Source organism: Bordetella sp. H567 (assembly GCF_001704295.1).
Lineage (GTDB): Bacteria > Pseudomonadota > Gammaproteobacteria > Burkholderiales > Burkholderiaceae_B > Bordetella_C.
On sequence record NZ_CP012334.1, the window covers coordinates 2,561,178 to 2,674,288 of the forward strand.

Genomic DNA, 113,111 nt, shown 5'->3' on the forward strand with positions numbered 1-113,111 from the left:
CAGCGTGTCCTGGTTGCGGGCGCGCAGGCTGGTGTCGGTAAAGCGCGGATCGGCGTACCAGGCCTCGCGGCCCACCACGGCGCACACGCTCTTCCATAGCGCGTTGTTGCCTGCCGCCATGCCGAAATAGCCGTCGCGGCAGCGGAAGGCCTGGTAGGGCGCATTGCGCGGATGCGCGGACCCCAGCTTCACGGGATCGCGGCCGCTGCCGAAGAACTCCGACGTCTGCAGGGCGGCGATGCCCAGCGTCGCGCCCAGCATCGATACATCGATATGCGAACCGTGGCCGGTGGCCTGCACCTCGCGCAGCGCGCTGACGATGCTGAAGGCCCCATACAGGCCGGCGGAAAAATCCGCCAGGGGGACACCGCACTTGACCGGCGCGCCGCCTTGTTCGCCCGTCACGCTCATGATGCCGCTCATGGCCTGGATGGTCAGATCGAAACCGCCTTCCTGCGCGCGCGGCCCGGATTGGCCGTAGGCCGAGATCGAGCAATACAGCAGGCGGGGATTGCGTTCGCGCAAGGCGGCATAGCCCAGGCCCAGGCGCTCCATGACGCCGGGGCGGTTGTTTTCCAGCAGCACGTCGGCACCCGCGATCAGGTCGCGCGCCAGTTCGACGTCCGCCGGGTCTTTCAGGTTCAGCGTCACCGAACGCTTGTTGCGATTCAGTGAAGCGAAGTTTTCGCTGTAGCCCTGCGAGATCGGCGGCCAGCTGCGCAGCGTATCGCCGCCCTCGGGGTGCTCGATCTTGACGACATCCGCGCCCATATCGGCCAGCAGCATGCCGCAGAAGGGGCCGGCGGCGACGTTGCAGATTTCGACGACCGTGATGCCGGACAAGGGTGCAACCATGGGATCTGGCATATCCATATTTCCTAAAATTTGGGATATAGCTAATGAAATTTGAAACTCCGGGCCAGATTAGCACCGCCTTCGCCGGCGCGTCTACTGGCGCTGTCCCCAGGCACGATCCCGATTTATCATCGTCGGACCACAACACGGAGGAAGGAGAAATCGCCATGTCATTTGCTTCGATGCAATTGCGCCGCGCCGCGACGGCCGCGCTGCTCGTCCTGGCGGCCCTGGGCGGGGCCGCCAGCGCGGCCGAGCCGGTCGCCGACGTCCTGGATGCCGCCAAGGCGCAGCAGCAGCCCATGCTGGATACGCTGCGCGGCCTGGTCGGCTTCGAGTCCGGCAGCCGCGACGTCGAGGGCGTGGAGCAGATCGCCGGCTACGCCGCGGAAAAACTCAAGGCGCTGGGCGGTTCGGTGCAGATCATCAAGCCCACCGACGTCTTCCGCATGGGCGATACGCCGGACGTGATCGGCCCCATGGTGCATGCGGAGTTCAAGGGCAAGGGCAGCAAGAAGATCATGCTGATCGCGCACATGGACACCGTCTATCGCAACGGTATGCTCAAGGACCAGCCTTTCCGCGTGGATGGCGATCGCGCCTACGGCCTGGGCATCGCGGACGACAAGCAGGGCGTGGCGCTGGTGATCCATACCGTCGCCTTGCTGCAGAAGCTGAAGTTCGATGACTACGGCACCTTGACGGTGCTGTTCAACGGCGATGAAGAGATCAGCTCGCCCGGCGCACGCAGCACCATCACGCGGCTGGCTTCGGACCAGGACGCGGTGTTTTCCTTCGAGGGCGGCGGCACCCATGGCGACTTGCGGCTGGCCACCAGCGGCATAGGCGCGGCCTACCTGACGGTGGAGGGGCGGACCTCGCATGCGGGTTCGCGGCCGGAGGGCGGCGTGAACGCCTTGTACGAGTTGTCGCACCAGGTCCTGCAGCTGGACGACCTGTCCAAGCCGGAGGACGGCCTGAAGCTGAACTGGACGGTGGCGCAGGCGGGCACCAATCGCAACGTGATCCCGGGCAACGCGACTGCCCAGGCCGACGCCCGGGCGCTGCGCGTGGCCGACTTCGATGCATTGCAGACCGCCCTGCAGGAACGCATCAAGAACAAGCTGCTGCCCGAATCCAAGGTCAGCGTGAAGTTCGAGGTGCGCCGCCCGCCGCTCGAAGCCACGCCGGCATCGCGGGCGCTGGCCGAGCATGGCAAGGCCATCTACCAGGAATTGGGCATGCCGATGAACGTGGTGGACCGCGCGGCCGGCGGAGGCACCGATGCCGCGTTCGCCGCCCTGAAGGCGCGCGGGCCCGTCATAGAAGGGATGGGCGTGAACGGATTCGGGGCGCATTCCAACGCGGCCGAATACATAGAGATCAAGACCATCGTGCCGCGCATGTACCTGACGTCGCGGATGATCATGGATATCTGCAACGGCAAGGCAGCCGTCCAGTAAGGCCGCGGCGGGGAAGGGACGGGCCAGGGCGATGGTGTAATATTCAGTGTACTAACAACTTTGCGGCCCGTTCGCAGTCCTCACCCCATGGCAGACGCGGATATTCAGACCAAGCCAACGAAAAGGCGGCGCGCCCCGGCGGCGTCCGCCGCGGACGATACCGTGTTCGCGCCCGCCAAGCAGGTGCTGTGGGCCCGCCCGGGGTATCTGGTTCGGCGGCTGAACCAGATCCATTACGCGATGTTCTTCGAGGAATGCCGGACGCAGAACATCACGCCGGTGCAGTATGGCGTGCTGACCGCGCTCTCGCTCAGTCCCTGGATGGACCAGACCGCCATCGGCATGGAGCTGGGGCTGGATCGCACGACCACGGCGGACGTCATCAAGCGCCTGCAGGAACGCGGCCTGGTGCAGCGCCGCGTCAATCCCAACGACAAGCGGTCGCGGCAAGCCGTCATCACGGAAGAGGGACTGCGCATCATGGGCCTGCTGCAGGCCGGCATGGCCCGTGCACAGCAGCGCCTGCTGGAGCCCCTGTCGCCGCGCAACCGCCAGATCTTCATGAAGCTGCTGTCCACGCTGGTGGAAGCCAACAACCAGTACGGCCGCGCGCAACTGCGCGCCTTCTAGCCTTCCCGAGCAGGGCCGCGCCAGGCCGGACCAGGCAGGCGGGACATGCCGCCCGCACCGGGGCGCGGTTCGGCCGCGGCCCTTGTTTTCGCCTGCATCCCCCGTATCCAGGATTTCCCTAATTTGTCAGTACGCTGACTATAAAGTCAGTATACTGAGATCTCGTTCCGGCGGCCCTGGCGCTGGCCGGGACGCCGCGCGGCTTGGCCACGGCTCGCGATGCAGGGGCAAGGCGCGGATTCATACTCAGTATGCTGATAAATATGGTCGGGAGCATCCCGACGCGGCAACAGACCCAAGAGGAGCACAGGTATGGCCAGGGTGCGCAAGATCGCCTTCGAGGAACACTACACAGCGGTGGGCTTCAAGGACTATACGAAGAGCTTCTCCCAGCATATCGACCCGGCGGTCTTCGCCGATCTCGCCGCCAGGCTGGAGGACTTCGACGAGGTACGGTTGCGCGAAATGGACGAGGCGGGCATCGACTACGTCATCCTTTCGCAGACGGGACCCGGCGTGCAGGCCGAACCGGATGCCGCGCTGGCGCTGCAGCGCGCGCGGCAGAACAACGACTTCCTGGCCGAGCAGGTGGCCCGTCATCCGGACCGCTACGGCGGCTTTGCCGTGCTGCCGATGCATGATCCGGCCATCGCCGCGCGCGAGCTGGAGCGCTGCGTGGGGCAATACGGTTTCAAGGGGGCGCTGGTCAACGGCCATACCAACGGGCGCTATTACGACGATGCCGCCTATGACGCCTTCTGGGAATGCATGCAGGCGCTGGACGTGCCCATGTACCTGCATCCGGTCGATCCCTACGTCGTGCCGCATGCCTACCGCGGCCATCCCGAGCTGGTCGGGGCCTCCTGGGGATGGGGCGTGGAGACGGCCTCGCACGCGCTGCGCCTGCTGTTCGGCGGGGTGTTCGATCGCTTCCCCCGGCTCAAGCTGATACTGGGCCATATGGGCGAGGGCCTGCCGTTCCAGCGCTGGCGCTTCGATAGCCGCTTCGCGGTGTACTCGCACGGCATCACGCTGGCGCGTGCGCCGTCGGAGTACATCGGCAGCAATATCGTGATCACCACGTCCGGCGTGTGCTCGCCGCATACCCTGCTGGGGGCCATCGCGGAGATGGGCGAGGACGCCGTCATGTTCTCGGTCGACTATCCCTATGAGTCGACGCGCATCGCCGCGCGCTTCATCGAAGAGACGCCCATGGACGAACGAATCCGCGAAAAAATCTGCCACGGCAACGCCCGCCGCCTGTTCAAGCTCTGACCGCCACCGCGCATCGCAGGAGTCCACCATGCAACGTACTTACCGCATCGGCCAGATCGTGCCGAGCTCCAACACGACGATGGAAACCGAGATCCCGGCCATGCTGCTGGCGCGCCAGCAGATCCGGCCCGAGCGTTTCACCTTCCATTCCAGCCGCATGCGCATGAAGAAGGTCGTGAAGGAAGAGCTGGCGGCGATGGACGCGGAGTCCGACCGCTGTGCCGTGGAACTGAGCGACGCGCGCGTGGACGTGCTGGGCTATGCCTGCCTGGTGGCCATCATGGCGATGGGCCCGGGCTACCATCGCCAGTCGGAAAGCCGCTTGAAGGCGCATACCGCGGCCAACGGCGCGGACGCCCCGGTCATCACCAGCGCGGGCGCGCTGATCGATGCGCTGAAGGTGATCGGCGCGCGCCGCATCGCCGTGGTGGCGCCTTACATGAAGCCGCTGACGCAGCTGGTGATCGACTACATCGCCAATGAAGGCTACGAGGTGGTGGACCACCGCGCGCTGGAAATCCCGGACAACCTGGAAGTGGGGCGGCACGATCCGGCGCGCCTGCCGGCCATCGTCGCCGGCATGGACCTGTCGCGCGCCGACGCGATCGTGCTGTCGGCCTGCGTGCAGATGCCATCGCTGCCGGTGGTCGCACAGGTCGAGGCGATGACGGGCAAGCCGGTGATCACCGCCGCCATCGCGACGACGTACGCGATGCTGAAAGCGCTGGACATGGAGCCCATCGTACCGGGCGCCGGCGCGCTCCTCTCGGGAGCATATGGGTAGGCCCACCCCCGAAGCGCTGCGCGCTTCCCCCTCAAGGGGGCGACGCTGGCGGACCGGCGGAGCCGGATCCGCGGCGTCCCCGATGTGATAGACCAGCTTCATGCGACCAGTGGCGCTTGCGCCTGGAGATCGAGATGGCTACGACCTTATGCTATGGCGCTAACGCGCATGCCAATGGCATCCGGCAGCACTATCTGCGCTATGCGCCCGCGCGGGCGTCCATGCCGGGCGGTGGCGGGCCGGATCCGGTCATCATCGTGCCGGGCATAACCAGCCCGGCCGTTACGTGGGGCTTCGTCGGCGAACGCTTCGGCCAGGTCTTCGATACCTATGTGCTGGACGTGCGCGGCCGCGGCCTGTCGCAGGCGGGACAAGACCTGGACTACAGCCTGGATGCGCAAGCCGAGGACGTGATCGCGCTGGCCCAGGCGCTGGGGCTGGCGCGCTACAGCGTGGTGGGCCATTCGATGGGCGGTCGCATCGCCATCCGCGCGGCCAGCCGCAAGCCGGCCGGCCTGGCACGGGTGGTGGCGGTCGATCCGCCGGTGTCCGGGCCGGGGCGGCGCGCTTACCCATCGCAGCTGCCCTGGTACGTGGATTCCATCGCGCAGGCGCGTCGGGGCATGGACGCCGAGGCGATGCGGCGGTTCTGCCCGACGTGGACCGAAGACCAGCTGCGCCTGCGCGCGGAATGGCTGCACACCTGCGACGAGCGCGCCATCCGCCAGAGCTTCGACGAATTCCATACTCAGGATATCCACGCCAACCTGCCAGCCATGGACGTACCGCTGCTGCTGGTCACGGCCGAGCGCGGCGACGTGGTCAGGGACGAGGATGTGGCGGAGATCCGTGCGCTCAAGCCGGGAACGCTGCATACGCGGGTGCCAGGCGCCGGACACATGATCCCCTGGGACAACGAGCCGGGATTCTACGCCGCCTTCGGGGATTTCCTGGGCGCGCGGCTGCCGGGATAGGAACGGGGTCGGCGGTGGACAACGCAAGGAGCGAACGATGCCAGTAAGCGACTATGAAATGATCCGCGCCTGGAAGCGGGTGCTGACGCTGTCGAAGCTGCAACCGGGGCAGGCGGTGACGATCCTGACCGGCGCGGCCACGCATCCGCAGACGCTGTCCACGGCGCTGATCGCGTGCCAGGACATGGGCGCGATCGTCAATCGCCTGGACCTGCCGCCGGTCAATGGCGAAAAAGCCCTGAGCCGCGATGCGTTGGCCTACCTGGGCACCACGCCCCTGACGGGCAACAAGGCCGCCATGGCCGCGCTGAAGGCCAGCGACCTGGTGCTGGACTTGATGACGCTGCTGTTCTCGCCGGAGCAGCACGAGATCCTGCAAGGCGGTACGAAGATCCTGCTGGCGGTCGAACCGCCGGAAGTGCTGGCCCGGCTGGTGCCTTCCGAGGCCGATCGCACGCGCGTGCAGGCCGCCGCGCGACGGATCGTGTCCGCCAAGGAGATGAAGGTCTCGTCGGCCGCGGGCACGTCGCTGGTATGCCCGCTGGGTGAGTTCCCCGCGATCAGCGAATACGGCTTCGTCGACGAACCGGGCCGCTGGGACCACTGGCCCAGCGGCTTCGTGCTGACCTTCCCGAACGAAGGCGGCGCCACCGGCACCATCGTCATCGACCGCGGCGACATCGTGCTGCCGCAGAAGTCCTATGCCAGCGAGCCTATCGTCCTGACGATCGAGAACGGCTACGCCACTCGCATCGAGGGCGGCGTCGACGCGGAGCTGCTGCGCACCTACATGGAAACCTTCCGGGATCCCGAAGCCTATGCGATCTCGCATATCGGCTGGGGCCTGCAGCCGCGCGCGCACTGGAGCACCCTGGCGATGTACGACCGCGAAGCGACGCTGGGCATGGACGCGCGTGCCTACGAAGGTAATTTCCTGTTCTCGCTCGGGCCGAACAACGAGGCCGGCGGTTCACGTACGACGGCCTGCCATATCGATATACCGCTGCGACGCTGCACGGTCGCCTTGGACGGCACGGAAGTCGTGCGGGATGGAAAGGTGGTCAACGAAGACGCGTAGATAGACCGCGAAGCGAAGGGATGAAGCATGGAAAGCAAAGAGCAAACCTACAAGCGGCAGGGCTTCGGCGCCACGATGGCGCCGCGGCCGCCTTATGGCCTGCTGATCGTCGACCTGGTCAACGGCTTCGCCGATCCCGCCGTGTTCGGCGGCGGCAATATCCCGCAGGCCATCGGCAATACCGTGCCGCTGCTCGATCATGCGCGCCGGCAAGGCTGGCCCATCGCGCACACCCGCATCGTCTTCGCCGACGACGGCGCGGACTCGAACATCTTCAGCATCAAGGTGCCCGGCATGCTGACGCTGAAGGAGCACGATCCGCGCAGCGCCATCGTGCCGGAACTGGCGCCGCGCGCCGGCGAACTGATCGTGCGGAAAACGGTGCCGTCGGCTTTCTTCGGCACGGGACTGTCCTCCTGGCTTGCCCAGCGGGGCGTGCAGACCCTGCTGGTCGCCGGCGCCGTCACCAGCGGCTGCGTGCGCGCCAGCGTGGTGGACGCCATGCAATACGGCTTCCGGCCGCTGGTGGTAGCGGACTGCGTCGGCGACCGCGCGCTGGGACCCCACGAGGCCAATCTGTTCGATATGGCGCAGAAGTACGCCACGGTGATGGCGCGCGACGAGGCGCTGGAAATCATTGCCTCGTCACCTTCCGGCCTTTGACGGCTATCGGTTCCAGGCACAAAAATGACGCGCGTACCCGCATGTACGCGCCATTTGGTAGGTCTGGCCGCTATACCGGATACACCAGGTCATTCGCCAGGATTTCGGTGTCGTAGATCACCTGGCGCTGCTTCAGTTTCAGTGCGCCGTCGACGCGGGTGAAGACGTCGTGGTAGAAGCCCGCCAGGTGCAGCGTGGTGGGGCCTTCCACCAGGGTCTGCATCAGCAGGAAGGACGACTGCGCTTCGATTCCCTGTTCCGATTCTTCCAGCACGCGGGTATTCGTCACCAGGTGCCGCATATAGCGCGGCGCGAACATCTGCGTGCGTGAGATGGCCACGGCGCGGTCGTGCATCATGTCGCGGCCTTCGGCGTAGACCAGGCCGACCAGCATCCCGCGTTCGGCGTTTTCGCGCGCGGTGACCCGGTACAGGCCGTCCTCGATGAAGAAATCCGGCCAGCTTTCGATCTGGTTGGCGTCCAGCACGGCGCAATAGTCGGCGTGAAACTCTTCGATTTCCTGGCGCAGGGCGATGGCGCGCGCCGGGTCGATGCGGCGAGAAACGTACGCAAAATTCGTTTTCATCTCAGTGGTCCATTGCGCTGTGCGCCACGTGCATCGCAAGAAACGGGTATGGCTGGATGGGGGAAGCGCGCAGCGCTTCGGGGATGGGTTTCATCCTACAGCTCCATGACGGCGCGGTAGTAGCTGTACATCGACCGGATCGCCGCTTCCGATATCAAGGTGTTGGACGTACCCAGCTTGTTGGATTCGAGCTTCAGGACATTGACGTCGCTGGTGGAGCGGCGCACGCCTTCCTGCACGAACTTCATCGCCTCGTTGTCCTCCAGGCCCAGGAAACCGGCCGGGCCCATCAGGTTGCCCTGCCGCAGCCGATGGCGGGTCATCTCGGGCGTGTCGTCCTCGTAGCCGAACATTGTCCATTGCATGATCATGCTGTCCGGCCCGTTGGGGATGATGTGGCGCACGCCCAGCGTATTCATCTCGCGCTGCACGATCAGGTTGGGCCAAACGGTCTGCATGGTCACGGACCACGGCGAATCGAATTCCCTGACGTATTCCAGGAAGCGGTCGTCGCGCAGGCGCAGCCCGTCGTGGAAGGACCGCATCTCTTTCTTGTTTTCCTCGCTGACGCTGGCGTACTTGTCCTCGCTTTTGGCCGACGCCATGGTGCCGTGGCGGCCATGCACGCCGTCGACCAGCATGGCCGACTTGTTGCCGGCCACGAGCAGGCCGAAGACCACCAGGAAGGAATGCAGCAGCGTCGCGTGGTAGGGATCCTTCAGGTTCTCGTGATACATCTTCCAGTTGCAGGGCAGTTCGTTGCGGTAGTAGCCCAGTATCTTCAGCGGCTTGCCGGGGAAGACGGTATCGAAGTCGGCCAGGATTTCCGGCGTCAGGTATTCGTCTATGGGCTCCACGTCCGCCAAATACGAGGCGAAGACCACCCCGTGCCGCGTGGTCACGTGCAGCCGCCGCAGCCCGTGCTCGTCGTTGCGGAAGTCCTTGGGCATGCCGCCTTCCTTGTTCACGCCCCGCTTGAACGGGATGCCCTGCAGATTGCCTTTCAGGTCGTAGGACCACTGATGGTAGGGACAGACGAATTCCTTCGTATTGCCCTGCGCGTTGCGGCAGAATTCGGCGCCGCGGTGCGCGCAGCGGTTCTCGAACACATGGATCGACCCGTCGTCGGCGCGCGAAACCACGACGGGCGTCGCCCCCACGTAGGAGCGCTTGTAGTCGCCGGGATGGGGAATCTCCGCTTCCAGGGCCACGTAGTTCCAGGTGCGGCCGCGGAAAATCCGCTCCATTTCCCGTTCATAGATCGCGTTGCTGGTGTAGACCCAATCGGGAATCGCATGCAGGGCGTCCTCGGGCCAGCGGCATTGCGCCAGTTCGGCGTCCTTGTCGGCGCCGGTGCGGCCGATGACAGTCTGGGATTGGTACATGTAGGCTCCTTGCGGTATGCGTGGGCGCCGAGGGTCAAGCCGGCGCGGCGGCCTGCTGGCAGGCCTTGATCCAGGGTTTCAGGGCGGCGCTCGCATCGGCGAACCCCGCGGGGTCGATGCGGGTACCGCGCTCGAACAACACGCGCATCTGGCGCAGGTCCGCCGCCGCGTTCACCGCGACACCATGCACGGGCAGGCCGTCGCGATGGCCCAGCCAGATCAGCCTGGGCGCCTGCGCGCCCGGTTCGGCGTCGCCGCGGCAGGTATAGACGAGGTCGCCGTCCGGCATGCCGAGCATCTGGATATTGCAGCCGAACTGGTCGGTCCAGAACCACGGATAGGGCGGGGCCGGAGGCTCGGCATCCAGCATCGCGGCAGCCGCCACCCGTGCCTGCTCGTTGGCGTTCTGCCACGATTCGAGCCGCGCATGGCGCCCCAGGAAGTCGCGGTGCTGGCTGGCGCAGTCGCCGATCGCCAGGATGTCCGGGTCCGAACTGCGGCAGCAGGCGTCCACCCGTATGCCGCCGTTATGCGGATCGATCTCCAGGCCAGCCGCGCGCGCCAGCGTGACCTCCGGTTGCAGGCCGATCGCCACCACGATGGCGTCCGCGGGCAGGGTTTCCCCACTATCCAGTACCAGCCCGGCGGGTGTGCGTCCGTCGGCCTCGCACGCCACGGAGGCGATGCGGGCGCCCAGGCGCAGGCGGGCGCCCGAGGCCGCCGCGCGCGCCGCCAGCCAGCGCGAAAACGGCGCGGGCAGGGCATTGGGCAGCAGGCGTTGCGCGCTCTCGATGACGGCGACCTCGGCGCCGCTCGCCAGCGCCGTGGAGGCGACCTCCAGGCCGAGGAAGCCGCCGCCCACCACGACAACGCGGGCGCCGGCGCGCAGGCATGCCCGCAATCCACGCGCATCGTCCAGCGTTCGCACATAGTGCACCTTGGGCGTGCCGCGCGGCAGGGCGGGAAGCTCTCGTGCCTGGCCGCCCGTGGCCAATAGGCAGCGGTCGTAGGCCAGCACCGTACCGTCCGCCAGGCGGATCTCGCGCCGCGCGCGATCCAGGGCCAGCGCCTCGATGCCGCGCATCAGCCGTATATCCTGCTCGGCATAGAAGGTATGGGGATGAATGGCCGCGGCGTGTTCGGCGTCCGCGTCGCGCAACACCGCCTTGGACAGCGGGGGGCGTTCGTAGGGCGCGTGCGGTTCGCGGCCGATCAGCGTCAACGGTCCGGTATAGCCCAGCGCGCGCAGGGCATTCGCCGCCATGGCCCCGCCCTGGCCGGCGCCGACGATCACGATGGATGCGGGGGCGGCCATGGGATCACCTGGAAACGTCGGCCAGTATGTCACTGCCTTCGACCTTGACCGGATACACGCGGATGTCGCTGATGGCCGGCGCGCACAGGACCTTGCCCGTGCGGATATCGAAGCGGGCCTGATGCAGGGGGCATTCGATGCAGCCGTCTTCCAGGTAGCCCTCCGACAGCAGCGCATACGCGTGCGTGCACACGTTGTCCGATACGAAGAATTCGCCCGCACTGCGATACAGCGCCAGCTGTTTGCCGCCGGCTTCCACGGCCATGACCTCGTCGTCTTCCAATGCATCGGTCGCGGCGATTCGGGTCCAGTTCATGTCAGTCTCGTCAGTATGCTGAGTAATTGTGGTCAGTGTACTGCGCATAAAAAGACGCGACGTCCTAGGGATTTCCCGGGTTGGCCGCGGCGGCGCATGGAGTGGAGGAATCGCCCGCATCGATGAGCCGGACGATGAAGGGAAAACCCTGTATTTAGCGGCCCAACATGGTGCGCGGATGTGCCGGCAGGGCGCCTGGCCGCGCCATCGTGGCGCATGGTTTTTGGCCGAGGCGCTGTGCCGCCGGATACTCGGGTAATCATCGTTGACACCCCAAAACTCTCTCAGTATGCTGACTAACAAGTCAGTGTACTTACGGTTTTTTTCGTACATTAATCCGTGCTCGCGCCGCACCCCAGAATCTAGGAGCAGAGTTATGCAACGACGCCGTTTCCTTACACAGGCCGCGGGTGCCGCGGGCGCGGGCCTGGCCGCCGTCGCCGCGCCCGCGGTCGCGCAATCGAACCCCTCCGTGCGCTGGCGCATGTCCACCAGCTGGCCCAAGAGCCTGGACACCATCTACGGTTCGGCGGACGAGTTCTGCAAGCGCGTTGGTCAATTGACGGACGGAAAGTTCGAAATACGTGCTTTTCCCGGTGGCGAAATCGTTCCCTCCGCGCAGAACATGGACGCCGTGAGCAACGGCACGGTGGAATGCAACCATGTCCTCAGCACCGCGTATATCGGCAAGAACACCGCCTTGACATTCGACACCGGCCTGTCCTTCGGGCTGAACGCGCGCCAGCACAATGCCTGGATCCACTACGGGGGAGGCATGGAGCAGCTGCGCGCGCTCTACAAGAAGTACAACATCGTGAACCACGTCTGCGGCAACGTGGGCGTGCAGATGGGCGGCTGGTACCGCAAGGAAATCAAGTCGGTGGCGGACTTGAAGGGCCTGAACATGCGCATCGGCGGCATCGGCGGCATGGTGCTGTCCAAGCTCGGCGCGATTCCGCAGCAGATCCCGCCCGGCGATATCTATCCGGCGCTGGAAAAGGGCACGATAGACGCGGCGGAGTGGATAGGCCCGTACGATGACGCCAAGCTGGGCTTCAACAAGGTCGCGCCCTTCTATTATTCGCCGGGGTGGTTCGAGGGCAGCGCGTCGATCACCACCATGGTGCACGACAAGGCGTGGGAAGCACTTCCTGCCGCGTACAAGGCCGCCTACGAATGCGCGGCCGGCGAACAGACGATGCGCATGCTGGCCAACTACGATGCGCGCAATCCGCAGGCGCTGCGCCAGCTGATCGCCGGCGGCGCCAAGGTGCGCTACTTCCCCAAGGAAGTGATGGACGCGGTGTACAAGGCCTCGCAGGAGCTGTGGGACGAGCTGTCGGCCAATAATCCGGATTTCAAGGCGCTTTATCCGGGATGGAAGAAGTTCCAGCAGGATGAGGCCGGCTGGTTCCGGGTCGCGGAAAGCGCCTTGGACAACTATACGTTCGCCGAGGTGACGCGGGCGCAGTCCAAGTAAGCGGGACAGGGGGCAAGGATGACGATGGAACACGGCGGGCCCGCCGGCGCGCGCAAGGCCGAAGGCGTGGGGGCGCGGGTCCCGCGCAAGGAAGACGCGCGCCATCTGCACGGCAAGGGCAATTTCGTCGCCGACATGGCGATGCCGGGATTGTCCGAGGTGGCGTTCCTGCGCAGTCCGCTGGCGCATGCGCGCATCGGCGCGGTGCGCGTGGACGCCAGCGTGGCCGGCTGTGTCGCGCTGCGTGCCGACATGGCCGACTGCAGGGACATCGTCGCCGATTCGACGCTACCCACCTACCAGTCATCGGCCCAGCCGCCGCTGGCGGCCGGCAAGGTGCGCTTCGTCGGGGAGCCGGTGGCCATGGCCTTCGCGCCCACTCGGGCAGAGGCCGAGGACAGTATCGAGCTGCTCGACGTCGACTACGAAGACCTGCCCGTATATGCCGATGTGTTTTCCGCGCAGGCCGCCAGCGCCGATCTCGTGCACGCACAGTGGAAGGACAATGTCTTCGTGACGTTGACGGCCGACAAGGACTTCGACGCCCATGCCGCGCAGGCGGAAGTCGTCGTCAAGCGCAATATGCGGCTGGCGCGCCAGTGCATGGTGCCGATGGAGGGCAAGGCCGTCCTGGCGTACTGGGATCATCAGGCCGACCAGCTGGTGGTGTACAGCGCCACCCAGGTGCCCCACATGATCCGCACCATCCTGGCGGAATGCCTGGGGCTGGACCAGGGGCGCGTGCGGGTGATTTCTCCGGACGTGGGCGGTGCGTTCGGCTACAAGTGCGTGCTGCAGCAGGAAGAGCTGTGCATCGCCTGGCTGGCCAAGACGTACAAGCGCCCCTTCCGCTTCATCGAGGACCGCCGCGAGCACTTGACCGCCGGGGCGAATTCCCGCGAACACCATTACGAAATGACGGCCTACGCCGACCGGCGCGGCAAGCTGCTCGCGCTGGACGCACGCGTGACGGTCGACGGTGGCGCGTATTCGGTCTGGCCTTTCACGATCGGCCTGGAGCCCGGCCAGGCGGTGGGCAACCTGCCAGGGCCCTATGCCTTTCGCGGCTATCGTTGCGTGACCCGCGCGGTGGCCACCAATAAGCCGGGCTTCGTGCCGTATCGCGGCGTGGCGCGTACGGGCGTGTGCTTCGCCATCGAGCTCATGATGGACGCGATCGCCCGCGAAGTGGGCCGCGAACCCTGGGACGTCCGCCTGGAGAACCTGGTCCAGCCGGAGCAGATGCCCTACGTGAACGTGACCAACAAGCACCTGGACAGCGGCGACTATCCGGCCAGCCTGCGCAAGGCGCTGGAGATGATAGACGCCCCGGGCGTGCGCGCGCGCCAGCAACGCGGCGAGACCGATGGACGGCTGATCGGGTTGGGCGTGGCAACCTACACCGAACAGGCGGCACATGGCACGTCCGTCTTCGCCACTTGGGGCACGCCGGTGATCCCCGGCTTCGACCAGGCCACGGCGCGCATCACGCCGGACGGCGGCCTGGAAGTCCGGGTCGGCGTGCATTCGCACGGGCAAGGCATGGAGACGACCTTCGCCCAGATCGCCAACGAGATACTGGGCATCCCCGTGGCGCGCATCAAGGTACTGCACGGCGATACGGGCCAGACGCCGTATTCCACCGGCACCTACGCGTCGCGTTCGCTGGTCATGTCGGGTGGCGCGGTCTCGCAGGCTTGCAAGCGCCTGTTGCCACGCGTGCTGCACATCGCGGCGCATCTGCTGCGCACGCCCGTCGAACAGCTTTCCGTGGGCGACGGCCGCTTCGCCGCGAACACCGCGCAGGACACCCGCTCGGTGTCCATGGGCGAGGTCGCCGATGCCTGGTACCTGCGGCCCCATCTGTTGCCGCCGGATGTCGATCCCCTGGGCCTGGAAGTGACGGTGGGCTATAAGCCCAAGGTCGACACGGGCTGCTTCACTTATGCCAGCCAGGCGGCCACGGTGGCCGTGGATCCGGCCACCGGCGGGGTGGAGATCCTGGACTACGTCGTCGTGGAAGATTGCGGCACGATGATCAATCCCATGGTCGTGGAGGGCCAGACCATCGGCGGCATCGCGCAGGGCATCGGCACGGCGTTCTATGAAGAGACGCCGTACGACGCCAACGGCCAGCCGCTGGCCTCGACGCTGGCCGACTACATGTTGCCCGGCGCCACCGAAGTCCCCCACATGCGTATCCATCATTTCGAGACACCGTCGCCGCATACGGAGTTCGGCGCCAAGGGCATGGGCGAGGGCGGCGCGATCGCGCCGCCGGCGGTGCTGTTCAACGCGGTGAACGATGCGCTGCGCGCGCTCGGCGCGGCCGAACTGGCGCAAACCCCGCTTACCCCTTACCGCGTGCTGCAGGCGATCGCGCAAGGCCGGCGGTGCGAAGAGAGCGGACAGGCCAGGGCGGCGTGAGGCATCCATGAAAGCGGCGAAATTCGACTATATCCGGCCGGAGTCGGTGGAGCAGGCGCTGGGCGCCCTGCGCCAGCATGCCGGCCAGGCCAAGCTGATGGCGGGCGGCCAGTCGCTCGGGCCCATGCTCAACTTGCGGCTGGCCCGGCCGGCGATGGTGATCGATATCTCGGGCCTGCAAGCCTTGCGCGGCGTGACTCGGGACGGCGATACGGTGCGCATCGGCGCGGCCGTGACGCATGCGGAGATCGAGGACGGCGTGCATGCGGCCTTGCGTGATTCCCCCATGCGCGAGGTGGCCGCCGGCATTGCCTACCGCGCGGTGCGCAACCGCGGCACCCTGGGCGGCAGCCTGGCACACGCCGATCCGGCGGCCGACTGGGTGGTGGCGATGGCGGCGCTGGGCGCGCGCATCGAGGTGGCCGGGCCGCAAGGCCTGCGCCACGTCGAGGCGGATGCCTTGATGCAGGGCGCCTACGCCACCGCCATACAGGAAGACGAACTGATACAGGCCGTGCACGTGCCGGCGGGCGGCGCGCGCGCCCGGTGGGGCTACTACAAGTTCTGCCGCAAGACCGGCGAGTTCGCCGAGGCCAGCTGCGCCGCCTGGTTCGACCCGGCCAGCGGGCAGGCGCGCATCGCGCTGGGGGCCCTGGATGGGCCGCCGCGCCTGCTTCCGGGCCTGGCCGCGCGCGTTGCGCGCGACGGTGCGGCGGCATTGGATCCCACGGCGATCGCGCGCGAAGTGGCGGACGCCATGCCGGACAAGGATGAACCCCATCGCCAGCTGCACGCGGCCGCGCTTGCCCGCTGCCTGGCGCGGGCCACGGGCCAAGGACCGCAACCATGACGCAAGTGACGATGGAAGTGAACGGCCGCCGCGTGGCCGAGGACGCGCCGGCCCGCATGCACCTGGGCGATTTCCTGCGCGACCGCCTGCGCCTGACCGGCACGCACCTGGGCTGCGAACACGGGGTCTGCGGGGCCTGCACGGTGCTGCTGGACGGCGCGCCGGTGCGTTCCTGCATCTCGTACGCGGTCGCCTGCGAAGGGCGCCAGGTAACCACGATAGAGGGCTATGACGGCGATCCGGTCATGCGCCGCCTGCGCGAGGCATTCACGCGCCATCACGCCTTGCAGTGCGGCTATTGCACGCCGGGCATGCTGGCGACGGCGCGCGATATCGTCCTGCGCCTGCCGGATGCCGACGAGGCGCGGGTACGCGTGGAGCTCTCCGGCAATCTGTGCCGCTGCACCGGCTATATGGGCATCGTGGCGGCGGTGATGTCGGTGCTTGCCGAGCTGCGCGAGGCTTGCGATGCCCAGGTGGACGGCTTGCGCGCGGCGGCGCGACGCGGCGAAGGCGGCGCGCCCGCGTCGCCAACGCCGGCCGCGTTTGAGGCCTTCACGGCGACGGCATCCGGCGCGGCCGGCGCGCCGGTGGCATCGGCGGCCTCGACCGGGCAGGGCGCGGACGCCGTGTCGATGCCGGCGGGCGTCGCAAGCGGCACGCCGGCGGCAGCCGGCGCCGGCAAGACCAGCCAGATCGACGGCATGTTCGACGTGCCGTTTCCCGCGGATCGCGTGTGGGCCTTCATGGCCGATCTGCCGGCCGTGGCCGCGTGCCTGCCGGGCGCCTCCATCCAGGAACAGCAGGGCGATCGCGTCAAGGGCACGATATCGGTCAAATTCGGCCCGATGCGCGCGGCCTTCAATGGGGCCGCGCGGCTGGACCGGGACGACGCGGCGATGCGCGCGGTCTTCCGCGGGGCGGGGCAGGATACGCTCAGCCGCTCACGGGCCAATGGCGACATCGTCTATCGCGTCGAGGACGCCGGGGCCGGGGCGGCGCGTGTTCATGTCGAAATGGCCTACTCGCTACAGGGCCCGCTGGCGCAGTTCTCGCGTTCCGGACTGGTGCAGGATTTCGTGCGGCGCATGATCGCGGACTTCGGCCGCAACGTCGCCGCGCGCATGTCCGGCACGGCGGCCGTGCAGCCGGCGCAGGCTTCGTTCAATGCATCGGGCATGTTCTTCCAGGTGCTCTGGACGCGCATCAAGCGCTGGCTGGGACGCGGCGGCTGAGGCCGCCGCCGTATCCGCCGATCGACAACCATCCCGGCCCGCGCGCCGTCCAGGTCGCGCGGGCCATCCAAGCAAGGGGAACCTCATGCGGACGAGCAAGGCATATGGATGGCGCCGGTGGCTGGCCGGCGCGGCCACCCTGGCCATGTGGGCCGCGGCCGCCGTCGCCGCGGCGCAGCCCGCGACGCCACTGAAGGTGCGCCTGGACTGGACGCCGTGGGGCGTGCAGGCGCCTTTCCATCTGGCGCAGCAGAAGGGCTGGTACAAGCAGGCCGGCCTGGACGTGACGCTGGAGGACGGCAACGGGTCGGTGACGACGGTGCAGATCGTCGGTTCGAGCGACGCCTTCGACGTGGGGCACGCGGCGCTTGCGTCCATGATGATCGCCCGCGACAAGGGCCTGCCGGTCAAGGCGGTGGCCGTATTCGCGCGGCAAAGCGATATCGGCCTGCTGGTGCCGGCCGACTCGGGCATCACGGGGCCGAGCGGGCTGAAGGGACGCAAGGTCGCGTATACGGCCGGTTCGCTGGAAGCGCCGTTCATCGACGCTTTCCTGGCGGCGGGCAAGCTCAAGCGCGGGGACGTCGAGCTCGTCAATGTCGACGCCGCGAGCAAGGCGTCCACCTACGCCGTCGGCCGGGCCGACGCGGCGTTTTCGACCATCCCGTTCTTCCTGCCCGTGGTGTCCCAGAAGCGTCCGTCCACCGCCGTGCGCTTCGCGGACTTCGGCCTGAACATGCCCAGCTTCGGCCTGTTCGCCAGCGAGGCCAAGCTGAAGACCCGCGGCGACGCGATCGCGCGTTTCGCCAGCGTGACGGCACGGGCATGGGAATACATCCATGCCGGGCACGAGGACGAGGCCGTCGCTGCCATCCTGGCGCAGCGTCCGCAGGCGCGCCTGGATCCCAAGGTGCTGCGCGGCCAGATCGATGCCCTGAAGGCCTATTTCGGTACGCCGCCGTCGGGCGGCCGCCTGGGCGTGCCGGTGCCGGACGATTGGGTGCAGGCGGTGAAGACGCTGTCCTCGGTGGGACTGATCGGCGCGGAGGCGGATCCGGCCGGCTTCTATGCCACCGGGATGGTGCATCCCGAACGCTACGACGCCATGGTGGGACGATGAGCAATTGGGCCGTGTCGGCGCGCGATGTCAGCAAGCAGTATCCCGGCGAGCGGGGCGTGCGGGCGCTGGATTCGATATCGGTGGACCTGCCGCCCGGCCGCTTCGTCAGCATCCTGGGGCCCAGCGGCTGCGGGAAAAGCACCTTTCTGCGCTGTGTCGCGGGGCTGGAAACCATCAGCGCGGGCGAGCTGCGCGTCGAAGGCTGGCCCGTGAAGGGCCCGCCGGACGGCATCGGCATGGTGTTCCAGCGCGACGCCTTGCTGGACTGGCGCAGCATCCGCCGCAATGTGCTGCTTCCGATCGAATTCGCGCACAAGCCGGTGTCCGGCTATGCCGCCAAGGCGCGCGCGCTGCTGGCGCTGACCGGTCTGCAGGATTTCGCCGATTGCTATCCCCATGAGCTTTCGGGCGGCATGCGCCAGCGCGCGGCCATCTGCCGGGCGCTGATAGACGACCCGCGCCTGCTGCTGATGGATGAACCTTTCGGCGCGCTGGACGCCCTGACGCGCGACCAGATGAATGTCGAGCTTCAGCGCATCTGGATGGAAACCCGCAACACGGTGCTGTTCGTGACCCACGGCATCGCCGAGGCCGTGTTCCTCGGCGACACGGTCCTGGTGTTCTCGCCGCGCCCCGGACGCATCGTGGAAACCCTGAGGATCGATCTGCCGCGGCCGCGCCCGCTGGCCGTGCGCGAAACCGCGGAATTCGGCGCCTATGTGCGCCATATCCGCGACCTGTTCCAGGACATGGGCCTGATCGACGAGCGGAGCCACGCATGAAGTCCTCATCCCGCACGCTGCTGCACGGCGCGGCCGGCGCCGCCTCCCTGGTGCTGTTCCTGGCCGTGTGGGAAGCGGCGGCGCGGCTGTTGCACATCAAGCCCATCATGCTGCCGCTGCCCACGCAGATCGGCCAGGAGCTTGCGCATGATGCGGGGTGGTATGCCGGGCAGGCGGCCTATACCTTGATGACCACGCTGGCGGGCTTCGCGCTGTCCGTGCTGGGCGGCGTGGCGGTCGCGGTCATGCTGGTGGGCTCGCGATGGTTCGAAAGCGTGCTGCAGCCCCTGATCGTGGCCTTGAACAGCGTGCCCAAGGTCGCCGTGGCGCCGCTCTTCGTCATCTGGCTGGGCACCGGTGCCGAGCCGAAGATCGCCATTGCCTTCCTGATCGCCGTGTTCGCCGTCATCGTGGATACCGTGCACGGGCTGCGGTCGGTGCCGCGCGACATCCTGGACCTGGGACGCGTGTTGAAGGGGTCGCCGCGCGATTTCTTTTTCAAGGTGCGCCTGCCGTGCGCGCTGCCGTCCATCCTGGCAGGCATGAAGGTCGCCATTTCGCTGGCGCTGGTCGGCGCGATCGTCGGGGAATTCGTCTCCTCGCAAAGCGGCCTGGGCTACGTGATCATGACGGCGCAGGGCACCTTCGATACCGTGCGCGTGTTCGCCGCGCTGTTCGTGCTGGCCTTCATCGGCCTGGCGCTGTTCGGTGCCTTGGCATGGGTGGAACGCAAGGCGACGCCATGGCGGCGCCATGGCGAAGCGAACTGACCGCGGCGGATGAACGCGGCAAAAAGTGGATGGCACAAGGGGAAAGCAATGCAGGGATGGATGGCCTTGTCGCGTCTGATCGACGCGATCAACCTGCGCGTGGGCCGCGCCGTGACATGGGTGACCTTGCTGGTGGTGCTGGTCAGCGCCGGCAACGCGTTGGTGCGCAAGGTCTTGCACACCAGCTCGAATGCGTGGCTGGAATTGCAGTGGTATATGTTCGGGGCCATGTTCCTGCTGGCCTCGGGCTATACGCTGCTGAAGAACGAGCACGTGCGGGTGGATATCCTGTCCTCGCGCCTGTCGCGGCGCAAGCAGATCTGGATCGAGGTCTTCGGCGTGCTGTTCTTCCTGCTGCCGGCCTGCATGCTGATCCTGGCGCTGTCCTGGCCGGTCTTCACGGAGTCGTGGCTGACCCACGAGCAGTCGTCGAATTCGGGCGGGCTGGTGCGCTGGCCGGTGAAGCTGCTGATCCCGGCGGGCTTCGCGCTGCTGGTGCTAGCGGGCGTCTCGCACCTGATCAAATGCGTGGGCTTTCTGCTGGGCCGCGGCCCAGATCCGCTGCGGCGCGAGGGCGTGCGCTCGGCCGAGGAAGAACTGGCCGCGGAAATCGCCCGCGAAGCCCAGGCCCGCGAAGCGGCCGCGCTGGCCGCGGCGGCGGCGCCGCGCGACGGGGGGCGTTGAGATGGACTTCTTCATCGCCAACCTGGCGCCCATCATGTTCGCCACCCTGGTGGTGTTCCTGCTGCTGGGTTTTCCGGTGGCCTTCGCGCTGGCGGCCAACGGCATCCTGTACGGCCTGATCGGCATCGAGCTGGGCCTGCTCACGCCGGCGCTGTTCCAGGCGCTGCCGCAGCGGGTGTTCGGCATCATCTCCAACGACACGCTGCTGGCGGTGCCGTTCTTCACGCTGATGGGACTGGTGCTGGAGCGCTCGGGCATGGCCGAGGACCTGCTGGAGACCATCGGGCAGCTGTTCGGCACGGTCCGGGGCGGCCTGGCCTTCGCGGTGGTGTTCGTCGGCGCCATGCTGGCGGCCACCACCGGCGTGGTCTCGGCCTCGGTGATCTCCATGGGGCTGATCTCGCTGCCCATCATGCTGCGCTACGGCTACGACCGGCGCCTGGCCAGCGGCGTGATCGCCGCCTCCGGCACGCTGTCGCAGATCATCCCGCCCTCGCTGGTACTGATCATCCTGGCCGACCAGCTGGGCCGCTCGATCGGCGACATGTACCGGGCGGCGATGGTGCCGGGCTTCGTGCTGGCCGGGCTGTACATCCTGTACGTGATCATCATGTGCGTGGTCAGGCCCGCCTCGGCGCCAGCCTTGCCCGAGGAGGCGCGGCGGTTTCGCGAGACCAATGGCACGCGCGGGGGCCGCTCGCTGCTGGTGCTGATGGCGATCTCCGTGGCGGTGGCCTGGGCGCTGGGCCGGTGGATGGAGAACGACACCGCGCCGGCCGACGAGCGCATCGTGCTCAGCCTGCTGTTGTGGGGCCTGTCCGCCTTCGTGATCGCCATCGTCAACAAGGGACTGCGCCTGCGGCTGCTGTCGGCGCTGGCCGAGCGGGTGACCTTCGTCATGATCCCGCCGTTGTTCCTGATCTTCCTGGTGCTGGGCACCATCTTCATCGGCGTGGCCACGCCCACCGAGGGCGGGGCGATGGGCGCGGTGGGGGCCATCGCCATGGCGCTGGCGCGCAAGCGGCTGACGCTGGACCTCATGCGCCAGGCGATGGACACCACGACCAAGCTGTCCTGCTTCGTGGTCTTCATCCTGGTGGGTTCCACGGTGTTTGGCCTGACCTTTCGCGGCGTGAACGGCGATCTGTGGGTCGAACACCTGCTGACCGGGCTGCCGGGCGGGCAGTGGGGCTTCCTGATCGTGGTCAGCGTGCTGACCTTCGTGCTGGCCTTCTTCCTGGACTTCTTCGAGCTGGCCTTCATCATCGTGCCGCTGCTCGGGCCGGTGGCCGAAAAGATGGGCATCGACCTGATCTGGTTCGGGGTGATCCTGGCGGTGAACATGCAGACGTCCTTCATGCATCCGCCCTTCGGTTTCGCGCTGTTCTACCTGCGCTCGGTGGCGCCCAAGGATGCCTACCGGGACAAGGTCACGGGGCGGACCATCGCGCCGGTGACCACGGGGCAGATCTATCGCGGATCCATTCCCTTCATCGTCATCCAGCTGCTGATGGTGGCCACGGTGATGCTGGTGCCCGCGATGGTGATGCACTACAAGGGCGACCAGTCCCAGGTCGACCCCGCGTCGGTGAAGATCGACGTGCAGGGCGGCTACGGCGATAGCGTGTACGGCGGCGGGGCGGATGACGGCGGGGCGGTGTTCAAGTAGCGCCATGGCGCGGGAGTACCGCTCGCCGGAGCCCGTTGAATATAACTTTATCGGATTTGCTTATAACTCAAATACGAAATAGCAACTTTTGTCCCGCGGTTCTCCTCCGTATCATCAGTCCCCAAATGGCCGGCGCGGGTGCGCCGGTCCGGCCGTTCGATAAGGAGGCGCGGCATGGAGCACGGGCACCGCACGCAGCGCGAGAATCTCGAAGTCAAGAACACCACCTGTTATATGTGCGCGTGCCGCTGCGGCATCCGCGTCCATTTGCGCGACGGCGAAGTCCGCTATATCGACGGCAATCCTGAACATCCGCTGAATCAGGGTGTCATTTGCGCCAAGGGCTCGTCCGGGATCATGAAGCAGTATTCGCCGGCCCGCCTGACGCAGCCCTTGCGCCGCAAGCCGGGATCCGAGCGGGGCACGGCGGAATTCGAGCCGATTTCCTGGGAAGAGGCCTTGTCCCAGCTGGAGACCCGCCTGGCCCACCTGCGGGCCACGGATCCGCGCCGCTTTGCGCTATTCACCGGCCGCGACCAGATGCAGGCGCTGACCGGCCTGTTCGCCAAGCAGTTCGGCACGCCCAATTACGCCGCGCATGGCGGCTTCTGCTCGGCCAACATGGCGGCCGGGATGATCTACACGATAGGCGGGTCGTTCTGGGAGTTCGGCGGCCCGGACCTGGACCGCGCCCGGCTGTTCCTGATGATAGGCACGGCCGAGGATCATCATTCCAACCCGCTGAAGATCGCGATATCCAAGTTCAAGCGCGCCGGCGGCCGCTTCATCGCCATCAATCCCGTGCGCACCGGCTACGCCGCCGTCGCCGACGAATGGATCCCCATCCGGCCCGGCACCGATGGCGCGCTGTTCATGGCCCTGATCCACGAACTGATCGCCCAGGATGCCTACGACCACGAGTTCGTCTCCCGCTATACCAATGCGGGCGAATTGATCGACCTGCGCGAGGACAGCGAAACGTCCGGCCTGTTCGTCCGGGACGCCGGCAGCCCGGAAATCAATGCCTTGTTCCCGCAGAACCGCATGTGGTGGGACAAGCACAGCAACCGCCCGGTGGTGAATCACGCGGCGGGTGCCGAACCGGCGCTGGACGGACAATACATGCTGGACGACGGCACGCCCGTCACGCCGTCCTTTACCCGCCTGCGCGAACGCGTTGCATCCTGTACCCCGGAATGGGCGGCCGCAATCACCGGCATCCCGGCCGAGACCATCCGGCGCCTGGCCGGCGAGTTGATCCAGGTCTCGCGCGAGCAGAAGATCGAGCTGCCGATCCGCTGGACGGACGCCTGGGGCGTGACCCATGAATCGGTACGCGGCGCACCCATCGCCTTCCACGCCATGCGCGGACTGGCGGCCCATTCCAATGGTTTCCAGAGCATCCGGGCGATGTCCATCCTGATGACGCTGCTGGGCACCATCGATACCCCGGGCGGCTTTCGCCACAAGGCGCCGTATCCGCGCGCCGTGCCGCCGTCGGCCAAGCCGCCCAACAAGGCCAGCGACGTGCAGCCGAATACGCCGCTGCCCAACGGCCCGCTGGGTTGGCCGGCCGCGCCGGAGGACCTGTTCATCGACGAACAGGGCGAGCCGGTGCGCATCGACAAGGCTTTCTCCTGGGAGTACCCGCTGGCCGTGCATGGCCTGATGCACAGCGTCATCACGAATGCCTGGCGCGGCGATCCCTATCCCATCGATACGCTGTTGATTTTCATGGCCAACATGGCGTGGAATTCGTCGATGAACACGGTCGAGACGCGCAGGATGCTGACCGACAAGGGCGAGGATGGGGAATACAAGATCCCCTTCCTGGTCGTGTGCGATGCGTTCCAGTCGGAGATGACGGCGTTCGCGGACCTGATCCTGCCGGATACGACGTACCTGGAACGGCACGATGCCATGTCGATGCTGGATCGTCCCATCTCCGAATTCGACGGTCCCGTGGACGCCGTGCGTATCCCCGTGGTGCCGCCGACAGGCGATTGCCGCCCCTTCCAGGACGTGCTGGTCGAGCTCGCGGGACGCCTGAAGTTTCCCGCCTTCACGCGGCCGGACGGCGAGCGAAAGTTCAGCAGCTACAAGGACTTCGTCATCAACTTCCAGACAGCGCCCGATTCCGGCGTCGGCTTCCTGATCGGCTGGCGCGGCAAGGACGGCGACAAGGCCCTGGTCGGCGAGCCCAATCCCCAGCAGTGGGAGCGGTACGCCGAGAACAACTGCTTCTACCACCATGTCCTGCCCGAGGACATGCAGTACATGCGCAACTGCAACGGCCCCTACCTGAAGTGGTCGGTGGAAACGGGCATGCGCAAGTTCGGCACGCCCATCGTGATGCAGCTGTACTCCGAGGTGATGCAGAAATTCCGCCTGGCCGCGCAGGGCAAGACGCGCGGGCGCCAGCCGCCCGATCACCTGCGCGCGCGCGTCGAACGCTATTTCGATCCCGTACCTTTCTGGTACGAACCCATCGAGAACAGCGTTACCGACATGCAGGCCTTCCCGCTGGCCGCCGTGACGCAGCGTCCCATGGCGATGTACCACTCCTGGGATTCGCAGAATGCCTGGTTGCGGCAGATCCATGGCGAAAACTATCTGATGGTCAATCCCCGGACCGCGGGCGCGCAAGGCATCGAGGACGGCGGCTGGATTTACGTCGAATCGCCGTGGGGCAAGGTGCGCTGCATGGCGCGCTACAGCGAAGCGGTCGAACCGGGCACGGTATGGACCTGGAACGCCATCGGCAAGGCGGCCGGCGCCTGGAACCTGGGCCCGGACGCCAATGAGTCGCGCCGCGGCTTCCTGCTGAACCACCTGATCACCGACGAGCTGCCGGGCGGCACGGACGGCGTGCCGGGCCGCGTTTCCAATTCCGACCCCATCACCGGCCAGGCTGGGTGGTACGACCTGCGCGTGCGCATCTATCCGGCCGAGGCCGATGCGGATTTCACGCTGCCGCAGTTCGCGGCGATGAAGCCGCTGCCCGGCTCGCTGAATGTCTTGACCCGCGTGGTGCAGACGTATTTCGCCGGCAAGGGCGAATTCCTTGCCCGCTTGCGCCGCGCCGCGCCCAACAAGTAAGGAAACGACATGACCCAGATGGCACTGGTGATCGATCTGAACGTCTGCGTGGGTTGCCACGCCTGCGTGACCAGCTGCAAGGAATGGAATACATCGGGCGAGGCGGGCAGCCTGGCCGATGAACGCGCCTACGATGCCGACCCCAGCGGCAACTTCTTCAATCGCGTCCAGACCTACGAGGCCGGCGAATTTCCGCTGACCGACACGATCCATTTCCCCAAGTCCTGCCTGCACTGCGAGGATCCGCCTTGCGTACCGGTCTGCCCGACCGGCGCCAGCTACAAGCGGGAATCGGACGGGCTGGTGCTGGTCGATTACGACAAATGCATAGGTTGCAATTACTGCGCATGGGCCTGTCCCTACGGTGCGCGCGAACTCGATCCGCAGCGCAAGGAAATGACGAAGTGCACCTTGTGCTCGGATCGCATCGACAACCCGGCGCTGCCCGAACGCGACCGCAAGCCGGCCTGCGTGCTGGCCTGTCCGACCTCCGCGCGCCTGTTCGGCGATATCCATGACCCGGATTCGGAAGTGTCGCAAGCCATTCGTGACCGCGGCGGCTATCAGCTGATGCCCGAATGGGACACCAAGCCGGCGAACCATTATCTGCCGCGACGCAAGACCGAAGCGCAGGGATGCGGCTCCTCGTCGTGTTCCTGCGGCTCGGCCGGCGACGGCGCGTCGAAGGGGAATATCGAGGCGCAACTGGAGCGGGGACAACTGGACCTGGCGGCCGTGGCCTCGTCGCATTGATGTCCCGGCCGGGGTAGGGCAAGCAGGCAAGGATCCGCGGGGGTGTGCGGGTTGATCGTGATTAAGCGACGAGGGGCTTGCGCCCCAGACTCGACGTGTTTCAAGAACAAGGAGTTTCCATGCGGCCACCTTTTTCGGTCGTGTTTCTGACCACGCTCTGCGGCGCCGCCCAGGGCCTGTTGATCGCCCTGGTTGCGATGGAGCTTGCCGCTTACGCCGGTGCGCTGTCGATGCCGCCGCAGGCCTTCTTCGTCGCCGGCGCGTGTGTTTCCGTGGTGCTGGGCGCGCTGGGCCTGCTGGCGTCCTTCTTCCACCTGGGACATCCGGAACGCGCCTGGCGCGCTGTCGCCATGTGGCGTACGTCGTGGCTGTCGCGCGAATGCCTGGCCGTGCCGGCCTTCCTGGCGCTGGCCTTCCTGTACGGCCTGGCGCATCTGCTGGCCCTGCCTTATTCCCTGATCGTGGGGATCGTCGCGGTATGCGCGGCGGCAGTGCTGTTCCTGTGCACGGCCATGATCTATGCCTGCCTGCGCTTCCTGCAGGAATGGGCCAGCCCGTTCACGCTGGTCAACTTCGTGCTGCTGGGCTGCGCATCCGGTTTCACGCTGGCCACGCTGATCGCGGCTATCGTCTACCCGCCGCTGGTCCTGGTGCTGGGCCCCTGCGCCTGCATCCTGATCGCGGGGGGCTGCATGTCGCGCATGGCGTCGCTGGCGCGCAATGCGCGCCTGCATCCCAAGTCCACGCTGCAAAGCGCCACCGGTATCCGGTCGGACAAGGTGGTGCAGAAGTCGCAGGGATTCACGTCCAGCTCATTCAATATGCGGGAATTCTTCCACGGCAAGAGTCCCGCCATGCTGGCCACGGTAAAAACGGCGTTCTTGATTGGGGCCTTCGTCGTTCCCTTCATCCTGGTCATGTTCGCCTCGTCCCCGTCCGCCCCCGTGGGGCTGCTGCTTGCCGCCTTCGTCATCCAGTACCTGGGCCTGCTGGCCGAGCGCTGGTTCTTCTTCGCCGAGGCCAGGCACCCGCAGAACCTGTATTACCAGCGCGCGGCATAGGCGGTCTTCCAGCGGCATGGCACTTGCGGCAAGAGCCGCTTTCGCCTTTGCCAGGAGGCCGCCATGAGCCGCATGCAAGCCTATCGTATCCATCGCTTCGGTGGCCCCGAAGTGCTGCAGGAAGAATGGATCGACGTGCCGGAGCCCGCGGCCAGCGAGGGGCTGATACGGGTCATGGCGGCCAGCTTGAACCCCGTCGACTTCAAGACCCGGGAGGGGAAGTACCCCCTGGTGCGCGCCGACCGCCTGCCGTATGTCCTGGGCCGCGATTGCGCGGGGGTACTGGAAGAAACCCGGCAGCGACTGCCGGGCATCGAGGCGGGTGACGCCGTATACGCGTTCGTCGGCCAGGGGCAGGGCGCCTACGCGCAATATGTGGCGGTGCCCCTGGAGGGCATCGCGCGCAAACCGCTATCGCTCGATTTCGTCACCGCGGCGGCGGTGCCCTTGGCCGGCTTGACGGCATGGCAGGGCATTTTCGATCACGGCGGCTTGAAGCCCGGCCAGCGGCTGCTGATCCACGGCGCCGCGGGCGGCGTCGGCCATTTTGCGCTGCAGTTCGCCAAGGCGAAGGGCGCCGAGGTCCTTGCCACGGCATCCGGCGAAAGTGCCGATTTCCTGCGTTCGCTGGGCGCGGATCGGGTCATCGACTACAAGACCCAGGATTTCGAGAAGGAAGCCAGGGATGTCGATGTCGTATTCGACCTGATCGGAGGCGAAACGCAGGAGCGTTCATGGAACGTGCTGAAGGACGGCGGCGCCTTGATCTCGACCTTGAACGAACCGTCCCAGGATCGGGCGAAACAGAAAAACGCCCGCGCCGCCCGCTACACCGCGCGACCCGATGGCCGCCAACTGGCACAGATCGCCGACCTGATCGACCGCGAAAAAGTCCGTGTTCACGTAAGCCGCATCTTCGAATTCGCCCAGATGGAGCGCGCACAGCGCCAACTCCAGGAAGGCCATAACCGGGGCAAGCTCGTGGTGACTTTGTCCGGCCGTGTATAGATCGCGCCGTCCATGAGAAGTGGCATCCAGGCACGAGCTACAGCTGCCTGGGCGCGCGAACTTTGCGGCCGGCAATCCGGAATACACTGCGCGGCATGAGTAAATCCGCCGCCGCTTCCCCGCGTTTCGATCTGGTTGAACTGGCCATCCTGGCGTTGCCGCCTTTGTTCTGGGCGGGCAATTTCGTGGTGGCGCGGGCCGCCAGGGGGGATATTCCGCCGATGGCCTTGTCCTTCGGCAGGTGGGCGATTGCCTTCCTCCTGTTGTTGCCGTTTTCCTGGAAATGGATGTGGCGGGACAAGGCGCGATATTGGCAGCATCGGTGGCTGCTGGTGCGCGTGTCGCTGATCGGGGTGGCCGCCTTCAATACGCTGGTATATCTGGGGCTGCACACGACGACGGCGGCGAATGGGCTGTTGCTGAACTCGGTCATTCCGGTGCTGATCGTGCTGTTCGGCGCGGTGTTCTATCGGCAGCGGTTGCGGCGCTTGCAGGCGTTCGGCCTGGCGGTTTCCTGTGTCGGGGTACTGACCATCATCGTCCACGGGGAATGGGCGCGGCTGGTCGCGCTGGAGTTTTCCGGCGGCGATGTGATTGTCTTCATCGCCATGATGTGCTGGGCGCTGTATACCCTGTGGCTGCGCGCGCTGCCGGCGGACTTGAACCGGATCGGGGTGATGGGCATCCAGATCGTGATCGCGCTGTGCGCCCTGTTTCCGCTGTGTGCGTGGGAAGCCATCGACGGGGCGCGGCCGACCTGGAACATGGCTTCCCTCCTGGCGCTGCTGTACGTCGGGGTCGTGCCTTCGGTATTGGCCTACCTGTTGTACATGCATGGCGTTGCGCGGGCAGGCGCGGCCAGGGCAGGGTTGTTCATACACCTGGTGCCGGTCTACGGCGCGCTGCTGTCGGTGATCTTCCTGGGCGAGTCCCTGCACCTGTATCACGCCGTGGGGATCGCGCTGATCCTGACCGGGCTGGCATGTTCGCGCGAGCGCGCGGCGCCGGCGCGGGCGTCTTCGTGCTCGTCGACGTCTTAATCGAGCTTACCGCTTTACAGTTGGACTTCACGACTTCGTAATCCGGATTTGCGACCCCCCATGAAGCCCGCGCTCTCCCCGGAAACCATGGGCCGCCTGATCGACGCGGCCGGGACCCGGCAATCGCTGGATGTCCTGTTCGCGGCGCTCGCGTCTCTCGTTCCCTTCGAGATGGTCTCCGTGCTGGTGTATCCAGGCCGAGGGCGGCCTGTCGCGCTGTATGATGACTTCAGGGAAGCCGCGTATCGGCAAGGCCTGGACAATTATTTGCGCCATTCCTACGTGCTGAATCCCTGCTACCAGGCTTACCTGGGCGGGCTGCGATCCGGCGTGATACGCATACGTGATCTGGTTTCCGCCGGAGGCGGGCGTTCAGCCGGCCTGGCCGTGGCGGGCGGACGGGCCGGTCCGACGGCGGAGGGGCCGACGACCGTTCCCACGGGGGGTAGTCCAGCGGACGACCTCATGCGCGTGCCGGGCGCTGCTCCCGGCGTGCCGGTAGCGGTATCCGAACAGGAAGAAATCGGCTACGTCACGCTGGGCTGGCCGCCCCACCGCGAAGAAGTGCTGGTGATGGCGCCATTGCCGGACGATGCGGCCGCGGAAATCGGCTTGCTACGTCCGCGCGCCAGCGGCGGCTTCAGCGAGCCGCACATCGACTGCCTGCGGGAGCTTCATCCGGTGATAACCGCCGTGATACGGCGCTATTGGACGGGACTTTCCGGGGCCGCCGCCACGCCACCTGACAGCCGCATCGACGCCGCCTTCGACAATTTCGGCAAGCCGGTATTGAGCGTGCGCGAAGCGGAAATCATCCGGATGGTCCTGCAGGGGCACTCATCGGAGTCCATCGGCCTTCATCTGGGCATTTCGGTTACGACGGTCAAGACGCATCGCAAGAACGCGTATGCCAAGCTGAACATTTCGACCCAGTCGGAGTTGCTGTCCTTGTTCCTGAAGGCCCTGGAACGGGGTTGACCCCACATCCGGATGTAGCCTTTTGAATGAGGCGGCCATTACAATCGGCCACCTGTTTCCCGGTAGCCGGATTCCCGGCGCATCGTATCGAGAGGCCCTGCAAGAGGCAACCCCGGGCAGTTCGGATAGCCGCTTGGGGTGCGGTATGGCGCGATGGCACGGTTGCCCAATCGTATCCTGCTCCCATCCATGGCTCGCTTGCCCGCTACCCCTGATTCCACCGGACCCGGTCCTTCTCAAGCCGCGGAGCGGCCTGGCCTGGCGCTGTCGGCACCCCGCCCGCCCGCGGCCACGAGGTTGTACGGCCTTTCCGTGGCCGCCGCCATGCTCACGCTAGGCGGGCCGCTGGCCTTCGCGGCCCCCGGCGACATCGTGAGCGGTGGCGGACGGGGCGGCAATGGATCGAACAGCATCTTCATGGATCCTGGCGGTGCCGGCGGCATGGGCGGGATCGGCGGCGGTGGGGGCGGTGCAGGTGGAGAAGCCGGCAGCCCTGGTGCCACCACCCCCGGTGGCAATGGCGGCAACGGCGCTTTTCCGGGCGTGGACGCACAGCGCGGCTCGAATAGCGGCACGCTGCCCGGCCTGCCGGGTTTGGCTCCCGTTGGCGATCTTAGCGGTGGCGGTGGCGGCGGTTCCGGCTCCGGCGATATCAGCGGCTTGGGCGGCCAGGGCGGGGATGGACAGGCCGGGACGGTGGATGGCAGTGCCATCATCAACCTGACGGGCGCCATCATGGGCGGTAGCGGTAGCGGCGGCCCGGGTGACGGCCAACTGGGCGGCGTTTCCGCGGGCGGGGGTGGTGGTGGTGGCGGCGGCGCGGCGCTTATCGTCACCAGTCCCAATGCATCCGTGGCCGGCGACGGCAACTTCGTGCAAGGGGGCGGCGGCGGTGATGCCGTGCCTATCTTCCGCTCCGGTGGCGGTGGCGGCGGCGGGGCCGGCATTGTGCTCCTGTCCGGCGGCCTCATCACCCTGAGCAACGCGCAGGTGTTGGGCGGCGATGGCGGCGGTGCCGGCGCGGGCAGCGGTACCAGCGGCGGCCAGGGCGGCGCGGGCATTTTCCTCGTCGATGGCGGCACGCTGCACACGGTGCGTGCTACGCAGGTCTTCGGCGGCACGGGCGGCGGGACGTTGGCGACCGGAGCCGCGGGCGGGGCCGGCGTATTGGCCAACCGCGGCAGCATCGTGAACGAAGGCACGATCCAGGGCGGTTTCGGTGGCGAAGGGGTCAGGGGCGGTATCGGCGGCCCGGGCATCGTCGCCAACGGCACGTCCATCACCAACGCTGCGGGCGCGACGATCAACGGCGGTACAGGCGGTACGGTGGACAATCTCGCGAGCACCGTACCGGGCAATGGCGGCGTCGCGATCCAGTTCATCAATACCGGCGGCACACTGGCCAATGCCGGCACCATCAACGGCGGCGCCGGGGGCGACCAGTTCAACGGCGGTAGCGCGCGGGGCGACGGTTCGATCGCCATTACGACGGAAGGCGGGACGTCGGTGACCAATGTCGGCACGATCGCGGGCGGCACCGGGGCGTCCGGACGCGCCAATGCCATCGAATTCAACGGCGGGGCGAACCGGCTGACGATAACGGCGGGCTCCTCGATCCTGGGCAATGTGTTGAGCCGTAGCGGCACGACCAACGGCGGCGATACGCTGGCGCTGGGCGGCGACACGACCGACGGCACCACTACCTTCGATGTATCGCGGATCGGCGTGCTGGGTGGCTCCGCGCAATACCAGGGTTTCGGGAATTTCCAGAAGACGGGGGCCAGCACGTGGACGCTGACCGGCACGACATCGAACGCCACGCCATGGACGATCCAGGGCGGCGTGCTTTCCATATCGAATGACCAGGCATTGGGTGACGTGGCGGTGCCCGTCACGCTGGACGGCGGCGCGTTGCGGAACACGGTGTCGCTCAGTACCAGCCGTCCCATCGCGGTGGCGGCCGGCGGCGGCGCCTTGGACGTGCAGCAGAACCTGGCTCTGTTCGGCGCCTTGTCCGGAAACGGCGCGCTGAGCAAGACGGGCAGCGGGACGCTGGCGCTCAATGGCGTGAGCACTTATACCGGCACCTTGACCGTGCAGTCCGGCGAACTGGTGGTGGGCGACCTGGGACATGGCGGCGCGGTGCTGCCCGGCGCCGTCACGGTGAACGGCGGCGCCACGCTCAGCGGGGCCGGGACGGTGGGCAATACCGTGGTGGCGGCGGGCGGCATCATCGCGCCCGGGCTTTCCATCGGCACCCTGCATGTGGCCGGCAACCTGACCATGGCCGCAGGCTCCATTTACCAGGTACAAGTCGCGCCCGGCGGTTCGGCGAGCGACCTGATTCAGGTGACCGGCACGGCGACGCTGGGCGGCTCCGTGGTGCATGTGGGACCGGATGGCAACTTCGATCCGTCGCGCGACTACACCATCGTGACGGCGGGGCAGGGCGTGAGCGGCAGCTTCAATTCGGTCTCCAGCAACCTCGCGTTCCTGACGCCGACGCTGGCGTATGGGGCGCATGATGTGACCCTGCGCCTGCGACTGAAGGACGTGCCCGATGACGGGGGCGGCAATGGCGGGAACAGCGGTACGGGAGGTAACGGCGGCAGTGGCGGTGACGGCGGCAGCGGGACGGGGAGCGGTGGCGCGCCGGATGGCGGCAACGCCGGAGGCGGCGGCACGCGTCCCATCCGCTTCGCCGACGCAGCCGTCACCCGCAACCAGCGCGCCGTGGCCAACGCCGTGCAAAGCCTGCCTTCCGGCAATCCGGTCTATCTGAGCGTCCTGAACCTGGCCGAAGGCGCGCCGCCCGCGGCCTTCGATTCGCTGTCCGGCGAAGTCCACCCCAGCACGACATCCGTATTGCAATCGATCGGCGACACGGTCGCCAGCGTGCCGCTGGATCACCTGCGGGCCAATTTGGGAGCGGGCCTGGCGCCCGGCGCGCCGACCGCGCAGCTCGGCCCGTCGGATGCCGCGGCGCTGCCGCGTTCGGCGGCGCGCCCGGTCTGGGCGCAGCTCGTCGGTAATTGGCGCAGTTTCGGCGGCGGCGGCGACGCCGCCAAGGTGAAGGAGTCGGACGGCGGGCTGTTCGTGGGCGGCGATGGAGCGATCGGCGGCGGCTGGCGCCTGGGCGGCGCGCTGGGCTACACGGGCAGCCATCTGCGGCAGGGTGGCGGTGCCACGGCCAATATCGACAGCTACAGCGCGCTGGTCCAGGGCGGCAAGTCCCTGCGGGCCGGCCCGGGCGACGTCCAGCTGATGGCGGGCGCGGCCTATACCTGGCACGACATCGGCACACGGCGCAATGCGCAGGCCGGCAGCCTGAGCCAGTCGCTGGACGCGGATTACCACGCCAGCACGGCGCAGGTGTTCGGCGAGGTAGGCTATCGCGTGCCGGTGGGCGACAAGGTGGCGCTGCAACCCTTCGTGGGCGTGAATTACAGCGACCTGCGCACGCGCGGGTTTTCCGAGTCGGGCGGAACGGCGGCCCTGGACGGCGACAGCCAGCGCAACAAGGTGACGACCACGACCCTGGGCCTGCGGGCCGAAGCGAAGGTGGAATCCGCGGGCAAGCCGGGCCGCGTCTACGCGATGGCCGGCTGGCGCCACGGATTCGGCGACCTGGATCCCGAGACCACGCTGGCCTTCGCCGACAGCACGCCATTCACGGTGGCGGGCGCGCCCATCGCCCGCGATTCCGCGGTGACCAGCGTGGGGATCGATATGCAGGTGTCCCGCTCCGCCACCTTCGGTGTCGCCTATAACGGCCAGTTCGGCGGCGGCAACCGGCAGAACGCCGGCACGGTCAACGTGCGCTGGCAGTTCTAGCGCTTGCCGGCCGTTCGCTTACGCCGGGCGGAACGGTTGGATACGGCTGAAACATCTGTCGGCCGGCTGCTCCGCGTGCGCCTCCTACCCGGGGAGGATGTCGCTGCGAGCCCGTCCGCGACATCATCACGGCTTTCATCCACAACCCTGGGGGAATGCCGTGAAGTACACGCGGATGGCGCTGGAAGCGGAATCGCCGGAGGAGTTCGGCTATGGCCGGATCCGGAACAATTTGTCGGAAAGCTCGATACCCGACCGCAAGCTCGGCGAGCTCGGGCTGGATCTGTCGGACTTGACGTTGTTCTATGGCGAACACCGCGGCGATTCCGCGCTGCGCGCGCAGATCGCGCGGCACAGCGGCAGCGCGAATATCGGGCCGGAAGACGTCCTGGTGTGCGCCGGCGCGGCGGGGGCCTTGTTCATCGCCGCCAGTTCGCTGCTGCAGCCCGCGTCGCATCTGGTCGTGGTGCGGCCCAACTATGCGACGAATATCGAAACCCCGAAGGCGATCGGCTGCGACATCAGCTACGTCGATCTGTCCTTCGAGAACGGCTTCAAGACGGATATCGACGCCATCGAGCGGGCGATGCGGCCGGACACGGCCTATATCAGCGTGACCTGTCCGCACAACCCGACGGGCACCATGATGTCCTGGGACGAGTTGCTGCGCCTGGACGATATCGCGCGCCGGCACGGCTGCCTGGTACTGGTGGACGAAACCTATCGCGACCTGAGCCATGGGGAGCCGTACCCAGCGACGGCCAGTATCAGCGACCGCTTCATTTCGGTGTCTTCGCTATCCAAGGCCTATGGCACGCCGGGCATACGGACCGGCTGGCTGATTACCCGCAACCCGGACCTGTATGCGCTGTTCCTGGCGGCCAAGGAGCAGATCGGCATCTGCGGCTCCGTGCTGGACGAGGCGGTCGGCGCCGCGGTGCTGGCCCAGCGCGACGGCTGGCTCGCGCAGAGCAATCGGCGCAACCTGCGCCATCGCGACATCGTGCGCGACTGGATGGCAAGCGAGCCCTATATGGAATGGGTGGAGCCCGCCGGCGGCGTGGTCTGCTTTCCGCGGTTGAAGGTGGACGCGGCATTCGACCTTGACCGTTTCTACCGCAGCCTGCTGGAGACGCACGGCACCTATGTCGGGCCGGGCCATTGGTTTGAAATGCCGCGTCATTACATGCGCCTCGGCTTCGCCTGGGTTGGCGAGCAGCAACTGCGTGACGGGCTAGCGGCCATTTCCGCGGCCATACGCGAGCAAATGCCGAAGGACGGGGAGTGAACGATGCACGACGATCCGGATCGCGGCCTTTGAGCCGGCAACGGGCCTGGTGGCATTCTGCCCGCCGGCTGCACGACCTGCTGGGCCAGGTGGCCGACGTGGTCCAGTACCGGGTGAGGCAAGGCTAGGTACGGCCGCCCGGGACAACGGTATCATCGTGCTTTTCCGGGCACGGCACGCCAACGACCCGGTCGCTGCACAGGAAGGAGCCACCATGACCGTTCCCCAACCCCAAGCCAGCCGTCGCGGCCACGGTTTCCGGCGCATCGCCGCGGCCAGCCTGCTGGCCCTGGCCCTGGCCGGCGCGCGCGCCGATGCCGCGAACGGCGGCGCCAGCGGCCTGCATGACAATTTCTTTTGGCTGGGCCAGTTCAACAAGGCGTCCATCGTGATGACGGTGGAGCAGGGCATCGTCCCGCGCGATATCGGCCAAAAGACCGCGCGCGCCGTCGCGCAGGTGATCGCCGAAGGCGACAAGCCCGGCGGCAAGCGCCCCGGCGATTACCTGCAGCTGGAGCCCATGATCGTCAAGATCGCCGGCGCGGACGCCACCCGCATGCATTCGGGTCGCAGCCGCCAGGACATCCTGGCCACCACGCGGCGCGTCATGCTGCGCGACCGCCTGCTGGACCTGTACGAGGCGTTGGACCAGGCGCATGCATCGGTGAACGCGCTGGCGGAAAAATACGCCGACGCCATCGTGCCGGCCTATACCAATGGCGTGCAGGCCCAGCCGACCACCTATGGCCACTACCTGCTGGCGTTTTCCAGTGTGCTGGATCGGGATGCGGCTCGCCTGCGCGAAGCCTATGCCCGTGTGAACCTCAGCCCCATGGGGGCCGCCGCGCTGGGCACGTCCAGCTTCCCCATCGACCGCAAGCGTCTGGCCGCACTCCTGGGTTTCGATGGCGTGGTCGACAATTCCTACGATGCCGCGCAGTTCTCGCAGATCGACGTCGGTGCAGAAGCCGCCAGCCTGGCCAGCACCATGGCGCTTAGCGTGGGCGCCTTCGTCCAGGACGTGCATACCCAATATCAACAGGCCAAGCCCTGGCTGATGCTGACCGAGGGCAAACTGACCGGCACCAGCAGCATCATGCCGCAGAAGCGCAATCCCTACGCCCTGAACGACGTGCGGTTGGCGGCCAGCGAGGCCGTGGCCGACGCAATGGCGGCCCTGGTCGTGGCGCATAACGTCGCCCCCGGCATGCCGGACTACAAGCGCGAGCAGGCCCAGGATGCGCTGGATGCCGCCACCGATATGTACCTGAAGCTGGACGATATGCTGGGCGGCCTGGTGCTGAACCGCGAGCGCGCGCTGGCCGAGGTGGACGCGGACTATTCCACCACCACGGAACTGGCCGACGTGCTGCAACGGGACGCCAATGTGCCGTTCCGCATCGGCCATCACTTTGCCTCCGACCTGGTCACCTATGGCCGGCAGAACAACCTGAAGCCTGCGGATATTCCCTATGCGGAGGCGCAGCGCATCTATACGGCCGCCGGCAAGGCCTATGGCATGGACAATGCCAAGCTGCCGCTGGACGAGCCGCGTTTCCGCCAGGTGCTGACGGCGCAGAACATGATTGCCTCCAGCAAGGGGCAGGGCGGCCCCCAGCCCGCCGAAGTGTCGCGCATGCTGGCCGACGCCAAGCAGCGGCTTTCCGCCGATGTCGCCTGGGTGCAAGCGGCCCGCGACCGCCTGATGGCGGCGCAGGACAACCTGGATCGCGCCTTCGACAACGTGGCGAACCCGCCTCCCGCCAAGAAATAAGCAGGCTCCCGCCAGCCGGGCGGATCCCTTTTGCAGCGCCCGGCCAGCCCTTTTATACCGGCCGGGGGGGTCCGTTTACACCGGCCGCGCAGGTCCGCTTACACCGACCGGGCGATGTGGTCGCGCAGCCATTGGTGCGCCGGATCCCGGTGAACGCGCTCATGCCACAGCATCAGCATATCGAAGCCGGGTAGCGCCACCGGCGGTTCGACCACCCGCAGCGCGGGATTGCCGCGCACCAGCCTGGCCGGCACCATCGCCACCAGATCGGTGCTGGCCAGCGCGGACGCCAGAAACAGGAAGTGCGGCACGGATAGCGCGACTCGTCGCGTCATGCCGTGTTCGGCCAGCACCGTGTCGGTCACGCCTTGGAAACCACCGCCGTCCGGCGACACGATGGCGTGTTCCAGCTTGCAGAACTGCGCCAGCGTCGGGCGGCGCTTCAGCCCTGGATGTCCGGCGCGGCCCGCCAGCACGTAGCGCTCGGTGAACAGCAGCTTGCTGCGCAGGCCCGGCGGCGCTTCCTCGGCGATGTGGAAGGCAAGGTCCAGGTCACGCTCCGCCTGGCGGGCCAGCAGCGACGGCGCCATTCCATGCACGGCCAATCGCGTGCCGGGCGCCGCGGCCCGCAGCCCCGGCAGCACCGCCAGGACAATCGTGGATTCCGCGTAGTCCGAGGCCATGACGCGCCAGGTATGGGTGGCCTGGGCCGGGTCGAAAGGACGCGAGGGCGCGACGGCTTGGCCGAGCGCCTCCAGTGCCCGGCGCAGCGGCTCGCGTAGTTCCTCCGCGCGGCGCGTGGGCCGCATGCCACGCGGCCCGGGCAGCAGCAAGGGATCGCCGAAAACGTCCCGCAACCGGGCCAGTTGCACGCTGACGGTGGGTTGCGCCAGGTGCAGGCGTTCGGCCGCCCGGGTCACGTTGTGTTCCGCCAGCAGCGCGTCCAGGGTCACCAGCAGGTTCAAGTCGAGACGCCGCAAGGAATTGTTCATCGCAATACCTGGAATTGTGGGAATTCATTTCCAATATAGCGCACGCCGCTCTATCTTGAGCTCACTTGATGAAGGAGCAGCGTGCCATGAACGTTCTGATTGTGTTTGCCCACCCCGAACCCCGGTCCTTGAATGGATCGCTCAAGGATTTCGCCGTGCAGCGGCTGCGGCGCGCCGGCCACGCCGTCCAGGTATCGGACCTGTACGCCATGAACTGGAAAGCCACCGTGGATGCCGACGACAACCTGGCCACGACGCCGGGCGCGCGCTTCAATCCTTCCATGGACTCCCGCCAGGCCTACGCGAACGGTACGCAGCGCGGGGACATCGCGCGCGAGCAGGAAAAGCTGCGCTGGGCGGATGCCGTCATCCTGCAGTTTCCGCTGTGGTGGTTCTCGATGCCGGCCATCCTTAAAGGCTGGGTCGAGCGCGTGTATGCATACGGTTTCGCCTACGGCGTGGGCGAGCATTCGGACAGCCACTGGGGCGACCGCTACGGCGAAGGCATGCTGGCGGGCAAGCGGGCGATGCTCGTGGTGACGACCGGCGGCTGGGCGTCGCACTACGCGCCGCGCGGCATCAACGGGCCGATCGACGACATCCTGTTCCCGATCCAGCACGGCCTCTTGTACTACCCGGGTTTCGACGTGTTGCCGCCGCACGTGATCTACCGCACCAGCCGCATCGATGAAGCCGCATTCGCACAGGCTTGCGAAGCGCTGGGGCAGCGGCTGGACACGCTATGGACGACCGACCCGATTCCCTTCCGCAAGCAGAACGCGGGCGATTACCTGATTCCGGCGCTGACGCTGCGGCCCGAGCTGGCGCCCGGGCGGTCCGGTTTCGGCATCCATGTGGATCACGACGATGTGGATCACCGGTCGCGATCGCCGCGCGACTCCCAGAACACCACGCGGTGATGCACGCGGCGCATCAGCATCGAGCCGGCCAGGCCGATCACGGCCAGCAGCAGCACCCCCGCGAACATGGTGGCCAGGCTCATGCTGACCGATGCCGATGCGATCAGATAGCCCAGGCCCTCCTGCGCGGACAGGAATTCGCCGACCACCGCGCCGATCAGCGCCATCGCCACGCCTATCTGCAGGCCGGAAAAGATATCGCCGGCCGCCGCGGGCAGCTTCACGTGCAGCAGCAGGTAGGCACGCGTGGCGGAAAAGGCGCGACAGGCGTCCAGCAGCTCGGTGTCCGTGCGCTTGATGCCATTGATGGTATTGACGAACAAGGGAAAGAAGCACACCAGCGCCACCAGCACCACCTTGGACGACATGCCGAAGCCGAACCACACCAGGATGATGGGGCCCAGCGCCACCTTGGGCATGGCCTGTAGACCGATGAGCAGGGGATAGAGGAAGCGTTCGAAGGTGCGCGATTCGGCCAGCAGGGCGCCCAGCAGCACGGCCAGGCCGCAGCCGATGGCGTAGCCGGCCAGGGATTCCGCCAGCGTGGCCCAGATGTGCGGCCACAGGGTGCCGCTGGCGAATCCCTCGTACAGGGCGCCGAATACCGCCCGGGGCGGCGGCAGCAGATAGTCCGGAATGGCGAAGGCGCGGATGGACCAGTGCCATGCCGCGACCAGCACGGCGATGCTGATCAGCGGGTAGAGGACCGAAGTGATGTCTAGGCGTTTCAGCATGGAAAGGATGGCGTCGGCAAGTCAGGCGGCTTGCGCATGGGTGAAATGGCGGCGCAGGTGCTGGCAGGCGGCATTGAAGGCCGCGTCGCCCAGGGTAGCCAGGGTGCGCGGGCGGGGCAGTTCGGGGCGGTAGTCTTCGATGATGCGGCCGGGGCGCGGCGACATCACCACGACGCGATCGGCCAGGAAGACCGCTTCCGGGATGCTGTGCGTGATGAACAGCACCGATTTGCGTTGGGTGCTCCAGATGCGTTGCAACTCAAGCGTCAGCGCCTCGCGCGTCAGCGCGTCCAGGGCCGCGAAGGGTTCGTCCATCAGCAGCAGGTCGGGATCGGGCAGCAGCATGCGGGCGATGCCCACGCGCTGCTGCATGCCGCCGGAAAGCTCGCCGGGATAGTTGCCGGCGAAACCGCCCAGCGACACCAGCTCCAGCAGCGATAGCGCGCGTTCGCGGGCCGGGCCCGCCGGCAGGTTCAGGGTTCGCGCGGGCAGCAGCACGTTGTCCAGCACGGTTTTCCAGGGCAGCAGATTGGGTTTCTGGAAGACCACGCCCGCGCGGCGGCTGGGCCGCGCCACCGTCTCGCCGCCCAGGCGCACGTCGCCTTCGGTCGGGTGCAGCAGGCCGGCCGCCAGCTTCAACAAGGTGGACTTGCCGCAGCCGGAGGGCCCAAGCACGGCCACGAACTCGCCGGGCGCGATGTCCAGTTCGATGCCCGTCAGGGCCTGGATATGGCCCTTGCGTGTGGGATAGGTCAGCCCGACGCCCTTGAAGCTCAGCGCGGCCGTGGACGACGGCCCTCTCATACGGACGCCTCATGCGCCCGGACCGCATCCGCGAGGAAGCGTTGCACGGCATCCCAGGATTGCCGGTTTGCCTGCGCGTTGGCGCGGGGCGTGCCGCCGCCGGTCAGCACGACGCCCGCAACCGGGTGCGGCTTGGCGATCAGGGTGGTCGGTACGTTGGGCAGGCCGATGGCATGGCCGGCGCCCTGGCCGCAGACGTGCTCCACGGGCCATCGGTGGCCGTGCTGCTTCAAGGCTGCGGCGATCTGTTCGCTGAACAGCGTGGACGGCCAGAAGCCGTCGTCCGTGCCCGAGATCAGCATGACGGGGCCGGCGATGTGTTCGACGGCGATGCGCGATGCCGCCACGGACGCGGAATGCCGCAGCGGCGTATGGAACGCAGCGGCCTGCCGCACCGGCTGGCCGTCGGCCCGGGTCTGGTTGAAGGCGGTCCAGTCGGCTTCCGGGTTGTCCTGCCACACGTTGCGCAAGGGCTGGCCCTGCCACGTCCAGGTGGGCGAATCCGGCGCTTCGCCGGGCGCGCCGGCGCGCAGGGTGCCGTGCACCACGGCGCTGGGCACGTAGGCGATGGCGGCGTTCACCAGTGCCGGGAAGCGCGACGCCAGCAGCAGCGTCAATTCGCCGCCGCGCGACTGGCCGGTCACCGCGACGAAGCCGCCCGCCGGGTCCAGGTTGGCGCGGGTCCATCGCAGCGCGCGTTCGAAGTATTCCAGCGGCGTGCGCGAGATATGCGCGGGCAGGCCGGGCGCCTTGAAATAGCCCAGCGCGAAGGCGGTGTAGCCGTGCGCGGCGTAAAGCGCCGCGCGCTGGCGCGGGATGCCGCCGCCGGACCCATTCAGGACGATGATGACCGGACGCGGGCCGGCGGCCGCGGGACGGAACACCGTGCCCACCAGTCCTTCGCTATCGATCTCCTGCCGCGTGACGCCGTCGACGACATAGCGTTGCACCAGCGTGGCGTGGGCACGTGTCCCGGCGTCGGCGCTTTCGGCGTCGATGGCGATGGCCAGCGTATCGACTTCATCGGTGCGCTCGGGCTCCGCGGGCGGCTGCGTGCGCTTCATCGCCCAGACCAGCGCCATGGCGTCGGGGCTGTCCCAATCCCCGGCGCTGGGTGCCTGGTGATCCAGGTCTATCGTGCCGTCGGGGCCCGCGTTAAAGGTGGCCTCGCTCTGCCATATGCTGCCGTCCGGGTGCCGCAATTCGCCGCGCACACGTACCGCGCCGCCGGCGGGAAAGCCGCTTAGGACGATGCGCCGCGCGACGTCGAGCGCGGCATCCGCGGGTTCCACGCGTATCGCCGGGCGTGCCACCGGGTCGTTGTCCTGCGAGGTGCTCATTTGGCCGCCTTTGCCTGCGCGCGTACCGCGTCGGCATCGAAATCGTTGATCTGCTTGATGAACGCGTTGGAGAAAATCTGCTCCACCGGCACATTGGCCGACGGATACTCGCCCGCGTTGGCCATCGCCTGGATGCCGGCCTTGATGGCCTGCAGGTCGTAATAGCCCGGCACGCGCGGCTGGCCCGACGGCGTGTACAGCACGCGCTGCAGGCGGCGGCTCAGCAGCGTGGCCTGGTCCTTCAGCGCCTGCGCTTCGTCACCGGCCGGCTTGGATTGCGGATTGGCGCGCCAGAAGGCCCGCACGCAGTATTCCGGATTCGCCACGCAGGCCACCTGGGCCTTCGTATAGGCGCGCGCGAACCGCACCATCAGGTCGGGATGGTCGCGGAAGGTATCGACGTGGGCGATGAAGCCGTTGCCGGCCGTTTCGGCGAACACGGGCGGGTAGGCGATGCGGCGGATGGGGGTGCCGGACATTTCCAGCATGTCGTTCCAGCTGCTGTTGAAATTCAGGGCCGCGACCTTGCCGGTCTTCAGCGCCTGGAAGCCGGCCGCGAGCGCCCCGACCGCGACATAGTTCACATCCTTGCCCGGCGTCAGACCGGCCGTGCGCAGCGCGGCGCGTCCGCCCGGGATGGTGCCCCAGGTCAGCGCGCCGACGCCGATCTCCTTGCCCTTGAAATCGGCCAGCGTCTTCACCGGCGAATTCGCCAGCACGGCAAACTCCATGGTGTTGCCCGGCACGCCGTTGTAGAAGTAGCGCAGCGGCAGCACGTCCTTGCCGTTGAAGTAGCTGGAGATGACGGGCTCGGAAGTCGGATAGCCGAAGGTCACGCGCTTGTTCGCCACCTGGGGCAGCAGGGCACCCGCGCCCTGGAACACGATGGTCTTGACCGAGAGGTTCTCCTGCTTGAAGTAGCCCAGCTCCTCCGCGGCGGCATAGGGCGCGCCGTCATGCACGGCGGGCGGGATGGCCAGGGCGACGGTGACTTCATCCAGGGCAAAGGCAGGCGCGGCCACCAGCGCGGCCATCAGGCCGCCCAGGGCGCATACAGTGGAAAAACGCATGGGGATCCTTGCAGGTTCAGGTTTGCTTGAGCCGCGCCGCCGCATCGCGCAGCAGCTCGTTGCGGTCGATCTTGTTGGTCGAGGCCAGGGGCAGGTGGTCGACGAACCATACCTGCCGTGGATGCTGGTAGGCCGGTGCGTGGTCCAGCGCATAGCGCTTGATCTCGTCGGCCGTGGCGGAATGGCCGGCCCGCAGGATGATGTAGGCGACGGGCTTCTGGCCCTTGATGTCGTCTTCGACCGGCACCACGACGGCCTGCTGCACGGCGGGGTGGTGCTCCAGCATTTTTTCAACCTCGCCGGGGTAGATGTTTTCACCGCCGCTGACGAACATGTCGTCGCGGCGTCCGACGAAGTAATAGAAGCCCTCGGCATCGCGGCGGAACACATCGCCCGTGGAGTAGTAGCCGTCCGGCGTGAAGGGGTCGGCCAGGTCCGGACGCTGGTGATAGCCCAGCATCAGGCCAGGGCTTTTCATTTCCAGGATGCCCTGGTCCGGGCCGTCGCCTGGCCCGGGCGCCAGCCGCAGCGATACTTCGGGATGCGGATAGCCGACGGAAGCCGTGGGCGTGGGCACGCCGCGCGGATGGGGGCCGAACACGACCGGGCCGCCTTCCGTGGTGCCGAAGGCGTTGATCACCCGCGCATTGGGCAGCATGGCGTGGATCTGCGCCAGCAGGCTGGCGCTGACCGGTGCCGAGCCCATGCGGATCACCTTGACGGAGGACAGGTCCGTGCCGGCCAGCAGATCCCGTTCGCGCAGCATCATGGCGATCATGGGCGGCACGGCGGTCAGCCAGGTGCAGCGATAGCGTTCGATGCAGCGGATATACACCTGCGCATTGAACTGCGGCAGCAGCACCGTGGTCGCATGGCTGCCCACGGACAGGAAGGCCAGCGCCAGGGCGTTCATGTGGTACAGCGGCGCGGCGATCAGGGCGCGCTCGTCGTCCAGCGGCGTGGCCTTGCGGCGCGCCTGCACCGTCCACAGATGGCTGGCGTGCGACAGGCGCACGCCCTTGGGCCGCCCGGTGGAGCCTGAGGTGTACAGCATCAGCCCTACATCTTCGGGCGACGGCCGGTAGGACGCTTGTTTACCGGGGCGCAGGAAGTCGACGAAATCCTGGCCGTCCATCGCGACCGCCTCCAGCCCGGCGGGCAGGCTGGCGCGACGCGGCCCATCGAAGAACAGGAGCTTCGCGCCGCTGTCCTGCAGCACATACGCGATGGTGGAAGCCGGGAACTTGAAGTTCACCGGCACGGCCACCAGCCCCGCCCGCATGATCCCCAGCACCGCGGCGACATAGCGCACCGAGTTCGCCGACAACAGCGCGATGCGTTCGCCGGGAGCATGGCCGCGTTCACGCAGGCCCTGGGCCACACCTTCGGCCAGCGCGTCCAGTTCGCCGTAGGTGCAGGGCGATTCGCGCAGCTCGGCATCCACGCCGATAAGGGCGATCCGCGCCGGGTCGGCCGACGGATCGATCAGGTCGCCCAGGTTGTACGGCATATGCATGTTGGTTTCCATGGCGCTACCACGTCGCCTGATACAGAGACATCCAAATCCGGGACGCCGCGGATCCGGGTTGGCCGGTACGCCGGCATCTACCCTTTTAGGGGGGAACCGCGCAGCGCTTCAGCCCGCCACCTCGTCGCAAGAAACGGGTGTGACCAGAGCCGGGACGCCGCGGATCCGGCTTCGCCGGTCCGCCAGCGTCGCCCCCTTGAGGGGGAAGCGCGCAGCGCTTCGGGGGTGGGCTTTACCCCGCAGCCGGCGTCGAATACACGCCGCGGCCGCTGGCCACCAGCTTGCCGTCCTTGTCGAACACCTGGGCTTCGGCCACCGAAACCTGCGAGCCGAACTTGATGACCTTGCCCTTGGCAGTCAGGTCGCCCGGCATGGCGGCGCGGTGGTAGTCCACGCGCAGGTCGATGGTGGGCACGCCGCGGCCGGTGCTGGACACCAGGGCCCAGTCCGCGGTCAGGTCCACCAGCGCGGCCAGGATGCCGCCGTGCGTGTAGCCTTTGTCGGCGTTCACCACCCATTCCTCGCGCCACTTGGCCTTCAGCTCGATCTCGCCGGTGGCCACCGACAGGACTTCGATGCCCAGCCATTGGTGATAGGGACCGCGCAGCAGGCGCGCCTGGATGTCTTCCTTCGTGGGGAGAGCTTTGTCAGTCATGGGATATTCCGTGTTCAGGGTTCAGGGGTTGACGATGACCTTGCCCAGCACTTCGCGGTCGCGAATCAGGGCCAGGCCCTCGGCGGCTTGTTCCAGCGGCACGGCACGGTCGATCAGCGGATCGACGCTGCCTTCGGCCACCATGTCCAGCAGGGCCTTCAGGTTCTCGTCGTAGAAGCTGTTCGAACCCTTGATGTTCAGTTCGAAGCTCCAGACGTAGCGCAGGTCTTCCTTGGGGTCGTGGCCGGCCGTCGCGCCGCACACCAGCAGCGTGCCCCCGCGCTTCAGGCACTTGAGCGACGGCACCCAGGTGTCGCCGCCGGTGAAGTTGATCACGACATCGACGCCGCCTTCGTAATTGCGGCGCTGGGGCTTGCCGTACTGCCCGATGGCCCACTTGGAGAAATCGGTTTCGCGATAGTTGATCAGGTGGTCAGCACCCAGTTCCTTCAGCGCCTGCAGCTTGGCGTCGCTGCCTGCGCAGGCGATGACTTCGGCTCCCAACTGCTTGGCCAGGATCACGCAGGCCGTGCCCACGCCGCCGCTGGCGCCCAGGATCAGCACCTTGTCGCCCGCCTTGACGGTATTGTGGGTGATCAGCATGCGGTGCGCGGTGCCGTAGGCCACGGGCAGCGCCGCCGCGTCGTCGAAGCTGACCTTGTCGGGCATGGCGATCAGCTGGCCGGCCGATACCAGGCAGTATTCGGCCATGCCGCCATCCAGCATTTCGCCCATCAGGCCCTTGGCCTTGTTCAGGGGGTTGACCAGCACGCGGTCGCCGGGCTTCCAGCCCTCGACGCCTTCGCCGACTTCCGCGATCTCGCCCGCCATGTCCAGGCCGATCACCACGGGCAGCGGCACCTTGATGCCCGGCATGCCCTGTACGGTGAAGACGTCGTGGTAATTGAACGACGAGGCGCGCACGCGGATGACGACGTGACCGGCGGTCACGGCCGGGACCGGCTTGTCGGTGACCACGCGAAGCTGGTCGATGCCGCCGTGCTGATTCAGGACCAGGGCTTTCATGGTTTTGCTCATGGGAGGTTTCCTTTGAAACGTGATGGGGCGATAGCGGATTACTTCATGGACTTCGATTGTTGCCAGGGGCCGGTGACGAACAGGTCGTCCTTCAAGGCGCCCTTGATCACGCCCGTTTCCGTGAAGACCTGGTGTTCGCGCTTGAGCGTGTCGATATCCGCCTGCTCGAACGAGATGCGGTACATGTCGTTCCACAGGCCGGCATAGACCTTGGCGTCGTTCTCGGGCAGGTTGGCGGATTTCTGCAGGATGCCGATGACCTCCGGCTGATGGGTCTGCGCCCACGCCAGGGCGTTGCGCATCGCGACCAGCACGCGCGCGACCACCTCGGGATGGGCCTGAACGTATTCCGCGCGCACGGTTCCGATGCCGATATAGGGTACCGAATTGGTCTTGGTGAGCGCGCGCCATTCATCGGCGAAGCTGCTCAGCTTGGTCACCTTCAGCTCCTTCAGCTGCGCCACGGTAACCGAGCGCAGCGCGGCCGCGTCCACCTGCTTCTGCACCAGGAACTGCGCCAGGCGCGACTCATTGCCGCCCACCAGCGAAAAGTCATTGGGCTTTATGCCGTGGTTGGCCGCCAGGATGGCGCCGGCGATCACCGCCACGGAGCTGCCCGCCGGCGACATGCCGACCTTTTTGCCGCGCAGCTGGTCCAGCGATTTGATGGCGGATCCCTCGGGCACGACGAACTGCACGTCGGCCGGCTGCGTGGCGGCGAAGACCTTCAGCGGCACGCCCTCGGCGGCGCTGCTGAACACGCCTGCCGCCGGCGCGCCGTAGGCCAGGTCGATGGAGTTGGACGCCAGCGCGCGCAGCGGCGCGTTCACGTCGGGAAAGCGGAAGAATTCCACCTCCAGGTTCTGCTGCTTGAGGAAGGGCGTGGCTTCCAGCACGGCACCGAAGCCCAGGCTGACGCCGCTGCTCCAGTAGCCGATGCGCACTTTGTCGGCCGCCTGCGCGCCGGCGGCGCCCGCCATCGCTGCAAAGGCGAGCAGGGCGGCGAAGAGGGGTTTTCTCCATTGCATGGTATGGACTCCGGTCAATGTGGGAGGGTGGGCGGTCGATGGTCGTGTTCGGCGGTTCGGTTCGCGTCCGGTTTGGTCGGCGGTACGCCGGCCAGCGCGCGTGTCAAAGCGGCTTCCAACGGAACAGCCGCCGTTCCAGCGGTTTGAGCAGGCCCCCTTCGAACAGCAGCATCAGCACCACCAGTAATAGCGTCCAGGCGAACACCTGGTCGGTCTGTACCAGGTCGGCCGCCTGGCGCAGGCGATAGCCGATGCCATCGGACGACCCCAGCGTTTCGGCCACCAGCGACACGCGCCAGCCGAAACCGAAGGCCAGGCGCGCGCCGGAAAAGAAGTAGGGCAGGATGGTGGGCAGATAGATTTTCCGCAGGATTTGCGTGCGCGACATGCGGAAGCTGCGTGCCAGGTCCACGTGCAGCTTGTCGACGTTCTGCGAACCTTGCCACACATTGGTCAGGATCAGCGGCATCGCGGTCATGAACACCACGAAAATGGTCGTGGCATTGGAAATACCGAACCAGATGATGGCGAACACCGCCCAGATGGCGGACGACACGGTGTTCATCACGGCCAGCAGCGGATCGAAGAACGTCGCCAGCACGCGGCTGGAGCCCAGCGCCAGTCCCAGCGGCGTGCCCACCACCGTGGCCAGCGCGAAGCCGATCAGGATGCGCGTCAAGGTGGTCAGCACATCATGCGTGAAACTGCTGGATCGCGCCAGGTTGACCAGCGCCTGGATCACTTTTTCCGGCCCGGGCAGCACGAAGGCGGGCACGTGCGAGGCCGCCAGGGCCCACAGCACCACGAAGACGATGGTCAACGCCGCGCGCTGCACGAACAGCCATCCCAGGGCCCGCCAGGCTTTGCTCATTGATGTTCTCTCCTGTCGCTGCACGACATCCTCCCCGTGGGAGGGAGCGCGCCCCTCGGGCGGCCGCGCGGGCGCGCTCATTCGTGCACCTTCATGCGCAGCTGGCGCGTCTGTTCCGCGACGTCGCGGTCGGTGGGCGTGCGCGGCCGGGGCAGGGAGACCGTATCGATCTCGCGGATGCGGCCGGGACGCGGCGCCATCAGGACGATGCGGTCGGCCAGGACCACCGCCTCTTCGACATCGTGCGTCACGAACAGGATCGTCATGTTCTTCATCGCCTGGATGCGCAGCACTTCCTCGTGCATCTGCGTGCGCGTCTGCGGATCCAGCTTGGAGAAGGGTTCGTCCATCAGCAGCACGTCGGGTTCGATCACCAGGCTGCGGGCCAGGGCGACGCGGCTGCGCATGCCGCCGGACAATTGGTGCGGCCAGGAATCGCCGAAGCCGGACAAGCCGACCATATCCAGTACGGCATCGGCGCGGCGGTGCCGTTCGGCCCTGGATACGTTGCGCGTTTCCAGGCCGAAGGCCACGTTGTCGCGCACGCTGCGCCAGGGGAGCAGGCGGTCTTCCTGGAAGAGGTAGGCCATATGGCGCCACTGGTCGTAGGTGGCCAGCGGCTGGCCCGCCAGGAAGATATCGCCGCCGTCGTGCGGCTCCAGGCCCGCGATGATGTTCAGCAGGGTGCTCTTGCCGCAGCCGGATGGGCCGAGCAGCGCAACGATTTCACCGCCGCCGACGGTGAAGGAAATATCGCGCAGCGCTTCCAGCGTGCCGAAGCGCTTGGACACATGGCGTACATCGAGGGCGTCGGGGCGCGCCGCCGAAGCGGCCGGGATGGCGGCGGGCGCCGTGGCGGCGGAGGGCTTGGTCATGGCGGCGCCGGCGCCGGACTGCACAGGGGCGCGATTCATCGTCCGCTCCCGTTCAGCGCGCGGGGCACCGGAATGGCCGCGCCCGTCTGCGCCAGGCTGGCGTAGAGTTTTTCCAGCGTCATCACCTGGAAGGTTTCGATATGGCGACGCGCGATGACTTCGGCGCGCTTGCCGTCGCCCTCGGCAAGCGCCTCTATCATGGCGTTGTGGTCATGCTTGATTTCGGGTTTGGTCCGCTGCACGCCGAAGCCCAGCGCCACCAGGCGGGACATCTCGTCCATCAACTGGCTGAGCAGGCGGTATAGCCGCTCATTGCCGCAGGCAGCGGCGATGGCCAGGTGGAAAGCCTTGTTGGCGTCCATGAACACATCGATCTGGTCGCTCAGTTGCAGCACGGGATGCGCGATGCGGCAGGCCGCTTCCAGGCGGCGCAGCAGATCGATGTCCACGCGGCCGGCGGCCAGGCGGGCCGCCAGCGGTTCCACCTGCACCCGCAGCGTGAAGACTTCCTCCACATCGCGCAGGGTGATCGGTGCGATCTGGTAGCCCTTGCGGGGCTTGGAGCGGACCAGCCCTTCATGGGCCAGGCGCACCAGGGCGATGCGGCAACTGGTCTTGCGGATGCCGTACGCAGACATCAGTTCCGGCTCGGTCACGAAGGCGCCGGGGGCCAGGCGGCAGGACAGCACGTCGCGCCGGATCCGCCCGTACGCGTCCTCGCCCGAGCTCACGGTGGGGCTGGCGGCGGCGGGGCGCGTGGTCTGGACGGGTGCTTCGAGCATGGTGGCGGGGCCTGATTGGTCCTGTGAGCTGCTTACAGCGCCGATGAAATACGTCTACAACGGCACCATTCTATGGATGACCAGGCCTTACGCTAACTAAGAAATTACCCTAAGCATATTCCCAGAACTTTGGTTTGGGCTATTTGGATATCCCCTATAGGCATAAGGGGATAACCCTTTACGGTACCGTCGTCAGGATGGGCGCGCCCTGGTTCTTCAGCAGCAGCACCAGGAACCGGGCCGGCTCGGTGGCGCTGGCGTTGTGCCCGATGGTGTGGAGATCGTCGGGTCCTTCGTAGAAGGTCTGGCCCGCGGTCAACGTGACTGGCTTGCCGCCTTGCACCCCCATCACGATCGAACCCTCCAGTACATAGATAAAGCCGTGCGCATCGTGGCGGTGTACCGGGTCTGCCGCCCCGGGCGGGTACTCGACCTGGATCAGCAGCGCTTCCTTGCCGGGATAGTCGGGAAGCGGCTTGGTCATCAGCTCGGTCACTTTCGCCAATGGCGGGGGGTGTCCGGCATCGGCGGCGGCCGCTTGCGCGGGGGGGTGCGCGCCGGTATGGCCGGCAGCCGCGGCTTGCTGCGCCGCGGCGATATTTACCCCGCCCGCGGCAAGAAGCAGCAGGGCGGCGAGCGTTCTGGAAACGATCATGGAAGACTCCTCGATTTACGGATTACAAAGGACGGTCGGTGCCCGCGCTCAGGCGCGCGCCACGGTACGGTCCAGCCAATCCTGGAAGCACGTCGAACCCTGGCGCGCGTCATCGTCCGCCACCAGCGATCGGTCATTCAGCACGGAGCCGAAGTAGCGCGCATGGACATCGGCGATCACCTGATGCGTGGTGTCCTTGCGCGCGGCCAGGTACATGCGTACGAGTTCGTCCAGGGGTACGCGATCCGGGCCGCCGACCTCCACCATGCCGTTCACCGGCGGACGCACCGCCAGATCGGCCACCGCCGCGGACGTATCGTCCGATGCGATGGGCTGCAGCAGGGCGGGGGAAACGCGCACCGTATTGCCGTCGACGCTGGATTTCATGATGGCGTCGATGAACTCGAAGAATTGCGTCGAACGCAGGATGGTGTAGGGGATGCCGGAGGACGCAATCAGCTTTTCCTGGGCGAGCTTGGCGCGCATATAGCCGCTTTCCGGCAGGCGCTCCGCGCCGACCACCGACAGGGCGACGTGATGCCGGACGCCGGCGGCGCTTTCCGCTGCGGCGATATTCCGGCCGGCGATTTCGAAAAATTCCAGTACCGCCTTGTCCTCGAACGAAGGCGAGTTGGCCACGTCGACGACAACCTCGGCTCCCTTGAGCGCGTCGGCCAGGCCCTCTCCGGTAATGATGTTGACGCCCGAGCTTAACGAGGCCGCGACCACGTCATGGCCGGCGCCGCGCAGGCGCCGCACCACATTCGATCCGATAAGGCCGCTGGCCCCGATAACGACGATTTTCATGGTTTCTTCTCTCCGTTCAGTGTCTCGGCCTTCGGTAGGACGACCGGTGCATCAACTATGCGCGGCGGCGCTGTGGAATACTTTGCCGAAACCTTGGATTTCCCTTGGATTTGGCTTGAGCGGTCGTGGTGCGCCACGCGGACGCCGTGCGCGGGCGGCGGTTGAGGGATACGGAATGCCATTAGTGTTCGGGGATTGCGCGCTGGACATCGATCGCCGGGAGCTTTCCCGGGCGTCCCAGCTGGTGTCGATCACGCCCCAGGTCTTCGACTTGCTGGTCTACCTGACGGAAAACCGCGAGCGCGTCGTCACGCGCGACGACCTGCTGGACGGGGTCTGGGGCGGTCGCATCGTGTCCGAATCGACGCTGGCCAGCCACATCAACGCGCTGCGCAAGGCGGTCGGCGACAACGGCCAGCTGCAACGCGTGATCCGCACCGTGCCCCGCAAGGGATTCCGCTTCGTCGCGGATATCAGGAAAGTCGAGCTGGCTGGCGGCAGCGATCCGGCGGGCGGCGATGCCCTCGTGCAAAACGTGGGCGCCACGGTCGCGGCTGCCGGTCCGGCGCTCCCGGCGACGGCGCTCACGCCACCGCCCGTTGCCCCGACGGCCACGCAGCCGGCGGCCCTGCCGCTGCCGAACCGGCCGTCCATCGCCGTGCTGCCCTTCGTCAACCTGAGCGGCCAACCGGACCAGGACTACCTGGCCGACGGCGTGGTGGAGGACATCATCGCCGCCTTGTCGCGGCATCGATGGCTGTTCGTCATTTCGCGGAATTCCAGCTTCACCTACCGCGCGCAGGCCGTGGACGTGAAGCAGGTCGGCCGGGAACTGGGCGTGCGCTACGTGCTGGAAGGCAGCTTCCGCCGCTCGGGAAACCGCGTGCGGATCACGGGCCAACTGGTGGACGCGGCCACCTGCGCCCATCATTGGGCGGGCCGGTTCGAAGGCGTACTTGACGACATCTTCGCCCTCTACGACCAGATCACCGAAAGCGTGGTGGGCGCACTGGCGCCGCAGCTTGAACAGGTGGAGATCGAGCGCGCGACGCACAAGCCCACCGAGAGCCTGGATGCCTACGACTATTACCTGCGAGGCATGGCGCAACTGCACCGCGGCTCGCGGGACAGCGTCGAGCAGGCGTTGGCGCTGTTCCACAAGGCAATCGAGGCCGACCCGGATTTTGCATCGGCCTACGCCATGGCTGCCTGGTGCCATTGCTGGCGCAAGGTCAATGAATGGAACATCCATCCAGCCCACGACGCCGCCGACGGCATACGGCTGGCGCGGCGCGCCATTGAACTGGGCAAGGGCGACGCCGTCGCGCTGACCCGTGGCGGCCATGCGCTGGCGCACCTGGCCGGTGAACTCACTGGCGGGATCGCATTGATAGACCGCGCCCTGGTCCTGAATCCGAATCTGGCGTCCGCCTGGTTCCTGGGCGCGTTCCTGCGCGTCTGGCACGGCGAAACCGAGGAGGCCATCGCGTTCTTCACGCGCGCCATGCGCCTGAGCCCGCTGGACCCGGAGATGTATCGGATGCAAGCTGGAATCGCGACCGCGCATCTGTTCGCGGGCCGCTTCGACGAGGCAGCGTCATGGGCTGAAAAAGCGCTGCGTGACCTGCCTGACTTCACACTCGCAATGGCCATCGCCGGCGCCAGCCGCGCCCTGCAGGGGCAGGACGAAGAGGCGCGCCGCATGATGGACCGCCTGCGGCTGACCAGCCCGGAGCTGCGGGTGTCGAATCTGACGGGTTGGCTGCCGATTCATCGACCGGACAATCTGGCCGTCTTCCAGGACGGCCTGCGACGAGCGGGACTGCCCAACTGAAATGCCACCAGCGGCGCGACGCCCTGGGGCGGGGACTGCCGCGCGGCGTGTCGCCATCCGGGGCATCCGGCGGTTCGGACTCTTTGGCCGATGCAGAATATTCTCTTGCGGTAATATAAACAACGGGTTATATATATCGCATGGAATCCACGTTCTCTATCGTCGCCGAGCCGAATCGGCGCGCCATCCTGGGCTTGCTGCTGGCCTCCGAACGCTCCGTCGGCGACATCGAGCGCGAGTTGCACCTGTCGCAGCCTTCCGTCTCCAAGCACCTGCGCGTCCTGCGGGACGCCGGTTTCGTGGAGTCTCGGGTGGAGGCGCAGCGTCGCTTGTATCGACTAAGGCCGGAGCCGCTCATGGAGCTGGACGCTTGGCTGGCGCCTTTTCGGCGCTACTGGTCCACGCATCTGGACGCCTTGGAGCAGCACCTCGACAAGATGGAATGACACCGCCACGCAAGCAACGGGAAGAGAAGACATGAGCCAACGTGAAGACTACGATCCCGGCCCCGCGGCCGGCGCTGACGTCCACAAGGACGGCGACAAGTGGACCCTGGTTGTCGTGCGCGAGCTGCGCCACCCGCCGGAGAAGGTCTGGCAGGCGATCACCGAACCGGCGCACCTGCGCGAATGGGCGCCGTTCGATGCCGACCGCAGCCTGGGTGCCATCGGCACCGTGAAGCTGTCCACCGTGGGCGCGCCCACGGCGCACGTCAGCGAAACACAGGTGAAGCGCGCCGAGGCGCCGAAGCTCCTGGAATACACCTGGGGCGACAACGACATGCGCTGGGAACTGGAGCCGCTGGAGAGCGGTGGCACCCGGCTCACCCTGTGGCACAACATCGACCGCGGCTTTATTTCGATGGGCGCGGCGGGCTGGCACATTTGCCTGGACGTACTGGACCGGTTCCTGGCAGGCCAGCCTGTCGGCCGCCTGGTCGGTGCCGATGCGCTGAAGTTCGGCGGTTGGCAGCGGCTGAACGCCGAGTACGCGCGGCAGTTCGGCATCGAGCCGCCCAGCTGGCCGCCCAAGCCGGCGTCCTGACGGCCGGCGGAGGGAAGCGACCCACGCGGCATGCTGGTGCCCAGAGAGGACCTGCTGGGCCTGAACTAACAGCCCAACCTGCCGGGCACCATAGGTCTTGCCGGCCCGCGTTCAGGCATCCCGCGCCATGCATTCTTTCCACCGCGTATTGACCCGTTCGGCAAACCACGCAGTGGTCAGCGTGCGCGTGATCTTCGGGCTTTGCAGCGTGATGCGCGGCAGCGTGGCGCGGGGCAGTGGCGCGCCGGCGGCCTTGTCGGCGATGCCGAAAACACGCCGGTACAGCAGGGTGTTTTCGAAGTCCAGGCGATCGCCGGCGCGCAGGTCGCGGCGGATGGCCTCTTCGCTCATGTCCAGGCGCGAGCGCAACGTCCGCAGGGCGCGTTCGGTCTCGCCGGGCTCGATCGTATCCTCGCGCAGCACGTCGCCGTCCAGCGCCAGGGGGATGCCTGTGGCGCGGCTTACCGCGTTCTGGAAAGCCGCGTTGCGGCTGGCGTACCAGCCCGCGTTGTAGTCCGCGAAGCGATAGAGCAGCGTGTCGTAATGCGCGGGATAGCCCAGCAGGTGCAGGGTGCCGAAATAGATCCCGCCGCGGCGGCTGAAGACTTCCTTGCGTATGCCTTGCTGCACGGAATAGGGATAGCCTTGCGCGTGCGCTTCGGCGAACGCCACGCCGACCTGCATCGGGCCGGCGGTGTGTACCGGGTTCAGCCCGCCGAACAACTGCCGTCCCATCGGCACCATGCCGATGAAGTCCTCGTACATATCGCTGAGATCGCGTTCCGTGCGCACGGTGTCCAGCCGCTGGCTGTAGGTCTTGCCGTTGGGCGACCTGATGCCCAAGGCCGCATCGACCAGCATGCCGGGCACGTGCATGGACGCGGCGCGCCGGTTGATTTCTTCGCGCGCCACCTTGGGCAGGCCGGGAACCGCGGGATCGGCGTGAAAGCCGGACTCCTGTCCGATGACGGCGATGACCGCGCACACATTCGCGGGCGTGGCCGGGATGTCCTGCGACGTGAATGCCACCTGGATGTCGCGCGCCCATCCGCCGGCGTCGCCCACGCCCGCCGGCAGCCGGCGCGCGATATCGGCCCGTATCTGATCGGGACCGCGCGGCGCTTGTTCGGGCGGCTTGGTGGCGCAGCCGGCCAGCCAAAGCAGGGCGGCGATCGCCGAATAACGCGTGTACTTGTGCATGACCGGGTCCATTGCGACCCAAGGGCGGGGGCGCGTACCCGATACTATCCCAGCCGGACTGGCCTCCCAATCAGGCGCTTCAGCGGCGACACGAAACCCCGTAGCGGTTCCCCGCCAGGCGTCCTGCCGCCCGGCGGATTCGCTACGCCAGCTATCCCGCTCCCTGCGCGCCTACAGCGCCGCGGCGGGGCCGAAGAACTCGTAGCGGCTCTGCGATTCCGGCACGCCCAGCGCGGCCAGGGTCTTCTTCATGAAGGACATGAAGGGCTTGGGCCCGACGAAGTAGGCGTCCACGTTGCCGGCCGCCGGCAGCCATTGCCGCAATTGTTCCGCTTGCGGGCGGCCCACGGCGTCGGGCTGGCGCGCCGCGCCTTCGGCGTCTTCATAGCACACGTAATGGCGCAATTGGGGATGGCGGGCGGCCAACTGGTCGACGTAGTCGCCGAAGGCATGCACTTCGCCGTTGCGGGCGTAATGGATGAAGTGCACTGGACGCTCGCCGTCGCGCAAGGCGTCTTCCAGCATGGCGAGCACGGGCGTGACGCCGACGCCGGCGCTGATCAGCGCCACGGGCCGTTCGCCGTCCTGCAGCACGAAATCGCCCGCGGGCGGGAATACGTCCACGGTATCGCCCTCGTTCACCTGGTCATGCAGGAAATTGGATGCGACGCCGCCCGGCTCGCGCTTGACGCTGATGCGGTATTGGCTGCCGTCGGGCGCCCGTGACAGCGAATAATTGCGCCGTATCTCCTGGCCATCGACGTCCAGGCGCAGGCCCAGGTACTGGCCAGGGTGATAGGCGAGCAGGGCGCCGCCATCGGCCGGGCGCAAGTAGAACGAGGTGATCTCGGCGCTTTCGGAGATCTTGCGCGCCACGACGAAGGCTCGCGCGCCCCGCCAGCCGCCGGTTTCCCGCTCGCGGGCGTCATAGGCATGCGCTTCGGCCTGGATCAACATATCGGCCAGCTGCTGGTAGGCGGCGGCCCAGGCGGCGATCACCTCGTCGGTGGCGACATCAGGCCCCAGTACTTCGCGGATGGCGCGCAGCAGGCAGGCCCCCACGATGGGATAGTGTTCCGGCAGGACCTGCAGCGATACGTGCTTGTTGACGATCTGGGTCGCCAGCGGCGCCAGGGCCTGCAGGCGGTCGATATTGCGCGCATACATCAGCACGCCATTGGCCAGGGCGCGCGGCTGTGCGCCGCTGGCTTGGTGCGCCTGGTTGAACAGCGGCCGGACCTCGGGATATTCGTCCAGCATGATCTTGTAGAAGTACGTCGTCAGCGCCTCGCCGCCCGTTTCGAGCAGGGGTACCGTGGCACGGATAATGGCGAGCTGGTTCGAATCAAGCATCTCTGAAACTCCTTGGTTGACCCGCGGGTCGTGGCTTCCACGCGCGGCGGGCATGTGGGTCGCGATGGCGATCGGTTAATGCAATGCAACATCCATGCCAATTCGCGGTCCCTGGGGAAGCCGGCAAACGCACCGAAAAAATCGATAATAAAAAGAGTTTTAATGTCTCGGTTTATTGAAATTCAGAGTTATAAAGACTCGGAATGCCGGCGGCTGCGCTATGCTGGCGGTACACCGGAATTTCCCCATGAACCCGCTGCCGGCCGCCATGCCCACCCGAACCCATAACCCTTTGCTGGGCGCCGTCATCCCGCTGGTCTCCGACCTGGCACGCGAAGTCGCGCCCGCGGAGCGTTATCGGCGGCTGCTGGAGGCCCTGCGCGCCTTGCTGCCGTGCGACGCGATCGGGCTGCTGCGGCTGGAGGACGAGGCCCTGATTCCGCTGGCGATGGAAGGATTGAGCCCGGACGCGATGGGCCGGCGCTTCCGCGTCGACCAGCATCCGCGGCTGCGCGCATTGCTGGAAGCCGACGGCGCCATGCGCTTTCCGCCCGACAGCGGCCTGCCGGACCCGTACGATGGCCTGGTCCAGGCTGGCGGCGATTTGCACGTACACGACTGTATGGGCTGCGTGATCACGGTGGGCCAGCGCAAATGGGGCGTGCTGACGCTGGACGCGCTGCAGGCCGGGCGGTTCTCCGAGGAAGACCTGCGCGTATTGGAAGTCTTTGCCGGACTGGCGGCCGCCACCGTCACCGTGGCGGCCCGTATCGAACAGCTGGCCGTCACCGCGGAAGACGAGCGCCGGCGGGCCGAAAGCTATCGGCTGGCGGCGGCCGAACCGTCACGGCGGCTGACCGGGCAAAGCAGCGCTTTCCGCCGCCTGTTGAAAGAGGTCGAAATGGTCGCCGCCAGCGACTTGACGGTGTTGATCACCGGCGAGACAGGCGTGGGCAAGGAGCTGATCGCGCAGGCGCTGCACGCGGGCTCGCCGCGCGCGGGCAAACCGATGATCAGCGTGAACTGCGCGGCCTTGCCCGACAACCTGATCGAGAGCGAACTCTTCGGCCATGTCCGCGGCGCGTTTTCCGGCGCCGTGCAGGACCGGCGCGGAAAATTCGAGCTGGCTCACGGCGGTACGCTTTTCCTGGATGAAGTCGGCGAACTGCCCTTGAGCGCGCAGGCCAAGCTGCTGCGCGTCCTGCAGAGCGGCCAGTTGCAGCGCGTCGGTTCCGACCGCGAGCACCAGGTGGACGTGCGCCTGATCGCCGCGACCAACCGCGATCTGGCCGAAGAGGTGCGCGCCCGCCGCATGCGCGCGGACTTCTACCATCGGCTCAGCGTGTATCCCGTGCGCGTGCCGCCGCTGCGCGAGCGCGGCAGGGATGTGCTGCTGCTGGCCGGCGCTTTCCTGGAGGAAAACCGCGCCCGGCTGGGCCTGGGCGCGGTGCGCCTGCAGCCGGAGGCGCACGCCGTCCTGCAGCACTATGCCTGGCCGGGCAATGTGCGCGAACTGGAGCACGTCATCAGCCGCAGCGTGCTCAAGGCGCTGGGCAGGCACGCGGAACGTCCACGCATCCTGACGGTGACGCCGGACGACCTGGATATCGACCAGCCCGGCGCGGCGCGCGCCAGTCCGCCGGGCGGCGCGTCCGCGGCCTGGCCGTCCAGCCTGGCCGGCGCGCCGCCCGCCGTGGCGGCGCCGCAGGGGGCGGGCGCGCATCCTTTGCCGTTGCAGCAGACCTTGCAGGCCGTGGAGCAGGCCACGATCGAATCCTGCCTGGCGCGCCATGGCAATAACTGGAGCGCCGCGGCGCGCGAACTGGGCGTGGATCGCGCCAACCTGCGCCGCCGCGCCGCCCGCCTCGGCATCCCGGTGCAGGGCAAGCCCGGACGTCCGCGCCGCCTCAAGGCGGGGATGCCGGACGCCTGACGGCGCGCGACGCGCCCGCGTAGGCCTCGATGGCCCGCAGGCGGCTTGCGCGCAGGTCCACGATGCGCGGCGGATAGCCGCAGGCCTGGCGCTGCGCATCGGACGGCGCATGGATGGCGCGGTCGTCCAGGCCGGCCAGCTCGGGCAGCCAATGGCGCAGGAAGTGCCCCCGCGGATCGAATTTCCGGGACTGCGTTTCGGGGTTGAAGACGCGAAAGTAGGGGACCGCATCGGTGCCGGTGGAGGCGCTCCATTGCCAGCCGCCGTTGTTCGACGCCAGATCGCCGTCGATCAGCCGCGACATGAACCAGGCTTCCCCTTGCCGCCAGTCCAGCAGCAGATTCTTGCAGAGGAACATGGCCGTCATCATGCGCAGGCGGTTGTGCATCCATCCCATGCCGTCCAGTTGCCGCATCGCCGCGTCGATGATGGGAAATCCGGTGCGGCCCTCGCGCCACGCCCGCAGGTCCTGGCTGGCATCGCGCCACGGCACGTGCTCGGTTTCGGGCCGCATGGGCCGATGCATCGATAGTCCGGGATGCGCGGCCAGCAGATGCAGATAGAACTCGCGCCAGAGCAGTTCGGTGATCCAGGCACGGACACCCGCGCGTCCGCTGTCCAGTTCGCCCTGGTTGGCGGACAGGGCCGCGCGCAGGCAGGCGCCCGGCGAGATCACGCCGGCGGCCAGGTACGGCGACAAGCGGCTGGTGCCATCCACGCCCGGCAGGTCGCGCTGGTCCGGATAATCGCCGATGGCGGTGTCGATGAAGGTATCCAGGCGCCGCGCCGCGGCGTCTTCGCCGGCCGGCCACAGGTTGCGCAGCGCATCCCCCGGCGCTTGCGCGTCGCCCAGCATCATGCGCGGCGTGGGCAGCGGATCGGCCGGCGCCGGCAGTGCCGGCTGGGCTCGTGGCGCGGCGGCCGCCCGCGGCGGCGCCGCCGCCAGACGTTCCCGGCAGACGCGCGCATAGGGAGTGAAGACCTTGTAGCACTCGCCCTTGCCGGTCACGATGGTGCCGGGCCGCAGCAGGGTGGCGCCATGGTGCACGGTCCACGCGATGCCCTCCGCCGCCAGGCGCTCGGCGACAGCGCGGTCCCGGCGGCATTCGTTGACACCCCATTCGGCATTGACGTGTACGGCGCGGATATCGTGGCGGCGGCAGAAAGCCGCCAGGGCTTCGGGCGCGTCCGACCAGTCAGGGACGGCCGTGAATTTGAGCGGCACGTTCAGCTCGCCCAGCCGGCCGCGCAGCTGGGCAAGATTGCGCAGCCAGAAGTCGATCTTGACGGGGGCGTCGCCGTGGCGTTGCCACTGCCCGGGCGCCGGCATGAACAACGCGTACGTGGCGTCCTGGGCCAAGGCAGCGGACAGCGCCGGGTTGTCCTGCGTGCGTAGATCCGTGCGTAACCAGATGAGCGTGGCCATGTCCGGCATTGTCGCATCGGCTCGCACGCACGGCGCGCCGCGTCGAGCATGAACGGCAACGCATGCCCATCATGGCCCGGCGTGCGGCGCGGCGCGCAACGCGGCCAGTTCCGTGGCATCCACCGTGCCGTCGTGGTTGGTGTCAGCACGGTCGAACAGCCGCGCGGGCCCGTTGACGAATTCGTCGCGGCCGACGCGGCCGTCGCCGTCCTTGTCCATGACGGCCTTCATGCTGGCGAAACGGTCGCCGCCGTTGCTCCCGGCGCCCGCGCGCCGCGACAGCAGTTGCCGCTGGAAGTCGTCCTGCGTGAGGTAGCCGTCGCCATTGCGGTCCAGCCGGCTGAACATGCGGTCGCGAGCCTGGCTCAGCTCGGCTCGGGTGATCTTGCCGTCATGGTCCGTATCGGCGTCCTGCAGGAGCTGCGCCGGGTCGCGGCGCCCAGCCGTTGCGAGGGTATCCGCGGCGCGCAGCGTGCCGCCGGCACAGGCGGTGGTGCAGAGCGCCACCATCGGCAAAAACAGGATCCATCGCATGGTGCGTCTCCAGGGTTCAGTTGCCGGGGGTATAGGTCGTCGTGCGGCTGGCCGTCGCACCGGACGCGGTCCTCACGTCGCGCTGTACCGTCACGCCGTCTTCGCCGCGCGTCACGGTGCCGCTTCGGCTCGCCGTCTTGCCGTTGTCGTAGGTCCGGGTCCAGGTGTTGGTCAGCGTGCCGTCATCGCGCGTGGTGGTACGCGTGCTGGTGTATCCATGGCCGCTATCGGTCTGCACGGAGCGGCTGGCCGTCGCTGTTCCGGGCGAGCGGGAAACCTGGCGTTGCGCGGTATAGCCGTGGCCGTAGGGCCCGTGCACGGATCGCGACCAGCCGTGGGAACCGGCGTGCGCGGCGCCGCTCCAGACCATCGTGGCGGCCGCGGTCGCGCAGGACATGGCCGCCCGCGCGATGCGGGTGTAGACAGGGGAAGGGTGTGGCATGAAATTCGCTCCTCGATGCGCGTTCTGCGCGTCGGGAGTGATTAGGCGCCCGGCTTGTATGCGGCACGTGAGGCCCGCGTGGCGTAGCTTAACGAAGTGTATCAACGGCCCTGCGCAGGCCGTCCTGGCGGCCGCATCGCTGTAGACTGATGCGCTCCCGATCCAACGATCTTCCCATCCACGATCCCTTTCATAACGGCAGCGGCATGGAGGCGAACACGCTCATCGCGGTCGTCGAGGACGACCCCGAAATCCGCACGCTGGTCGGCGGCCTGCTCACCCGCGAAGGCTACGACGTCGTGCTATGCGAGGGCGCGGCGGCGCTGGACCGCGAGGTGGAGCGCCGCCGCGTCGACCTGGTGGTGCTGGATCTGATGCTGGCGGGCGAAGACGGTTTGTCGATCTGCCGGCGGCTGCGCGCGTCGTCCACCGCGATCCCGGTATTGATGGTGACGGCGAAAGGCGAGGACATCGACCGCATCGTCGGGCTGGAGGTCGGCGCGGATGACTACCTGGCCAAGCCGTTCAACCCGCGCGAACTGGTCGCCCGCGCCCGCGCCATCCTGCGGCGTACGCGCGCCAGCCATCGTCTTCCTCCGGCGCCACCGGCCGACCTCTACCGTTTCTCCGGCTGGACACTGAATGCGGGGTCCCGCGCGCTGCGGCGGCCGGACGGCGGGGAAGTGGTATTGACCGGCGCCGAATTCGACATGCTGATGGTATTTCTGACCCATCCGCAACGCGTGCTCAATCGCGAGCAACTGCTGGACTGGACCCGCGGCCGCTCCGCCGGCCCCTTCGACCGCACGATCGATGTGCAGCTCAGCCGCCTGCGCCGCAAGCTGGGCGACGCGCCCAAATCGCCGGCCATGATCAAGACCGTGCGGGGCGGCGGCTATCTGTTCGCCCCTGCCGTCGAACGAGACCGCGCCTGACATGCCGGGCTGCGCGTCCGAGGCCTCCGGCATGCGGACCGGCTCCCCACCCGGCGGCCTCCGGGCCTGGCTGGGCAGCCTGGCCGTGCGTATCGGCATCGCCTTCGTAGTCGCCTTGCTGCTGTTGCAGGCCGTGATCGCCGCTGCCCTGATCTGGCCCGACGAACAACCCGCTCTGTTTCGCCTGGTGTCTCCCGACGAAGCGGCAGCCATCGCGCGAGCGCTGGAAGCCGTATCGCCGGCGCAACAGGCCTTGATCGTACGGGCGCTCGGTCATGGCCGGCTCGCCGTGCGGGTGCTGGACGGGTTTCCTGCGAGCATTGCCGAAGCGCCTTATCTGAAGCGCTTGTATGCCCGCGATGCGGCCGAACTGGGGGACAGGCGCTTCGTCGTGGCCCGTGGCGCCGGCGCCGCGCCCGCGGGCGGTGTACGGCTATTGGTGGAACTGAAGAATGGCCAGGTGGTGGAGCTGGATACCGCACCGCTGCTGCTGCGCCGCTTGACCGCGCGGCTGGCGGTGGTGGGCGCGGCGGCGGCGCTGATCCTGTTGATGGTCATGGTCTATTGCGTGCGCCTGATCGCGCTGCCCGCGCGCCGCGTGGCCGATGCGGCGCGCGGCCTGGCCGCGGATATCGACATGCCCGACCTGCCGGTGCAAGGTACCGCTGAAATTGCCACGCTGTCGGCGGCGTTCAATGAAATGAAAGGCACGATCCGTGGCTTGATGCAGGAACGGACGCGCATGCTGGCCGCCATCGCGCACGATTTGCGCACCTACCTGACGCGCCTGCGCTTGCGCGCGGATTTCATCGACGATGCGGAGCAGCGCCGGCGCGCGGTGCGCGACCTGGACGAAATGGGCTGGCTGCTGGACGATACGCTGGTATTCGCCCGTGAAAGCGCGCGTCAGGGCGCGGTGGCGGCCGAGGTCATCGACGCGTGGGCCGAGTTGCAGGCTTACGCCGCGATGCGCCAGGAAATCGGCGACCCGGTGCGGTTGGTCGCCGCCCCGCGACGCGCGGCGCCGGTGCGTTGCGCGCCCTTGGCCTTGCGCCGGATATTGTCCAACCTGACGGACAACGCGATCCGCTACGGCGAACGCGCCTATCTATCGCTGGAGATAGCGGGTGACCGCATCATGCTTTCAGTGGAAGACGATGGCCCCGGGGTGTCCCCGGCGCTGCTGGCCAGGCTGGCGCAGCCCTTCGAGCGCGGCGAGCCGTCGCGCGGCCGGCAAACCGGCGGCACCGGCCTGGGGCTGGCGATTGTCAAGGCCCTGGCGCAAAGCCAGGGGGGCGATCTGCATATCGCCAACCGTGAACAAGGCGGATTGCGAGCGACCGTCGCGCTGCCGCTCGCGACCGCCTCCACGTCATAGGCTGGCGCTTCTTGCGAGATGGCCTTCGCTTCATGCATCGCCGCCCGCGATTCAACGGTGATGGGCCTATGGCGCTGTTCTGCGTCCGGTATCATGGCTGCGATGTTTTCCGCCCGCCAGGATGCCTTGCTCATGGATGTTCACGCCACCTTACGACTAGCGACGCAAGCACGTCACGAGCGCCTGGACAGCTCCCTGCGCATCGGTTCCGCGCAGGCGGATTACGCGGACTACCTGGCCTATATCGCCGCGCTGCGCGGCTGGCTGGAACCCGTCGAAGCCGCGCTATGGGCGCGCGACTGGCCGGCAGCGCTGCGGCCGGACGTGCGCCGCTGCAAGGCCGCGCGCATCGACCAGGATTTCGCGGCCGCGCGCGCCCTGGGATTGCCGGTGCCGCCGGTGCCGGTCTGCGACAAGCTGCCCGACGTCGGCCGGGCGCGTGCCTACGCGCTGGGCGTGATGTACGTCATCGAAGGATCGCAGCTGGGCGGCCGCATGATGGCCAAGCGGCTGGAGCAAGCCTGGCCCGATCGGTCGTTTCACTACATGGCCGGTTATGGCCCGGAACTGGGCACGCTATGGAAGGGCTACATGGCCTTCCTGGCCGATGAACTGCACGGCGAGGAAGACCTCGCGCAAGCCGTGGCCGGCGCCTGCGATGCCTTCGATACGCTGACGGACTGGCTGCGGTGCCAGGGGGAATAAGGCATGCCCGGCAGGGCGGCCAGCGCACGCAAGTGGCAACCCGGCATCAGGGCGCGACGCCCATTTCCTGCAGCACCGTCGCCAGCATCTGCAGTTTGTAGGGTTTCTGGATGAAAGACACGCGGGTTTCCGCAGGCATGTCGTTGCTGAGATCGACCCGTCCGTAGCCGCTCGCCACGATGATGGGCAGGCCGGGATGGCGCCGCGCCAGCAGCAGGATCAGTTCTTCGCCGGGCATGTCCGGCAGGCCCAGGTCCACGATGGCCAGGCCGACGCTGGCCGCATTGTCTTCCATGGCCGCCAGCGCCCGCGCCGCGGTACCGGCTTCGACCACCCGGTAGCCGTATTCCATCAGCGCTTCCGCCGTAAGCTCACGCACGAGCTCATCGTCTTCCACGAGCAGCACCGTGGCCCCGCCCAATACCGGCGAGGCGGTTTCAGCATCCGGCGCGGGGCCGGCGCCCCCCGCATCGTGCGCGGGGCCGCGGCCCGCTGTATCCGAGGTGGCGCCGGCCATCTCCATGGCCGGCGCGGCCGTGGCGTTCCCGGCGTGTTGCGCGTCCCCCGTACCCCGCATGGCCGCTGCATCATCCAGGATTTCGCGCACACCTCGCGCCAGGTCGCGGAACGTGAACGGCTTGGGAACCAGCGCCACGCCGGCGGGGAGCTTGCCGCCGTGGGTCAGCCGGCCCTCCGCGTACGCGGAGGTGTACAGCACCGGCAACCCCGGCCGGATCGCCAGGGCAGCTTCTGCCAGGTCGCGGCCATTCATGCCACCCGGCAAGCCGACGTCCGTGAACAGCAGGGCGATATCGTCGCGTTCGCGCAGGCACCGCAGTGCCGCGGCGGCGTCGCCGGCCTCGTGGACGGCATACCCCAATTCCATGAGCGCCGCCGCCGAGTGTGCGCGTACGGCCTCGTCGTCCTCCACCACCAGGATGCGCTCGCCGCGCGCCGCCACGGGCAAGTCGCCCTCATGCGTCCTTACGCCCGCGCTTGCCTGGGTTTGGGCCTGGCGCGGCAGGTAGATGTGCACGGTCGTGCCCTTGCCGACGGCACTCTCTATTCCGACATATCCGCCCGATTGCGTGACGAAGCCGTAGACCTGGCTCAGTCCCAACCCCGTGCCGACACCGATGTCCTTGGTGGTGAAAAAAGGCTCGAAGACTTTTTCCATGATGTCTTCCGGGATGCCCGCACCGGTATCGGACATACTGATGCACACGTAATCGCCCGGGGCGGCGTCCACGTGCGGATGGCGTTCGCCCAGGACGGCGTTGCGCGTCCGGATGACGATTTCCCCGCCCTCCGGCATGGCGTCGCGCGCGTTCACCGCGAGGTTCAGCAGGGCGCTTTCGAGCATGTGGGGGTCGATATGCGCGGGCCAGATATCCGCCTGCAGGTCCTCGCGCACGTCCACCTCTTCACCCAGCATGCGGGTCAGCATCTCCACCGTGGCGGCGATCAGCTCGTTGATATTCACGCTGCAGGGCTGCAAGGGTTGCCTGCGGGCGAAGGCCAGCAGGCGCTGCGTCAGCGCGGCGGCGCGCTGCGCGCCTTGTTTCGCATGGCTCAAGGCGGTGTCCACGCGGGCCGCGTCAAGCGGGCCGGCGCGGCCGGATAACTGGCGCTCCAGGGTCTCCAGGTTGCCCAGGATGACGGTCAGGAAGTTGTTGAAGTCGTGCGCGACACCGCCGGTCAGCTGGCCGAATGCTTCCATCTTCTGCGATTGGCGCAGTTGTTCCTCGGCCTGTTCCCGTGCCGCGTCCGCGTCGGCGCGCTGGCGCATTTCCTGCAGCAGGCGCTCGTTGGTACGCAGCAGCTCCGCGGTGCGCGCTTGCACGATCTGTTCCAATTCATCGCGCGCCAGCTTGGCGTCCGTGACGTCCACATTGGTGCCGGTCAGGCCCAGGAAGCGTCCCGCGCCGTCGAAGCGGGGGACCCCGCGGCAATCGAGCCAGCGCAGGCGCCGCTGTGCATCGATCACGCGGATTTCCACCTGCAGCGCTTTCTGTCCGGCGATCGCGTGGTCGAAGGCGTCCAGCAGGGCCGGAAGATCGGGTCGGTACACGATGCGCCACCAGCCCCGGCCCAGCATGTCGTCGCAAGGCAGGCCGAACATGATTTCGTAGTGGCGGTTGACGAAAATGACCTCGCCGCCGGCGTCCGTTTCCCATATCAGCGCGGGCGCGGAATCCGACAGGGCGCGGAAACGGGCTTCGCTGTCCCGCAAGGCCTCTTCGACGCGCCTGCGCTCGCGCCGGTCTTCCTCTTCGGACAACGCGCGGCGCACGGCGGTGCCCAGGCGGTCCAGGCGCTGTTTCAGTACATAGTCGGTCGCACCCGTCTTCAGGGCCTTGACCGCCAGGTCCTCGCCGATGACGCCGGAAACAAAGATGAACGGCACGTCCGGCAGCTTGCGCGCCGCCATGGACAACGCTTCCCAGCCGTCGATGTCGGGCAGGGAGAAATCCGAAATAATCAGGCAGATGTCGCCTTCGTCCAGGGCCTGAGCGTACGAACGCTTGTCGTGCACGCACCGCACGGCGATGTCAGGCAGTGCTTCCGCCAATTGATGCATCATCAATTCGGCGTCCAGGTCATTGTCCTCCAGCAGCAGGATCAAGGCAGTTCCCGGCCGTCGTGCGGCTCGCCGTCGTGGCGCCGGGGCGGGGGCGGTTGGTTCACGATCGCCCAGAACATGCCCAGGTTGCGTATCGCGTCGAAGAATTCGGAAAATTCGACCGGCTTGACCACGAAGGAATTCACGCCGGACTGATAGCTGCGCACCAGGTCTTTTTCTTCCTTGGAGGATGTCAGCATCACGACGGGGATCTGCTTATGGTCCTTGTCCGACTTGATGCGTTCCAGGACTTCCAGCCCATCCACCTTGGGCAGCTTCAGATCGAGCAGGATGACCGACGGTTCTCCGGGCGGGCGGTCCGCATGGGGGCCGCGGCGATAAACATAGTCCAGCGCCTCGGCCCCGTCGCGCAGCACGACGACTTCGTTGGCAATATTGCATTGCTGGAGCGCCGTCAGCGTCAGCTCGATGTCGTTGGGATTGTCTTCTACCAGCAGGATGGGCCGCAGATCGTTCATGCTTTTGTCGCCGCACTACAGGTTCATTGATAGGGCAGCGCGAAGGAGAACTTCGCGCCCTGATCGATGGCGCCTTCGCCCTTGATCCAGCCGCCGTGTTTTTCGATGATGCGTTTGCACAGCGCCAATCCGATGCCGGTCCCGTCGAAGTCTTCCTGCCGGTGCAGGCGCTGGAAAACCCCGAACAATTTGCCGGCGTATGCCATATCGAAACCCACACCGTTGTCGGCCACGCTGAACAAGGTGAATGTACCGCAATTCTGCCCGCTGATCGTGACGATGGATACGGACTGGTTGCTGGAATACTTGACCGCGTTTTCCAACAGGTTGTACCAGACCTGGCGGATGTATTGCGCATCTCCCCATGACTTCGGAAGGTCGCCGATGCGCCACTGCACCTTGCGGTCCGGCAAGGTCAATTCCACCGCCTGGCGGACTTCGCCGACCAGTTTGTTCGTGTCCAGTTCGGACGCCGCCAGCGCGGCGCGTCCCAGGTGGGAGAAGCGCAAGAGGTCGTCCACCAGCCTGCCGGCCATGACCGCGGCACGCATGATGTTCTCGATATAGCGCGTGGATGTCGGGTCCAGGTTGCGCTCGCGCTGTTTGAGCAGTTCGGCGAAGCCCGCGATGTGGCGGAACGGCGCGCGCAGGTCGTGGGATACCGAATAGGAGAAGGACTCCAGTTCCACGTTGCTGCGTTGTAGCCGTTCGCTGAGCTCGGCGCGTTCTTCCGCCTGTTTCAGGGTCAGGTTGACGACCACGTTGCGGAAGTCGGCCAGCACGTCGACTTCGGAGCGCCGCCATGGCGTGGAGCGTCCGCGCAATTCCTCCTGCCACAGTTCGAAGGATTTGCGCGGGTGCAGCTGTCCCGAGACGGGATCCATGGACTTGCGCGGGTCGCCGCGCCATTGCACCGTGCGTACCACTTCCGGACGGAACCACAGCAGGTAGGCCGGGTGCAGGCTGGAAATGGAGGCGGCCGCCAGGCCGCTGGCGACCTCGGCGAACTCGGCGGCCTCCGGCCAGACCAGCGGCAGGCGGTCGGTGTGATACGACTGCTCGACATTGTTGGCGTGCAGCCATCGGGCGATCTTCAGGATCTGCGCCTTGGCGGGCGTGTTGCCCATGGCATGGACCTCGTCCTGCCACACCAGTGCCGCGCCGTGGGCGTCCAGCAGGCGCATCCAGGCCGGCGAGTGTTGCGCGTAGCCGTCCAGCAGCGTGGCGGCGCGGGACAGCAATTCGACCAGCTCGATCTCGACCGTCTTCAGTTCGATGCGGCGGGCATGTTCGGAAATACGCTCGTGCGCGCCGATGTGATGGGCCAGGATGCGCGCCAGGAATTCGCAGGCAGCCCGGACCTGCGGCCCGACCAGCCGCGGGCCCGCGCTGTGGCAGGAAATCAGCCCCCACAAATTCCCGTCGATCACCAGGGAAACGGACATCGACGAGCCGGTGCCCATATTGCGCATGTATTCCAGGTGGATCGGCGACACGCTGCGCCAGTTCGCCGCCGCCAGGTCCACCGGTTCGCGCTCCGTGCCGATCATGGCCGGTTCCAGGGGTACGGGCTGGTAGTTCGCATCGGGAATCAGCCGGACGCGGTTCTGGCAGTACAGCGCGCGCGCCTGCGGCGGAATGTCCGACGCAGGGAAGCGATGACCCAGGTAGGAGGGCAGGGCGCCGGTGCCGTCCTCGGCCACGACCGTGCCGTGGCCGTCCGTGTCGAAGCGGTAGGCCAGCACGCGTTCGAAGCCGGTCAGGCGGCGGACTTCCTCGACGGCGCGCTGCAGGATGATTTCCGGCTGGGCCCCAGGCTGGATGTCGTCCAGCAGCATGCGCAGGCGGGGATAAAGGGCGTCCAGCGTGACGCTTTGCTCGGCGCTGTCCGGCTCCAGTTCGACGAGCAGGCCTTGCGCCGTGCGGGCGCCGGTAACGTGCAGGTGGCGCTCGCCGATGCGCAGGGCCGCCGCCAGCGTGCCGTCTTCATTGGCCTGCCAGGCGCGCAGCGCCGCGGTCAGTGCCTCCATGCCCGGCAGGTGCGGATCCAGGACCTGTCCCAGCTCGCATTTGATGCCCAGGATCGCTTCGGAGTTCGCGCTGCGCGTGATGACTCGCAGCGTATCGGCCGCCAGCAGCAGCAAGGCCGCGTAAGGCTGGATGGCGCCGGGGATGCGTATGGGTTCTTGCGCGCAACGGTCCAGGTCCAGCTGCGTCGAGGATAGGGTGTCTTGTTGCGGCACCGGGTAGCTCCGTTGCTGTGCGTTGCGCGGCACGGCCTGATGGCGGGGTCTCAGGATATCACCGGCCTTGCGATCGGCGCCCGAGGAGTTGCCTGCGCTCACATGGGACAAATGGACGCGCGCCAGCAAGTGCCGCGCCCGGACCACGATGGACGTCGGGTATTGTCCCCGTCGCGCAACAGGCATTGCTATAGTCGCGTGCATGGAGACAAAACAGCAGGGGCGCGAACAGTCCCACGCCCAGGGACGGGAACCATCGACACAAGGCAATCGCGCCGGGCCGGGCGATCTGCTGGACTCCCGTCGATCGTGGATCGTGGCGACCATGGCGCTGGTCTGCCTGGGCATGTCCTTCGGCGGACCGCTCATCGCCATCGTCGGGTTGAAGGCCATCGCGGCCGACCTGGGCGGCGCGCGCTCCGTCCCGGCGCTCGGCGGCTCGCTGGCGTGGCTGGGATCGGCCGTCGGGGGCATCCTGATGGGGCGGCTGGCCCACCGTTTCGGCATACGCTGGACGGTGATCGGAGGCGCGTTGTCGGTGTGTGCCGGGCTGGCGATTTCCACGGTGGGCGAACCCTGGGCGCTGTACCTGGGCCATGGCGTATTCATCGGCCTGCTGGGGCTGGCCGGCTTGAACGCGCCGCTGTACGTGTACGTCAGCCATTGGTTCGTGCGGCGGCGCGGCTCGGCCCTGGCGCTGCTCTCCAGCGGCAACTATATCGCCGGCGTGGTCTGGCCCGTGGTCTTCGAAGCGGTCATCGATCGATTCGGCTGGCGCGCCACCATGCTGGGCTACGGCCTGATACAGGCGGCGATGGTAACCACCCTGGCGATGATTTTCCTGCGTCCCCCGCCCGAAGCCGCCGTGCCTGCCGGTCCGGTGCGCGCCGAGCGCACCGGCAAGGTGGCCGGCATGCGGCCCAATACGGTGTTCGTCATGCTTGCGGCGGCCGGCTTCCTGTGCTGCGTGCCGATGGCCATGCCGCAGGGACACCTGGTGGCGCTGTGCAGCGACCGCGGCTTGCCGGCCACGGTGGGCGCGGCCATGCTGTCGGTGCTGCTGGCGGTGGCCTTCCTCAGCCGGCAAGCCTGGGGCCTGATTTCCGACCGGATAGGGGGCGTACGCACGGCCTTGATCAGTTCCTTCATGCAGATGATCGCCGTGTCGGGCTATCTGTACGTGCAGGAGCAGTTCGGGCTGTTCGCCGTCTCGATCGCCTACGGGCTGGGCTTCAGCGCGCTGATCCCTGCCTATGTGCTCTCCATGCGGGAGATTTTTCCGCCGCAGCAAGCCTACTGGCGCGTGCCGGCGATGCTGCTGATGACCGGTTCGGGCATGGCGGCCGGCGGATGGGTGGCCGGGTTCCTGTATGACCGATACGGCAGCTACGACCCGGCCTTCACCTTGGGTGTGGCCGCGAACGTGGTGAACCTGGTGCTGCTGGTGACCTTGACGCTGCGCCTGCACGGCGGGTTCCGGATCCCCGCCTTGCGGCGCGCCTAGGGTAGAGACTCATCCCACGACTGAAATGAAAATCCAGCTGCTCTCGGACCTGCATCTCGAAACGAATGCCGACTTCGTGCCAACGCCGGCGCCCGGCGCGGACCTGCTGGTGTTGGCCGGCGATATCGGCTCCTACCAGCAAGGCTCCAGGATCGCCGCGGACGACTACGGCCTGGGGCAGTTCTCGCCGCGCGATCGCTGGCCGGTGCCCGTGGTGTACCTGCCCGGCAACCACGAATACGATGCGCAGGACTTCGATGCGGCGCACGAGCGCCTGCACGCGTTGTGCGCGCGGCTGGGCATCCAATGGCTGGAGCGCGAGACCCTGATCATCGGCGGCGTGCGCCTGATCGGTACGACGCTGTGGACGGATTTCGACGCCATGGCCAAGCCGGGCGATACGCTGACGCAGGTGCTCAACAAGCGCGGCAAGGCGTTCAGGGCCGCCAACTTCTACCTGGAAAAAGCACGGACCACGCGCGGCGGACAGGCTTTCCTGGCAGAGGCATTGCGCGAGCAGGGATTGGCGTGCCAGGCGTGGCTGAAGGACGCCTTGGCGCCCCCCTTCGACGGCCCGACCGTGGCCATCACGCATTTCGCGCCGACCTTGTCCAGCGCGGACCCCCGCTACGGCCTGACGCCCGGCACCGCGGGCTTCTGCAACAGCCTGGACGAACTGATCCCCCAAGCGGATCTCTGGCTGCATGGGCACTTGCATCATGCCGTCGACTACGTCCAGGACGGCTGCCGGGTCGTTTCCAATCCCCTGGGCTACGAAGCGAAGGGGGAACAGGAGGGCTTCCAGCCCATCCTGACGCTCGACCTGGACGCATTGCACGGCGCCACCGCATAGCGCGCCGCGCGTTTCATCGCACCGCCTAAGCGTAAAACCTGCTTGCGCACGGCAAGAAGGCAGGTGTAGGCTAGTTCAAATAAAAATAAAAATTCGCTATCCGAATTGTCCAGGAGACGCGGCGCCCACGGCGGCGCGATGCCACACGATGAAAAGCTCCCTGCAACCGCGACGCACCACGACACAGACCCGCCTGCAACCGGATGCCGACACCGGGCAGCAGGCCGTGCAATCCGGCGCATCCACCGCGAAGAACACCGTGCAGTCCCTGGCCAAGGGCTTTCGCCTGCTGGAGGCCTTCACTGCGCAGGAACCCGAGCTGACGATGGCCGAAGCGGCGCGCCGTGCCGGCCTGGACAACGCCACGGCGTTCCGCTTCCTGAACACGCTCGTGGATATCGGCTACGTGCAGCGTGTGCCCGATACGCGCCTGTTCCGCCTTTCCACCAAGGTGCTGGACCTGGGCTTCAACGCGATCGCGCACTCGGACCTGCGCACACGTGCCCGTCCCATCCTGCGCGAACTGGTGGGCGAGGTCAGCGAGGCGGCCTCCATCGGCGTGCTGGAAGGCGGCGACATCCTTTACGCCGAGCGTATCCAGGCGGGCTTGACACGCCTGGGGGTGGATATCCGCATCGGCAGCCGCGTGCCGGCGTATTGCACGGCCGTCGGCCACGCCATCCTGGCCTGGCTGCCGCGCGAGACGCAAATCCGCATCCTGGAATCGCAGCCGCGGCGCAAGCTGACGGACACCACGATGACGGACCTGGACGCCATCCTTGCACGCCTGGCGCAGGTGCACGACAAGGGCTACGCCGTCTCCAACCAGGAAACCGTGTCCGGCCTGTACGTCATCGCCGCGCCGGTCCTGGACATCGACGGCATCCCGGTGGCGGGGCTGAGCGTGGCCAGCCCCGCATTCCGCACGTCGCTCGCGCAATTCGAGGCCGCCACCGTCGAGCCGGTACGGATGGCGGCGCGTTCCCTGTCCAAGGTACTGGCATGAAGCCCGCAATGGATCACTGATACCCCCCGGATAAACCAAGGAGACACGCAATGCCAGGCATCGATTTCCGCGGCATCATTCCCGCGATCGCCGTTCCCTTCCATAGCGACTACCGCATCGACGAGGCCGAGCTGACGCGTTTCGCGCGATGGCTGGCCGACCAGGACGGCGTGGTCGCGCTGATGACCAACGGCCACACCGGCGAGGTGTTTTCGCTGACGCCGCGCGAGCGCGCACAGGTCACGCGTATCGCCGCGCAGGCGGTGGCGGGCGTCTGCCCGGTTGTCTCTTCCATCGTTTGCGAAGGCATCGGCGACGCGGTCGAACAGGCGGGCATGGCCAAGGAGGCGGGCGCCCAGGCGCTGGACATCATGCCGCCGCACCACTGGCTGCGCTTCGGCTTCCGACCGCGGCATTGCCTGGACTATTTCGATGCCATCGGCCAGGCCAGCGGGCTGCCGCTCATCGTGCACGTTTATCCCGCCTGGACCCGTGCGTCGTTCTCGTCGGAGCTGCTTGCCGAGCTGGCACGCTCGCCGCACGTGGCGGCCTTCAAGATCGGCACCCGGGAAATGAACAAGTACGCGCGCGACATCAAGGCGATCCGCGATGCCGATGCCTCCAAGGTCCTGCTGACCTGCCATGACGAATACCTGCTCGCCTCCATGGTGCAAGGCATCGACGGTGCGCTGGTGGGCTTCGCCTCGCTGGTGCCGGGGCTGATCAACGAATTGCTGCAAGCCGTCCGGGCCGGCGACCTGAACCGCGCCATGGCCGTGCAGGCTCGCATCACGCCGCTCAAGGACGCCGTGTACGGCGCCGGAGAGCCCACCGGCGAGGCGCACGGCCGCATGAAGGCCGCGATGGCACGCGCGGGCATCCTGCGCAGCGGCACCGTGCGGCCGCCCACGCAGGAGCCGGACGCCGACGAATTGCGCGCCATCGACGCAGCCCTGCGCAGCGCCGGCCTGCTGCAAAAGGCGGCGGCCTGATATCGCCGGACAGGAGCCGGCCGAGCCCCTGTGGCGGGCGGCGGCCGGGCAGCCCTCCGCGCCGGAGGGTGACGACGAAGTGGAGACAGGCATGTTCAATACCGCTCAGCGCAAGCTGCAGAGCGTGGCCGCGGCGCCGCCGCGCGGCGCGCTTATCGAGATCCGTGGCGTCGGCAAGACTTACCACGCCCAATCCGGCGAGGTACGCGCGCTGGATGGCGTGGATATCGATATCGCCGATGGCGAATTCATCAGCGTGGTCGGGCCGTCCGGCTGCGGCAAGAGCACCTTGCTGCGCATGCTCGCCGGCTTGGATCCCTGCGATGAAGGCAGTCTCGCCATGCAGGGCCGGCCCATCACCGGGCCGTCGCCGGAGGTCGGCGTGGTCTTCCAGTCGGCCAACCTGTTGCCCTGGCTGACGGTGCGGCAGAACGTCGCGCTGCCCAATCGGGTCGGGGCCGCGCGCGGCAAGCCGACGGGCGCCGATGTGGACGAGCTGCTGCGCATGACGAGCCTGTCCGATTTCGCCGAACGCTATCCCTACGAGTTGTCCGGCGGCATGCAGCAGCGCGCCGGTATCTGCCGCGCGCTCGTCCGCAATCCGCGCACGCTGCTGATGGACGAACCCTTCGGCGCCCTGGATGCCCTGACGCGCGAACGGATGAACCTGGAGCTGCAGCGGCTGTGGCAAGCCAATCACAAGACCGTCGTGCTCATCACGCACAGTATTTCGGAAGCGATTTTCCTGGCCGACCGGGTCGTCGTCATGTCGGCGCGGCCCGGCCGCGTGCTGTGCGACCTGCCGGTGGATATTCCGCGCCCGCGCGGTTTCGACACCATCATCGGCCATCCGGAGTACGCAAGGCTCTCGCGCGAAGTGCGCGGGCTGCTGAACGCGCAAGGAGACATCGAATGAGCACGCAACCCCTGGAGACATCTGTCCGTGCGAAGCAGGACAGGCAGCCCGCGGCGGCCAGGACGGCACAGGCCGCGTCCGCGGTGCAGGCACCCAGGCCAGCGCCCGCCGCGCGCGCCGCGGCCGGCCGCCGGTCACGGCGCGTGTCATGGGTGCCGCTGGCCGGCCTGGCCGTGCTGCTGCTGGCCTGGGACCTGGCGGTCACCTACATGCATGTGCCGCCCTATATCCTGCCGGCGCCGCAGGCCGTATGGCGGGCGCTGTGGTCGGGCCTGGCCGCCTCGCCGGCCAGCGCGACGGGCTATTACCTGCCGCTCTGGAGCACCTTGAGCAACGCCGCCATCGGCTTCGTCATCGGCACGGTCTGCGGCCTGGCGCTGGGATCGCTGATGGCGGAAAGCCGGCGCGTGGAAAAGCTGCTGATGCCCTATGCCTTCGCCCTGCAAAGCCTGCCCAAGGTGGCCATCGCCCCGCTCATCGTGATCTGGCTGGGCTTTGGTGACAGTTCGAAGATCGCCATCGCCGCCTTGCTGGCCTTCTTCCCGGTCCTGATCAACAGCTTCACGGGACTGCGGGCCGTCGAACCCGAACGCGTGGACCTGATGCGCTCCTTGTCGGCCACGCGCCTGGAAACCTACCGCATCGTCAAGCTGCCCAATGCCGCGCCCTACATTTTCGCGGGCCTGGACATGGCGGTGGTCTACGCACTGCTGGGCACCATCGTCGCCGAATTCCTGGGGGCGCAGCGGGGCATGGGCGTGGTCATCACGCAGGCACAGGCGGTGACGGACGTGGCCGGCGTGTTCGCCGCGCTGGTCATCCTGGGCGTGATGGGCGTATTGCTGCATACGCTGGTGCGACGGCTGGAAAAAAGAGTGGTCCATTGGAGCGACCGCGCGAAATCCTGATATTCCCCCGAGGAGACGATGATGACAATGACACGCAGGAATTTCGTATGGGCATCCGGTGCGGCGGCCGTTTCGCTGGTCGTGGGGCGGCCCGCGGCGGCCGCGGATCTGCGGCCGGTGAAGCTGGGCGTCGGCCTGAAGGCCATGAGCCCGATCGTGATCAATCTGGTGATCGGCGAAGTGCTGGGCTACAACAAGGAAGAGGGCCTTACGGTCAGCGCGATGGCGCTGGGCACGAATGCCAACGTGCAGGTGGCGGTCGACCGCGGTGACGTGGATGTGGGCGTGGGCGTGCCGTCCTTCGGCTTGCCGCTGCTGGCGCAAGGGCAGTGGAGTACCTCGCGCAACTTCTACGAATACACCTATCCCTACAAGTGGGACATCGCGGTGGCGCCCGGCTCGTCGATTGCCCGCTACCAGGACCTGAAGGGCAAGCGCATCGGCGTGTCCGACTTCGGCGCGACGGACTATCCGGTGACGCGCAATGTGCTGCGATCGCTGGGCTTCGATCCGGACAAGGACTTCAAGTGGATCGCGGTGGGCAATGGCGTGCCCGCGGGCGTCGCTCTGCAGCGCGATGCCATCGACGCCCTGGCGTACTACGACACGGGCTTCGGCCAGATCGAGGCGGCCGGTATTCCGCTGAAGCTGTTGCCACGCCCGGAAAAACTGCCCCTGGTCGGCGGCCAGTTCCTGGAGTCGCGCGTGGCGACCTTCCAATCGCAGCGCGAGATGCTGGTGGGCGTCGGCCGCTCGGTCTGCAAGTCCTCGCAGTTCATCATGGCCAACCCGCGCGCGGGCGCGCTTGCCTTCCTGCGGATGTTTCCGGAGACCGCGCCGCGCGGCAGCTCCACCGACGACGCGGTGCAAGCCGTCCTGCGCGCCATCGGCCGGCGCATCAAGCTGTATGCGCCGCCCTACGAGGGCGCTTCGATGGGGAGCATCAACGAACAGGAATTCCGCACGGAAGCCGAGATGAACAATCTGCGCATCGCCGACTTCACGCCGTTCTACACGAACGACCTGATCGCGGACATCAACAGCTTCGACGCGGCGAAGGTCCGCGCCCAGGCCAAGGACTACAAGTGAGCGCGGACGCTGGATCGCCGCTGGCAGGGCATGCCCTGGTCACCGGCGCCTGCTCCGGCATCGGCGCGGCCATCGCTGCCCGGCTGCTGGAGGAAAACTGGCGGGTGACCGGCGTGGACCGGGCGCCGGCCGTCATCCAGGCGGTACGCTACGACCATATCGTGACGGATCTGGCCGATGTCCGCGCGACCCAGGACATGGCCCGCGCACTTCCCGTCATGGACGCGGTGGTGCATGCGGCGGGCCACATGCGCACGGCCCCATTGGGCCGCCTGGATCCCGACGAGGGAGATGCGATGTGGCGCATCCATGTGCGCGCCCCGCAGGTCCTGCTTGACGCCATGGCGGCCCGCCTGCCGCAGGGCGCTCGCATTGTGCTGATCGGCAGCCGCGTCGCCCAGGGGGCCGCCGGGCGCAGCCAGTATGCGGCCGCCAAATCGGCGCTGATCGGCATGGCGCGTTCCTGGGCCGCTGAACTGGCGCCGCGCGGAATCACCGTGAACGTGGTCGCGCCGGCGGCCACCGATACCCCCATGCTCCGCGACGCCGGCCGTGCATCGTCGACGCCGACCCTGCCGCCGATCGGCCGCTTCGTGTCGCCGCGGGAAATCGCGGGCCTCACGGCATTTCTGCTGGGGCCCGACGGTGGGGCCATCACCGGGCAGCAAGTGCTCGTTTGCGGCGGCGCATCACTGTAGGAAGCGCAGGACGGCGCCGCTGGGCAGGCACGGCGGCTCACAGCCAACTGTAAGCGGGGGGCATGCGGTTTGCGGCCGCGCCTGCACGCCGCCGAACAGCGGCTTCATGCAAGGAGACCCCCTATGATGAAGACCACGATTGCAGCCCTGATGATGGCACTCGCGCTGACCGCGTGCAATAAATCGGGGGACAATGCCCCCGCGTCTTCGACCAGCGGCGCTACCACGCCGTCCACCGGATCCAACCCGCCCGCCGGCCTGGGCGGGCTGGGCGGCGGCACCAAGAAATAAGTTCAATTCACCGTGGCGTGGGATTGCTGCACGATCTCACGCCACCGCACGATCTCCTCGCCCAGGAATTTCTTGAAGTATTCCGGGGACTCCGTCATCGGGGCGGTTCCCAGGTCTTCCAGCTGCTTGCGGAATTCCGGCTTGGACACTGCCTGGTTCACCGCCTTGTTCAACTTGTCGATGATGGGGCGTGGCGTGCCGGCCGGCGCCAGGATCGAATACCAGGTCGCCACCTCCATCCCTTGGATGCCGGCTTCGGCCATGGTCGGAATGGTGGGCACGGCGGGGAAGCGCTTGGCGCTGGTGATCGCCAGCGCCTTTACCTGTCCGCTTTCGATCAACTGCTTGCTGCTGGGGATGTTCACGAAGGTGAAGTCCGATTCGCCGCTGATCACCGCCGTCAGCGAGGGTGCCGACCCCTTGTAGGGGACGTGGGTCGCCGTGATGCCCGCCTTGGTCTTGAACAATTCGCCCGCCAGGTGTTGCGTGCTGCCGCTGCCTGCCGAGGAAAAGTTCAGCTTGCCCGGATGCTTCTTGCCGTAGGCCACCAGGTCGGCCACCGAGTTGACCGGCAGCTTGGGGTTGACGATCAACAGATTGGGCGCTTCCGCGAAGATGGCGATAGGTTCGAAGTCCTTGACGGCGTCGTAGTCCAGCTTGGGATATAGCGTGACGTTCACGGCCAGCGCCGTCGACGACAGCGACAGCGTGTAGCCGTCCGGCGCGGAGCGGGCAACGAAGGACGCGGCGATGTTGGTGCCGGCTCCGGGCCGGTTTTCCACCACGATGGTCTGGTGCAGGATGGGCGTCAATTCCTTGGCGATCAGGCGCGCGGCCACATCGTTGCCGCCACCGGGGGCATAGCCGACGACCAGCTTGATGGGATGGTCCGGATAGTTCGCCACCGAGGATTGCGCGTGCGCGCTGCCGATGCCCAGGGCAAGGCCGAGCGTCCCGGCCGCTATCGACGAAAGGAACTTCATGGTCTGGTCTCCGTGATGTTATATGTCCCGATCGCGGAGACGCCTGATCACAAGCCGTGTCAGCGATCAGGACTTTCTTGGGTATTGCCGGCGCCGGCGCTATCGGATCGTTGCCATACGGGCGTAGGCGTCAAGCCCGTACCTTATAACATCGAACGACTGCCACGCCGTGGTTTTCGCGGGCGGGCCGTATTGCGGTTATCCCTGAGTGCGCGCAAGCCGTGCCCGGCGCAGCCGTTCGTTGACGAGCTGCCACAGCCTCGCCGCCGAGATCGGTCTGGCAAGGGCAGGTGCCGGCGCCGCGTGGGCGGGATGTTCCGTGGCATACCTGCCGTTGACGCTGCCCTCCGTCGCGCGGTGCAAGCTCGCCGCATCCGCCTCCGGCCAGCACAGCGCGCCGGCAATCTGGGATGCAGGCGGAAAGACGAAAGAGGCGGACAGCCGGTCCACCGCGCCGCCGACGTCCTGCCATTCGTCGGTGTGGCTCAAGGTGTAGTCGTAGCCGTCCTGGCTGACGGAAATCCAGCGCTGCTGGTGGCCTGCGATGAAGAAGCCGAGGGCGACGATATCGCGCGACCGGCCGAACGGCGGCGCCTGGCACGGCCCGATGCGCGTCGCGCGCAGCGACAGCAGGTGTTCCGTCATGAAGTTCAGGCGAGCCGCGGCATTGCCTTGAGACCGGCGCACCTGCAGCAGCAGCCGCGTGTCGTGCAGCTTCAGAACGATCACGACGCCTTCGGCGGACATGCGGGCATGATCGACGCACCAATCGTCCGGCAAGTCGAAGGCAAAGCCGATACGCGGATGACGGTAGTGCATCTCTAACCACCTTTGCGCCCATTGCGCGCTTGGGATACGCCGTGTGTTGGAAAAACGGCTTAGTCCCGACGAATCTGTTTTTTAGCGGAAACCACCGCGCGACGGCCAATCAAAACCGCTTCCTACCGAATACGAGGGTGGACGGGTATCCAGCGGATGGGGTCGTATGGTCGAAATACGGGTGATACCGCCGCGCACTCGCGCATTCGGGCGGATGATGGGGCCGTATGAGTAGCCATCGTTGTTGCGTCGCAGGATGTGCCTCTGCCCCATGCGGCAATCGGGAATCACATCCGGCTGTTCCAGTCTTTCCCTGTACGTTCGCTAGGAGAGGTGATGATGAAGACTTACAAGGCAATCGGTATCGGCGCGGCGATGATGGTGTTGACGGCGTGTACGACGCCGGCACCGAAGGAATCGGGCTTCTTGGGCAACGAATACTCCAAGATGCACAAGATGGACGCGCCTGGCGGCGGTACCCGCCTTGCCTATCTGAATCCGAAGTTCACGCCATCCAGCTACAACGCTGTTCTGCTGGAACCCGTGGTCTATTATCCCCAGCCGCAGCCGACCGAGAACGTCTCGATGCAGACGCTGGAGCAGATCCGTTCGTATGCCGATACATCGCTGCGCGAGAAACTGGGCCACCAGGTGCGGCTCGCGGATACGCCCGGGCCCGGCGTCGCGCGTATCCGTGTCGCGCTGACGGCCGTCGGCAACGAAAGCCAGCCACTGGCGGTTTACCAATACATTCCGATCGCCCTGGTGGTGACGGGCGCCAAGGCCGCGATCGAGGGCGGACGACCGCAAGACGCGACGCTTGCCGTCGAGACCTCGGCGACCGACAGCATGACCAATGAAACGCTGTACGCGGCGGTACGCGGCGGCACTGGAGAGGAAATCAGCAAACCGTCGGAGGAGCAGGGCGGTGTCCGCCTGGACAGCCTCAAGGCCTTGATCGATACCTGGACCACCGGCGCGTCAGAGGAAATCGTCAAGTATGTAGCGGTGCGATAGCGGCGTTGCGGCGGCGCCGCCGATACGGTCGCGCGGGGCGGCCGCCGCGCCCGCTCGGGGGTGAGGAACATGGCGGACTTCGGCTCGTCAGGCAAGGATGACATCGCGGACCCGTCGGTCACGCGAAGAAAACGGCGGCTCTCCTGGATATGGCTGGTGCCCGTCGTGGCCGCGATCGCGGCGGGGGGGCTGGTGTTGCGCACCTGGCTGCAAGCCGGACCCACCATCACCATTACGTTCCAGACGGCGGAAGGGCTGGAGGCGGGCAAGACGCAGATCCGCTACAAGGACGTCAACGTCGGCCTGATCGAAAGTATCCGGCTCAGCGAGGATCGATCCCACGTCGTCACCACCGCGCAATTGGCCAAGGAGGCCGCGTCCCTCGCCCAGGAGGGCACGACGTTCTGGGTGGTCCGTCCGCGGCTGGGCTTGAGCGGCGTATCCGGACTGAGCACGCTGTTGTCCGGCGCCTATATCGGCGTGGATGCCCCGCGCAAGGTGGAAACCGGGCGGCCGAAAACCCAGTTCACCGGCCTGGAAGTTCCGCCGGAAGTCGCGCAGGACCGCGCGGGCAGGCGCTTCCAACTACGCGCCAATACCCTGGGGTCGCTGGACATCGGTTCTCCGGTGTACTACAGGCGCATCCCGGTTGGGCAGGTCATCGGCTACAGGCTGCGCGATGATGGCCAGGAGGTCGACATTCAGATCTTCATTGATGCGCCCAACGAGCGCTTCGTCACCGCCGCGACACGCTTCTGGAACGCCAGCGGCTTCGATTTCAGCCTGGGCGCGAATGGCTTGAAAGTCCGCACGCAGTCCTTGTTGTCGCTTGCCCTGGGGGGCCTCGCGTTCGAGGACATCGGCGATGAAGCGCGGACTGTCGCGACCGCGGATGCGGACTTCCGTGTCTACGATAGCGAGGAAAACGCGCGCGCCAAGCCGGACCGGTGGTCCGTGAAAATCCGCATGCGCTTTGACCAATCGGTGCGTGGACTCAGCGTCGGGGCGCCCGTCGAACTCAATGGCGTCACCATGGGACAGGTCGACGCGATCGATATGGACCTGGACAGGGAACGCCAGCGCTTTTTCGCCGTGGTCAGCGCCACGATCTATCCTGACCGCCTCGGCTCCGTGGCGCAGGTCGTGCGGCAAGAATACATGGGGGATGCGGAACATCCGACCGGCCGGCTGCTCGGCGGCTTGATCGAGAACGGCATGCGCGCGCAGCTTCGCACCGGCAATCTGCTGACCGGGCAGCTGTATGTCGCGCTGGATGTTTTTCCGGACGCGCCCCCGGCGACGTTCCAGATGGGCGTTCCCGCGGACATCCCGACCGTGCCCAATAACCTGGATCAACTGCAGCAGCAACTGACCAGCATCGTCAACAAGCTGGAGAAGGTACCCTTCGACAAAATCGGTGCCGATTTGCGGACGACATTGAGCAGCGCCTCTCGCCTGATGACGCGCCTGGACAAGCAGGTCGCGCCGGAGGCCCAAGCGGCGCTGCGCGAAGCCGGGAAGTCCCTGGCGGCGATCACCCATATGCTTTCTTCCGATAGCGGGCTGGTGTCGGATACGGAGCGCACCGTGCAGGAGTTGAACCGGACCGCGCGCTCGCTGCGCGCCTTGTCGGATTATCTCCAGGCCCATCCCGAGGCGCTGCTGCGCGGGCGGACGCCGGAGCGGCTGCCGGTGGGGACGAGTTCCCGGAACTGAGTTCCGCTGGATCGGCCGCGCCGGCCTTGTCGCTTCCTTCGCACCGATCGCATTCCTTTTCCCTCGCGCTCGCCTGCCTCGCCGCCGCGAATCGCGGCGGCGAGGGCGGGGCGTTTTCGCGTCCGCCCCCGGCCGGCGCTCCGTTGACATGCCCGCGCTGTGCTGGCTAATATGTATATACATTACATTTGATATGTACATATAAACGGGAGTGGAGGAGCAATGAATTCGAGGATCATCGCGGCCGGCCTAGTGCTTGCCTTGGGCATGGCGGGCAGCGCCGCCGCGGCGGACTACCCGTCCCGCCCCATTACGTGGATCGTGCCCTTTGCCGCCGGCGGCCCCACCGACGCCATGGCGCGCAACATCGCCAACCGCGTGGGGCAGACGCTGAAGCAGACCATCCTGATCGAGAACGTGGCCGGCGCCGGCGGGACGATAGGCGCGGCCAAGGCCGCCAAATCGACGTCCGATGGCTATACCTTCCTGGTGGGCCACGTGGGCTACATGGCCGCCGCGCCGTCGCTGTACCAGCGGCTACAGTACGACCCGGTCAAGGACTTCGATGCGGTCTTCCGTTTTCCCGATACGCCGCTGGTGCTGCTGGTGGGCGCCGGGTCCCCGCAGAAGGACGTGAAATCGCTGGTCGCCTATGCGCGCGCGAATCCCGGCAAGCTGAATTTCGGCAATGCAGGGGTGGGGTCCACTTCGCACCTGGTGGCCGCCATGTTCGCCGCCCAGGCGGGCATCGAGATCACGCCCATCGCCTACAAGGGCGCGGGCCCCGCCATGAATGACCTAATGGGCGGCCAGGTCGATGCCATGTTCGACCAGACCAATACGGCGCTGCCGCAGACGCGCGGCGGCAAGATCCGCGCGCTGGCCCTGACCTCGACGTCCGGCATGTCGCAGTTTCCCGGCGTGCCCACCGTCGCGCAAAGCGCGGTGCCCGGCTTCCAGGCATCGACCTGGTATGGCCTGTATGCCCCCAAGGGCACGCCGCGGCAGGCCATCGACACGCTGTACGCCGCCTGGCAGCAAGCCTTGAAGGACTCGGACTTCACGGGCAAGATGAGCGAGCAGGGCATACAGCTGCTGGACCCGGCGCAATACGCGCCCGCCGCGTTCCAGGCCTTCACGGCCGAAGAGGTCAAGCGCTGGACCGGCGTCATCGAGCAGGCGCACATTCCCAAGCAATAGCGCGATCCGGCGGCCGCCGGCCGCCTCTTCACCTTGCCACGGTCATCCATGCGCGACATCCACGCCGAAGACATCGTCACCAGCATCGCCGACGCGCTGCAGTTCGTCAGCTACTACCATCCGGCGGATTTCGTCATGGCCTTGCGTCGCGCGCATGATGCCGAAACCCGGCCCGCCGCGCGCAACGCCATGCTGCAGATCCTGATCAACAGCCGGCTCAGCGCCCGCGCCCACCGCCCGATCTGCCAGGATACCGGCGTGGTGCACGTCTACGCGCGGCTGGGCATGGACGCCCGCGTGCGGGGCGAACCCGGCGCGCCCACGCCCACGCTGCAGGCGCTGGCCGACCAGGGCGTCGCGCGCGCCTACGGTTGGCCGGACAATCCCTTGCGCGCTTCCGTCATCCGCGAGCCCCTTGGCGCGCGCATGAATACCCGCGACAACACGCCCGCCGTCTTGCATGTGGAGCTGGTCGAGGGCGATGGCCTGCATCTGACCGTCGCGGCCAAGGGCGGCGGCGGCGATGTCAAGGCCCGCTATACCATGCTCAACCCCAGCGATTCGGTGGCCGATTGGGTGATCGCCCAACTGCCCGGCATGGGCGCGGGCTGGTGTCCGCCCGGCACCCTGGGCATAGGCGTGGGCGGCACGCCGGAACAGGCCATGTTCATCGCGAAGCGCGCGCTGTTCGCGCCCATCGACATCGACCAGCTGCGCGCGCGCGGCGCCCGGACACCGGCCGAGGCCTTGCGCCTGGCGCTCTACGATCGCATCAACGCGCTCGGCATCGGCGCGCAGGGGCTGGGGGGAGACCTGACGGTGCTGGACGTCAAGGTCGCCGAGGCGCCCACGCATGCGGCGCTGCAGGCGGTGGCAATGGTGCCCAACTGTGCGGCGACGCGCTTCGTGTCCTTCGAGCTGGACGGCTCCGGTCCCGCGCGCCTGGCGCCGCCGGATCCGGCCTTGTGGGAGGGATTGCCCGATGCGCTGCCGCTGGAAGCGGGGCGACGCGTCGACCTGGATACCTTGACCCGACAGCAGGTCGCGCAGTGGCGCGCCGGTGAAACGTTGCTGCTTTCGGGCACGCTGTACACCGCGCGCGATGCCGCGCACAAGCGCATGCTGGAAATGCTGGAGCGTGGAGAACCTTTGCCCGTGGACCTGCGCGACCGGGCCATCTACTACGTCGGGCCGGTGGACCCGGTGGCCGGTGAAGCCGTCGGGCCGGCAGGGCCGACGACGTCCAACCGCATGGACAAGTTCATGCCCGCCTTGATGTCGCGCACGGGGCTGCTGCTGACGATAGGCAAGGCGGAGCGCGGCCCAACGGCCGCCGCCGCCATCACGCAGGCGGGCGGCGCCTATCTGATCGCGGTGGGCGGCGCGGCGTATCTGGTCTCGCAGGCGGTGCGCGCGGCGCGCGTGGTGGCCTTCGCGGACCTGGGCATGGAAGCCATCTACGAATTCCAGGTCCGCGACATGCCCGTCACCGTCGCGCTGGACGCGCACGGCGGCACGGTGCACAAGTTCGCGATATACAATGCTGCGTCGAAAACGCACGAGAAGGCCGCGCCGTCCGATGGAGCCGCGCTACGCTGAACTGACCAGGACGCTGATCAAGGACATCGCCACCGGTGTCTATCCCGTGGGCGGCAGCCTGCCTTCGGAAATCGATCTGGCCAGCAAATATGGCGTGAGCCGCGGCACGGTGCGCGTGGCGCTGGATCGCATCCAGGCGCTGGGCCTGATCTCGCGGCGCAAGCGGGCGGGAACGCGCGTGGAGGCCGCGGCGCCGCGCTCGACCGAATACGGTCCCACCATCTCCACCGTCGAAGAGCTCGTCCAGTACGGCGCCGACACCCGCCGCGTCGTTCACAGCGTGCGCGGCATCGTCGTGGACATGGCATTGGGCGCGCGCCTGGGCCTGCCGCCCGGCACGCGATGGACGCATATCCAGACCTCGCGCACGAATCCGCTATCGCCGGACTACCCGCTGGCGTGGTCCCATCTTTACGTGCCGCAGGAAATGGGCACCCGCATCCGGCGGGCGTTGGAAGACGACCAGCAGGCGCTGGTGTGCGACCTGATCTGCCAGGCGACCGGGCGCGTCGTCAAGGAGATCCGCCAGACGGTGCGAGCGGTCGGCGTACCCGCCGCGCTCGCGCAGACCTTCGGGACGACGACGGACGCCCATGCCTTGGAATTCGTCCGCCAGTACTACGATCAATCCGACACACTCTTCGAGGTCGCGGTGAGCCTGCATCCGGCGGATCGCTTCAGCTATACCACCGTCCTGCAGCGGCAGGGATCGCGCTGAGACCGGCATGGCCTAGCCTTCGGCCAGCCCCCTGTCGCGCCCGTCGCGGGCCAGGTGCAGCACCCGTTCGTTGGGCGGAATGAAAAGCTCCTGGTAGTACACCGGACTACCTTTGCCCACATAGGCACGGATATCCAGCCGCTGTCCGCAGGTGCCGCTGCGCACGCCGATGGCCTTGCAGATCGGGGCCTCGAAGCGCCGCGCGGACAAATACTGGTCCATGCGGCCAATCGCCTGCGCGGTGTCGCGCATGATCAGCTCCTTGAAATTCTCGTTGGCCAGCTTTTTCAAGGGCAGGGACTGGAAGGCCGACAAGCGCTGCGGGTCCGCGTAAAAGCGGGAAAACACCGAGAACTCGTCGCCGATGGCCAGGACGCGTTCGATGCATAGCGTGCGCGGGCAGCGCAAATGATCCGTCCACGGACCTGGCTCTTTCACATCGTGGCGATCCACGATTTTGGGATAGACGGGCAGGTAGCCCGTCCCGCTGTCGTCGATGAAGCGGCAGTGCAGCGGCGCATGCATGGACTCGTCCGGCTGGCCCGCCACGAAGGTGCCGCTGCCTTGCTGGCGCACGATGATGCCTTCGTCCACCAGCATGCGCAGCGCGCGCTGGATGGTGCCGATGCTTAGGGGCAGGGTGGCCGCCCATTCCACTTCGGTGGGCAGCCGCAGCCCTGGCACCCAGGAGCCATCGGCCACGGCATGGGCGATCGCGTCGCGCATGGCCATGTACTTGGGAATCCCGGGACGGACATAGTGGTCCAGCCGGCGTTGCAAATCCGCGCCGATGGAGGCTTGATCTTGGTCCATTGCTTTAATACTATATAGTAATAGAGTAATTGTGCGCCAATACGATGGAGGAAACGCATGGGTCCGGAAAATCTGCTTGTCATTATGTCCGATGAACACAATCCCAAGGTAATGGGATGTTCCGGACATCCCGTCGTCCAGACGCCGAACCTGGACGGCCTGGCGGCATCCGGGACGCGCTTCACGGGGGCGTACACCACCAGCCCGGTTTGCATCCCGGCTCGCGCAGGCTTTGCCTGCGGCAAGTACATCCACCAGATCGGGTTTTGGGATAACGCCGACGCCTACGACGGCAGCGTCCCCAGCTGGCACCACGTCCTGCGCCAGCGCGGGCATGAAGTGGTGTCCATCGGCAAGCTGCATTTCCGCAAGACGGGCGAAGACCACGGCTTCACCGAAGAACAGATACCCATGCACATCCTGGAAGGCAAGGGTGACCTGATGGGCCTCATCCGGGATGACCTGCCGCGCCGCGGCGGCGCCAAGAAGATGGCGGCCATGGCCGGTCCCGGGGAAACGCCATACACCTTCTACGACCGGGAAATCTGTTCGCGCGCCCAGGTATGGCTGCGGGAACACGGTACGCGCCGGCACGACAAGCCGTGGGTGCTGTTCGTGTCCTTCGTCGCGCCGCATTTCCCCCTGACGGCACCCCCCGAGCATTACTACCGCTACTGGGAGCAGGACCTGCCCATGCCCAAGCTGTACGCGCGCGAGCAGCGTCCTCGCCATCCTTACCTGAGCGACTATGCCAATAGCTTCTGTTACGACGATTACTTCGCGTCCGAACAGGATGTGAAGCGGGCGCTGGCGGGTTACTTCGGCCTGGTGTCCTTTCTGGACGAGAACATCGGCAAGGTATTGCGGGCCTTGAACGAGGCCGGGCTGGCCGGCAATACCCGCGTGGTCTACACCAGTGACCACGGCGACAACCTCGGGGCGCGCGGGCTGTGGGGCAAATCGACCATGTACGACGAGATCGCCGGGGTGCCGCTGATCATGCGCGGTTCCGACGTGCCGGCCGGGAAGGTCGTCGATACGCCGGTCAGCCATGTCGACTGCTATCCGACCATCGTCAATGGCGTGGGGGTGGATTTCGCATCGGTACGCGACACGCACCCGGGCGTGGACCTGCGGGACATCGCCGCCGGGGCGACACCGGATCGCACCGTCTTGTCCGAGTACCACGGCATGGGCTCCACCTCGGGAGCTTTCGCGATCCGGCACGGACGCTACAAGTATGTCCACTATGCCTTGTATCCGGCCCAGTTGTTCGACCTGGAAAGCGACCCCGACGAAATCACGGACCTGTCCGGTGATCCGCGCCATGCCGCGGTGCTGCAGGCCTGCCGGCAACGGCTGTATGCGCTATGCGACCCGGAAGAAGTCGATCGCCGCGCCAAGGCACGGCAGGCGGAATTGCTGGCGGCGAACGGCGGCCGCGACGCCGTGATCGCCCGCGGTGACCTTGGGTTTACACCGGCGCCCGGGACGGCCGCGGACTTTCAGTAGACGCGCGGCGGCCGGGCCCGGTCCCGGCGCGGCGCCCCGGGGGCCGTGGCCGTCATGGTCCCGCGCTACGGCCGCGGATCGGCAAGACGGACCTTGCGCAGTCAAGGCCGGTTCATAACGACAAGGAGACAAATCATGAAATGGATAGCCCACGCAGCGGCGCCGGCGTTGAAGCGCCGGATGTTGGCCGCCGTTCTACCGTGGCTGCTGGCCGTGCCGGCCGCCCATGCCGCGGATACCTGGCCCAGCCATCCTGTCCGCGTCATCGTCGCCTATCCGGCGGGCGGTGGCCTGGACTTCGTCACTCGCGTCCTGGCGCAGCAATTATCGAAGAAGACGGGACAAAGCTTTGTTGTGGAGAACCGCGCCGGCGCCTCCGGCCTGATCGGCGCGGACGCCGTGGTGAAGAGCGCACCCGATGGCTATACGATGCTGGTGGCCTCGCCGGCGGAGGTGCTGGTCGGCGCGATCGCGGGGCAGAAGATGCCTTACGACCCGCAGCGAGACCTGGAACCCGTGACGCTGGCGGGCGAGACGCCGCTGGTGATCGCGGTGCATCCGTCCGTGAAGGCCCGGACCATGCAGGAGCTGCTGGCGCAGACCAAGAATGGCGGGACGCCCATGTCATATGGGACACCGGGCAATGGGAGTTCGATGAACTTCGCCGGGGAGTCGATCAACATGGTGGCCGGCACATCGATCCAGCATGTGCCTTATAAGGGCGCGGCGCCGGCCGTGGCCGATCTACTGGGCAACCACATTCCCATCGGCATCGTCGGCATGCCACCCACCGTGCCCTACGAAAAAAGCGGCCAGCTGCGTGTTCTGGCGGTTACCAGCGACAAGCGGTCCGAAGCCATGCCTGACGTCCCGGCGATGGCGGAATTTCCAGGCTTCAAGGGATATCGGTTCACCAATTGGATGGGCGTCTACGTGCCGGCCGGTACGCCCAAGGCGGTCGTCGACAAGATGGCGGCGGATATCGCCCTGGTATTGAAGCAGCCCGACACGCGAGAGTTACTGCTCAAGCAGGGGGTCGAGCCGGTAGGCGGGACGCCAGCCCAGTTCACCGCTTTCCTGGCGGCCGAGCGCGATCGCTACACCAGGATCGCGCGGGAACGGCATATCAAGATCGACTGAGATCGATTTACGCGGGCCAGTGGATCGCGGCCCATGCCAGCGAGACCGAAAACGCTCCCAGCACCACCGACGCACCGCGTTGTACGTGCTGCGGGCGCAGCCACTTGATACGGCCACTGGCCAGGTGCGAACCGAAAGCGATCCAGAGGGAGCCGATGGGCAATACCGCAAGGACGAACACGCCCATCGCCTGGGCGTAGGCAGGCAGTGTCGTGAAGGCCGCGGCGGGAAAGATGGTGCCGCCGAACAGGATCCCCTTGGGATTGAACAAGGTCGCCAAGAACAGGTCGCGCATCCGAAGCGTGGCCGTGTGGCCTTCCGTGGCCAGCACGGTCGCCGCGCGCCACATCCTGACGGCCAGATAAGCGATATACAGCCCGCACGCCATCCGTACCGAGGGAGGCAGCCAGGGCAGGGCATGGCTGGCCCCATTCAGGAATCCGCCCCACACCGTGATGTTGACGATGTAGCCCGCGGCTTCGGCGACCGGCAGCTTCCAGGACCGCCGCAGCCCTTGTCCCACGCCGGCTGCCGCCAGCAGGGTATTGGTAGGGCCAGGCACGGCAAGGACCGTGATGACGCCAAACAGGAACAGCAGGAATTGGGATTGATCCATAGTGATTGACCCGTCACGGTTTGCGCGAATGGTAGCTTTGCAGCCGCGCGACCAGGCGGGCTTTCATTTGTTCGCTGATGGTCGACTGGGCGATCAGCGCCGGCCAGGTATCGAAGGCCTTGGCGGCACACTGCCGCAGGGCGGCCCAGGCCGGCTTTTCCGGCAAGCCCAGCCGCGCGCAGAAGTCGCGCACGACGACGGGAGTAAGAGGCGCCGCGGGATCGGCGGCGGGAACTGCCTTCGAAGAGGCGCTGTCCGCGGATCGCGGCACCAGCCTCAGCGCACGCCCTTTCTTCACGATCCCGTACGCCGCATAACCCACCAGGTCATACGCCGGCGGCAATTCGGCCGTGCGGCCGTCGGGATAGCGCAGGCCGATGTTCTTCAGGTGCATGTCCGGGTTGCCCATCAGGTCGCTGACGAGAATGCGCCGCAGCAGCTCGTGCACGGCCGCTTCGCCCAGCGAGGGGATCGCCATCATCACACCCGCGATGGTCAGATAATCCAGCGTGTATTTATGTTCGGGCTGAATATCCAGGATCTGGGCGAAATCTTCGCAATGCACGCGGCCCGTGGGCGTGTCGGCGTCGCGGTCGTATCGATAGACGGCCAGGAAACGCGTGTTCGCGTTGACGTCCCCCAGCTCGTACCCGTGTTCGACGGCCAGCCTTTCCAACGGCGCCAATTCCGATTCGACGACCGACACTCCCGACGCGGCCGCCATTTGCAGCGATAGATGTTCCAGCTCGGGCAGAAGCGGGTATTGCGCCACGGGCAGCTTGGCGATGACGTGGCGCACATGCCGGGGATGCTTCAACTTCGTACGCGCGACGAAACGGTCGCCCTGCTTGAGGACGGCAAGCTTGGCTTGAACGCCGGATATCGAAATGCCATCGTCCAGAGGCGCCTCGACGACCGACATTTCCAGCGCATCGTTGTCCTGGGCGATATAGCGCGTCAGTTCCGCTCGCGTAAGCCTGGCCGGCAGCGCGTGCACATCGCCGGGCAGGTCCTTGCCGGTGGCCGCGAGCAACTCGAAATGATCGTTCGGATCGCAACCACGGAGCTCGGCAATCCGCGTGCGTAACGGCCCTTCCGGCAGCAGGTTCTGGAAAAATGCCGGAAGCAGCCAGCCGCGATCCGGCGCATCGGACAAGGCGCCGTTCAGCTGGGGCGCGGTGACGCCGGCCCAGAATGCCGCCTGCGCCTGCGGGTCGCCTGCCAGGAAGGAATAGGAAAGGGCCGGCTGATGCGGATCGCGGGCGAAACGTTCGTCGGCAACGAAGCGGTTGATGACCTGGTCGTGGGAAAGCGCGTACTGGAAGAGAATGCCGACGCGCCGCTTGCCCAGGCGTATCTCCAGGGCCTTGACGTTCATCGCTTCTTCCCATCAGCCGGCCGATCCGCGGCTTGGAGGCGTTTGCGGACCTGGTCGACCATGGTTTCCACCACGGGCGCGGCAGCGGTGGGCGGCTGCAGCCCGCGCGCCGCGTCCTTCGGCACGAGAAGAAGCTCCAATCCGAGCCGGTCCGCCACGGCCAGCAAGGTGCTTACCTTGAAGTCTTCCGTGCCCTTCAGCACGTTGACCATGGTCTGGCGCGATATGCCAGCGGACTCGCGCACGGATTCCTGGGTGACGCCGTTGTGCCGCATCACCGTGCGTAGCTGGGCGGAAATCTCGCTGATGGATTTCATGTCGGTCAAAGTAGAATTTCTGGGATTATTCTACCTTAATAGTATAAAAAAGCAAGAAAGCCCTGCTAAATTGAGCCTAATAAAGTAGGTAATACGGAAAGTATTCTACTTTGATGGAATGGGCGAAAATGCTGGCGCGGCTCCGCCCATCGCCAACGGGCACCCGGCCTTTGCCGGCACCGATTCCCTGCCGGGCGCCTTCAGCCGCGCCGGGCTGCCTCGATCGTGGCAATGTCGATCTTGCGCATCTGCATCATCGCGTCGAAAGCGCGCTTGGCCGCGGCGCGGTCCGGGTCGGTGAACGCGGCGGTAAGGGCGCGCGGCGTGATCTGCCACGACAGGCCCCACTTGTCCCTGCACCAGCCGCAGGCGCTTTCCTGGCCACCGTTGCCGACGATCGCGTCCCACAGGCGGTCGGTTTCGGCCTGGTCGTCTGTCGCGATCTGGAAGGAAAACGCCTCGCTGTGCTTGAATGCCGGGCCACCGTTCAGTCCCAGGCAGGGGATGCCCGCGACGGTGAACTCCACCGTCAGGACGTCGCCTTCCTTCCCAGACGGATAATCCCCGGGTGCGCGATGTACCGCCCGCACCTCGCTGTCCGGAAACGTCTCGGCATAGAACTGCGCGGCTTCCAGGGCGGTGCCGTCGTACCACAGGCAGATCGTGTTTTTGGCAACCATGCTCGTTCTCCAAGTCGTGACCGGTCCAGGAATTCTACCTATGCCTGTGCTACGGGATGACTATGCCGTGCCGGGCCGGCCCGTGCCGCGCATTTGCTCGGCGGGCCGGGGAAAGCCGCTGCGATCGCTGTAGTCCGGGTAGTCGATTCCCGGCCTGCGCGGGGCACGCCGATACGCATAGGCGGCGTAGAGGTCGACAGTGGCCACGGTCGCCAGATTTGCCTGCGTGGTACTGGTGCGCGCCGATGACGCGCGGCGCGACCGGCCCGTCGCCACGGTAGCGATGTCCAGCATATCGCCCCCCACGCGCGCCCATAGCCACGGCGCCGCATCGGCGGACTTCAGAATGCCGAGGCCGGTGGCGATTTCGCGCAGTCCGTAAAGCCGTACCAGCGCGGCTTGCGGCCTGAGACCGGAGGCCCGCGCTATCGCCCTTGGCATTGCCAGTTCGGCGATTCCGAGCGCGATGCTGAACCATCCAAGTCCCAGGGCCAAGCCACCCTGCGCGGCGGCCCGCGGCGGAGCATGCGCCGCTTCCGGCCAAGGCGATTGCGCTTGTGCGGGTTGTGGGCGGGCTTCTTGGCGCTCAGTCGCTTCGGACGGAGCTTGAGTCGTTGTGTGCATGAGTCCTCCTATCGGTCGGACGCATTTCTCAGCAAGGGGTGTTCCGCTCGGCGCATGGCCAGGCGAAAGGGGGGCGCGGCAGTCGGCGCTATTTGGGTGGCAATGAACGCCATGCACCGTTGCGGCCGCGCGTTTTTTATTGATTTTCAATCGCGCGGCGACGCGATGGCGGTCGCCCTGGGCTGGGCCTATGTGCGCGATGGCGGACTGGCATGGATGCAATCCGTGTTTGCGTCCCCCGCCGTGCGGGCGGGGACGCGCGATGCACTTCAGCGGCGGTCGGTGACTTCGACCAGGTGGTAGCCGAATTGGGTCTTGACGGGGCCTTGCACGACATTCACGGGGGCGCTGAACACGACTTCGTCGAACTCGCGCACCATCTGGCCGGGACCGAAGGTGCCCAGGTTGCCGCCATCGCGGCCGGACGGGCACTGGGAGTGTTCGCGGGCGACTTGCGCGAAATCGGCGCCGCCTTCGATGGCGGTTTTCAGCTCATTGCATTGCTGTTCCGTGGGAACCAGGATGTGGCGGGCGGTGGCTTGGGCCATGGGAATCTCCTTGTTTGAAAGTGAGTCCGCAAGCGTAACCCAATCGCGCGATGCATGCCGTGACGCGTTGAAAGCCGATATGCCATGCCCCTGGGCCGTCGCCCGCCATGAAGTCAGCGTCCGCGCGCCTTCAGCTGCGCATCCAGCCGCGTGTACACGCGCCGCGCATTGCCTTCGAAGATCTTGAAGCGCGCCTCGGGCGTGATGTCCGCGGCGGCCACATAACGGCGCGTATCGTCGAAGTAATGCCCCGTTTCCGGGTCGATGCCGCGCACGGCGCCGATCATTTCGCTGGCGAACAGGATGTTGTCGACCGGGATGACGCGGGTGAGCAGGTCGATGCCCGGTTGGTGGTACACGCAGGTATCGAAAAAGATGTTGTTCAACAGGTGATCCTGCAGCAGCGGCTTCTTCAGTGCCTGCGCCAGGCCGCGGAAGCGGCCCCAGTGGTAGGGCACGGCGCCACCGCCATGCGGAATGATGAATTTCAGGGTAGGGAAGTCGCTGAAGAGATCCGAGTCCAGGCATTGCATGAATGCCGTCGTGTCGGCGTTCAGGTAATGCGCGCCCGTGGTGTGGAAGCAGGCGTTGCAGCTCTGGCTGACGTGCACCATGGCGGGGACGTCGTATTCGACCAGCTTCTCGTACAGCGGATACCAGTAGCGGTCGCTCAACGGCGGACTGGTCCAATGGCCGCCGGAGGGATCGGGATTCAGGTTGACGGCGACATTGCCGTATTCCTCCACGCAGCGCTTGAGCTCCGGCAGGCAGGTCGCCACGTCGACGCCGGGGCTTTGAGGCAGCATGGCGGCGGGCACGAAATGGTCCGGGAATAGCGAGGCCACGCGGAAGCACATCTCGTTGCAGATTGCCGACCACGTGGACGAGACCTGGAAGTCGCCGATGTGGTGCGCCATGAAGCTGGCGCGCGGGCTGAACACCGTGATGTCATGGCCGCGCTCTTTCATGATGCGCAGCTGGTTGGACTCGATTGCTTCGCGCAGCTCGTCGTCGCTGATGTGGAGTTCGGACGCCTTGGGCGCGGGCGTGCCGTCATTGATCGAGGCGACCTGGCGTTTGCGCCAGGCTTCCAGGGCGGCGGGGGCGGTGGTGAAGTGTCCGTGACAATCGATGATCATGCCAACTCATCCGGTGAAGCCGCCGAACCCTGGTCCGGGCGAGGCGGCATTGCATCTTGTGGGTGTCTCCTCGGGGATGCGGCGCCGCGGGGCGCCTGCCATCCCTGGATGAGTGATGGTGCGATCCGCGGGCGCCCGAGTCAAATATATATTTGCGAGTGTTTCGATATCGAACTCGAATAAGTCGCCTACCAGCTCGAGGAATACATGCCATTAAAAGGCTGGTTGTTCTCTTCGCCGAAGTTCGCCGCGTGGTAGACGGCGGGATCCGTCTGACCGCGGTTTTCCCGGCTCGACATGCTGCTGCGGGAGCTGGAATCCGGCATGGCGCAGCCGGTCAGCACGCACGCGAGCAGGGCGCAAGCGACGGTCATGGTCTTCATGGTGAACCTCCATAAGTGATGCTTGCCGGAAACATGGCGGCCGGAGGGCTCCGACGCCATTCTCATCCTTTCCGGTTTCCTGATTCGCACTGGATGCGAGCGCGATGTGGAAGATGGAGATTGCGAGCACCGCGCGTTCGCTACTTTCGCGACAGGCGGTAACGCGCTCATTCTGTCGCTCGCCGATATCTGCGTCCACGGGCGTTTCCTTAGCTTTCCTTCACACTGTGTAGATGCCGGCGAGGGTTTTCGAGCATGGAGGAAGACGTCGCACGAAGTTAGGATGTCCAACATCCTACAAACTTCTATTGAACTAAAGGTATAGGAGACATCCCCGTGGCCTTTGCCCCGCTGAAGCGCTTCGTCGTCCTGGACTTGTCCCGGGTCCGTTCCGGTCCCGCGGCCGTGCGGCAGTTCGCCGACTGGGGCGCGGACGTCATCAAGATCGAGGAGCCCAGCGAGGTCAAGGATGACAAGCCGGGCGGCGCCGCCAAGTTCAGCGACTACCAGAACACCCATCGCAACAAGCGCAGCCTGACGCTGAACCTCAAGCATCCGGAAGGCAAGGCCGTATTCATGGAGCTGGTCAAGCGCGCCGACGTGCTGGTCGAAAACTACCGCCCCTCGGTCAAGGCCAAGCTGGGCATCGACTATGCATCCCTGCGCGCCGTGAATCCGCGGCTGGTCTACGCCAGCATTTCGGGCTTCGGCCAGGACGGCCCCTACGCGGATCGCCCCGGGCTGGACCAGATCGCCCAGGGATTGGGCGGCCTGATGTCGGTCACGGGCGAAGCCGATCGCGGCCCCATGCGTGCGGGCATCCCGATCGCCGACTTGAGTGCCGGCCTGTTCGCCGCCATCGGCGTCCTGATCGCGCTGCTGGAGCGCGAGGAAACAGGCGTGGGGCGCTGGGTGCAGACCTCGCTGCTGCAGGCCCAGGTATGGATGATGGATTTCCAGGCGACGCGTTGGCTGATCGACGGCGAAGTGCCCGCGCAGTCGGGCAACGATCACCCCACCAGCGCGCCGACCGGCGTGTATCCCACCGCCGACGGCTATATCAATATCGCCGCCATGGGCTCGGGCATGTTCACGCGCCTGTGCGAGGTGCTGGAGCTGCCGGCGCTGGTCCACGATCCGCGTTTCGTCGAGGCCGGGTCGCGCGTGGAAAACCGTGCGGACCTGAATCGCCAGATCATCGCGCGCACCCGCACCCGCACCAGCGCCGAGTGGATAGAACGCCTGAATGCGGCGGGCGTGCCGTGCGGCCCCATCCTCTCCATGGATGGCACCTTCGACAACGAACAGGTAAAGCACCTGAACATGGTGCGGCATGTGCGCCACCCGGCGCGGGGCGACATCGCCATCATGGCGCAGCCGGTGATTTTCGGCGGCACCGAGCCGCCGGAGGTACGGCCCGCCCCGGAGACCGGCGCGCAGTCCGACGAGATCCTGGCCTGGCTGGGCATGGACGAGGCGCGGCGCGCCCGTTTGCGCGCGGCCGGGGCGATATGACACCATCGCGCCTTTCCCACGCATAACCGGTATACCCCCATGGTCCGCAGCGAAATCCCGTCCGACGCGATCTTCGGCAGCCTGGCCCGGCCCGATAACCTGCCCGACGAGATCGCGCAGCAGATACGGCAGAAGATCCTGAGCCAGGCCTTCGAGCCCGGCCAGCGCCTGCCGACGGAGCTGGAGCTGGCGCAGCTTTTCGGTGTCAGCCGCAACGTCGTGCGCGAGGCGATCGCACGGCTCAAGCTGTCCGGCTATGTCGAGACGCGCCGTGGGGTGGGCAGCTTCGTGACGGCGGAGACGGGCCAGCGCAATTTCGAGATCCTGCCGCAGGACCTGCTGCGCGAGGAAGCCCTGGTACAGGTCTACCAGCTGCGGGTGGAAATCGAGGCCGGCGCCGCGGCGCTGGCGGCGCAGCAGCGCACGGACGCGCAGCTGGCGCAGCTGCGCGCCGCGCTGATCATCGCCGATGCGTCCAGCGACGACTGGCGCGAAGGCGCGGATACGGCGCTGGACTTTCACATGGCGGTGGGCAAGGCCACCAACAATCCGTACTTCGTGCGGCTGCTCGCGCATTTCGGCCATGCGATCGGCGACGCCGTGCGCACGCTGCGCTACGGCAGTACCGGCACCGACCGCGTGGCACAGATCGAAAGCGAGCACCACCGGATATTCGACGCGATCGCCGCCCGCGACAGCGAGGCCGCGCGCCAGGCCATGCGCCTGCACCTGATCAACGGCATGCAGCGCCGCCAGGCGCTGCTGAAGGGAAAACAGCAATGAACATCGAACGCATCCTGCAGGACCGCATCACCGACAACATCATCGTGGAAAAGCGCGGTGGGGCAGGCTGGATCACGTTCAACGATCCGGGCCGTCACAACGCGGTATCGGTGGCGATGTGGGAAGCCATTCCCGTCGCGCTGGCCGCCCTGGGCGAAGACCCGGCGATACGCATGGTGGTGCTGACCGGGGCGGGTGACCGCGCTTTCGTCAGCGGCGCGAACATCTCGCAGTTCGACAATATGCGTTCCGGCGAAGAAGCCGTGCTGGCCTATGAGAAAGTGGCGGAGGCAGCGCAGATGGCGCTGTACGACTACGACAAGCCGACCCTGGCCCGCATCAAGGGCTATTGCATCGGCGGCGGCCTGAATATCGCCTTGTGCTGCGACCTGCGGGTGGCATCGGACGACAGTTCGTTTTCCATTCCGGCCGGCAAGCTGGGACTGGGCTATCGCATGACGGCCATCCGCAACCTGGTCACCGCCGTCGGGCCTGCTCGCGCGCTGGAAATTTTCCTGACGGCCACGCGCTTCAAGGCGGCGGAGGCGGCCGAACGGGGCCTGGTGCACAAGGTGGTGCCGGCCGCCGAGCTGGACGCCGCGGTGGAAGACTATGTCGGCGCGATTTCCGCGAACGCGCCGCTGACGCTGAAGGCAGGCAAGAAGATGATTCGACAGCTGCAGCAGATCGGCCCGGAGATCGACATGGACGCGATGAAGCGCCTGGTCCTGGACTGCTTCGAAAGCAACGATTATCGCGAAGGGCGCAAGGCCTTCGCCGAGAAGCGCCCGCCGGTGTTCACCGGCACCTGAGCCAGCCGCGTCCGCCGCCGTTCACACGCGTTTGGGAAATGCTCCCGGCGTGTGCGCGCGGCGGCCGGCGCACATGAATTCAACCGCAGTCACCTGCGGGGCCTCGACCCCGCGGGACCTCGCACGCCTGTCGCGAGCCATAAAAACGATCACAACGAGGAGACACATCATGAAGAAAACCCTGGCGGCCATGCTGATGGCGGCCGGCGTCCTGGCGGGCCAGCCCGCCGCGCGCGCGGCGTATCCCGATCAACCCATCAAGATCGTCATCGGCTACGCGGCGGGCGGCACCACGGACATCCTGGCCCGCGCCCTGGGCGAGCAATTGGGCAAGATCCTGAACCAGTCCGTCATCATCGAGAACAAGCCGGGCGCGGCCGGCAATATCGCCGCCACCTATGTGCAGCAGGCCGCGCCGGACGGCTACACGCTGTTCATGGCCACGGTGTCCAGCCATGGGATCAATCCGGCGCTGTACAAGGACAAGCTGGGCTACGACCCGAAGGGCGGTTTCGCGCCGGTGGGCATGGTGGCGGCGATCCCGCTGGTGCTCATCGCCAACCCGAAGCTGCCGGCGCGCGATGTCGCCGAACTAGCCGCGCTGTGCAAGGCCAAGGGCGGCGAGATGAACTATGCCTCCAGCGGCAATGGATCGCCCGTGCACCTGGCCGGCGCGATGTTCGCGCAGGCGGCGCACGTCAATATCGTGCACGTGCCGTATCGCGGCGGGGCGCTGGCGAACACCTCGGTCATGACCGGCGAAACGCAGTTCAGCTTCGCCACGCTGCCGGCGGCGCTGCCGCAGGTCAAGGCGGGGACGCTGCGCGCGCTGGCCGTCACGACGAAGGAGCGTTCCAGTCAATTGCCGGACGTGCCCACCGTCGCCGAAACACCGGGGTTCCAGGGATATGAAATCAATACCTGGAATGCGCTGCTGGCGCCCAAGGGCACGCCGCAGCCGGTCGTCGACAGGCTGAACGCGGCGCTCAAGCAGGCCATGGGGTCGCCGGAACTGCAGAAGCGTTTCCAGGGAGAGGGCGCCATGCCGAGGACCAGCACGCCCGCCGAGCTGTCTGCCTTCATCGATGGCGAACTGAAGAAGTGGGCAGGCATCGTGAAGTCGGTCAATATCAAGATCGATTGATCGAGCGCCCGTCCGGTGCCCAGGCCGCGGCGATGGATCGCGCAGGAAAAAAAAGCCCAGGTCCGGGACCTGGGCTTGGAGGCAGACCGTGGCGCGTGTCGCGCGTCAGTCTTCCTGGCGCATGCCGGTCGCCTTCACCACGGCGGCCAGGCGGGCGCGCTCTTCATCGCAGAACTTGACGAAGTCGGCGCGCGTGCCGCCCACGGGCTCGATGCCCAGGTCGGTCAGGCGCTTGACGTTGGCCGGATCCTTCATGGCGGCATCGACGGCGCCGGCCACCTTGTCCAGGATGGCGTCGGGGGTGCCCTTGGGCGCGTGCACGCCGGCCCAGTGCGCGATCTTGATTTCCGGGAAGCCTTGCTCGGCCGCGGTGCTCAGTTCCGGATAGGCCTTGATGCGCTCCGACCAGGTGCAGGCCAGGGCCTTCAGCTTGCCCGAACGGATCATCGGCAGCACGACGATGCTGGCCTCGGACGTGGCATCGACCTGGTTGCCGATGACGGCCGACACGGACTCGGAGCCGCTCTTGTAGGGAATCAGGTCGAGCTTGGCGCCATAGGTCGTCGTCAGGATGCCTTCGACGAAGTGCGGGGTGCTGCCGGTGCCGGCCGTCGCGAAATGCAGGCCGTGGCCGTGCTTGGACGCTTCGACGAAGTCCTTCAGCGACGAATAGGGCGAGCTGGCGGGTGCCACGACGACGGAAGGCGCCAGGCCCACCATGGCGACCGGGACCAGGTCGCTGTCCTTGTAGTGGACCTTGCGGATCATGCTGTTGGAAATGACGCCGGCGGCGCTGATCAGGAAGGTATAGCCGTCGTCGTCGGCCCGCGCCACGTAGTCCGTGCCGATGACCGCGCCGGCGCCCGGCTTGTTCTCGACGACGACATTGGCGTTCAGGTTCTTGGCGATGCCTTCGGCTGCGGCACGGCCCAGCAGGTCATTGGCGCCGCCCGGGGCGAACGGGACGATGATGCGGATGGGCTTGGACGGCCATTTGTCGTCCGCGAAAGCGATCCTGGGGGCGACGGCGACGGTGGCCATGCCGAAGGCGGCCGTATTGAAGCGGCGGCGGGAAAAATTCATGAGTGTGCTCCGGGGCAAATCTTTTTTGTCGTTGTGGTTTATCAGTCTTGGTGGCGACGCGTAATGTAACCGATTGCACGGTTTTTACACGCCGCCGGCCCGGCGATCAGCTGTCCTGCCGCATGCCCGTCGCCTTGACCACGGCGCCCAGGCGGGCGCGTTCCTCGTCGCAGAATTTGACGAACTCCGCGCGCGTACCGCCGACGGGTTCGATGCCCAGCTCGGTCAGGCGCTTCACGTTGGCGGGATCCTTCATGGCGTGGTCCACGCCGGCCGCGATCTTGTCCAGGATGTCGTCGGGCGTACCCTTGGGGGCATGCACGCCGGCCCAGTGCGCGATCTTGATTTTCGGGAACCCCTGTTCGGCCGCGGTGGACAGTTCCGGATAGGCCTTGATGCGCTCGGACCAGGTGCAGGCCAGCGCCTTCAGCTTGCCGGCGCGCACCATGGGCAGCACGACGATACTGGCTTCGGACGTGGCGTCGACCTGGCCGCCGATCACCGCGGACACGGATTCCGAGCCGCTCTTGTAAGGCACCAGGTCCAGCTTGGCGCCGTAGTCGGTGGTCAGGATGCCTTCGACGAAATGGGGCGTGCTGCCCGTGCCGGCGGTCGAAAAATGCAGGCCGCCGCGGCTTTTCTTCGACGCCTCGACGAAGTCCTTCAAGTCCTTGTAGGGCGAGCTGGCGGGCGCGATGATCACCGAGGGCGCCAGGCCGATCATGGCGACGGGAACCAGGTCGCTGTCCTTGTACTGGACCTTGCGGATCATGCTGTTGGATATCACGCCGGCGCCGCTGATGAGGAAGGTGTAGCCGTCGTTGTCGGCGCGTGCCACGTAGTCGGTGCCGATCACGGCACCGGCGCCGGGCTTGTTCTCGACGATGACGCTGGCCTTGAGGTACTGCGCGATGCCTTCGGCCGCGGCCCTCCCCAGCAGGTCATTGGCACCGCCCGCGGCGAACGGCACGATGATGCGTATGGGCTTGGACGGCCATTTGTCGTCCGCGTAAGCGATCCTGGGCGCAACGGCGATGCTGGCAAGGCCGAGCGCGGCCGCGTTGAGACGGCGTCGCACGATATCCATGTATGTCTCCGGTCGGTCGTTGTTGTCTGGAGCGGAGCCGGCCGCGCGTCGCGGCGCGGGCCGGCGTGTCTCTTCCGCTGATCAGTGCTGCGGCCATATTATCGGCCCGCCGCGACCGGAGAGGAACCCTTGCCATGCGGGAGACGACGGCGCGGCACCTTTTACGCGGTATCCGCTGGACGGCCGCGCCGCCCCGGCGCCGTCCCCGGCGTCAGCCCGCGTCCGTGCCCGTCAGCAGCGTACGCCATTGCGGCAGGCGGCCCTTGGGGTCCAGCTCGTCGTGCAGAGAGGCGCCCTTGCGCGCCACGGCCTCCTGGATATCGGCGATGGCCGTGGCCAAGCCGGGGTTCATGCCGATTTCGCCCAGCATGGCGGCGGCTTCGCGCATTTCCTCCGAGCGGCGCTGACCATGTTCGGCCACCCGGCCGATCAGATACGCCTCGTAGCCGTCATCCCAGCCGACGCTGGGAAAACTGGCCGCCATGGAGGCCAGGACGCGGTCGTCCACGCCGAAGTGCCGCGCCGCCAGCATGGATTGCACGCACATGGCTTCCATGCCCTTGATCATGATGCTGCGGCACAGCTTGATCGCCGACGCCAGGCCGATGTCGTCGGCGACGGCCTCGGTGCGCATGCCCAGGGCGTTCAGCTTCGCGGAGATGGCGCGCGCGGTGCCGCCGCCCAGCAACATGGGCACGCGGATGCCCTGCGGCGGAACAGGCGCCATCACGGCCGATTCGACATAGTCCGCGCCGTGGCGCTGGATCAGCACGCTGTTCTGCTGCTTGACCTTGGGGGACACGGAGTTCAGGTCGATGAAGGTCTGGCCGGGCGCCATCAGGGGCGCGGCGTCCTGCGCGACGGCACCGGCCTGGCTGGCGGTGACGGCGGAGAAAACCAGCTCGGCGCCCGCCAGGCAGTCGGCCAGGGACGCCGCGACGCGCGCGCCGCTGTTTTCCGCGCGCTTGACGATCTGCTCGCGCGTCGCCGGATTCTCCAGCTTGATGTCATGGATGCCGACGGGGCAGCCTTGTCCGGACAGGGCCTTGGCCAGGATGGGACCCACTTCGCCGAAGCCGATGATGGCCACGGTGGGGGCGGCATTGCGGGTTTGCTCTTGCATGCGCGTTGCTCCGATGTGTCATGAAGGACCGCGGCGGCGCCGCGTATCCGGGAACGGTAATGGGGTGGCAGGGGGAGCAAGGCCTGTTAACGCTAGAAGGGGTTAACAGGCCCTAGCGCGTCGCGCCTTGCCCCCGGGCGTCGGGTGACGTTTCCGCGTGCCAGCCAGGCGCGGCCGGCGGTATGGCGCCGGGGCCCGCGTCCTCGTGCCGTGCCGCATCCGGCGCGGCCGGGTTCCGCAGGCAGGCATTGAATTTCTCGCGATCGAACATGCCTTCCCATTTCGACAGCACCAGGACCGCGACGCTGTTGCCGATCACGTTCGTGGTGGACGTCGCGATGGCCAGGATGCGGTCGATGCCGAACAGCAGGCCGATGCCGCTCAGGGGCAGCGCGCGGGTGGACTGCAGCGTGGCCGTCAGCTTGACCAGCGCGCCGCCGGCCGCGCCCGCGCCGCCCTTGGAGGTGACCAGCATGACGGCCAGCAGCGCCAGCTGCTGCGACAGCGGCAGCGGCGTATCGGTGGCCTGGGCGATGAAGCCGATGCCGCAGGCCATGTACAGGCAGGCACCGTCGATGTTGAAGCTGTAGCCTGCCGGAAGCACGAAGCCGACCACCGCTTCGTCACATCCCGCCTGGCTCAGCTTGGACACCAGGCGGGGAAACGCGGCTTCGCTGGCCGCCGTGCCCATGGCGATGACGGCCTCGTCCTTGATCAGCGCCAGGATGCGGAAGATGGATAGCCCCGCCAGCCCCGCCACCAGACCCAGGATCACGAAGACGAAGATCAGCGCGCTGGCGTAGTAGGTCAGGATGTAGCGGACCAGATACAGCAGGGTGGTGCCGCCGTAGCTGCCGACGGCCGCGGCCATGGCGCCGAAGGCGCCCAGCGGCGACAGGCGCATGATGAAGCCCAGCATCTTGAACACGACGGTCTGCGCCTCGCCGATCAGCCTCAAGGCGACCCAGTCCGGCCTGGCGGTCAGGCTCAAGGCCGTGCCCGCCAGCAGCGACACGAACAGGACCGGCAGGATGTCGCCGCTGACGAAGGCGGAAACCAGGGTGTGCGGGATGATGGACAGCAGGAAATGCGTCAGCGTGAAGTCGGCCGATGCGGCCTTGAGAACGCCGGCCGTATGTCCCGCGGCCGCGTCGAGCGCCGCCGCATGCAGGCCGTCGCCCGGCCGCAGCACGTTCACCACCGTAAAGCCGACCAGCATGGCGATCGTGCTGACCACTTCGAAATAGACCAGCGTCTTGATGCCCAGCCGGCCCAGCTTGCGAAAATCCTTGATGTGCCCGATGCCGTGCACCACGGTGCAGAAGATGATGGGGCCCAGCATCATCTTCAGCAACGCGATGAAGCCTTCGCCCAGCGGCCGCATCTGGACCGCGCCGCGCGGATCCAGCAAGCCGAACACGATGGCCACGGCGATGGCGATAAGTACCTGCACGTACAACTTCTTCAATGTTTTCACGGGCGCGCTCCCATGGGGTAGGCGTGCGGCATGGCCGCGCTACTCGGGTTTGATGCCGGCAAGCTCGGCGGCCGCCTTGGACCGCTGGTATTCGGCGTGCAGGAATTCGGCGAAGCCGGCGGACGTCCGTTGCGACGCGGTGGCTTCTTCCAGGCCGGAATCGCGCAGCTTTCCGGCCACCGAGGGCATGTCCAGGCTGGCGGACAAGCCCTGCTGCAGCCGGGCCTGCGTGTCCTTGGGCGTCTTCGCGGGCGCCAGCAGCCCGACGTAGCTGGACGCGGTGAAGTCCTTGACGCCGGATTCGATCATGGTCGGGATGTCCGGCGCGATCGCCGAGCGCTGCGCGGCCGCGACGGCCAGGATGCGCACCTTGCCGGCGCGGTGCAAGGGCAGGGCGGTGGAGAGTTCCGTCATGGTCGCATCCAGGGTGCCGCCGACCAGGTCCGGGATCAGGGCGCCGCCGCCGCGATAGGGAACGTGCGCGAGGTTCGCGCCCGAGGCCGCGTTCAGCCGCATCAGCGTCAGGTGGGTGGCGCTGCCCACGCCGGACGTGCCGGTGTTGATGCGGCGTGTCTTGGACAGCGCGATCAGTTCGGCGAAGGTATGGGCAGGTAGTCCGGGCGTGACCACCAGGACGTGTGGCACATAGCCGACCATGCCCACCGGCGCCAGGTCGCGCAGCGGGTCATAGGGCAGGTGCAATTGCACGAAGGGGTTGACCGTCATGGGGCCGTTGGAGGCCACCAGCAGCGTGTAGCCGTCGGGCGCGGCGCGCACCACCATATCGGCGCCGATGCTGCCGCCGGCCCCGGGCTTGTTTTCCACCACGGCAGACACGCCCAGGGCCTGCGTCAGGCCGGCGCTGACCACGCGCGCCGTCGTATCGACGTTGCCGCCTGGGGCGAAAGGCACGATCAGGTGCAGCGCGCGGTCCGGAAAGCCGGCCGCCCGTGCCAGCGGCGTGAACGCGGCGGCCACCAGGCCGGCGCCACCAAGCGCGAAGGCGCGTCGAGTCAATGTCATGAGTGCTCCTGAAAGGCCCACCCCCGAAGCGCTGCGCGCTTCCCCCTCAAGGGGGCGACGCTGGAGGACCGGCGGAGCCGGATCCTCGGCGTCCCGGGTCGGGCGACACCTGTTTTATGCGGGCTGCGTTTACGTGGAGGGCCAGGCCGCGGCCGGGATTTCGACTTCGCCGCGCATCAGCAGGCGCGCGGTGCGCAACAGCGCGGCGCGGACCACCTTGTGCGGATCGGCGGGATCCAGCGCCAGTTCGACGCTGAATTCGCCGGTGGGGTGCTCCACCGAAATGGTCTGCTCCAGGCCGGCCGGCGTCCGCGCGATGCCGGAGGCCACGGAATCGTCCATCACGCAGGCGGTGGCCACGGTGACGGCGGCGAGCACGCCGATGGCCTCATGGCAGACATGCGGAATGAAGCAGCGCGTGGAGACGCTGCCGCCGTCGCGCGGCGAGGCCAGCAGGCACATCTTCGGGAAGGGCTTGCTGGATACATCGCCCAGGCCCATCAGCACGGCAGCCTTCAGCCGCAGGGCCTCCAGGCGCTGCTTCAATTCCTGGTCGGCATTGAGTTCGGCCACGGTTTCGTAGCCGGTGCGGCCCAGGTCGGCGGCGCGCATCAGGACCATGGGCATGCCATTGTCGATGCAGGTGATTTCCAGGCGGCCCACGCCGTCCAGCTCCACCACATCCAGCGCGCGGCCGGTGGGCAGAAGACCGTTGCACACCGATCCCGCGGTATCCAGGAAATTGATCGAGATGGGCGCGGCAGTACCGGGTACGCCATCGATGCGGGCATCGCCGTCGTAGGCCACGAAGCCATCCGGCGTTTGCACGGTGATGTCGCACTGCATGCCGGTGTTGACGGTCAGCACGCGAAACGTACTGGTATCGCCCTGCGGCTGAAGCATGCCGGTCTCCAGGGCGAAGGGCACGACGGCCGCCAGCATGTTGCCGCAATTGGGCGTCGTGTCGACGGCGCGCTCGGCCACCGATACCTGGGCGAACAGGAAATCCACGTCCACGCCCGGCGTGCTGCTGCGTGACACGATGCCCACCTTGCTGGTCAAGGGATGCGCACCGCCCAGGCCGTCGATCTGCCGCTTGTCCGGCGAACCCATGGCCGCCAGCAGCACCGCGTCCCGGCCGGGGATGTCGGCCGGCAGGTCGGAGGCCTTGAAAAACGGGCCCCGAGAGGTGCCGCCGCGCATCAGCATGCAGGGGATCGACCGCTGCCTTTGGCTTTTTCGGGGTGTACTCATGTTGTCTCCGAGCTTGCATTATGTTTGCGCCCAGTATCGGCCGCGCCTGGGATGTACGGGTTGCCTTGTACGGCGATCACCGTTCTAATATTTTTATTTCGGTGTTGCGGCACAGCATGGAACAGAGCATGGTCGGCGGGCTCAGCCTGCATCATCTGCACGTCTTTACCGCGGTGGCCACGGCGGGCGGCGTGCGCCGATCCGCGGAAGCGCTGTTCCGGGCCTCCTCCGCGGTGACGCGCGCCATCGGCCACCTGGAACACAGCCTCGGCGTCGCGCTGTTCGAACGCAAGGCCACGGGCATGCTGCTGACGGCCGCCGGTGAGGCCGTGCTGGTGCGCGCGCGGCGTATCGAGGCCGAACTGGACGCGGTCCGCGACGAGGCCCTGGCGTTGCGGCGCGGGCAGGGCGGCGCCAGCGGCGTCGGCGCGACCGCCGCGCTATTCCATACGCGCCGCCTGACCAGCGCCGCCTTGCTGGCCGACGTGCACCACATGTCCACCGTCGCCCATGCCTGCGGCCTGACGCAGCCGGCCATCAGCGCATCGATCGCCAAGCTGGAAAAGAACCTGGCGCAGCGGCTGTTCCAGCGCACGGCGCGCGGTATGGTGCCGACGCCGGTTGGGGAGCGCTGGGTGGTCCGCTTCAAGCGCGTATTGGCCGAACTGCGCAATATCCAGGCGGACATGGCCGCGCTGAACGGCGCGCTGGAAGGCGTGGTGACAGTCGGCGCGCTGCCCATGATCCGCACCATGGTGCTGCCCGCGGCCATCGCCAACGTGCTGGCGCGCCATCCCAAACTGCGCATCCGCACGCTGGAAAGCCCGTACGGCGACCTGTGCGCCCGGCTACTCAGCGCGGAGGTGGATTTCATCCTGGGCGCGCTGCGGCCGCTGCACGACACCTCGCTCAGCACCCGCCTGCTGCTGCACGAGGACATCGTCCTGATCGCGCGGGCGGGACATCCGCTGGCGGGGCGTCCCGTCGGCTTCGCGGATCTGGCCCGCTACCCGTGGGTGCTGTCGCGGGCCTCCACGCCGCTGCGCGACCAGCTCAACGATTTCTTCCGGCGCAAGGGGCAGCCGCTGCTGGTGCCCTCCGTCGAAACCGCGGATTTGGCGCTGCTGCGCGGCCTGCTGCTGCATTCCGACATGCTCACCGCCTTGTCGGTCCATCAGCTGCACTACGAGTTCGAGGCAGGCGGCCTGGCCACGTTGGATTTCGCGCTGGACGGCATGCGGCGCGAAATCGGCGTGACGACACGCACCGGCGCGCAGCTGTCGCCGGGCGCTGGCGCGCTGCTGGACGAGATATCGCGCCTGGCGGCGTCGATGACGGCGGGGTCGGCGCGCGCGAGCGCCCGTTGACGCGGCGCGAACCCCCGGCGGCCGATGGACGGCGAAGCGGGCCCTGCGGCGGCGCGTACGGCTGGCCGCCGACGCGGCGTGGCTTCCGGGCGCCTCGGCATAAACGGATTAGAGCGGCTGGAACGGTACAAGGCAACCAAGCCGGCGACGCTTGCCCGCATACTCGGCGGCATCACCCCCGTCAAAGAAGGAAAAGGCGACATGAAGAGCGTGCCACCCCCGCATCCCCATCCCAGCAAGCCGGCGTACGCGCTGCCGCCGGGCAGTTGCGACGCCCATGTGCACGTGTATGGCCCGGTGGCGCGCTTTCCGTATGCGGCCGATCGTGCCTACGACCCGCCGGAGGCGCCCATCGAGCGTTTGCAGGCATTGCACCACTTGCTGGGCGTGGAACGGGCCGTCATCGTGCAGGCAACGGTGCACGGGACCGACAACCGCGCGATGCTGGACGCGATCGCGCGTGCGCCGGACCGGTATCGCGGCGTGGCGCTGGTGGCGCGGGACGTGTCCGCCGGTGAGCTGCGCCAGCTTCATGCGCAGGGCGTGCGTGGGGTGCGCTACAACTTCATGCCGCACCTGGGCAAGTCCGCCGATCCCGACGAGGTGCGCGCCGTCGCCGAACGCATCGCGCCCCTGGGCTGGCATGTGCAGGTCCACGTCACCGCGGCGCATCTGCCCGCGATACGGGGCTTCCTGGAGTCGCTGCCGGTGCCCTTCGTCATCGACCACATGGGGCGGCCCATGGTGGAGGACGGACTGGAGCAGCCGGCGCTGGCCGCGCTTCTGGACGTGCTGCGGCATGGTCGCGCCTGGGTGAAGATCAGCGGGCCCGAACGCATATCGGCACGCCTGTCCGCGCAGGCGCAACCGTATGCGGATGCGGCGCCGTTCGTGCGGCGCATCCTGGACGCCGCGCCGGACCGCACCGTATGGGGCACGGACTGGCCGCATCCTAACGTGCGCGAGATCCCGGACGACGGCAAGCTGGTGGAGCTGCTGCCGCGCTACACGGACGATGCCGCCGTGCTCCAACGGGTCCTGGTCGAGAATCCCGCGCGCCTGTACTGGTACGACTGAAGCGATGCCACTGGCCCGCGCCTTCCCGCGGGCAGGATCATCGCTGGCCGAATATATCGTGGTACGAGATATCCCTAATATTCGGGGATGGCGGCCATCGTTATGCTTCCTGTCAGTTAGATTTCAACTCGCTTTCTAGGGTGTGCAGGCGCGCCAGCGTCTGCGCGCCCGCCAAGGCGACGCGTCCGTGCGCGGCCCAGGTCGCCGCCATGGCGCTTCATCACCGCGTCGCACGACCATACCGTGCAAGGGCCCGCTTGCGCCGCGTATCCGCGGTGCGGGATTCGTACGCCCTGACGAAATGCCGCCACCACAAGGAGACAGGATCGTGGAACTGCTGCAACACCTCGCATTGGGCTTTTCTGTGGCGTTTTCGCCGGAAAACCTACTCTACGCCTTGCTTGGCTGCATCCTGGGCACCCTGGTGGGTGTGCTGCCCGGCCTGGGCCCCGTGCCGACGATCGCCATGCTGTTGCCCATTACCTATGTGCTGCCGCCGGTGGCGGGCCTGATCATGCTGGCGGGCATCTACTACGGCACGCAGTACGGCGGCTCGACCACCGCGATCCTGGTGAATCTGCCGGGGGAAACTTCGGCCGTGGTGACGACGCTGGACGGGCACCAGATGGCGCGCAACGGGAGGGCGGGCGCAGCCCTGGCGCTGGCCGCGATCGGCTCTTTCTTCGCCGGCACGGTGGCCACCGCGATCATCGCCGCCTTCGCGCCGCCGCTGGCCGAGGTGGCCTTCCTGTTCGGGCCGGCGGAATACTTTTCGCTGATGACGCTGGGCCTGGTGGGCGCCGTCGTGCTGGCATCGGGTTCGCTGGTCAAGGCCATTGCCATGATCATTCTTGGCTTGCTGTTGGGGATGGTCGGCACGGACGTGAACTCCGGCGTCGCGCGCTATGACTTCGGCATTCCGGAACTGCAGGACGGCATCGACTTCGCCATCGTCGCCATGGGCGTGTTCGGTTTCGCGGAAATCCTGGCTAACCTGGAGTTGAAGGACCAACGCGTGGAGGTGGCCGGCAAGGTGGGGTCGCTCTATCCGAGCCGGCGCGAATTCCGCGAGGCGGCGCCGGCCATCCTGCGCGGCACGGCGCTGGGCGCCTGCCTGGGCATCCTGCCCGGCGGCGGCGCGACGCTGTCCGCGTTCGCCTCCTACACGCTGGAGAAAAAGGTGGCGCGCGAGCCGGAACGCTTCGGCAAGGGGCATCCGGCGGGGCTGGCGGGGCCGGAATCCGCCAATAACGCGGGCGCGCAGACGTCGTTCATTCCGTTGCTGACGCTGGGCATTCCGGGCAACGCGGTGATGGCGCTGATGGTGGGCGCGATGACCATCCACAACATCCAGCCCGGGCCGCAGGTGATGTCCAGCCATCCGGACCTGTTCTGGGGGCTCATCGTGTCGATGTGGATCGGCAACCTGATGCTGGTGGTGCTGAACCTGCCGATGATCGGCATCTGGGTGAAGCTGCTGAAGGTCCCTTATCGCATCCTGTTTCCGGCCATCCTGATCTTCTGCACGATCGGGGTCTATTCGCTGAACTACAACGTGTTCGACATCTACGTGACCGCGGCCTTCGGCGCGGTCGGGTATCTGTGGGCCAAGCTCAAGTGCGAAGGCGCGCCGCTGCTGCTGGGCCTGGTGCTGGGACCGATGATGGAAGAGAACTTCCGGCGGGCATTGCTGCTGTCGCGCGGCGATTTCACCACCTTCCTGCAACGGCCGATCTCCGCCGGGCTGCTGGCCGCCACCGTCGGGTTGATCGCGATCGTCGCCTTGCCGTCGATCCGCAAGGGCCGCCAGGAGGCCTTCGCCGAGGAAACTTGAAGCCGCCGCGCGTGACGCCGGCGCTATCGGGAATCGGCCGGTCCCTCGCCCGGCATCTCGATCCGCCGCGTCGCCGCGCGCGAGTTGCCGAAGCAGGGGATGTAGACCGAATGCGTGCCCGGGCCCCCGGCCACCATGATGCGTATGTCCTTGGCGGCCCGCGCGATCGGCAGCAGCGTGTCGTCCTGGATCTCTCCCAATTCCTTGCGGCGCGACGCCCGTGCGCGGTACAGGTCGCGTTCGGCCATGTGGCGCGCCGGCATTTTCGTCAATTCCCATAGGCGCTGCTGTACGGCGGCCTTGTCGAAGCCGCCGCGCATGCAGATATCCGCGTGCTCGGGGCTGATCATCAGCCAGGGCTCGCCGCCATGCACGTATTCGTTGCTGGGCGGATGCACCATGGTTTCCGCGAACACGCGCAGGAGTTCATCCACCTGCTTGCTGTGCGTGTTCATGTTCATGGTGCCTTCGATGCCGACCACCGTGACCGTGCTGTCGCCGGCGGCGAAGCCGTAGTCCGCGCGCAGCGTCGCCCAGGGCGAGCGTGCTTCGTTCTCGGCGCAGCACATGGTGTAGCGGGCGGGCTGGCCTTGCGTCGCGCGGTCCATCTGGCCGGGCAGGGCGCCGCCGACGTTGCGCAGCAGCAGGCGCACCGCGCGGCCCACGGTGGCATTGGCGGGATTGCCCTCGCCCAGGCAGTTCCAGCCGGCATTGAAGCCCAGCGCATCGGACAGCGGCCCGCTGACGATGACCCAGATCGCCACCGGATTGGTGGTCGCCTGGATCGCCTGCAGGTTGAAATCGGCATCGGCCAGCGCCCGCGCCGCCGCGACCAGCACCGGCATGGCCTGCGGCTGGCAGCCCGCCATGACGGCGTTGATCGCGATGCGCTCGGTCGTCGCCGCGCCGAAGGCCGGCGCCAGCCACGCGACCACCTCGTGGCGCGGCAGGCCCGCGCCGGCCAGCATGCGCTGCACGCGGGCCTCCGTGGGCGGGATGATGGGCAGTCCGTCGGCCCACTGGCGTTCCTGGTACAGGCGGTTGATGGCCTCCAGGTCGTCCTCGGCCTGGAAAGTGGCGGCTTGTTCTTCCGCCGGCTGTGCGCGGGAAGTCACGGCTGCGTTCCTCCGGCCATCAAGGCCATGAGCTGTTCCGCGCATTGCGCGGCGATATCGCGGATTTCGTCGCGCGTACGCGTGCCGAAGGGATGCGGGATGACCAGTATCGGAATTTGGGCGCAACCCATCGCCTTGGCCTGGGCACGGCCCAGGCCGGTGAAGGTGGTCGAGCATACCGTCACGCCGAGACGGCCCAGCTTCGTTATTTCCACACTGTCGTGGACACTCCACGATGTGCAGGAGCCTCAGTCGCCTGAGCCGCAGATCACAAGATCGCAGTCGGCCGCGAAGCGTTCGATGACGTCGCGGTCCGCGGCGATCGAGGCGGCGCGCTTCTGGTGCGTGATGGTGCGCGCGGCGCCGTAGCGGGACACCAGCAGTTCGCCCAGGTCTTCCACCAGGAAGCGGAAATTGGGCTTGGCATTGTCGATGAAGCCGATCACCTTGCCGGACAGGCCGGACAGCGCCTGCCGCACCGCGGCGCGGGTGGCGGCCATTTCTTCGTCGCTGGCCGTTTCGGCGGCGCGCGGCGCGGTGGGGTCGTACAGGGTCACGAGTGCGGACATGTGTTTCTCCTGGTATGAATCAAGCGGTGCCCTTGGGCCGATGGTCAAGTAGGGCCCTTCGGGCCGATGGTCAAGCCGTGCCTTTCAGGCCGATGCGTTCGATCAATTGGCCCCAACGGGCGATTTCCGCCTGGATGAAAGCATGAGCGTCGGCCGGCGGATTGGCAACCACCTCCGCGCCCTGGCTGACGAACTGCTGCATGAGGGCGGGATCGCGCAGCGTCTTGATGGCGGCATCGCGGATGCGCGTCTGCACGGCAGCCGGCGTGCGGGCCTGCGTCAGCAGCGCATACCACAATGTCGATTGATAGCCGGGGTAGCCTTGCTCGGCAACGGTGGGCAGGTCCGGAGCGATGGGCGAGCGCTGCGCGCCTGTCATGCCCAGCGCCTTGAGCTTGCCGTCCCTGACTTGCGGGATGGCGGGCAGGGGACTCGTGCATACCACCTTGACCACGCCCGCGATCAGGTCCATCAATGCCGGTCCGGCGCCCTTGTACGGCACGTGCACCATGTCGATCCCCGCCATGTACTTCAGCAGTTCGACGGACAAGTGGCCGCCCGTACCCGGCCCGGACGATCCGTAGTTGACCGCGCCGGGATGCGCACGGGCGTAGGCAACCAGTTCCTGGATGTTCGATACGCCCAGCGAGGGATGCGCCACGAAAACCAGCGGCGAACTGGCGGCGATGGTGATGGGGGCAAAGTCCTTCAGCGTATCGAAGTTCAGGTGCCGCATCAGGGTGGGATTGACGCTGAGCGTGGTGCTGGCCAGATAAAGCGTGTAGCCGTCCGGTGGCGCGGAGACCGCGAGCTGCGTGGCGATGATCTGGGCGCCGCCGGGCCGGTTGTCGTCGACGATGGCCTGGCCCAGCGCCTGGCCCAGGCCCGGCGAGATCATCCGGGCCACGATATCGCCCGCGCCGCCGGGCGGATAAGGGATGATCAGGCGGATGGCGTGATCCGGATAGTCCGGCGTCGCGGAGGC

The 113,111-nt window shown here is 67.0% G+C and carries 103 protein-coding genes (2 of these 103 cut by a window edge); 56 read left to right on the top strand and 47 right to left on the bottom strand.

All coding sequences use genetic code 11. The features are described 5' to 3' along the window. Positions 1-867, bottom strand: the 5' portion of a protein-coding gene (locus AKI39_RS11510; protein ID WP_083229098.1) for a CaiB/BaiF CoA transferase family protein. It extends 315 nt beyond the left edge of the window; only the first 867 of its 1,182 coding nucleotides appear in the window; its start codon is at positions 865-867; its stop codon lies off the left edge, out of view. Positions 868-1,022: 155 nt separating this feature from the next. Between AKI39_RS11510 and AKI39_RS11515 the strand changes: the two genes are divergently transcribed. From AKI39_RS11515 to AKI39_RS11545, 7 genes are all read left to right on the top strand, one after another. Then, positions 1,023-2,318: a M20/M25/M40 family metallo-hydrolase gene (locus tag AKI39_RS11515; RefSeq protein WP_083228779.1), complete on the top strand. Its 1,296-nt coding sequence runs from the start codon at positions 1,023-1,025 to the stop codon at positions 2,316-2,318. 162 nt (positions 2,319-2,480) lie between these two features. After that, positions 2,481-2,948 carry a MarR family winged helix-turn-helix transcriptional regulator gene (locus tag AKI39_RS11520; protein ID WP_145925249.1) on the top strand — a complete coding sequence of 156 codons (468 nt, stop codon included), beginning with the start codon at positions 2,481-2,483 and terminating at the stop codon, positions 2,946-2,948. Between the two features lie 312 nt (positions 2,949-3,260). After that, positions 3,261-4,223 (top strand): amidohydrolase family protein, encoded by a 963-nt coding sequence (locus AKI39_RS11525; protein WP_066635877.1) that lies wholly within the window; start codon positions 3,261-3,263, stop codon positions 4,221-4,223. A 28-nt stretch (positions 4,224-4,251) separates the two neighbouring features. Further along, positions 4,252-5,007, top strand: a complete 756-nt coding sequence (locus AKI39_RS11530) for a maleate cis-trans isomerase family protein (protein ID WP_066635878.1) — start codon at positions 4,252-4,254, stop codon at positions 5,005-5,007. A gap of 134 nt (positions 5,008-5,141) precedes the next feature. Next, positions 5,142-5,981 (top strand): alpha/beta fold hydrolase, encoded by an 840-nt coding sequence (locus AKI39_RS11535; RefSeq protein WP_066635879.1) that lies wholly within the window; start codon positions 5,142-5,144, stop codon positions 5,979-5,981. 37 nt (positions 5,982-6,018) lie between these two features. After that, a complete protein-coding gene (locus AKI39_RS11540) occupies positions 6,019-7,059 on the top strand; it encodes a 2,5-dihydroxypyridine 5,6-dioxygenase (RefSeq protein ID WP_066635881.1) in 1,041 nt (346 codons plus the stop codon). 27 nt (positions 7,060-7,086) lie between these two features. Beyond that, positions 7,087-7,722: an N-carbamoylsarcosine amidohydrolase gene (locus AKI39_RS11545; RefSeq protein ID WP_066635884.1), complete on the top strand. Its 636-nt coding sequence runs from the start codon at positions 7,087-7,089 to the stop codon at positions 7,720-7,722. Between the two features lie 70 nt (positions 7,723-7,792). On the opposite strand, the gene AKI39_RS11550 is transcribed toward AKI39_RS11545, so the two are convergent. The 4 genes from AKI39_RS11550 to AKI39_RS11565 form a co-directional block, all read right to left on the bottom strand. Next, positions 7,793-8,308 (bottom strand): aromatic-ring-hydroxylating dioxygenase subunit beta, encoded by a 516-nt coding sequence (locus AKI39_RS11550; RefSeq protein WP_066635886.1) that lies wholly within the window; start codon positions 8,306-8,308, stop codon positions 7,793-7,795. Between the two features lie 95 nt (positions 8,309-8,403). After that, on the bottom strand, positions 8,404-9,693 hold the full coding sequence (locus AKI39_RS11555; protein WP_066635889.1) for an aromatic ring-hydroxylating dioxygenase subunit alpha: 1,290 nt from the start codon (positions 9,691-9,693) through the stop codon (positions 8,404-8,406). A gap of 34 nt (positions 9,694-9,727) precedes the next feature. Beyond that, positions 9,728-11,008, bottom strand: a complete 1,281-nt coding sequence (locus tag AKI39_RS11560) for an NAD(P)/FAD-dependent oxidoreductase (RefSeq protein ID WP_066635893.1) — start codon at positions 11,006-11,008, stop codon at positions 9,728-9,730. Between the two features lie 4 nt (positions 11,009-11,012). Then, positions 11,013-11,324: a non-heme iron oxygenase ferredoxin subunit gene (locus AKI39_RS11565; protein ID WP_066635896.1), complete on the bottom strand. Its 312-nt coding sequence runs from the start codon at positions 11,322-11,324 to the stop codon at positions 11,013-11,015. A gap of 376 nt (positions 11,325-11,700) precedes the next feature. Here AKI39_RS11565 and AKI39_RS11570 point away from each other — a divergent pair, with 376 nt between their 5' ends. The 18 genes from AKI39_RS11570 (at position 11,701) to AKI39_RS11655 (ending at position 37,176) form a co-directional block, all read left to right on the top strand. Beyond that, the gene (locus AKI39_RS11570) at positions 11,701-12,804 is read left to right on the top strand and encodes a TRAP transporter substrate-binding protein (RefSeq protein ID WP_066635899.1); all 1,104 of its coding nucleotides are present in this window, start codon (positions 11,701-11,703) and stop codon (positions 12,802-12,804) included. An 18-nt stretch (positions 12,805-12,822) separates the two neighbouring features. Continuing rightward, entirely contained in the window at positions 12,823-15,231 is a 2,409-nt protein-coding gene (locus tag AKI39_RS11575) for a xanthine dehydrogenase family protein molybdopterin-binding subunit (protein ID WP_066635905.1), read from the top strand. Between the two features lie 7 nt (positions 15,232-15,238). After that, positions 15,239-16,081, top strand: a complete 843-nt coding sequence (locus AKI39_RS11580; protein ID WP_066635908.1) for an FAD binding domain-containing protein — start codon at positions 15,239-15,241, stop codon at positions 16,079-16,081. Continuing rightward, on the top strand, positions 16,078-17,316 hold the full coding sequence (locus AKI39_RS11585) for a xanthine dehydrogenase family Fe-S subunit (RefSeq protein ID WP_066635911.1): 1,239 nt from the start codon (positions 16,078-16,080) through the stop codon (positions 17,314-17,316). Before AKI39_RS11580 ends, AKI39_RS11585 begins: the two co-directional genes overlap by 4 nt. A gap of 85 nt (positions 17,317-17,401) precedes the next feature. Beyond that, positions 17,402-18,436, top strand: a complete 1,035-nt coding sequence (locus tag AKI39_RS11590; RefSeq protein WP_066635914.1) for an ABC transporter substrate-binding protein — start codon at positions 17,402-17,404, stop codon at positions 18,434-18,436. After that, complete coding sequence (locus AKI39_RS11595) at positions 18,433-19,218, top strand: ABC transporter ATP-binding protein (protein WP_066635921.1); 786 nt, start codon at positions 18,433-18,435, stop codon at positions 19,216-19,218. The genes AKI39_RS11590 and AKI39_RS11595 overlap by 4 nt, the downstream gene beginning before the upstream one ends. Beyond that, positions 19,215-19,988, top strand: coding sequence for an ABC transporter permease (locus tag AKI39_RS11600; protein ID WP_066635923.1), 774 nt, complete (start codon positions 19,215-19,217; stop codon positions 19,986-19,988). The genes AKI39_RS11595 and AKI39_RS11600 overlap by 4 nt, the downstream gene beginning before the upstream one ends. A gap of 48 nt (positions 19,989-20,036) precedes the next feature. Continuing rightward, positions 20,037-20,672, top strand: coding sequence for a TRAP transporter small permease subunit (locus AKI39_RS11605; RefSeq protein ID WP_066635925.1), 636 nt, complete (start codon positions 20,037-20,039; stop codon positions 20,670-20,672). Between the two features lies 1 nt (position 20,673). Beyond that, on the top strand, positions 20,674-22,341 hold the full coding sequence (locus AKI39_RS11610) for a TRAP transporter large permease (protein WP_066635927.1): 1,668 nt from the start codon (positions 20,674-20,676) through the stop codon (positions 22,339-22,341). A 174-nt stretch (positions 22,342-22,515) separates the two neighbouring features. Next, complete coding sequence (locus tag AKI39_RS11615; protein ID WP_066635928.1) at positions 22,516-25,440, top strand: molybdopterin oxidoreductase family protein; 2,925 nt, start codon at positions 22,516-22,518, stop codon at positions 25,438-25,440. A gap of 9 nt (positions 25,441-25,449) precedes the next feature. Next, positions 25,450-26,193, top strand: coding sequence for a 4Fe-4S dicluster domain-containing protein (locus tag AKI39_RS11620; RefSeq protein ID WP_066635931.1), 744 nt, complete (start codon positions 25,450-25,452; stop codon positions 26,191-26,193). A gap of 119 nt (positions 26,194-26,312) precedes the next feature. Then, positions 26,313-27,254: a dimethyl sulfoxide reductase anchor subunit family protein gene (locus tag AKI39_RS11625; protein WP_066635934.1), complete on the top strand. Its 942-nt coding sequence runs from the start codon at positions 26,313-26,315 to the stop codon at positions 27,252-27,254. A 63-nt stretch (positions 27,255-27,317) separates the two neighbouring features. Next, positions 27,318-28,262 (top strand): NADP-dependent oxidoreductase, encoded by a 945-nt coding sequence (locus tag AKI39_RS11630; protein WP_066635936.1) that lies wholly within the window; start codon positions 27,318-27,320, stop codon positions 28,260-28,262. 95 nt (positions 28,263-28,357) lie between these two features. Beyond that, the gene (locus AKI39_RS11635) at positions 28,358-29,302 is read left to right on the top strand and encodes a DMT family transporter (RefSeq protein ID WP_066635939.1); all 945 of its coding nucleotides are present in this window, start codon (positions 28,358-28,360) and stop codon (positions 29,300-29,302) included. Positions 29,303-29,362: 60 nt separating this feature from the next. Then, the gene (locus AKI39_RS11640) at positions 29,363-30,280 is read left to right on the top strand and encodes a helix-turn-helix transcriptional regulator (protein ID WP_066635946.1); all 918 of its coding nucleotides are present in this window, start codon (positions 29,363-29,365) and stop codon (positions 30,278-30,280) included. 324 nt (positions 30,281-30,604) lie between these two features. Beyond that, on the top strand, positions 30,605-34,114 hold the full coding sequence (locus AKI39_RS11645; protein WP_145925250.1) for an autotransporter outer membrane beta-barrel domain-containing protein: 3,510 nt from the start codon (positions 30,605-30,607) through the stop codon (positions 34,112-34,114). 160 nt (positions 34,115-34,274) lie between these two features. Next, on the top strand, positions 34,275-35,402 hold the full coding sequence (locus AKI39_RS11650; protein ID WP_066635951.1) for an aminotransferase class I/II-fold pyridoxal phosphate-dependent enzyme: 1,128 nt from the start codon (positions 34,275-34,277) through the stop codon (positions 35,400-35,402). A 214-nt stretch (positions 35,403-35,616) separates the two neighbouring features. Next, positions 35,617-37,176 (top strand): argininosuccinate lyase, encoded by a 1,560-nt coding sequence (locus AKI39_RS11655; protein WP_083228780.1) that lies wholly within the window; start codon positions 35,617-35,619, stop codon positions 37,174-37,176. A 98-nt stretch (positions 37,177-37,274) separates the two neighbouring features. Here AKI39_RS11655 and AKI39_RS11660 read toward each other — a convergent pair whose 3' ends face one another. Beyond that, a complete protein-coding gene (locus AKI39_RS11660; RefSeq protein WP_066635954.1) occupies positions 37,275-38,168 on the bottom strand; it encodes a LysR family transcriptional regulator in 894 nt (297 codons plus the stop codon). An 86-nt stretch (positions 38,169-38,254) separates the two neighbouring features. On the opposite strand from AKI39_RS11660, the gene AKI39_RS11665 reads away from it, so the two are divergent. After that, entirely contained in the window at positions 38,255-39,088 is an 834-nt protein-coding gene (locus tag AKI39_RS11665; protein WP_066635957.1) for an NAD(P)H-dependent oxidoreductase, read from the top strand. Here the strand turns inward: AKI39_RS11665 and AKI39_RS11670 are convergent. The 13 genes from AKI39_RS11670 to AKI39_RS11730 form a co-directional block, all read right to left on the bottom strand. Next, the gene (locus AKI39_RS11670) at positions 39,043-39,822 is read right to left on the bottom strand and encodes an ABC transporter permease (RefSeq protein WP_066635959.1); all 780 of its coding nucleotides are present in this window, start codon (positions 39,820-39,822) and stop codon (positions 39,043-39,045) included. The two genes, AKI39_RS11665 and AKI39_RS11670, sit on opposite strands and share 46 nt — an antisense overlap. Before the next feature lie 21 nt (positions 39,823-39,843). Beyond that, complete coding sequence (locus AKI39_RS11675; RefSeq protein ID WP_066635961.1) at positions 39,844-40,626, bottom strand: ABC transporter ATP-binding protein; 783 nt, start codon at positions 40,624-40,626, stop codon at positions 39,844-39,846. Then, complete coding sequence (locus AKI39_RS11680) at positions 40,623-41,966, bottom strand: acyl-CoA thioester hydrolase/BAAT C-terminal domain-containing protein (protein WP_066635969.1); 1,344 nt, start codon at positions 41,964-41,966, stop codon at positions 40,623-40,625. Before AKI39_RS11680 ends, AKI39_RS11675 begins: the two co-directional genes overlap by 4 nt. After that, positions 41,963-43,036 carry an ABC transporter substrate-binding protein gene (locus tag AKI39_RS11685; RefSeq protein ID WP_066635971.1) on the bottom strand — a complete coding sequence of 358 codons (1,074 nt, stop codon included), beginning with the start codon at positions 43,034-43,036 and terminating at the stop codon, positions 41,963-41,965. Before AKI39_RS11685 ends, AKI39_RS11680 begins: the two co-directional genes overlap by 4 nt. A 16-nt stretch (positions 43,037-43,052) precedes the next feature. Further along, on the bottom strand, positions 43,053-44,564 hold the full coding sequence (locus AKI39_RS11690) for a class I adenylate-forming enzyme family protein (RefSeq protein ID WP_235610793.1): 1,512 nt from the start codon (positions 44,562-44,564) through the stop codon (positions 43,053-43,055). Positions 44,565-44,796: 232 nt separating this feature from the next. Continuing rightward, positions 44,797-45,219 (bottom strand): PaaI family thioesterase, encoded by a 423-nt coding sequence (locus AKI39_RS11695; RefSeq protein WP_066635973.1) that lies wholly within the window; start codon positions 45,217-45,219, stop codon positions 44,797-44,799. 21 nt (positions 45,220-45,240) lie between these two features. Beyond that, positions 45,241-46,245, bottom strand: coding sequence for an SDR family NAD(P)-dependent oxidoreductase (locus AKI39_RS11700; protein WP_201258592.1), 1,005 nt, complete (start codon positions 46,243-46,245; stop codon positions 45,241-45,243). Between the two features lie 50 nt (positions 46,246-46,295). Then, positions 46,296-47,285: an ABC transporter substrate-binding protein gene (locus AKI39_RS11705; RefSeq protein WP_066635976.1), complete on the bottom strand. Its 990-nt coding sequence runs from the start codon at positions 47,283-47,285 to the stop codon at positions 46,296-46,298. Between the two features lie 103 nt (positions 47,286-47,388). Beyond that, positions 47,389-48,156 carry an ABC transporter permease gene (locus tag AKI39_RS11710; RefSeq protein ID WP_066635978.1) on the bottom strand — a complete coding sequence of 256 codons (768 nt, stop codon included), beginning with the start codon at positions 48,154-48,156 and terminating at the stop codon, positions 47,389-47,391. A gap of 77 nt (positions 48,157-48,233) precedes the next feature. Continuing rightward, positions 48,234-49,070, bottom strand: a complete 837-nt coding sequence (locus AKI39_RS11715; protein ID WP_235610794.1) for an ABC transporter ATP-binding protein — start codon at positions 49,068-49,070, stop codon at positions 48,234-48,236. Beyond that, positions 49,067-49,813 (bottom strand): GntR family transcriptional regulator, encoded by a 747-nt coding sequence (locus AKI39_RS11720; RefSeq protein WP_066635981.1) that lies wholly within the window; start codon positions 49,811-49,813, stop codon positions 49,067-49,069. The genes AKI39_RS11715 and AKI39_RS11720 overlap by 4 nt, the downstream gene beginning before the upstream one ends. 178 nt (positions 49,814-49,991) lie before the next feature. Then, the gene (locus AKI39_RS25820) at positions 49,992-50,468 is read right to left on the bottom strand and encodes a cupin domain-containing protein (protein ID WP_076879691.1); all 477 of its coding nucleotides are present in this window, start codon (positions 50,466-50,468) and stop codon (positions 49,992-49,994) included. Positions 50,469-50,516: 48 nt separating this feature from the next. Continuing rightward, entirely contained in the window at positions 50,517-51,275 is a 759-nt protein-coding gene (locus AKI39_RS11730) for an SDR family oxidoreductase (RefSeq protein WP_066635984.1), read from the bottom strand. Positions 51,276-51,450: 175 nt separating this feature from the next. Here AKI39_RS11730 and AKI39_RS11735 point away from each other — a divergent pair, with 175 nt between their 5' ends. The 3 genes from AKI39_RS11735 to AKI39_RS11745 all read left to right on the top strand — a co-directional run bounded on the left by AKI39_RS11735 (position 51,451) and on the right by AKI39_RS11745 (position 54,153). Continuing rightward, positions 51,451-53,109, top strand: a complete 1,659-nt coding sequence (locus AKI39_RS11735) for a winged helix-turn-helix domain-containing protein (protein WP_066635987.1) — start codon at positions 51,451-51,453, stop codon at positions 53,107-53,109. A 140-nt stretch (positions 53,110-53,249) separates the two neighbouring features. Next, a complete protein-coding gene (locus tag AKI39_RS11740; protein WP_066635990.1) occupies positions 53,250-53,555 on the top strand; it encodes an ArsR/SmtB family transcription factor in 306 nt (101 codons plus the stop codon). Between the two features lie 31 nt (positions 53,556-53,586). Beyond that, positions 53,587-54,153 (top strand): SRPBCC family protein, encoded by a 567-nt coding sequence (locus AKI39_RS11745; RefSeq protein WP_066635993.1) that lies wholly within the window; start codon positions 53,587-53,589, stop codon positions 54,151-54,153. A 111-nt stretch (positions 54,154-54,264) separates the two neighbouring features. Here AKI39_RS11745 and AKI39_RS11750 read toward each other — a convergent pair whose 3' ends face one another. Together AKI39_RS11750 and hmpA are read right to left on the bottom strand one after the other, a co-directional pair. After that, positions 54,265-55,353 carry a DUF1615 domain-containing protein gene (locus AKI39_RS11750; protein ID WP_066642778.1) on the bottom strand — a complete coding sequence of 363 codons (1,089 nt, stop codon included), beginning with the start codon at positions 55,351-55,353 and terminating at the stop codon, positions 54,265-54,267. 171 nt (positions 55,354-55,524) lie between these two features. After that, the gene (hmpA, locus tag AKI39_RS11755; RefSeq protein WP_066635995.1) at positions 55,525-56,706 is read right to left on the bottom strand and encodes an NO-inducible flavohemoprotein; all 1,182 of its coding nucleotides are present in this window, start codon (positions 56,704-56,706) and stop codon (positions 55,525-55,527) included. A gap of 247 nt (positions 56,707-56,953) precedes the next feature. On the opposite strand from hmpA, the gene norR reads away from it, so the two are divergent. Beyond that, a complete protein-coding gene (gene norR, locus AKI39_RS11760; RefSeq protein ID WP_235610795.1) occupies positions 56,954-58,639 on the top strand; it encodes a nitric oxide reductase transcriptional regulator NorR in 1,686 nt (561 codons plus the stop codon). Here norR and phrB read toward each other — a convergent pair. The 3 genes from phrB to AKI39_RS11775 form a co-directional block, all read right to left on the bottom strand. After that, positions 58,614-60,065: a deoxyribodipyrimidine photo-lyase gene (phrB, locus tag AKI39_RS11765; protein ID WP_066642783.1), complete on the bottom strand. Its 1,452-nt coding sequence runs from the start codon at positions 60,063-60,065 to the stop codon at positions 58,614-58,616. The genes norR and phrB overlap by 26 nt on opposite strands. 69 nt (positions 60,066-60,134) lie before the next feature. After that, entirely contained in the window at positions 60,135-60,599 is a 465-nt protein-coding gene (locus tag AKI39_RS11770) for an EF-hand domain-containing protein (RefSeq protein ID WP_066635998.1), read from the bottom strand. 16 nt (positions 60,600-60,615) lie between these two features. Then, positions 60,616-61,041, bottom strand: a complete 426-nt coding sequence (locus AKI39_RS11775; protein ID WP_066636000.1) for a hypothetical protein — start codon at positions 61,039-61,041, stop codon at positions 60,616-60,618. Between the two features lie 149 nt (positions 61,042-61,190). Between AKI39_RS11775 and AKI39_RS11780 the strand changes: the two genes are divergently transcribed. The 3 genes from AKI39_RS11780 (at position 61,191) to AKI39_RS11790 (ending at position 64,059) form a co-directional block, all read left to right on the top strand. Beyond that, entirely contained in the window at positions 61,191-61,976 is a 786-nt protein-coding gene (locus AKI39_RS11780) for a response regulator (RefSeq protein WP_274532995.1), read from the top strand. Positions 61,977-62,007: 31 nt separating this feature from the next. Next, the gene (locus AKI39_RS11785) at positions 62,008-63,354 is read left to right on the top strand and encodes an ATP-binding protein (RefSeq protein ID WP_066642787.1); all 1,347 of its coding nucleotides are present in this window, start codon (positions 62,008-62,010) and stop codon (positions 63,352-63,354) included. 132 nt (positions 63,355-63,486) lie between these two features. After that, a complete protein-coding gene (locus AKI39_RS11790; RefSeq protein WP_235610796.1) occupies positions 63,487-64,059 on the top strand; it encodes a biliverdin-producing heme oxygenase in 573 nt (190 codons plus the stop codon). A 46-nt stretch (positions 64,060-64,105) separates the two neighbouring features. Here AKI39_RS11790 and AKI39_RS11795 read toward each other — a convergent pair whose 3' ends face one another. The 3 genes from AKI39_RS11795 to AKI39_RS11805 are packed head-to-tail and all read right to left on the bottom strand — an operon-like array spanning position 64,106 to position 69,404. After that, a complete protein-coding gene (locus tag AKI39_RS11795) occupies positions 64,106-66,685 on the bottom strand; it encodes a response regulator (protein WP_066636001.1) in 2,580 nt (859 codons plus the stop codon). Beyond that, positions 66,682-67,161 carry a response regulator gene (locus AKI39_RS11800; RefSeq protein ID WP_066636003.1) on the bottom strand — a complete coding sequence of 160 codons (480 nt, stop codon included), beginning with the start codon at positions 67,159-67,161 and terminating at the stop codon, positions 66,682-66,684. Before AKI39_RS11800 ends, AKI39_RS11795 begins: the two co-directional genes overlap by 4 nt. Positions 67,162-67,184: 23 nt before the next feature. Beyond that, positions 67,185-69,404, bottom strand: a complete 2,220-nt coding sequence (locus AKI39_RS11805) for an ATP-binding protein (protein ID WP_066642792.1) — start codon at positions 69,402-69,404, stop codon at positions 67,185-67,187. Between the two features lie 202 nt (positions 69,405-69,606). Here AKI39_RS11805 and AKI39_RS11810 point away from each other — a divergent pair, with 202 nt between their 5' ends. From AKI39_RS11810 to AKI39_RS25730, 9 genes are all read left to right on the top strand, one after another. Then, a complete protein-coding gene (locus tag AKI39_RS11810) occupies positions 69,607-70,908 on the top strand; it encodes an MFS transporter (protein WP_158515168.1) in 1,302 nt (433 codons plus the stop codon). A gap of 25 nt (positions 70,909-70,933) precedes the next feature. After that, positions 70,934-71,761 (top strand): metallophosphoesterase, encoded by an 828-nt coding sequence (locus AKI39_RS11815; RefSeq protein ID WP_066636012.1) that lies wholly within the window; start codon positions 70,934-70,936, stop codon positions 71,759-71,761. Between the two features lie 148 nt (positions 71,762-71,909). Further along, positions 71,910-72,767 (top strand): IclR family transcriptional regulator, encoded by an 858-nt coding sequence (locus tag AKI39_RS11820; RefSeq protein ID WP_083228784.1) that lies wholly within the window; start codon positions 71,910-71,912, stop codon positions 72,765-72,767. Between the two features lie 50 nt (positions 72,768-72,817). Continuing rightward, complete coding sequence (locus AKI39_RS11825) at positions 72,818-73,759, top strand: dihydrodipicolinate synthase family protein (protein ID WP_066636014.1); 942 nt, start codon at positions 72,818-72,820, stop codon at positions 73,757-73,759. Positions 73,760-73,850: 91 nt separating this feature from the next. Next, positions 73,851-74,675 (top strand): ABC transporter ATP-binding protein, encoded by an 825-nt coding sequence (locus AKI39_RS11830; protein ID WP_066636016.1) that lies wholly within the window; start codon positions 73,851-73,853, stop codon positions 74,673-74,675. Then, entirely contained in the window at positions 74,672-75,583 is a 912-nt protein-coding gene (locus AKI39_RS11835; protein WP_083228785.1) for an ABC transporter permease, read from the top strand. The genes AKI39_RS11830 and AKI39_RS11835 overlap by 4 nt, the downstream gene beginning before the upstream one ends. Positions 75,584-75,610: 27 nt before the next feature. Further along, the gene (locus AKI39_RS11840) at positions 75,611-76,672 is read left to right on the top strand and encodes an ABC transporter substrate-binding protein (RefSeq protein ID WP_066636018.1); all 1,062 of its coding nucleotides are present in this window, start codon (positions 75,611-75,613) and stop codon (positions 76,670-76,672) included. Further along, complete coding sequence (locus tag AKI39_RS11845) at positions 76,669-77,370, top strand: SDR family NAD(P)-dependent oxidoreductase (RefSeq protein WP_066636019.1); 702 nt, start codon at positions 76,669-76,671, stop codon at positions 77,368-77,370. The genes AKI39_RS11840 and AKI39_RS11845 overlap by 4 nt, the downstream gene beginning before the upstream one ends. A gap of 123 nt (positions 77,371-77,493) precedes the next feature. Further along, the gene (locus AKI39_RS25730; RefSeq protein ID WP_158515169.1) at positions 77,494-77,661 is read left to right on the top strand and encodes a hypothetical protein; all 168 of its coding nucleotides are present in this window, start codon (positions 77,494-77,496) and stop codon (positions 77,659-77,661) included. Positions 77,662-77,663: 2 nt separating this feature from the next. Here the strand turns inward: AKI39_RS25730 and AKI39_RS11850 are convergent, their stop codons facing one another. Together AKI39_RS11850 and AKI39_RS11855 are read right to left on the bottom strand one after the other, a co-directional pair. Beyond that, a complete protein-coding gene (locus tag AKI39_RS11850) occupies positions 77,664-78,644 on the bottom strand; it encodes a Bug family tripartite tricarboxylate transporter substrate binding protein (RefSeq protein ID WP_066636020.1) in 981 nt (326 codons plus the stop codon). A gap of 198 nt (positions 78,645-78,842) precedes the next feature. After that, on the bottom strand, positions 78,843-79,391 hold the full coding sequence (locus tag AKI39_RS11855) for a hypothetical protein (protein ID WP_145925251.1): 549 nt from the start codon (positions 79,389-79,391) through the stop codon (positions 78,843-78,845). A 408-nt stretch (positions 79,392-79,799) separates the two neighbouring features. Between AKI39_RS11855 and AKI39_RS11860 the strand changes: the two genes are divergently transcribed. From AKI39_RS11860 to AKI39_RS11880, 5 genes are all read left to right on the top strand, one after another. Continuing rightward, positions 79,800-80,480: a DUF3313 domain-containing protein gene (locus tag AKI39_RS11860; protein WP_235610797.1), complete on the top strand. Its 681-nt coding sequence runs from the start codon at positions 79,800-79,802 to the stop codon at positions 80,478-80,480. Between the two features lie 69 nt (positions 80,481-80,549). Further along, positions 80,550-82,196: a PqiB family protein gene (locus AKI39_RS11865; protein WP_066636029.1), complete on the top strand. Its 1,647-nt coding sequence runs from the start codon at positions 80,550-80,552 to the stop codon at positions 82,194-82,196. A 222-nt stretch (positions 82,197-82,418) separates the two neighbouring features. Continuing rightward, the gene (locus tag AKI39_RS11870) at positions 82,419-83,396 is read left to right on the top strand and encodes a Bug family tripartite tricarboxylate transporter substrate binding protein (RefSeq protein ID WP_066636030.1); all 978 of its coding nucleotides are present in this window, start codon (positions 82,419-82,421) and stop codon (positions 83,394-83,396) included. 48 nt (positions 83,397-83,444) lie between these two features. Next, complete coding sequence (locus AKI39_RS11875; protein WP_066636031.1) at positions 83,445-84,995, top strand: fumarate hydratase; 1,551 nt, start codon at positions 83,445-83,447, stop codon at positions 84,993-84,995. Further along, positions 84,976-85,713 (top strand): GntR family transcriptional regulator, encoded by a 738-nt coding sequence (locus AKI39_RS11880; protein ID WP_066636032.1) that lies wholly within the window; start codon positions 84,976-84,978, stop codon positions 85,711-85,713. Before AKI39_RS11875 ends, AKI39_RS11880 begins: the two co-directional genes overlap by 20 nt. A 12-nt stretch (positions 85,714-85,725) precedes the next feature. On the opposite strand, the gene AKI39_RS11885 is transcribed toward AKI39_RS11880, so the two are convergent. After that, the gene (locus tag AKI39_RS11885; RefSeq protein ID WP_066636034.1) at positions 85,726-86,526 is read right to left on the bottom strand and encodes a GntR family transcriptional regulator; all 801 of its coding nucleotides are present in this window, start codon (positions 86,524-86,526) and stop codon (positions 85,726-85,728) included. An 84-nt stretch (positions 86,527-86,610) separates the two neighbouring features. On the opposite strand from AKI39_RS11885, the gene AKI39_RS11890 reads away from it, so the two are divergent. Both AKI39_RS11890 and AKI39_RS11895 read left to right on the top strand, forming a co-directional pair. Further along, the gene (locus AKI39_RS11890) at positions 86,611-88,038 is read left to right on the top strand and encodes a sulfatase-like hydrolase/transferase (RefSeq protein WP_235610798.1); all 1,428 of its coding nucleotides are present in this window, start codon (positions 86,611-86,613) and stop codon (positions 88,036-88,038) included. A 135-nt stretch (positions 88,039-88,173) separates the two neighbouring features. Next, the gene (locus tag AKI39_RS11895; protein ID WP_083228786.1) at positions 88,174-89,178 is read left to right on the top strand and encodes a Bug family tripartite tricarboxylate transporter substrate binding protein; all 1,005 of its coding nucleotides are present in this window, start codon (positions 88,174-88,176) and stop codon (positions 89,176-89,178) included. 7 nt (positions 89,179-89,185) lie between these two features. On the opposite strand, the gene AKI39_RS11900 is transcribed toward AKI39_RS11895, so the two are convergent. From AKI39_RS11900 to AKI39_RS11935, 8 genes are all read right to left on the bottom strand, one after another. Further along, entirely contained in the window at positions 89,186-89,794 is a 609-nt protein-coding gene (locus AKI39_RS11900; protein ID WP_066636044.1) for a LysE family translocator, read from the bottom strand. A 13-nt stretch (positions 89,795-89,807) separates the two neighbouring features. Further along, positions 89,808-91,172 (bottom strand): type II toxin-antitoxin system HipA family toxin, encoded by a 1,365-nt coding sequence (locus AKI39_RS11905; protein WP_066636046.1) that lies wholly within the window; start codon positions 91,170-91,172, stop codon positions 89,808-89,810. Next, positions 91,169-91,489 (bottom strand): helix-turn-helix domain-containing protein, encoded by a 321-nt coding sequence (locus AKI39_RS11910; protein WP_145925253.1) that lies wholly within the window; start codon positions 91,487-91,489, stop codon positions 91,169-91,171. The genes AKI39_RS11905 and AKI39_RS11910 overlap by 4 nt, the downstream gene beginning before the upstream one ends. A gap of 200 nt (positions 91,490-91,689) precedes the next feature. Then, positions 91,690-92,169 carry a VOC family protein gene (locus AKI39_RS11915; protein ID WP_066636051.1) on the bottom strand — a complete coding sequence of 160 codons (480 nt, stop codon included), beginning with the start codon at positions 92,167-92,169 and terminating at the stop codon, positions 91,690-91,692. 60 nt (positions 92,170-92,229) lie between these two features. Next, the gene (locus tag AKI39_RS11920; protein ID WP_066636058.1) at positions 92,230-92,610 is read right to left on the bottom strand and encodes a hypothetical protein; all 381 of its coding nucleotides are present in this window, start codon (positions 92,608-92,610) and stop codon (positions 92,230-92,232) included. A gap of 452 nt (positions 92,611-93,062) precedes the next feature. Next, the gene (locus AKI39_RS11925; RefSeq protein ID WP_066636060.1) at positions 93,063-93,341 is read right to left on the bottom strand and encodes a peptidylprolyl isomerase; all 279 of its coding nucleotides are present in this window, start codon (positions 93,339-93,341) and stop codon (positions 93,063-93,065) included. 113 nt (positions 93,342-93,454) lie between these two features. Continuing rightward, positions 93,455-94,480, bottom strand: a complete 1,026-nt coding sequence (locus AKI39_RS11930; RefSeq protein ID WP_066636062.1) for an amidohydrolase family protein — start codon at positions 94,478-94,480, stop codon at positions 93,455-93,457. 188 nt (positions 94,481-94,668) lie between these two features. Beyond that, positions 94,669-94,863 (bottom strand): hypothetical protein, encoded by a 195-nt coding sequence (locus AKI39_RS11935; protein ID WP_066636064.1) that lies wholly within the window; start codon positions 94,861-94,863, stop codon positions 94,669-94,671. Between the two features lie 336 nt (positions 94,864-95,199). Here AKI39_RS11935 and AKI39_RS11940 point away from each other — a divergent pair, with 336 nt between their 5' ends. The 4 genes from AKI39_RS11940 to AKI39_RS11955 all read left to right on the top strand — a co-directional run bounded on the left by AKI39_RS11940 (position 95,200) and on the right by AKI39_RS11955 (position 99,117). Beyond that, positions 95,200-96,378 (top strand): CaiB/BaiF CoA transferase family protein, encoded by a 1,179-nt coding sequence (locus AKI39_RS11940; RefSeq protein WP_145925254.1) that lies wholly within the window; start codon positions 95,200-95,202, stop codon positions 96,376-96,378. Positions 96,379-96,417: 39 nt separating this feature from the next. Beyond that, on the top strand, positions 96,418-97,161 hold the full coding sequence (locus AKI39_RS11945; RefSeq protein ID WP_066636072.1) for a FadR/GntR family transcriptional regulator: 744 nt from the start codon (positions 96,418-96,420) through the stop codon (positions 97,159-97,161). Beyond that, complete coding sequence (locus tag AKI39_RS11950) at positions 97,158-97,973, top strand: enoyl-CoA hydratase (RefSeq protein WP_066636074.1); 816 nt, start codon at positions 97,158-97,160, stop codon at positions 97,971-97,973. Before AKI39_RS11945 ends, AKI39_RS11950 begins: the two co-directional genes overlap by 4 nt. 169 nt (positions 97,974-98,142) lie before the next feature. Beyond that, complete coding sequence (locus AKI39_RS11955) at positions 98,143-99,117, top strand: Bug family tripartite tricarboxylate transporter substrate binding protein (RefSeq protein WP_145925255.1); 975 nt, start codon at positions 98,143-98,145, stop codon at positions 99,115-99,117. Between the two features lie 105 nt (positions 99,118-99,222). Here AKI39_RS11955 and AKI39_RS11960 read toward each other — a convergent pair whose 3' ends face one another. From AKI39_RS11960 to AKI39_RS11985, 6 genes are all read right to left on the bottom strand, one after another. Beyond that, positions 99,223-100,200: a Bug family tripartite tricarboxylate transporter substrate binding protein gene (locus AKI39_RS11960; protein ID WP_066636077.1), complete on the bottom strand. Its 978-nt coding sequence runs from the start codon at positions 100,198-100,200 to the stop codon at positions 99,223-99,225. A 106-nt stretch (positions 100,201-100,306) separates the two neighbouring features. Next, on the bottom strand, positions 100,307-101,287 hold the full coding sequence (locus tag AKI39_RS11965; RefSeq protein ID WP_066636080.1) for a Bug family tripartite tricarboxylate transporter substrate binding protein: 981 nt from the start codon (positions 101,285-101,287) through the stop codon (positions 100,307-100,309). A 211-nt stretch (positions 101,288-101,498) separates the two neighbouring features. Next, positions 101,499-102,410 (bottom strand): NAD(P)-dependent oxidoreductase, encoded by a 912-nt coding sequence (locus AKI39_RS11970; RefSeq protein ID WP_066636087.1) that lies wholly within the window; start codon positions 102,408-102,410, stop codon positions 101,499-101,501. Positions 102,411-102,522: 112 nt separating this feature from the next. Then, positions 102,523-103,887, bottom strand: coding sequence for a cation:dicarboxylate symporter family transporter (locus AKI39_RS11975; protein ID WP_083228787.1), 1,365 nt, complete (start codon positions 103,885-103,887; stop codon positions 102,523-102,525). A 39-nt stretch (positions 103,888-103,926) separates the two neighbouring features. Next, on the bottom strand, positions 103,927-104,910 hold the full coding sequence (locus tag AKI39_RS11980) for a Bug family tripartite tricarboxylate transporter substrate binding protein (RefSeq protein ID WP_066636089.1): 984 nt from the start codon (positions 104,908-104,910) through the stop codon (positions 103,927-103,929). A 129-nt stretch (positions 104,911-105,039) separates the two neighbouring features. After that, the gene (locus AKI39_RS11985; protein ID WP_066636091.1) at positions 105,040-106,164 is read right to left on the bottom strand and encodes a 4-oxalomesaconate tautomerase; all 1,125 of its coding nucleotides are present in this window, start codon (positions 106,162-106,164) and stop codon (positions 105,040-105,042) included. Between the two features lie 116 nt (positions 106,165-106,280). Here AKI39_RS11985 and AKI39_RS11990 point away from each other — a divergent pair, with 116 nt between their 5' ends. The 3 genes from AKI39_RS11990 to AKI39_RS12000 all read left to right on the top strand — a co-directional run bounded on the left by AKI39_RS11990 (position 106,281) and on the right by AKI39_RS12000 (position 110,442). Beyond that, positions 106,281-107,531 carry a LysR family transcriptional regulator gene (locus AKI39_RS11990; RefSeq protein WP_235610799.1) on the top strand — a complete coding sequence of 417 codons (1,251 nt, stop codon included), beginning with the start codon at positions 106,281-106,283 and terminating at the stop codon, positions 107,529-107,531. A 201-nt stretch (positions 107,532-107,732) separates the two neighbouring features. After that, entirely contained in the window at positions 107,733-108,608 is an 876-nt protein-coding gene (locus AKI39_RS11995; protein WP_066636093.1) for an amidohydrolase family protein, read from the top strand. A gap of 328 nt (positions 108,609-108,936) precedes the next feature. Then, complete coding sequence (locus tag AKI39_RS12000; RefSeq protein ID WP_066636095.1) at positions 108,937-110,442, top strand: tripartite tricarboxylate transporter permease; 1,506 nt, start codon at positions 108,937-108,939, stop codon at positions 110,440-110,442. Between the two features lie 23 nt (positions 110,443-110,465). Here the strand turns inward: AKI39_RS12000 and AKI39_RS12005 are convergent, their stop codons facing one another. The 3 genes from AKI39_RS12005 to AKI39_RS12020 form a co-directional block, all read right to left on the bottom strand. Next, positions 110,466-111,557 (bottom strand): hypothetical protein, encoded by a 1,092-nt coding sequence (locus AKI39_RS12005; RefSeq protein ID WP_083228788.1) that lies wholly within the window; start codon positions 111,555-111,557, stop codon positions 110,466-110,468. Continuing rightward, on the bottom strand, positions 111,554-112,126 hold the full coding sequence (locus tag AKI39_RS26265) for a UGSC family (seleno)protein (RefSeq protein ID WP_443103532.1): 573 nt from the start codon (positions 112,124-112,126) through the stop codon (positions 111,554-111,556). The genes AKI39_RS12005 and AKI39_RS26265 overlap by 4 nt, the downstream gene beginning before the upstream one ends. Positions 112,127-112,196: 70 nt before the next feature. After that, positions 112,197-113,111: the 3' portion of a tripartite tricarboxylate transporter substrate binding protein gene (locus AKI39_RS12020; protein ID WP_066642811.1), read on the bottom strand. 87 nt of this gene lie beyond the right edge of the window; the window shows 915 of its 1,002 coding nt (coding positions 88-1,002); the start codon falls outside the window, past its right edge; its stop codon occupies positions 112,197-112,199.

What these genes read in the sequence shown, in the direction of transcription:
- AKI39_RS11945 (WP_066636072.1), top strand. Translation starts at nt 96,418, where the DNA reads ATGGTCCGCAGCGAAATCCCGTCCGACGCGATCTTCGGCAGCCTGGCC.
- AKI39_RS11540 (WP_066635881.1), top strand. Translation starts at nt 6,019, where the DNA reads ATGCCAGTAAGCGACTATGAAATGATCCGCGCCTGGAAGCGGGTGCTG.
- AKI39_RS11900 (WP_066636044.1), bottom strand. Translation starts at nt 89,794, where the DNA reads ATGGATCAATCCCAATTCCTGCTGTTCCTGTTTGGCGTCATCACGGTC.
- AKI39_RS11950 (WP_066636074.1), top strand. Translation starts at nt 97,158, where the DNA reads ATGAACATCGAACGCATCCTGCAGGACCGCATCACCGACAACATCATC.
- AKI39_RS11895 (WP_083228786.1), top strand. Translation starts at nt 88,174, where the DNA reads ATGAAATGGATAGCCCACGCAGCGGCGCCGGCGTTGAAGCGCCGGATG.
- AKI39_RS11595 (WP_066635921.1), top strand. Translation starts at nt 18,433, where the DNA reads ATGAGCAATTGGGCCGTGTCGGCGCGCGATGTCAGCAAGCAGTATCCC.
- AKI39_RS11730 (WP_066635984.1), bottom strand. Translation starts at nt 51,275, where the DNA reads ATGAAAATCGTCGTTATCGGGGCCAGCGGCCTTATCGGATCGAATGTG.
- AKI39_RS11855 (WP_145925251.1), bottom strand. Translation starts at nt 79,391, where the DNA reads ATGTCCGCCGAAGGCGTCGTGATCGTTCTGAAGCTGCACGACACGCGG.
- AKI39_RS11640 (WP_066635946.1), top strand. Translation starts at nt 29,363, where the DNA reads ATGAAGCCCGCGCTCTCCCCGGAAACCATGGGCCGCCTGATCGACGCG.
- AKI39_RS11980 (WP_066636089.1), bottom strand. Translation starts at nt 104,910, where the DNA reads ATGACATTGACTCGACGCGCCTTCGCGCTTGGTGGCGCCGGCCTGGTG.
- hmpA (WP_066635995.1), bottom strand. Translation starts at nt 56,706, where the DNA reads ATGCTTGATTCGAACCAGCTCGCCATTATCCGTGCCACGGTACCCCTG.
- AKI39_RS11590 (WP_066635914.1), top strand. Translation starts at nt 17,402, where the DNA reads ATGCGGACGAGCAAGGCATATGGATGGCGCCGGTGGCTGGCCGGCGCG.
- AKI39_RS11780 (WP_274532995.1), top strand. Translation starts at nt 61,191, where the DNA reads ATGCGCTCCCGATCCAACGATCTTCCCATCCACGATCCCTTTCATAAC.
- AKI39_RS11785 (WP_066642787.1), top strand. Translation starts at nt 62,008, where the DNA reads ATGCGGACCGGCTCCCCACCCGGCGGCCTCCGGGCCTGGCTGGGCAGC.
- AKI39_RS11775 (WP_066636000.1), bottom strand. Translation starts at nt 61,041, where the DNA reads ATGCCACACCCTTCCCCTGTCTACACCCGCATCGCGCGGGCGGCCATG.
- AKI39_RS11645 (WP_145925250.1), top strand. Translation starts at nt 30,605, where the DNA reads ATGCTCACGCTAGGCGGGCCGCTGGCCTTCGCGGCCCCCGGCGACATC.
- phrB (WP_066642783.1), bottom strand. Translation starts at nt 60,065, where the DNA reads ATGGCCACGCTCATCTGGTTACGCACGGATCTACGCACGCAGGACAAC.
- AKI39_RS11530 (WP_066635878.1), top strand. Translation starts at nt 4,252, where the DNA reads ATGCAACGTACTTACCGCATCGGCCAGATCGTGCCGAGCTCCAACACG.
- AKI39_RS11690 (WP_235610793.1), bottom strand. Translation starts at nt 44,564, where the DNA reads ATGGAAACCAACATGCATATGCCGTACAACCTGGGCGACCTGATCGAT.
- AKI39_RS11660 (WP_066635954.1), bottom strand. Translation starts at nt 38,168, where the DNA reads ATGAACAATTCCTTGCGGCGTCTCGACTTGAACCTGCTGGTGACCCTG.
- AKI39_RS11800 (WP_066636003.1), bottom strand. Translation starts at nt 67,161, where the DNA reads ATGAACGATCTGCGGCCCATCCTGCTGGTAGAAGACAATCCCAACGAC.
- AKI39_RS11995 (WP_066636093.1), top strand. Translation starts at nt 107,733, where the DNA reads ATGAAGAGCGTGCCACCCCCGCATCCCCATCCCAGCAAGCCGGCGTAC.
- AKI39_RS11600 (WP_066635923.1), top strand. Translation starts at nt 19,215, where the DNA reads ATGAAGTCCTCATCCCGCACGCTGCTGCACGGCGCGGCCGGCGCCGCC.
- AKI39_RS11890 (WP_235610798.1), top strand. Translation starts at nt 86,611, where the DNA reads ATGTCCGATGAACACAATCCCAAGGTAATGGGATGTTCCGGACATCCC.
- AKI39_RS11620 (WP_066635931.1), top strand. Translation starts at nt 25,450, where the DNA reads ATGACCCAGATGGCACTGGTGATCGATCTGAACGTCTGCGTGGGTTGC.
- AKI39_RS11825 (WP_066636014.1), top strand. Translation starts at nt 72,818, where the DNA reads ATGCCAGGCATCGATTTCCGCGGCATCATTCCCGCGATCGCCGTTCCC.
- AKI39_RS11610 (WP_066635927.1), top strand. Translation starts at nt 20,674, where the DNA reads ATGGACTTCTTCATCGCCAACCTGGCGCCCATCATGTTCGCCACCCTG.
- AKI39_RS11985 (WP_066636091.1), bottom strand. Translation starts at nt 106,164, where the DNA reads ATGAGTACACCCCGAAAAAGCCAAAGGCAGCGGTCGATCCCCTGCATG.
- AKI39_RS11625 (WP_066635934.1), top strand. Translation starts at nt 26,313, where the DNA reads ATGCGGCCACCTTTTTCGGTCGTGTTTCTGACCACGCTCTGCGGCGCC.
- AKI39_RS11960 (WP_066636077.1), bottom strand. Translation starts at nt 100,200, where the DNA reads ATGAATTTTTCCCGCCGCCGCTTCAATACGGCCGCCTTCGGCATGGCC.
- AKI39_RS11720 (WP_066635981.1), bottom strand. Translation starts at nt 49,813, where the DNA reads ATGCTCGAAGCACCCGTCCAGACCACGCGCCCCGCCGCCGCCAGCCCC.
- AKI39_RS11565 (WP_066635896.1), bottom strand. Translation starts at nt 11,324, where the DNA reads ATGAACTGGACCCGAATCGCCGCGACCGATGCATTGGAAGACGACGAG.
- AKI39_RS11850 (WP_066636020.1), bottom strand. Translation starts at nt 78,644, where the DNA reads ATGAAGTTCCTTTCGTCGATAGCGGCCGGGACGCTCGGCCTTGCCCTG.
- AKI39_RS11680 (WP_066635969.1), bottom strand. Translation starts at nt 41,966, where the DNA reads ATGAGCACCTCGCAGGACAACGACCCGGTGGCACGCCCGGCGATACGC.
- AKI39_RS11965 (WP_066636080.1), bottom strand. Translation starts at nt 101,287, where the DNA reads ATGGATATCGTGCGACGCCGTCTCAACGCGGCCGCGCTCGGCCTTGCC.
- AKI39_RS11545 (WP_066635884.1), top strand. Translation starts at nt 7,087, where the DNA reads ATGGAAAGCAAAGAGCAAACCTACAAGCGGCAGGGCTTCGGCGCCACG.
- AKI39_RS11580 (WP_066635908.1), top strand. Translation starts at nt 15,239, where the DNA reads ATGAAAGCGGCGAAATTCGACTATATCCGGCCGGAGTCGGTGGAGCAG.
- AKI39_RS11835 (WP_083228785.1), top strand. Translation starts at nt 74,672, where the DNA reads ATGAGCACGCAACCCCTGGAGACATCTGTCCGTGCGAAGCAGGACAGG.
- AKI39_RS11860 (WP_235610797.1), top strand. Translation starts at nt 79,800, where the DNA reads ATGATGAAGACTTACAAGGCAATCGGTATCGGCGCGGCGATGATGGTG.
- AKI39_RS25730 (WP_158515169.1), top strand. Translation starts at nt 77,494, where the DNA reads ATGATGAAGACCACGATTGCAGCCCTGATGATGGCACTCGCGCTGACC.
- AKI39_RS25820 (WP_076879691.1), bottom strand. Translation starts at nt 50,468, where the DNA reads ATGATCGTTTCCAGAACGCTCGCCGCCCTGCTGCTTCTTGCCGCGGGC.
- AKI39_RS11870 (WP_066636030.1), top strand. Translation starts at nt 82,419, where the DNA reads ATGAATTCGAGGATCATCGCGGCCGGCCTAGTGCTTGCCTTGGGCATG.
- AKI39_RS11915 (WP_066636051.1), bottom strand. Translation starts at nt 92,169, where the DNA reads ATGGTTGCCAAAAACACGATCTGCCTGTGGTACGACGGCACCGCCCTG.
- AKI39_RS11630 (WP_066635936.1), top strand. Translation starts at nt 27,318, where the DNA reads ATGAGCCGCATGCAAGCCTATCGTATCCATCGCTTCGGTGGCCCCGAA.
- AKI39_RS11675 (WP_066635961.1), bottom strand. Translation starts at nt 40,626, where the DNA reads ATGAGAGGGCCGTCGTCCACGGCCGCGCTGAGCTTCAAGGGCGTCGGG.
- AKI39_RS11820 (WP_083228784.1), top strand. Translation starts at nt 71,910, where the DNA reads ATGAAAAGCTCCCTGCAACCGCGACGCACCACGACACAGACCCGCCTG.
- AKI39_RS11840 (WP_066636018.1), top strand. Translation starts at nt 75,611, where the DNA reads ATGACACGCAGGAATTTCGTATGGGCATCCGGTGCGGCGGCCGTTTCG.
- AKI39_RS11865 (WP_066636029.1), top strand. Translation starts at nt 80,550, where the DNA reads ATGGCGGACTTCGGCTCGTCAGGCAAGGATGACATCGCGGACCCGTCG.
- AKI39_RS11575 (WP_066635905.1), top strand. Translation starts at nt 12,823, where the DNA reads ATGACGATGGAACACGGCGGGCCCGCCGGCGCGCGCAAGGCCGAAGGC.
- AKI39_RS11810 (WP_158515168.1), top strand. Translation starts at nt 69,607, where the DNA reads ATGGAGACAAAACAGCAGGGGCGCGAACAGTCCCACGCCCAGGGACGG.
- AKI39_RS11515 (WP_083228779.1), top strand. Translation starts at nt 1,023, where the DNA reads ATGTCATTTGCTTCGATGCAATTGCGCCGCGCCGCGACGGCCGCGCTG.
- AKI39_RS11715 (WP_235610794.1), bottom strand. Translation starts at nt 49,070, where the DNA reads ATGAATCGCGCCCCTGTGCAGTCCGGCGCCGGCGCCGCCATGACCAAG.
- AKI39_RS11685 (WP_066635971.1), bottom strand. Translation starts at nt 43,036, where the DNA reads ATGCGTTTTTCCACTGTATGCGCCCTGGGCGGCCTGATGGCCGCGCTG.
- AKI39_RS11885 (WP_066636034.1), bottom strand. Translation starts at nt 86,526, where the DNA reads ATGGACCAAGATCAAGCCTCCATCGGCGCGGATTTGCAACGCCGGCTG.
- AKI39_RS11875 (WP_066636031.1), top strand. Translation starts at nt 83,445, where the DNA reads ATGCGCGACATCCACGCCGAAGACATCGTCACCAGCATCGCCGACGCG.
- AKI39_RS11955 (WP_145925255.1), top strand. Translation starts at nt 98,143, where the DNA reads ATGAAGAAAACCCTGGCGGCCATGCTGATGGCGGCCGGCGTCCTGGCG.
- AKI39_RS11535 (WP_066635879.1), top strand. Translation starts at nt 5,142, where the DNA reads ATGGCTACGACCTTATGCTATGGCGCTAACGCGCATGCCAATGGCATC.
- AKI39_RS11935 (WP_066636064.1), bottom strand. Translation starts at nt 94,863, where the DNA reads ATGAAGACCATGACCGTCGCTTGCGCCCTGCTCGCGTGCGTGCTGACC.
- AKI39_RS11990 (WP_235610799.1), top strand. Translation starts at nt 106,281, where the DNA reads ATGGAACAGAGCATGGTCGGCGGGCTCAGCCTGCATCATCTGCACGTC.
- AKI39_RS11920 (WP_066636058.1), bottom strand. Translation starts at nt 92,610, where the DNA reads ATGCCAAGGGCGATAGCGCGGGCCTCCGGTCTCAGGCCGCAAGCCGCG.
- AKI39_RS11560 (WP_066635893.1), bottom strand. Translation starts at nt 11,008, where the DNA reads ATGGCCGCCCCCGCATCCATCGTGATCGTCGGCGCCGGCCAGGGCGGG.
- AKI39_RS11925 (WP_066636060.1), bottom strand. Translation starts at nt 93,341, where the DNA reads ATGGCCCAAGCCACCGCCCGCCACATCCTGGTTCCCACGGAACAGCAA.
- AKI39_RS11695 (WP_066635973.1), bottom strand. Translation starts at nt 45,219, where the DNA reads ATGACTGACAAAGCTCTCCCCACGAAGGAAGACATCCAGGCGCGCCTG.
- AKI39_RS11745 (WP_066635993.1), top strand. Translation starts at nt 53,587, where the DNA reads ATGAGCCAACGTGAAGACTACGATCCCGGCCCCGCGGCCGGCGCTGAC.
- AKI39_RS11665 (WP_066635957.1), top strand. Translation starts at nt 38,255, where the DNA reads ATGAACGTTCTGATTGTGTTTGCCCACCCCGAACCCCGGTCCTTGAAT.
- AKI39_RS11880 (WP_066636032.1), top strand. Translation starts at nt 84,976, where the DNA reads ATGGAGCCGCGCTACGCTGAACTGACCAGGACGCTGATCAAGGACATC.
- AKI39_RS11585 (WP_066635911.1), top strand. Translation starts at nt 16,078, where the DNA reads ATGACGCAAGTGACGATGGAAGTGAACGGCCGCCGCGTGGCCGAGGAC.
- AKI39_RS11670 (WP_066635959.1), bottom strand. Translation starts at nt 39,822, where the DNA reads ATGCTGAAACGCCTAGACATCACTTCGGTCCTCTACCCGCTGATCAGC.
- AKI39_RS11970 (WP_066636087.1), bottom strand. Translation starts at nt 102,410, where the DNA reads ATGCAAGAGCAAACCCGCAATGCCGCCCCCACCGTGGCCATCATCGGC.
- AKI39_RS11655 (WP_083228780.1), top strand. Translation starts at nt 35,617, where the DNA reads ATGACCGTTCCCCAACCCCAAGCCAGCCGTCGCGGCCACGGTTTCCGG.
- AKI39_RS11830 (WP_066636016.1), top strand. Translation starts at nt 73,851, where the DNA reads ATGTTCAATACCGCTCAGCGCAAGCTGCAGAGCGTGGCCGCGGCGCCG.
- AKI39_RS11790 (WP_235610796.1), top strand. Translation starts at nt 63,487, where the DNA reads ATGGATGTTCACGCCACCTTACGACTAGCGACGCAAGCACGTCACGAG.
- AKI39_RS11700 (WP_201258592.1), bottom strand. Translation starts at nt 46,245, where the DNA reads ATGAAAGCCCTGGTCCTGAATCAGCACGGCGGCATCGACCAGCTTCGC.
- AKI39_RS11605 (WP_066635925.1), top strand. Translation starts at nt 20,037, where the DNA reads ATGCAGGGATGGATGGCCTTGTCGCGTCTGATCGACGCGATCAACCTG.
- AKI39_RS11550 (WP_066635886.1), bottom strand. Translation starts at nt 8,308, where the DNA reads ATGAAAACGAATTTTGCGTACGTTTCTCGCCGCATCGACCCGGCGCGC.
- AKI39_RS11740 (WP_066635990.1), top strand. Translation starts at nt 53,250, where the DNA reads ATGGAATCCACGTTCTCTATCGTCGCCGAGCCGAATCGGCGCGCCATC.
- AKI39_RS11735 (WP_066635987.1), top strand. Translation starts at nt 51,451, where the DNA reads ATGCCATTAGTGTTCGGGGATTGCGCGCTGGACATCGATCGCCGGGAG.
- norR (WP_235610795.1), top strand. Translation starts at nt 56,954, where the DNA reads ATGAACCCGCTGCCGGCCGCCATGCCCACCCGAACCCATAACCCTTTG.
- AKI39_RS11770 (WP_066635998.1), bottom strand. Translation starts at nt 60,599, where the DNA reads ATGCGATGGATCCTGTTTTTGCCGATGGTGGCGCTCTGCACCACCGCC.
- AKI39_RS11615 (WP_066635928.1), top strand. Translation starts at nt 22,516, where the DNA reads ATGGAGCACGGGCACCGCACGCAGCGCGAGAATCTCGAAGTCAAGAAC.
- AKI39_RS11710 (WP_066635978.1), bottom strand. Translation starts at nt 48,156, where the DNA reads ATGAGCAAAGCCTGGCGGGCCCTGGGATGGCTGTTCGTGCAGCGCGCG.
- AKI39_RS11930 (WP_066636062.1), bottom strand. Translation starts at nt 94,480, where the DNA reads ATGATCATCGATTGTCACGGACACTTCACCACCGCCCCCGCCGCCCTG.
- AKI39_RS11525 (WP_066635877.1), top strand. Translation starts at nt 3,261, where the DNA reads ATGGCCAGGGTGCGCAAGATCGCCTTCGAGGAACACTACACAGCGGTG.
- AKI39_RS11570 (WP_066635899.1), top strand. Translation starts at nt 11,701, where the DNA reads ATGCAACGACGCCGTTTCCTTACACAGGCCGCGGGTGCCGCGGGCGCG.
- AKI39_RS11815 (WP_066636012.1), top strand. Translation starts at nt 70,934, where the DNA reads ATGAAAATCCAGCTGCTCTCGGACCTGCATCTCGAAACGAATGCCGAC.
- AKI39_RS11555 (WP_066635889.1), bottom strand. Translation starts at nt 9,693, where the DNA reads ATGTACCAATCCCAGACTGTCATCGGCCGCACCGGCGCCGACAAGGAC.
- AKI39_RS11705 (WP_066635976.1), bottom strand. Translation starts at nt 47,285, where the DNA reads ATGCAATGGAGAAAACCCCTCTTCGCCGCCCTGCTCGCCTTTGCAGCG.
- AKI39_RS11750 (WP_066642778.1), bottom strand. Translation starts at nt 55,353, where the DNA reads ATGCACAAGTACACGCGTTATTCGGCGATCGCCGCCCTGCTTTGGCTG.
- AKI39_RS11905 (WP_066636046.1), bottom strand. Translation starts at nt 91,172, where the DNA reads ATGAACGTCAAGGCCCTGGAGATACGCCTGGGCAAGCGGCGCGTCGGC.
- AKI39_RS11910 (WP_145925253.1), bottom strand. Translation starts at nt 91,489, where the DNA reads ATGAAATCCATCAGCGAGATTTCCGCCCAGCTACGCACGGTGATGCGG.
- AKI39_RS11635 (WP_066635939.1), top strand. Translation starts at nt 28,358, where the DNA reads ATGAGTAAATCCGCCGCCGCTTCCCCGCGTTTCGATCTGGTTGAACTG.